This window comes from Streptomyces sp. CB02414 (assembly GCF_001905385.1).
Lineage (GTDB): Bacteria > Actinomycetota > Actinomycetes > Streptomycetales > Streptomycetaceae > Streptomyces.
Map to the genome: position 1 here is coordinate 115117 of NZ_LIPF01000011.1, position 114716 is coordinate 229832.

A 114716-nucleotide genomic window follows, 5' to 3' on the forward strand; every position below is an offset into this window, starting at 1 on the left:
ACCGGCCCGCGCCGGTCCGGGGGCACGTCGCCCATGTCGCCGACCAGTTCCACGACCTCGGCGGCGTCGCCGACGAGCACCGCGTCGCCGCGCAGCAGCTCGTGCACTCCCGCGGACAGCGCGCTGGTGGCCGGCCCGGGCACGCCCATCGTGTGCCGGCCCAGGCGCTGGGCGGCCCGTGCGGTGACCAGCGAGCCGCTGCGGTAGGCGGCCTCGACGACCACCGTGCCCCGGGTGAGCGCGGCGATCACGCGGTTGCGCAGGATGAATCTGCTCGGCGTCGGATGATCGCCCGGTGGCAGCTCCCCGACGACCAGGCCCTGCTCCGCGATCCTGGTGATCAGCCTCGCGTGTCCGGGCGGATAGGGGCGGTCGACGCCGCAGGCCAGCACGGCCGCCGTGGCTCCGCCCGCGCCGAGGGCGCCCCGGTGGGCGGCGCCGTCGATTCCGTAGGCACCCCCGGACACCACGACCCAGCCGCGTTCCGCCAGGCCGGCGGCGAGGGTGACCGCCATGTGTGCCCCGTACTCGGTGCAGGCGCGGGCGCCCACGACGGCCACCGACCTGAGCGCCCACATCCGCAGACTGGGCCTGCCACGCACCCACAGTCCGAGGGGCCGGGCGTCCCCCAGGTCGTCGAGCGGGCCCGGCCATTCGACGGTCCCGGGTGTCACGAACCGCACCCCCGCCGCCCGTGCGACGGCGAGGTCCCGACGGGGGTCGGCACGCACCGCCCGGGCGCAGAGGCCGGCCCACCGCTTCGGGCTCGCGCCCGGCAGGGGGCGCACGCCCTCGCGCAGCCGCCGCACCACGTCGGCGACACCGCGCTCACGCACCCACCGGCCACCGGTCTCGTCCCCGGGCTCGATGACCCTGGTGAGGAAGGCGCGTCCGAGCAGCTCGTCGTCGTCCGTCCAGGTGCCGCCCGCCCCACCGTCGCCCCCACGCGGCTCCTCACGTTCCTGCAGAGCCTCACGTCCGCGCCCGTCCTCGCGTGCCCCCGGTTCGTCCCCTCCCCGCAGGTCACCTCCCCGCGGGTCTTCCCGTCCGCCGGCTACCTCGCGACCAGGCAGGTCTTCACGTCCACGCGAGTCCTCAGGACCACGCGCCACCCCGCCCCCGTTCACGTCAGCGCCCCCAGGGTCATGGGCACGCCCTGCGGCACTCCGGTGCGCAGTTGCAGCGCCAGTGCGACGTCCCGTGCGTCGGGCCGGTCGTGGCCGACGAGGTCGGCGACGGTCCAGGCGACACGCAACACCCGGTCGAGGCCCCGGGCGGTGAGCGCGCCCCGCTCCAGGCTGCGCTCGGCCTCCTCCAGCGCACCCGGCGCGGCGTGCCAGCGGCTGCGCAGCTCTCGTCCGGGCACCTCGCTGTTGGACCGCCACGGAGTGCCGTCGAGGCGTACGGCCGCCCGTTCGCGAGCCGCCCGCACCCGGTCGGCGACCGTCGCGGTGGTGTCGCCCCGGAAGCCCTCCCCGGCCAGCTGGCCGCGCGTGAGGCGGTCCACCTCGACCCGGAGGTCGACGCGGTCCAGCAGTGGGCCGGACAGCCTGGCCTGGTAGCGGCGGATCGCCGAGGACGGGCACTCGCACAGTTCGTCGCTCTGCGAGAACCGCCCGCACGGGCAGGGATTGGCGGCGAGCACCATCAGGAACCGTGCCGGAAAACGCACCACGCCCGCGCTGCGCGCGATGACGACGTGCCCGGACTCCAGCGGCTGCCGCAGGGCGTCGAGGGCCTGGCTGCTGAATTCGGGTGTCTCATCCAGGAACAGGACGCCCCGGTGGGCCAGGGAGACGGCTCCCGGCCGTGCCATGCCGGGGCCGCCCCCGACCAGGGCCTGCATCGTGGCGGAGTGGTGCGGTGCGCAGTAGGGGGCCACGTCGATCAGGGGTTTGCCCGGCGGCAGCAGACCCGCGACCGAGTGCACGGCGGTGACCTCCAGCGACTCCGTCCGGTGGAGCCGGGGCAGGATGGCCGGCAGCCGCTCGGCGAGCATGGTCTTGCCGGCGCCGGGCGGGCCCTCCAGGAACAGGTTGTGTCCGCCGGCCGCGGCGACCTCCACCGCCGTGCGCGCCGACTCCTGGCCCACGACGTCGGCGAGGTCGCGACCGTTCTCGCACTGCGCCGCGCCCATGCTGTGCATCCCGGTGGCGGCGCCGGTGCCGGGCATGCGCAGGCCCGCCAGGAGCGGGTCGGGCCGGCCCTGGTGGTCCTGTGCCTCCTCCGGCACGGGCTCGTCGGCGAGGACGGCGATCAGCTGGCGCAGGCTGCGCACGCCGAGCACCGAGACGCCGGGCACCAGGGACGCCTCGGCGGCGGCGCACTCGGGGACGACGACCTGCTCGTAGCCGGCCTCCGCCGCGGCCAGGACCGCCGGGAGGATGCCGCGCACCGGCCGGACCCGTCCGTCCAGGCCCAGCTCGCCGATCATCACGATGTCGGCGAGCACGCGGGGGTCGATCCGCTCGGCGGCGCCGAGGACGGCCGCGGCGACCGCCATGTCGAAGCCGCTGCCGCTCTTCGGCACGGACGCCGGGCTGAGGCCCACCGTCAGCTTCTTCTGCGGCCACTCGGCGCCCGAGTTCACGACCGCGGCCCGCACCCGGTCCCGGCTCTCGGTCAGGCTCTTGTCCGGCAGCCCCACCAGCGTGAACGCCGCCACGCCCGGCTCCAGGTCGGCCTGAACCTCGACGACCACGCCCTCGACGCCGACGAGCGCCACGGAGCACGTACGCGCGAATCCCATCACGCCACCCCCCGGGCGTGCTCGACCACCGGGGCCCCGCGCTGCGGGAGAAGCACCCCGACCAGGTCGATGCGGACGCCGCCGGGCGGGGCCCCGCCGTGGGTCTGGATCCAGCGTTCGGCGAGCCGCCGCAGCCGGTCCGCCTTCTCGGGGGTCACCGCGGCCATCGGGTGCTCGAAGGAGCCGCCCCTGCGCGTCTTGACCTCGCAGACGACCAGGGCGTCCCCGTCCCGGGCGACGATGTCGATCTCGCCGGTCCGGCCACAGCGCCAGTTGCGCTCCAGGACCGTCATGCCGGCCCCGGTCAGCCGGCGGGCGGCGAGCGTCTCGCCGTACTTGCCCATCGCACCTCGTGCGTTCATGTCGGCACCACCTCCGGCGCCAACGATGAGGGCAGCTCAGCGAGCTATTGGATCTTGGTGGACGGTCGGACGACTGTGGACAACCTTGTCACCCACACGGGTGCGCAGCGCGGGTCATCAGCCGCTGGGAAGTTCGAGGTCGCTCTTGTTGAGCTCCTCGATGTTCACGTCCTTGAACGTCAGTACTCGCACCTGCTTCACGAACCGAGCCGGGCGGTACATGTCCCACACCCAGGCATCGGCCATGGAGACCTCGAAGAAAACCTCTCCCTGGACCGAGTGCACCTGCATCTCGTAGTCGTTGGTGAGGTAGAAACGCCGCTCGGTCTCGATCACGTATTTGAACAGACCGACGACATCGCGGTACTCCCGGTAGAGCTTGAGCTCCATCTCGGTCTCGTACTTCTCGAGGTCCTCGGCGCTCATGGCATGTTCCCCTTCAGCCGTGCGGTCCCCCCATTGTGCGCCAGTCCCGTGAGCCCCTAGACGATTTCGGTGTCCAGGGTCACCGGCCCGGCCGGGGGACCTTCGTCGAGCAGCTTGCGCAGCAGCTCGGCGAGTCTGGTCGGATACACCGTCTCATGTGCCCGGGTCAGTTCCCGACACGTCCACCAGCGCGCTCCGGCGACGCTGCGCCGCTCCAGTTCGGTCAGCCCGAGGGCCCGGGTCGCGGTCTGCTTCGTGCGGGCCAGGTAGTACCACTCGTCCTGGTCCCAGCGGCGGCCCGCGAAGGGGAAGGAGCATCTGCGCCGCCACAGCACCGGACCGAGCTCGACGTCGGTGATGCCGGTCTCCTCCGCGAGCTCCCGCCGTGCCGCCTCCTCGCGGGTCTCCTCGCCCTCCACACCGCCGCCCGGGGTGAACCACCAGTCGTCGGCCGGGTCGTCGGGTTCATGGCCGTGCAGGAGCAGGATGCGGTCCTCCGGGTCGAGCAGCACCACCCGGGCGACCCTGCGCAGCCCGCCCTCGTAGGTGTCCTGACCGGCCGGTGTCGTCTCAGCGGCCACCGGTGCCGCCCCTCCCCGTCCGGGCGCGGGCGGCCCGCTTGGCGAAGGGCCCGTACGCGGCACCGCCGAGGATCAGTACCGCGCCGGCGACGACCAGCCCGACCACGGTCCTGAGCGGACCGGGCGAGGAGAGGCCGCCCAGCGTCTCGAAGCCGGCCGGACGCTCCAGCATGCCGTTCATGGGCCAGACCACGGCGTCGACACGGGCGTCCACGGTGGCGCGCGACACGGTGCCGCCGGCGGCGTCGGTGAGGTGGGCGGTGGAGTCCACGGAGTTGTCCCGCTCGTCACCGAGCAGGAACAGGCGGCCTTCGGGAACGGTCACGGTGGGGAAGCCGCTGATCTCGGCCGGCGTACCGGCGGGCAGGTACGGCTCGTCGATCACCTTGCCGTTGACCTTGAGCTTGCCCTCCTGGCAGCAGGAGACGGTGTCCCCGCCGACGGCGACGACCCGCTTGATCATCGGTGCGTCGGCCCAGGTCGCGTCCTTGAAGACGACGACGTCACCGCGCCGTACGTCGGCGCCGTCGATGCGCTGCGCCAGCACTCGGTCACCGGCGTCGATGGTCGGCGTCATGGAGCCGGTCGGCACGGTGTAGGGACGGTAGACCACCGCTCCCCAGGCGAAGCCCCCGAGGAACAGCACCAGACCGAGCGCCACGGCGAGGCCGGACAGCCGCTGCCCGGTCCGGCTGCCCACCGGGCCCCTGCTCCCGCCGCCGCCTCGCGGGGCCGTACGTGTCGTGCTCTCGCCACCCATGAAGCCGCACCTTACCCGGCGGTACCGGAACGGGGCAGCCCCTCCCGGAGCCCGGGAGGGGCCGCTCTCGGCGGGGTGGCGGCCGTCGACGGCCGCGGTGACGGGCGCTGGGACCGAGGCGGCTCAGCGGGTCTCGGCGGCGGCGATGCGCCTGCGGCGCCACCAGACGACCGGAACGACCCCGGCGACCGCCAGGCCCTGAGGTGCGACCGACAGCGCGGCAGCGGCCGACGACCGGGGCTGCGGACCGTCGGCCTGCAGACCGACCTGGTCGAAGGTCTCCGGGACCGGCAGGGTGTCCCAGCGGTTCATCGGCCAGGCGATCACGATGGCACGGCCGACGACCTCCTTCACCGGGACCATGCCGCCGTGCTCGTCGGACTGGTTGTAGCGGGAGTCCCGGGAGTTCTGCCGGTGGTCGCCCATGACCCAGATGTGGCCCTCGGGGACCTTCACCTTGAACTGGCCGCCCTGGTCGTCGACGCTGCACGGCGTGTTGCCGGGGTAGACGTACGACTCCTCGTTCAGCGCCACGCCGTTGACCTTGACCGGGCCGGTGCCCTCGCACTCGACGGTGTCGCCGCCGACCCCGATGACGCGCTTGATCAGGTCCTTCTCGTCGGCGGACGGCATCAGGCCGATCCAGCTGAGGACCGTCTGCAGTGCGTTCGGGTCGGGCGTCGGCTCACCGGCCAGCCAGTCGTCCGGATCGTGGAAGACGACGATCTCGCCGCGCTCGGGTTCCGAGCCGAACCAGGGGGTGAGCTTGTCGACCAGGACACGGTCATTGATCGTGAGCGTGTTCTGCATCGAGGCGGACGGGATCGAGAACGCCTGCACCAGGAAGGTCTTGATCAGCAGCGCGAGCACCAGCGCGATGCCGATCAGGATCGGCAGTTCCTTCCAGAAGGAACGCTGCTTCTTGGCCGCCGTGGTCTTGGGGGGCGTCGTTCCGCCCACGCCCTCGTCGTCGGTCCCGTTCTGTTCGTCCGTCACCCTGCCGTCCTCGGTCCCGGAGTCGTGCCCGGAGGCCGGGGCGCCGTCCGGGGACGGGCCGGCCGCTTCCACGGGGTGTCCGCGGTTCTCCTCGCCGTCGTGTCCGGACCGTGCGCCAACCGCCACATCCCCCACGCCAACTCCTCACTCTCTGCCACCGCCTGCGCCGTACACGGTGCAGGCCCACCACTCCCATAACGAGCGGGAGTTCCGCAGGGGTCGGGAGTTGAATCATCGCGTTCGGATCGTAGGGGGCAACCCTATGCGACAGCCCGGTGGCGGTGGTCGAGGCGGCGGCCGAGTCGGACACGGAGGCATACGTTCTCGGTTCGTCCAGGGTCGTCCAGTGGCCGAACGGCCAGGCGATCACCATGGCCCGCCCCACCACCTCGTCCTCGGACACCGTGCCGAAGTCGGTGTCCTGGTGCGCGCGGGAGTCGGCGGAGTTGGACCGGTGGTCGCCCATCACCCACAGCCGGCCCTCGGGAACCGTGACGTCGAAGGGCGTCCTGGAGGGGACGTCGCCGGGGTACAGGTAGTCCTCGTTCAGGGGGACACCGTTGACGGTGACGCGTCCCTGGGTGTCACAGCACTTGACCCGGTCCCCGCCCACGCCGACGACCCGCTTGATGAGGTCCTTCTCGTCGTCCGAGGGCAGCAGGCCGATGAAGGCGAGGCCTTCCTTGACCTGCTTGATGACGACGGGGTCGTCCTTCTTGGCGGTCTGCTCGCCCTGGAGCCAGCCGCCCGGATCACGGAAGACCACGACGTCGCCGCGCTGCGGCTTCGAGCCGAACCAGGGAGTGAGTTTGTCCACCAGGACCCGGTCACCGATCCGGATCGTCTGCTCCATGGAGCCGGACGGGATCACGAACGCCTGGACGAGGAAGGTCTTCAGCACCAGCGCTATCAGGACGGCCACGCCGATGAGGAGGGGTATCTCCTTGACCGCGCCGCGCCTGCGGCGCCGCTTGACCTTGCGCTGCAGCTTGCGCCGCTCGGCGCGGGACCGGCCGCCCGACGGCGGGCCGGTGCGCCGTGAACCGGTGGGCAGCAGGTTCTCCGTGGGGCTGCTGGGCGCCCCGCGCGGTTTCCCCCGGCTACCCATCGGCGCCCTCGGACGGGCGCGCACCGCCGGACACTCCGCCGGAGGCGGCACCGGCCGTACCACCCAAGGTGCCACCCGCCGCTGCGCCCGCTTCGGCGTCCGGCACGCGCGCGTAGGCGTCGGGGCGGTCGAGGTGGGTGGCGTGTCCGAAGGGCCAGACGATCCAGTCGGCGCGGCCGATCACCTCGTCGACGGGGATCATGCCGCCGCCCGGCGAGCCCAGGTGGTCACGGGAGTCGCTGGAGGCGGAGCGGTGGTCGCCCAGGACGAACAGGGCTCCGTCGGGGACGACGACGTCGAAGGGCACCGTGGACGGACGGTCGCCGGGGTACAGGAACGCCGATTCGTCGACCGACTGGCCGTTCACCTGGACCCTCCCCTCCCTGTCGCAGCACACCACATGGTCCCCGCCCACACCGACGACGCGTTTGATGTAGTCGCCGGGCCCGAAGAGCCCGGTGCCGTCGAAGACGACGACATCGCCCCGCTGCGGCCCGTCACCGAAACGGTACGCCAACTTGTTTACGAGAACCCGGTCCCCGATCCTCAATCCGCGCTCCATGGATCCGCTGGGGATCTGGAAGGGCTGAAGCACGAAGGTGCTGAACAGCAGCAGGAACATCAGCAGTCCCAGCACGGCCACGGTGATCCGGCCGCCCGGCACCCACTGCGTGATCCACCCCGTCAACGCGGAACGCGACCGTTCCTCCGGGCCCTCCGGGTCCGAGGGCTGCTCGGAGTCGGCGGGGTGGGAGGAGCGGTCGCGCTCCGTGTGCTGTGCTTCGGTGTCCATCGGGGCCAGATGCTATCCGGCCCCGGTGCGGACCTCGGAGGGCGCTCAGCTCTCGCGCTTCTCCTTGATCTTCGCGGCCTTGCCGCGCAGCTCGCGCAGGTAGTACAGCTTGGCGCGGCGGACGTCACCCTTGGTGACGAGCTCGATCTTCTCCACGATCGGGGTGTGCACCGGGAAGGTGCGCTCGACGCCGACGGAGAAGGAGACCTTGCGGACCGTGAAGGTCTCGCGCACGCCGGCACCCTGGCGGCGGATGACAACGCCCTTGAACTGCTGCACACGGGAGCGGTTGCCCTCGATGACGCGCACGTGGACGTTGACGGTGTCGCCGGGGCGGAAGGCCGGGACGTCGCTGCGCAGCGACGCGGCGTCGACGGAGTCGAGCAGGTGAGACATTTCGTCTGCTTTCTTCGCTGATGCCACAGGTCATCAACGGAAACTAGGTGTTTCGGAATCAGGGTCGTGCGGGTCGGGACGGGCGTCGTCTCCCCCTGTGGCAGGGGCGCGCTCCGGACGGACGCACAACAGCCGCCTATTCTTCCATGCCCGGGGTCCTGCGCCAAAATCGACCGTACGGCTCCCCCTCCGGGTCGGGTTCCCAGCCCAGGATGGAGAGCATCTCGCGGTCCTTCTTGTCGAAGGCCTCGGGGTCGCACCGCTCGATCAGGTCGGGCCGGTTGGCCGTGGTGCGCCGCAGGGCCTCGTCCCGGCGCCAGCGGGCGATCTTCCCGTGGTGGCCGCTGAGCAGCACGTCCGGGATGCCGCGCCCGCGCCACTGCGGCGGCTTGGTGTGGACGGGGCCCTCCAGCAGGCTGGCCATGGCGCCGGGGGCGAAGGAGTCGTCCCGGTGGGACTCGGCGTTGCCCAGGACGCCGGGCAGCAGCCGCGCCACGGCCTCGGTGACGACCAGGACGGCCGCCTCGCCGCCGGCCAGGACGTAGTCGCCGATGGACACCTCGTGGACCGGCATCCGCGTCGCGTACTCGTCGATCACACGGCGGTCGATGCCCTCGTAGCGGGCCGGGGTGAAGATCAGCCAGGGCCGCTCGGAGAGGTGGACGGCGAGCTCCTGGGTGAAGGGCCGGCCGCTGGGCGTGGGCACGATGAGGGCGGGCTCGCCGGAACCAGCCTCGTAGCCGTCGGCCAGGACGGCGTCCAGCGCGTCGCCCCAGGGCTCGGTCTTCATCACCATGCCGGGCCCGCCGCCGTACGGGGTGTCGTCGACGGTGTTGTGCCGGTCGTACGTCCAGTCGCGGAGGTCGTGCACGTGGACGTTCAGCTGTCCGCGCGCGCGTGCCTTGCCGACCAGGGAGACGTTCAGCGGCTCCAGGTACTCGGGGAAGATCGTGACGACGTCGAGCCGCATTACGCGCCGTCCCCCTCTTCGGCGGCGTCGCGTGCGGACGCGATCTCCGCGCGGTCGTCGATCAGGCCGGGCGGCGGATCGATCACCGCGCGCTGCTCGTCCAGGTCGATCCCGGTGACGATCTCGGAGACGAACGGCACGTAGACCTCGCTGCCGTCGGGGCGCTCCACCACGAAGAGGTCCTGCGTGGGCAGGTGGGAGATCTCGGTGATCCGGCCGACCTCCTCGCCGTCCTCGGTCACCACGTCGAGGTCGATCAGCTGGTGGTCGTAGTACTCGTCCTCGTCCTCGGGACGCTCGTCCGGGTCGACGTCGGCGATCAGGAGGGTGTTGCGCAGCGCCTCGGCGCCGGTGCGGTCGTGGACACCGGCGAAGCGCAGCAGGAGGCGGCCGCTGTGGACCCGGCCGGTCTCGATGGTGAGCGGCCCGGCGGAGGCGGGGTCGGTGGCCAGGACGGCGCCGGGCCCGAGCCGCAGTTCCGGCTCGTCGGTGCGGACCTCGACGGTGACCTCACCCTTGATCCCGTGGGCGCGGCCGATGCGCGCGACTACCAGCTGCACTGTGCTTGATCTCCTGTCGGAACTGCGGCGAGCCGTACGGGGCTACCGCCGTACGGGGCTCACAACGACTGCGGGCCGGGGACGGCCCAGTGGCCCTCCCCGGCCCGAGCCGGTGCTGCGTTCGGCGTCAGCGGACGTGGTCCACGTCGACGAGGTCGACGCGGACGCCCCGGCCGCCGATGGCGCCCACGACGGTGCGCAGAGCGCGTGCGGTGCGGCCGTTGCGGCCGATCACCTTGCCGAGGTCGTCGGGGTGGACCCGGACCTCGAGCACCCGCCCGCGGCGCAGGTTGCGCGAGGCGACCTGCACATCGTCAGGGTTGTCGACGATGCCCTTCACGAGGTGCTCGAGAGCCTCCTCGAGCATGCTCAGGCCTCGGTCGACTCGGACTCGGCCGGAGCCTCGTCCTTCTTCTCGGCCTTCTTCTTCTGGGTGATCGCCTCACCCTTGCCCTCGTCGTCGCCACCGAGCGCCTCGAAGGACGGACGGGCCGACTTCTCGGCCGGCTGCAGCAGCGGCGCCGGGGCGGGCTCGCCCTTGAACTTCTGCCAGTCGCCGGTCTTCTTCAGGATGGCGAGCACGGGCTCGGTCGGCTGGGCGCCGACGGAGAGCCAGTACGCCACGCGCTCGGCGTCGACCTCCATCACCGACGGGTTGTACGTCGGGTGGTACTTGCCGATCTCCTCGATGGCCCGGCCGTCACGGCGGGTACGGGAGTCGGCGACGACGATGCGGTAGTGAGGCGAACGGATCTTGCCCAGACGCTTCAGCTTGATCTTGACTGCCACGGGAGTGGGTTCTCCTGGTTTTGACGTGGGTGGGCACGGCGAGAGAGCCGCGTGGGGTTGCGGTACCCGAGTGCCCGATGGACGCGTCAGCCGGAGGAGAGAGGGGTCCTGTGCGACTGTCGAGTACAGCTAGCCATTGTGCCACACGCGGGCGGACCCTTCGGACCGAGGGCGGACCGGGGCGGACGGGGGGCGGGCCGGGGGCGCCGCGCCCGGATCCGGCTGCCACGAGCAGCCGGATCCTCAGCCCGCCGCCGCGCCGACCACCTCCGGGATCCGGAACGGCTTGCCGCAGCCGCCGCACATGATCGGGGCCTGCGCCAGGACCGACGGGACGACCCGTACATTGCGTCCGCAGTCGCAGACCGCCTTCACGCGCACCCCTCCCCCGGAGGAGCCGTGGCGGGCGGCCGGGCCGCGGAAGCTGCGGGCCGAGTCGGTCGCGGTCGCGGCGGTGTGGGCCTTCAGGGCGCGCTGGAGGCGCTCGATCGTCGGACGGTAGCGGCGCTTCGCCTCGGGGGAGAGCGTGACCAGCGAGAAGCCGCTGCTGGGATGCGGCTCCTCGGGGTGGTCGAGGCCCAACTCCTCGGCGATCGCAAGGAATCGACGGTTGTGATAGCGCCCCGCGCGGGAGGTGTCGCGTACTCCGCGCGCGGCGGCGATGCCGTGGACTGCCTCATGGAGCAGTCGCTCGAAGGAGAGCTCGTGCCCGCAGGCGGACGACGACTCTCCGATCAGGGACTCGGGCGCGGCAAGATCCGGCAGCTCGGTGTGGTGCCGCTGAATGTCGGCCCACGCCTGCGCCAGCTCTGCGGCGAGAACAGGTGGTGTCGTGCTCACGTAATGACAACGAGCCGGGGTGCCGCTGTGTTCCTATTCCGGGGCATCCCAAATAATTTGCACGTACCCGTCAGTTGCCGCTGATGCGTCGCGACGAGGGCGGGTGCGCTGATCTGCGGAGAAGCCTCACAGCTCGTCACAAGCTGGTGCGTAGTCCGACGTACGCGCCGGCGCGTAGCCCCCGTCCACGCGCCGGGTTGCGTGGGGCTCGCGGATGCGCAAGAGGCGTTTTCGGCCGCGGTCGAACCGGAAGGACGCCACCCGATCGGGCGCATCGCGGGACGCGTCGACGGGAGCGAGGTTACCGGGTGTGCCACCGGCGTGCGGCACCACCCCGCCCCGGGCCGCTCCGTCTCCCGGCGGGGCGTTCGCGGGGCCCGCCGACCTTGGCCGGAACCGCCTCGTCGGCACGGTCGCCACCCGCTGTCATCACCGAGGGACGCGTTCCGGCCAACCGCCCGAGGCGTCGGACCGGGGCTACCCGGAGTACCGCACGGCCAGGCCCACGTTGCCGGGAAGTGAAATCTCGCCACTGCGGCGGGGATCGGGCAAACCGGCCGCCGCTACCACTGGACGCCACGGCGAGCCCGGAGTTTCCTGGCATACGGGGGGAGTGCGAGCGCACTGCACGGGGGCCAGGTAATCGGGCACGGCGGCAACACTCGGCGATTGGGGCGCTTTCCTATGACACCTACGCTCGTGCGGCAGCACTCATCTCACGCGGGGGCGACGCCCGGCGTGGACCTGCGTGCACGCGCGCGTGACTGGTCCGAGATACAGGAGCGGATGCTCGTACCGCTCTACGAGGCCGTCTACGAGCGACTGGACGTGGGCGGCGGCACACGCGTGCTGGGGCTGGGCTGCGGCTCCGGGCTGGCCCTGCTGATGGCCGCCTCGCGGGGCGCCGCGGTGACCGGGGTGGACTCCCGTTTCCCGGAGCGGCTGGACCTGGCACGGCGGCGACTGCTTCCCGAGGCGCCCGACGCGCCCGGTGCGCGGGACGTACGCGCGCGTACCCACTCGGTACGGGCGGACGAGGTGGGCACGGACACGGTACGGCTCGTCGAAGGGACCCCGCGGGACGCGGCGGACCCGTCACAGCCGGCGTTCGACCTGGTGACCGCCTTCGAGCCCATCGGGTGCCTCGCGGGCGACTCGGACGGGCTCGCCGGGCTGCTCGCCCGGGCGACGCCGCTCGCCGCGCGCGGGGCGGCCGTCGTGCTGGCCGGCTGGGGCCCGCCCGAGCGGTGCGCCACGACGTCGGTGCTGCGGGTGGCCACCAAGCTCGCGGACCCGTTGCGCAGCGCGGGCAGCTGGCGTCCCGCTCTCCGTGACGACCTGGAGGAGGTCGCCCAGCGGGCCGGGCTCAGGCCGGACGGCTCGGGACGGGTGGCGTGCCCCTTCGGCTACGCCGGCACCGGCAGCGCGGTGCGCGGTCTGCTGTCGACCGGTCTGTTCGACGCGGCGATCGCGGCGACCGACCAGGAACAGGTCGACAAGGAGCTGACCGAGGCCCTGCATCCGCACCAGCGGCCGGACGGGACCGTGTGGATGCCGAACGTGTTCCGGTACCTGATCGCCCGGACCCCCTGACGATCGGTTCCGACCGGGCGGGCACGGTATCTGAGCGGCTTCTTCTGGCGCAGGTGCGATGCAGGTGTGAATGGTGTGAAGATGCCGGTTCAGGCCCTCACTCCATCCTTCAGGCGGATCTTGGGCCTTTAGTCTGATCCACCGTTCGGGGGAAAGACACATCTGCATACAGGAGCCTGTAGTGCCGCACCACAAGACCGCGCTGCGCCTGGCCGCGCCCGTCGCCGTCCTCGCCCTGGCCCTCACCGCGTGCGGGGGCGGAGACGACACCGACGCCGACGCGAAGGGCAAGGGCAAGGGCTCGTCGAGCCCCGAGGCGTCCGCCTCTCCGTCCGAGGCGGCCTCGGGCGGCGACCTGGCGACCGGCGAGAGCGCGACGGGCAAGGTCGCGGAGGACCCGGGCGAGGTCACCTACGAGGTCGTGGCGCAGAAGGTGGACGTCGGCACCGAGGCGGAGGCCGCCAAGGCGGTGGCGGACGCCGCGGACGCCAAGGGCAAGGTGCTGGCCACCGCGCACGTCAAGTACACGCACAAGAGCGGCCCGGCCCTCACCGACGGCTCCAGCGTGCACGACGGCACCACGGTCTTCGCCGACGGGCAGCGCGGCGGCGTCCTCATCGGCGCCTCCGAGGACGCCCCGGGCTGCGAGGACCCGTACGACGTGGACAGCTGGAAGCAGGGCGAGAGCCACGTCTTCTGCGAGACCTACGTGATCCCCGCGGGTGCCACGAGCGTCGAGGTCCACTGGGAGGAAGAGGACGGCGAGCCCTACGTCTGGAAGTTCCCGCAGAAGTAGGTTCCCGCGCGGAGGCGCATCAGGAGGGCCGGACGGTGATCAGACCTCCGGCCCCTCCTTCGTCAGCCGGGTGATCCCGGCGATCCGGTAGGCGTCCGCCTCGTCCAGCGTCTCGGTCGCGAGCAGCGCCTCGGCGAGGGCGTCGAGCTGCCCACGGTGGTCGCGCAGCTTGTGCACGGCCTCCGCGTAGCACTCGTCGACGACCCGGCGCATCTCGCCGTCGATGGCGTCGAGCGTCGCCGGGGCGGCGGCGAGCCCGTAGGCCTGCTGGGCGTCGCCGGGGAGGGCGGAGAGCCGGCCGACCTGCCGGCTCATGCCCCAGCGGCCGACCATGCCGCGCGCGATCCGGGTGACCTGTTCGAGGTCGCTCTCCGAGCCGGTCGTGATCACGTCGTACACCACCTGCTCGGCCGCCATCCCGCCGAGCGCGCCGATGATCCGCCCGCGCAGGTACTCCTCGGTGTACGCGTACTTGTCCGCGTCCGGCGTCGACAGCGTCACGCCCAGCGCCCGGCCGCGCGGCACGATAGTGATCTTGCGGACGGGGTCGGCGCCCGGCTGCAGCATCCCCAGCAGGGCGTGCCCGCTCTCGTGGTAGGCGGTGCGCCGCCGCTCCTCCTCGGGCATCACCAGGGGACGTTCGGCGCCGAGCTGGACCTTCTCCAGGGCCTCGGAGAGGTTCGCCTGCGTCACCCGGTCCTGCTTCCGCTTGACGGCGATCAGCGCGGCCTCGTTGGCGAGGTTGGCCAGTTCGGCGCCCGTCATGCCCGGGGTCGTGCGGGCCACCTGGGCGAGATCGACGTCGGGGGCGAGCGGGATCTCGCGGGTGTGGATCTCCAGGATCGCCTTCCGGCCGCCGCGGTCCGGCGGCGAGACGCTGACCACCCGGTCGAAGCGGCCGGGGCGGGTCAGGGCGGCGTCGAGGATGTCGGCGCGGTTGGTGGCGGCGATGACGATCACGCCCTCGGCGCCGGAGAAGCCGTCCATCTCCGTGAGGATCTGGTTCAGGGTCTGCTCGCGCTCGTCGTGGCCGCCCATGCCTGAGCCGCCGCCCCGGGCCCGGCCGATGGTGTCGATCTCGTCGATGAAGATGATCGACGGCGCCACCTTGCGGGCCTCGGCGAACAGCTCCCGCACCCGGGACGCGCCCACGCCCACGATCATCTCGATGAACTCGGACGCGGACGCCGAGAAGAACGGCACCCCCGCCTCCCCGGCCACCGCGCGCGCGAGCAGCGTCTTCCCGGTGCCGGGCGGCCCGGACAGCAGCACGCCCCGGGGCATCTTGGCGCCCATCCGGCGGTAGGCACCGGGATTCTTCAGGAAGTCGACGACGTCGCTGAGCTCGCCCTCCACCTCGTCGATCCCGGCGACGTCCGCGAAGGTGGTGCGCTGCTTGCCGGGCTCCAGCTCGACCGGCTTGGGCGGCGCCTTGCGACCGAGCATGCCGCCCGCCCCGCCGCCGAGGGCACCCCGCATCCGCCGGGCGATGAAGATCCACAAGACCACCAGGAGCAGCATCGGCGCCAGCGCGATCAGCAGGTTGACCAGGAAACTGCGCTGCTGGACGACGGGTTCGGCCGTGACGGTGACGTTGTGCTCGGTCAGCTCCTCCCAGAGCCGGTCGTCGGCGAAGGTCGGCCGCTCCGTCGTGAACTTGGTGTACGTCCCGTCGCCCTCGGGATTGTCCCGGGCCTTCTTCAGCTGGCCCTGGATCGCGTCGCCCTTGGCGTAGATCTTGCTGACGTTGCCCGCGTCGACCTGCTTGCTGAACTCCGTGTAGGAGATCGTCGGCTCGTCCCCCTCGTTGAAGAAGGAGAGCACCAGGTTGGCGATGAGGTAGACGACCAGCGCGGCCAGGACCAGGTTCCACCAGCCGCCGCGCATCCTCCTGCCACCGGACGGCGGCTTCTCAGGCTCGTCGGGCGTGCCCTCGGTGCGCCAGGGCGGCTCGGGGGCCTTGCGCGGCGGGGACGGGTTGGTCATACCGGGACGTTACGACAGGAAAGCCGCGCGGGCATGTGGGTGTACGACGCCGGGGGCGCCCCCGATGGAAGGGGCGCCCCCGGCGACGTACGGGTGCGGGCGTCAGCCCATGAACTTCTTGAACTCGTCCGGGAGCTCGAAGTCCTTGCCGCCCTGCTGCGGCAGCCCGAGGGCGCCCCCGCCCTGCGCGGCGGCGGCGCGGCGGGCAGCCTCCTCCTGCTCCTGCTGCTTGCGCTTCATCGGGTTGCCGGAGCGCTGCTTGCCCTTGGCCTTCTTCTGCTGCTTCTTCTGCCGGCCGGGGCCGCCACCCATGCCGGGCATCCCCGGCATACCGGGCATGCCGCCGCCCTGGGCCATGCGGGACATCATCTTGCGGGCCTCGAAGAACCGCTCCACGAGCGACTTGACCGCGCTGACGTCGACGCCGGAGCCCTTGGCGATACGGGCGCGGCGCGAGCCGTTGATGATCGTGGGCTCCTGGCGCTCGGCCGGGGTCATCGACTTGATGATGGCGGCCGTGCGGTCGACGTCGCGCTCGTCGAGGTTGTTGATCTGGTCCTTCATCTGGCCCATGCCGGGCAGCATCCCCAGGAGCTTGGAGATGGAGCCCATTTTCCGGACCTGCTCCATCTGGGCCAGGAAGTCGTCCAGGGTGAAGTCCTGGCCCTTCTTGGACGCCAGCTTGGAGGCCATCTTCTCGGCCTCTTCCTGGCTGAACGTCTTCTCCGCCTGCTCGATCAGGGTGAGCAGGTCACCCATGTCGAGGATGCGGGAGGCCATCCGGTCAGGGTGGAAGGCGTCGAAGTCCGTGAGCTTCTCGCCGTTGGACGCGAACATGATCGGCTTGCCGGTCACCGAGGCGATCGACAGGGCCGCACCACCGCGGGCGTCACCGTCGAGCTTGGACAGCACCACGCCGTCGAAACCGACGCCGTCGCGGAAGGCCTCGGCGGTGTTGACCGCGTCCTGGCCGATCATCGCGTCGACGACGAAAAGGATCTCGTCGGGGTCGACCGCGTCGCGGATGTCCGCGGCCTGCTGCATCAGCTCCTGGTCGATGCCCAGGCGGCCGGCGGTGTCGACGATGACCAGGTCGTGGACCTTGGACTTGGCGAACTCGATGGAGTCCTTGGCGACCTTCACCGGGTCGCCCACGCCGTTGCCCGGCTCGGGGGCGTAGACCGCGACGCCGGCGCGCTCGGCGACGACGCTCAGCTGGTTGACGGCGTTGGGGCGCTGGAGGTCACAGGCGACCAGCAGCGGCGAGTGGCCCTGCTCCTTGAGCCAGTGGCCCAGCTTGCCCGCGAGGGTGGTCTTACCGGCACCCTGGAGACCGGCGAGCATGATCACGGTCGGCGGCTGCTTGGCGAAGCGGAGGCGGCGGGTCTCGCCGCCGAGGATACCCACCAACTCCTCGTTGACGATCTTGAGGACCTGCTGGGCGGGATTGAGCGCCTTGGAGACCTCGGCGCCCAGGGAGCGCTCCTTGACCTTCTTGATGAAGGCGCGGACGACGGGCAGGGCGACGTCGGCCTCGAGGAGCGCGATGCGAATCTCGCGGGCCGTGGCGTCGATGTCCGCCTCGGTCAGCCGTCCTTTGCCCCGGAGGGATTTGAAGGTGGCTGACAGGCGGTCGGAGAGAGTATCGAACACGGCGGCGTAGGTCCTCGCGTCGGCGTTGGTGTGGGTCGCCCTCCAGGGTATCCGGCCCGGCAAGCAAATCGTCCCTGCCCGCTGCAGAGAGCGGACAGGGGCCATGAGGTCACGCCCGCAGCAACTCCTCCAGCTCCCTGGCCACGGACACCGCCTCCTCCCCCACCAACGGCGCCCCCTCGCCCCCGGTCACGTAGAAGGCATCCACCGCGTTCGCCCCCAGCGTGCTGACGTGCGCGCTCCGCACTCGCACCCCCGCCCCCTCCAGCGCCCGCCCGAGCCGGAACAGCAGCCCCGGCGCGTCCTGCGCCCGGACCTCGATCACCGTGGCCAGCCGGGACGCGGCCGGGGCGACCGTCACCCGGGGCGGGGGCGGCGCCACGCCCCGGCGGCGCGGGTGGGCGGCGTCACGCTCGGCGAGCCGCGCGGCGACGTCCAGCGTGCCGTCCAGGGCCCGGACCAGGTCGGCACGGAGCCGCGTGGCCTGCGGCAGCGATCCGTACTCGGCGGCGACCCGCCAGTCCAGCAGCAGCACGGAGCCGTCCACGCCGTCCGGCAGAGGCAGTGACCGCAGCTCGGCGGTGCGCACGGTCAGCCGGTGCAGGGCCAGGACCCCGGCGACCGCGGGGAGCACACCCGGCTGGTCGGGTACGGCGATCAGCAGTTCCACACCGAGCGGCTCCGGATCGGCGCTCGGCGCCGGACCGGCCGGCGGCTCCGTCTGCGCCCGCAGCGCGAGCACCGGCCCGCCCGTGCGGAACGCCTCGACGGCGAGCCGTTCCTGCTCGGCGGTGGGCGCGGCCGCCTCGGGTTCCGCCGGCGGGTCCCCGGCCAGGACCGCCGAGACGCGCTTGACCAGGTCGGCGACGAGGGAGGCGCGCCAGGACGACCAGGCCGCGGGACCGGTGGCCAGCGCGTCCGCCTCGGTCAGGGCGTGCAGCAGCTCCAGGGTGCCCTCCGTGCCGACCGCCTCGGCGACCGTGCGGACGGTGACCGGGTCGTCGAGGTCGCGCCGGGTGGCCGTCTCGACGAGCAGCAGGTGGTGGCGTACGAGGGTGGCCAGGACGGCCGCGTCGGCGCGGTCGAAGCCGATGCGGGACGCCACGTCCCGGGCGATGGTCTCCCCGGCCACCGAGTGGTCCCCGGGCCAGCCCTTGCCGATGTCGTGCAGCAGCGCGGCGACCAGGAGCAGGTCGGGCCGGTGGACCCGGCGGGCGAAGCCGGAGGCGCGGACGGCGGTCTCGATGAGATGCCGGTCGACGGTCCACACGTGCACGGCGTTGCGCTGCGGGCGGCAGCGCACCCGCTCCCAGTCGGGCAGCAGCCGGGTGACCAGCCCTTCGGCCTCCAGCGCCTCCCAGACCTGCACCGTGGGCCCGCCCGAACCCAGCAGCGTCACCAGCTGCTCCCGCGCCTCGGCGGGCCAGGGCGTGGGCAGTGGGCCCGCGGTGGTCGCGAGGCGCCGTACGGCGTGCAACGAGAGCGGGAGCCCGGCCTGTGCGGCGGCGGCAGCGGCGCGCAGCGGGAGCACGGGGTCGCGTTCGGGGCGCGCGGTGCGGGCGAGCACGACCTCGCCGTCCTGCTCGACGACGCCCTCGGCGAGCGGGGAGCGCTCGGGGACGGGTTTGCCGCCGCCCAGCAGGGCGCGCAGCCTCGGCCGTACGGAGCGGGCCCGCAGTACGCGCCCCACCTCGCGCCAGGTGACGTCCCCGGCGTAGGAGATGACGCGCGCCGCCTCGTACACCTGCCGCAGCAGCGCGTCGGCGTCCAGCAGACCCAGCTCGGCGGCCACCTGGTCCTGCTCCTGCAGCGCCAGCCGGTCGGTGGCCCGGCCCGTCGCCAGGTGCAGCGCGTCCCGTACGTCGAGCAGGCGGCGCCGGGCATCGGCGAGGCCCTCGCGCGGTGCGTCGGCCAGCCAGGAGGCGGCGACGGCGCGCAGGGCGGTGGCGTCGCGCAGGCCGCCGCGCGCCTCCTTGAGGTCGGGTTCGAGCAGGAACCGCAGCTCGCCCTGGCGTTCGGCGCGCTCGGCGCACAGGTCGCGCAGTTCGGGGAGGCGTTTGGGCGCCTGGTTGCGCCAGTCGGCGAGGACGGTGGTGCGCAGTGCGGCGGTCAGCCCCAGGTCGCCGGCGAGGTGGCGGGCGTCCAGGAGGCCGAGGTGGACCTTGAGGTCCTCGCCCGCCGTCCTCCGGGCCTGCGCGGGGGTGCGTACGGAGTGGTCGAGGGCGAGGCCGAGGTCCCAGACGGGGTACCAGAGGCGGTCGGCGAGGGCGGCGACCGCCTTGTCGTCACCGCCGTCGTGCAGCAGGAGCAGGTCCAGGTCGCTGCGTGGGGACAGCTCGCCCCGCCCGTACCCGCCGACGGCGACGAGCGAGACGCCCTTCACTCCTCCGGCCCCCGCGGCGAAGAGGCCGGCCAGCCACTCGTCCGTCAGCTCGGCGAGGGCGGCACGGCGCGGCGGCCCGGACCGCGCCCCCTCGGTGAGGAGGCGCAGCCGGGCCGCCGCGTAGCCGCCGGGTCCGGAGTCCTCTGGTTCGTTCGTCAGGTCCGTACTCGTCACCCGGCGGCTCCTGTTCTGTTCGTCGCGCCTCAGAGGGCGTCCGGGCCGCGCTCGCCGGTCCGGACCCGTACGGCCGTGTCGACGGGGACCGACCAGACCTTTCCGTCACCGATCTTGCCGGTGCGGGCCGCCTTGACGACGACTTCGATGAGCTGTTCGGCGTCCTCGTCCTCGGCCAGCACCTCGATGCGGATCTTGGGCACCAGGTCGACGGTGTACTCGGCACCGCGGTAGACCTCGGTGTGGCCGCGCTGGCGGCCGTAGCCGCTGGCCTCCGTCACGGTCAGTCCGTGCACCCCGAAGGCCTGGAGGGCCTCCTTGATCTCGTCGAGCCGGTGCGGCTTGACCACGGCGGTGATGAGCTTCATGCGTCCACCTTCTTGCTCTCGGCCTGGGCGGCGGTCGTGGGGGCGGCCGGGGATGCGGCCGTCCGGGCGGCGCCGCCGCCGGCGCCGCTGAAGTCGTACGCGGTCTCGGCGTGCTCGGCCTGGTCGATGCCGGTCACCTCGTCGTCCTCCGGGACCCGCATGCCGATCGTCTTGTGCAGGATCAGGGCGAGGATCGCGGAGACGACCAGGGAGTAGGCGAGGACGCCGAAGACGCCGGCGCACTGCTTCCAGAACTGGTCCAGGCCGCCGCCGTAGAACAGGCCCTCGACGTCGGACTGACCCTTGCCGGTGGCGAAGAAGCCGACGAGGAGGGAGCCGAGGATGCCGCCGACGAGGTGGACGCCGACGACGTCGAGGGAGTCGTCGTAGCCGAACCGGTATTTCAGGCCGACGGCCATGGCGCAGAGCACGCCGGCGATGATGCCGATGGCGATGGCGCCGAGCGGGGAGACCGCGCCGCCCGCCGGGGTGATGGCGACCAGGCCGGAGACGGCGCCGGAGGCGGCGCCGAGCGTGGTGAAGGCGCCGTGCCGGATCTTCTCGTAGGCGAGCCAGCCGAGGACGGCCGCACCCGTGGCGACCTGGGTGTTGACGAACATCAGCGCGCCGACGCCGTCGTCGTTGCCGAGCCAGGAGCCGGCGTTGAAGCCGAACCAGCCGAACCACAGCAGGCCGGCGCCGAGCATGACCAGCGGCAGGCTGTGCGGGCGCATCGGGTCCTTCTTGAAGCCGACCCGCTTGCCGATGACGAGGATCACGCCGAGCGCGGCGGCACCGGCGTTGATGTGCACGGCCGTACCGCCGGCGAAGTCGATGACGCCCAGTTCGAAGGCCCAGCCGCCGGCGCCCCACACCCAGTGGGCGACCGGGAAGTAGACGATGGTGGCCCACAGGGTGATGAACAGCGCCCAGGCGGTGAACTTGACCCGGTCCGCGAGGGCGCCGCTGATCAGGGCGGGGGTGAGGACGGCGAACATCAGCTGGAAGACCAGGAAGACGAAGACGGGGATGGTGTAGCCGTCCCACAGCTCGGTCAGGCCGATGTCGCTCAGGCCCACCCAGTCGGAGTTCCAGCCGACGATGCTGCCGGTGTCGGTGCCGAACGCCATGGAGAAGCCGTACAGCACCCACAGGACGGTGACGATGCCGAGGCTGATGAAGCTCATCATCAGCATGTTCAGGGTGCTTTTGACGCGGACCATACCTCCGTAGAAGAAGGCCAGGGCCGGCGTCATGAGCATCACCAGGGCGGAGCAGATGAGCATGAAGCCCGTGTTGGCGGCAGAGAGCTCCGTCTCTGCGGCGAGCGTGATGGCTGGAGCCATCGGCGTCTCCTCGTCGTCGGTACGGCCCGGTGCGGGCGAAGCCTGGGCAGGCGGTGAGGGGTGGGCCGGTTATGCGCCAAGAGATTGGCGCAGCGCGGTTTCGGTGGACGCCCCTCGTTGTTTCGCCGGCGTGACGAAGGCGCTGTGGGTGTTACGCGTCGGTGAACTGCCCAGCCTCGGGCCGGGTCACGGATATCGTGACGCGACCTTCCCGACGACGGCCGCAACCATCAATTGAGCAACCCCCACGGCGAGCAACCACCTCCGCGAGAGCGGCGCCGGTTTAGGCGCAAAAAGGAGGCCGGCCGCGGCGGCCTCCGAATGACCTGGCATGGGGGAGCCGAGTCGGGCAGTTCGGGAGGGCCGGCCGCGGCCGGGGCTGGTGGGTTTCAGACCGCTTCGGCGGTCTCCGGCAACTCGACCGCGAGCCGTTCGGTCAGGTCGATGACCTCGCCGAGGTCGCCGAAATCGCGTACGGCCGTGTCGACGGTCTTGCGGATGCGGGTGTTGACGCGTTCGGAGCGGACCTTCTTGGCGATGCCCATGGCCTCGACGGCCAGTCCGGTGCTCTGCTCGGGCTCGCGGCGCAGCAGGTGCACGGTGGCCATGCCGATCAGGTTCAGCGCGTAGGAGCGCTGGTGTTCCTCGTCCTCGGCGAACAGCTCCACCGCGCGGCGCATCAGCGGCTCGGCCAGCGAGGCGTAGGTGGGGCTGCGGCCGGCGACGTAGGCGAGGTCGCGGAAGGAGTGGCTGTTCTCGCCGTAGAGCTCGGCCTCGGAGAAGAAGCGGATCCAGTCGGGATCCGGCTCGTCCCACTCGTCGGCCTCGGCGAAGGTGTCCTCCGCCATGCGCACCGCGCGCTTGCAGCGGCCGGGCTGGCCCATGTTGGCGTAGGCGCGGGCCTCCATCGCGTACAGCATCGACTGGGTGCGGGGGCTGGCGCAGTCCCGGCTGCCGTACTGCGCGAGGTGGATCAGCTCCAGAGCGTCGTCGGGCCGGCCGAGGTGGATCATCTGGCGGCTCATGCTGGAGAGGATGTAGGAGCCGAGCGGCCGGTCGCCGGCTTCCTTGGCGGCGTGCAGGGCGAGGACGAAGTACTTCTGCGCGGTGGGCTGGAGCCCCACGTCGTACGACATCCAGCCGGCCAGCTCGGCGAGTTCGGCGGCGACCTTGAACAGTTTGGCGCGGGTGGCCTCGCCCTGCGGTTCCTGGAGGAGGTCGGTCACCTCGTGCAGCTGTCCGACGACCGCCTTGCGGCGCAGGCCGCCGCCGCACTGGGCGTCCCAGCGGCGGAACATGACCGCGGTGGACTCCAGCAGGTCCAGCTCCGGCCTGGACAGGCGCCCGCGCGCGCGTGAGCCCGGTGCGGACTCGCGCCCGGCGCCGGGGGCCGGGGGCGAGGGGACGAGCCAGCGCTGCATGGGCTCGATGAGGGACGGGCCCGCGGAGAGGGCCAGCGAGCTCCCGAGGAAGCCGCGCCGCGCCAGCATCAGGTCGCTGCGCGAGAACTCGCTGAGCAGGGCCACGGTCTGCGGGCCCGTCCAGGGCAGGTCGACGCCGGTCGCCGAGGGAGCCGGGCGGGAGGTGCGCAGGCCCAGGTCCTCGACGGAGACGACGACACCGAAGCGTTCGGAGAACAGCTCGGAGAGGATGCGCGGGATCGGCTCGCGCGGGTTCTCACCGTCGAGCCAGCGGCGCACGCGTGAGGTGTCCGTGGAGATGTGGTTGGCGCCCAGCTGGCGGGCCCGGCGGTTGACCTGGCGGGCCAGCTCGCCCTTGGACCAGCCGCTGCGGGCGAACCAGGAGGTGAGCAGCTCGTTGGGGCGCTTGTCAGCGTGCGAGGCGCTTCCCGCGCTCGTACCGCTTCCGCCGTTGCCGCTCACTGGAACGCCCCCATCCCTGGAACCACCTGTCGCCGAGTGCGCCAAGCCCTATCAGAATGCCGGTGGTCGGGGCCCTCCGTCCGGCGGTTGCCACCCTTCGAACGGAAAGCCGAGTTGCCTCCGGCATACCCACAAGTGCATGTGCCCCACGGCTTCATGCACACAAAGTAATCCTACGATCACCCGTCCAGCCATGGCGATTGCGGAATCGCCACCATTCGCCACCCCTTCGAATGAACTCGCGGTGGCCTGCACGCGATTCACTTGACATAGGCCAACCGGGAGTCGGTGCAACGGGGCACACCGGGGCGTGCGCAGGTCCGCACGCGACCCGGAGTGCATCAGGACGCTGTCTGAACCGCGCCACACTGGGGAGTTGGAAGCAGAGAGTCACGTTTCGCGTCCGCTGCGTAACCGCGTCGGGTCGGACCCGTTGGAGGGGGCATGGGCTTCACGATCGGCATCGGCGGCACCCGGGGCATGCGCGACATCCGGTCCGGCACGCGCCGCCGCGGTCGCGCGACGGAGTGCACCGCGGTGGCCGAGTTCACCGGACTGTGGGGCTGGGACGTGGTGCCGGGGGCCCGGGCCGCCGCCGGCGCCTGCTCCTGCGGGCGACGCGACTGCCCGGCGCCGGGCGCGCACCCGCTGGACTTCGCGCCCCGGGTGCCCGCCGGGGCCACCCTGGACGAGGCGAGCGAGGCCTGGGCCCAGTTCCCGGGCGCCGCGTTGATGCTGCCGGTCGGGCGGCGTTTCGACGTGATCGAGGTGGCCGAGGCCGCCGGGGTGCGGGCGCTGGCGCGGCTGGAGCGCATGGGTCTGCCCCTCGGGCCGGTCACGGCGACCCCGCAGGGCCGCGCCCACTTCTTCGTCGCCCCGGGCGCCGCCGCCGAACTCCCCCGGCTGCTCTACCGCATGGGCTGGGACTACCCCTTGGCCCTGGACCTGCGCGGCCTCGGCCCCGGCGCGTACGTCACGGCCCCGCCCTCCGACCGCGGCGGCCTGGGCCCGGTGCGCTGGCTGCGCCCGCCGGCCCTCGACTCGGCGACGAAGCCACCGGCGGCCCGGCTGCTGCTGGGGACGCTGGCGTACGTCGCCCATCGGTCGCGGGTGTAGAGCCACTGCCGGCCCGCACCTGCCGAGGCCGGAAGCGTCCGCCAGGACACGGTGCGACCCGACCGTCCGCCATCCTCCGCGAAGGACGCCCCTTCCGCACACGGCGAAGCGCCCGTCCCCCGGCCGAAATCCGGGAGCGGGCGCTTCCGCTCGTGGTGCCGCGGCGGCGTCACTCGCCGATGAGGGCATCCACGAAGGCCGCCGGCTCGAACGGCGCCAGGTTGTCCGCGCCCTCACCGAGCCCGATCAGCTTGACCGGCACGCCCAGCTCGCGCTGCACCGCGACGACGATGCCGCCCTTGGCCGTGCCGTCCAGCTTGGTCAGCACGATGCCGGTGATGTCGACGACCTCGGCGAAGACGCGGGCCTGGATCAGGCCGTTCTGGCCGGTGGTGGCGTCGAGCACGAGCAGCACCTCGTCCAGCGGCGCGTGCTTCTCCACGACCCGCTTGACCTTGCCCAGCTCGTCCATGAGCCCGGTCTTGGTGTGCAGGCGGCCGGCGGTGTCGATGAGTACGACGTCCGAGCCGAGCTCCTTGCCCTCCTTGACCGCGTCGAAGGCGACGGAGGCCGGGTCGCCGCCCTCCGGGCCGCGCACGGTGTGGGCGCCGACCCGCTCGCCCCAGGTCTGGAGCTGGTCGGCGGCGGCGGCACGGAAGGTGTCGGCGGCGCCGAGGACGACGCTGCGGCCGTCGGCGACCAGGACGCGGGCGAGCTTGCCGGTGGTGGTGGTCTTGCCGGTGCCGTTCACCCCGACGACCATGACGATGCCGGGCTTGCTGTTCGGCGGCTCGGTCTTGACCTCACGGTCCATGTCGGGGCCGACCAGGTTGATCAGCTCTTCGCGCAGCAGGCCGCGCAGCTCCTCGGGAGTGCGGGTGCCGAGCACCTTCACCCGCTCGCGCAGCCGCTCGACCAGCTCCTGCGTGGGCTGCACACCGACGTCGGCGGTGAGCAGCGTGTCCTCGATCTCCTCCCAGGTGTCGTCGTCGAGGTGCTCCCGCGAGAGCAGGGTGAGCAGGCCCTTGCCGAGGGCGTTCTGCGAGCGGGAGAGGCGGGCACGGAGCCGGACCAGACGGCCGGCGGTGGGCTCGGGAACCTCGAGCTGAGGGACCTCGAGCTCTTCGACGACGGGCGGCTCCTCGACGGTGGCGGTGCCGCCGTCCGGGAGGTCGACCTCCTCTATCGTCCGGCGCGGTTCGTCGCGCGGCGTCTCGGCCTCTTCGCCGACGTGCGGCTCGGTCGGAGGGGCGGTGATGTCGGGCGCGGACGGGGGCGGCGGAGGCAGCTGCTTCTTGCGGCGGCTGCCCACGATCAGCCCGCCGAGCGCGCCGATCACGACCACGGCGATGACTACAGCAAGGATGACGATTTCCATAACCCGTCCAGTATCAGCCATGGACCCCGAGGACAGCCCGCTTGTGGCTTTCCACAAAGGACAAAGGGCACTGGAAGGAAGGAGTCGGATCAAAGTACGATGGTAGAGGCCACGTCAACGCGCGTAGAGTCCCGACCGACTCCTCTTCTCACACGATCGAGGCACGGACCCCCCACATGAGCAAGACCGCCGAGACCGAAGGCGCACTGGAAACCCGCGGCATCGAGCAGGTGCCCGACCACGAGCGCACCGCCCGCACCCGCGAGCTTTTCCCGACCTGGGTCGGCGCCAACATCAGCGTGCTGCTGCTCACGATGGGCGCGAGCCTCGTCGTGGCGTACCAGCTCAACTTCTGGCAGGCCCTGGTCGTCGCGGCCGCCGCGCCGGTCGTGTCGTACGGCCTGGTCGGGCTGATCGGCATCGCCGGCAAGCGCGGTGGCGCGCCCGGCATGGCGCTCTCCCGCGCGGTGTTCGGCCAGCGGGGCAACCTGCTGCCCGGTTCGCTGATCTGGATCGCCCGCTGGGGCTGGGAGACGATCAACGCGGTGACCGGCGCGTACGCCGTGCTCACCGTGCTGGACATCGTGTTCGGCATCAAGGCCAACAGCGTGCTGGACATGGTGACGCTGCTCGCCTTCGTGGTGGCGACGTTCGCGATCTCCGGGCTGGGCATCAACGCCGTGCAGAAGTGCAACAAGTACGCGACGTACCTCTTCGGCGCCTTCTCGGTGCTGGTGCTGGGCTACCTGGTCGTCGACACCGACTGGTCCGCGGTCTTCGACCGGTCCGCGGGGTCGGTGGCCGCGATGATCACGGGCGTCGGCCTGATCGCGGCCGGCGGCGTGAGCTGGATCCCGTCCGCCCCGGACTTCACCCGGTACCTGCCGCGCACGGCCTCCTCGAAGGGGATCGTGGGCGTCACGGTCGGCGGCGCGGGCATCGTCGTACTGCCCATGGTCCTGATGGGCATGATCATGGCCGTCTCCACGCCGGACCTGGCCTCGGCGGCCGACCCGGTGTCCTTCCTCGGTGAGATCCTGCCCACCTGGATCGCGGTGCCGTACCTGCTGATCGCCCTGATCGGCATGCTGCTGATCAACTCGATGTCCATGTATTCGGCCGGTTTCACCGCGCAGACCCTGGGCTTCAAGATCCCGCGCCACTGGGCGGTCTCGGTCAACGCGGTCATCTCGCTGATCTTCGGCGGCGTGCTGATGCTGGTGGCGACCAGCTTCATGGGCTCCTTCATCGCCTTCCTGTCGCTGCTCGCGGTCGCCTTCTCGGCGTGGGTCGGCGTCTTCGGCGCGGACATGCTGCGCGGGCGGGAGTACGACGGCGCGGCGATGGCGGACACGACGCGCACCAGCGCGTACTGGTACCGGGGCGGCTTCTCCCTCGCCGCCGTGGCCGCCTGGGCGGTGGGTCTGGTCGCGGGCCTGATGTTCACCACCTCCGACTGGTTCACCGGCCCGCTGGCCACGAACAACTTCGTCGGCGAGTACGGGTTGGGCTGGGTGGCCACGGTCGTGATCTCCGGTCTGCTGTACGCGGTGCTGCCGAAGCCGGCGCTGGTCGTCCCGGCGGCGTCCGCGGAGCAGTCCGAGCGGACGGCCGAGACCGTGACCGTCTGAGGAACGCCGGCGCACCTGCCGCCGCCCCCGCTCCCCGTCAAAGCCACGGGAGGCGGGGGCGTCGTCGTATGCGCACACGCACCGCGGCGAAAGGCCGTTGCCCGTTCGGGCCGCGCGGTGGTTGCCTGTACCCGTGGAGTCAACGACTCGGCCGGCTTCGAGTCGTGGCGGCAGAAGGTGTGGGGGTCTCAGGCGGTGCGCTCGCTGGGCGCCCGCTTCCTTCCGCTGCTCGACGGGGAGTGGATGGAGGTCGCGCCGGAGGACCTGCCGCTCCTGCTGGACGAGATCCTGTTGCTGCGTGCCACCTGGGGGTGATCAGCGCCGCGGTGGGAGTACGCCCGCGTGAGGTCGGCGACCGCCTGGACAACATCGAGGCGGCGACGCGGCGTGCCCGGCGTATCGGCGCCGGCGTCCTCATCCGGTGAACGGAGCCCGGCACACCGCCGCCCCCGTCCGGAGGTGACCGGACGGGGGCGGCGGACGGTACGGGGAGAGGGGCAGCGGGGATTGGACCCTTCTCCCCGAGTTCGGGGCGGGGCGGTCAGCCCATCTCCTCCAGGGCCTTGCCCTTCGTCTCCTTGACGAACTTCAGGACGAAGGGGATGGAGAGTGCGGCGAAGATCGTGTAGATCACGTACGTGCCGGAGAGGTTCCACTCGGCCAGCGACGGGAAGCTCGCGGTGATGGCCCAGTTGGCGATCCACTGCGCGGCGGCGGCCACGCCCAGCGCGGCGGCACGCAGCCTGTTCGGGAACATCTCGCCGAGGAAGACCCAGACGACCACGCCCCAGGACAGGGCGAAGAAGAGCACGAACACGTGGGCGGCGATCAGGGCGACCCAGCCCTGCGTGGCCGGGAGCTTGCCGTCGACCAGGTCGAAGGAGAAGGCCCAGGCCTCCAGCGCGAGGCCGATGACCATGCCGACCGAGCCGATGAGGGCGAGCGGCTTGCGACCGATGCGGTCCACGAAGATCATCGCGATCACGGTGCCGACGATGTTGATGATCGACGTCGTGAACGAGTAGAAGAAGGACTGCGTCGGGTCGACGCCGACCGACTGCCACAGCGTCGCGGAGTAGTAGAAGGCGACGTTGATGCCGACGAACTGCTGGAAGACCGACAGGCCGATGCCGATCCAGACGATCTTCTTGAAGAGGAAGCTGCCGCCGAGCAGGTCCTTGAAGGAGGACTTCTCCTCGCGGTGCATGGCGTGCTCGATCTCGGCGACGCGGGCGTCGAAGTCCACGTCCTTGCCCTCGACCTCTTCGAGGATCTTCTTGGCGCGCTCGTGCTTGCCGACGGAGATCAGGAAGCGCGGGGACTCCGGGATGGCGAAGGAGAGCAGACCGTAAAGGACCGCCGGGATCACCATGATGCCCAGCATGACCTGCCAGGCCTCCAGGCCCATCAGCTCACCGCGCTGGTCACCGCCGGCGGCGTTGAGGAGCCCCCAGTTGACGAGCTGCGAGACGGCGATGCCGATGACGATCGCGGCCTGCTGGAAGGAGCCGAGCCGGCCCCGGTAGGCGGGCGGGGAGACCTCGGCGATGTAGGCGGGGCCGATCACCGAGGCCATGCCGATGGCGAAGCCGCCGATGACGCGCCACATGGCGAGGTCCCACAGCGCGAAGGGCAGCGCGGAGCCGACGGCACTGACGGTGAAGAGGATCGCCGCGATCTGCATGCAGCGGATGCGGCCGATGCGGTCGGCGATGCGGCCCGCGGTCGCCGCGCCGATGGCACAGCCGATCAGGGCGATGGCGATGACCTGGGCCAGCACCGCGGAACCGACGTCGTAGCGGTCCCGGATGGCCTCGACCGCGCCGTTGATCACGGAGCTGTCGTAGCCGAAGAGGAAACCGCCCATCGCGGCCGCCGCGGCGATGAAGATGACGTGCCCGAGATGGTCGGGGTGAGCCGTCCTGGCTCCTGATGATGCCTGCGATGTGTCGGCCACGTGTACTCCTCGGGCTACCGGCAACGCTGCCGGGGTGGTTCGCCTTCGAGGTGCCGCCAGAAGGGAGCTGAAGGGACCTGAAGGTAAAAGCAACGTTGCAGAGACTATGCCTTCAAGTTTCGAAGTCAATAGGTCGAGAGGTGTGAGTTTGGAGATGCAGCGGAGGGTTACTCGTTCAAGAGTTGAAGCTATGTACCTGCTGTCAGGACCAGTGAACTAGCGCAGCCGCTGGCTGATGACCTTCGACACACCGTCGCCCTGCATGGACACGCCGTAGAGCGCGTCGGCGACCTCCATCGTGCGCTTCTGGTGGGTGATCACGATCAGCTGCGAGGCCTCCTGCAGCTCCTGCATGATCCGGATCAGCCGCTGGAGGTTGGTGTCGTCGAGCGCCGCCTCGACCTCGTCCATGACGTAGAACGGGCTGGGCCGCGCCTTGAAGATCGACACCAGCATCGCCACCGCGGTCAGCGACCGCTCCCCGCCCGACAGCAGCGACAGCCGCTTGACCTTCTTGCCCGGCGGCCGGGCCTCGACGTCCACGCCCGTGGTGAGCATGTTGTCGGGGTCGGTCAGGATCAGCCGCCCGTCACCGCCCGGGAACAGCCTGCTGAAGACGCCCTCGAACTCCCGGGCCGTGTCCCGGAAGGCCTCGGTGAAGACCTGCTCGACGCGCTCGTCGACCTCCTTGACGACCTGGAGCAGGTCTGCGCGGGTCTTCTTCAGGTCCTCCAGCTGCTCGCTGAGGAACTGGTGCCGTTCCTCCAGCGCCGCGAACTCCTCCAGCGCCAGCGGATTCACCTTGCCGAGCTGCTGGTAGGCGCGCTCGGCGGCCTTCAGACGCTTCTCCTGCTCGGCGCGGACGAAGGGCCGGGGGCGGTTGCGCGGATGCTCCGGGTCGGCGGGGAGCTCTTCGCCCTCGGCGGGGGGCGAGGGCGGCACCTCTTGATGGGGGCCGTACTCGGCCGCGAGCCCCTCCGGTTCCACACCGAGTTCCTCCAGCGCCTTGGTCTCCAGCTGCTCGATGCGCAGCCGCTTCTCGGCGCCGAGTACCTCGCCCCGGTGGACTGAATCCGTCAACTTGTCGAGCTCCGCCTTGAGGTCGCGCCCGGCGGTGCGCGCGGCGGTCAGCTCCTGTTCGCGCCGGGCCTTGGCGGCGTCGGCGGCGGTGCGCTCCTCGTCGGCGCGGGTCAGGGAGACCTCGACGTGCGCGAGCAGCTGCTGGGCGCCGGCGGCGACCGCCTCGGCGACGGCGGCCTCGTGGCGGAGCCTGGCCCGTCGCTGTTCGGCACGCGCGCGTGCCTCACGTTCGGCGCGGGCGGCCCGGTCCAGGGAGTCGGCGCGTCCGGCGAGGCCCTTGACCCGCTCCTCGTGCGTACGGGCCTGGAGCCTGGCCTCCATCTCCGTCTGACGGGCGTTGGCGCCGTCGGCGGCGAGCCGGTCGCGCACGGAGGTGTCCGGTTCCTCCTCGACCGGCATCTCCTCGGCGACGGCCAGCCGCTCGGCCAGTTCCTCGACCTCCATGAGCGCCTTGTCCAGCGCCTCCTGCGCCCGCGCGGCCGCGGCGGCGGACCGTTCCGCCTCACCGGCGGCGCCCCGCGCCTGGCCCGCGAGCCGCCCGAGCTGCTGGGCGACCGCCGACTTCTCCCGGTCGGCGGCCCGGCTCCGCTCCCCCAGCTCCTCGACGAGGGCGGCGCACTCCCGGCGCCGCTCGACGGCCGCTTCCTGCGCCCCGGCCAGCTCCTCGCACCGCACGCCCAGCTCGGCCAGTTCGGCCGCGGCCTGGTCCACGGAGGCCTGCACCTCCAGCAGGCTGGGCGCCCCGGCGGACCCGCCCTGCGCGAAGTGCGCGCCCAGCAGGTCGCCCTCGGCGGTGACGGCGGTCAGCTCCGGGTGGGCGTAGACGAGGTCCTCGGCGTCCTCCAGGGTGCCGACCACGACGATCCCGCGCAGCAGCCGCCGCACGGCGGGCATCAGGTCGTCGGGGCCCCGGACCAGGTCGGCGGCGTACGGCGGTCCGTCGCCCGGGCTCCGGCCGGGTACGTCGTCGGGGGCGCCGGCGAGCAGCAGGGCGGCCCGGCCGGCGTCCTGCTTGCGCAGCAGGCGGATGGCGTCGGCGGCGGCCGCCGGGGAGGTGACGGCGAGGGCGTCGGCGGCGGCGCCGAAGGCGGTGGCCAGGGCGGCCTCGTGACCGGGCGTCACGGTGAGGAGTCCGGCGGCCGGGCCGAGCAGTCCGGCGAGCCGGTCCTTCGCGGCGAGGACCGCGCCGGTGCCGTCCTTGCGGCGCAGCCCGAGGGCCAGGGCCTCGTGGCGGGCCTGCGTGGCCGCGCGTTCGCGCTCCGCCGCGGTGGCCGCCTCGCGGGCGGCACTGAGGGCGGCCTCCGCCTCGGTCAGCTGCCCCTTGGCGGTTTCGTGCCGCTCGGCGAGTTCCTGGTCGACGGCGTCGAGTCCGTCGACCTCCGCCTGGAGCGCCTCGTACTCCTCCTGTGCGGCGGCGGCCCGTTCCCGGGACTCGTCGCGGGCCTCGGCCAGCCGCTCGATCTCGGCCTGGGCGGAGGCGGCGCGGGAACGGGCGGCGCCGACCTGCCCGCTGAGCCGGGCCAGTCCCTCACGGCGGTCGGCGATGGCTCGGGCGGCGTCCTTGAGGCGGCGCTCCTCCAGGGCCAGTTCGCGTTCGAGGTCGGCGCGGTGGGCGACGGTGTCCTCCAGGGCGCGTTCGGCCGCCTCCAGGGTCGCTTCGAGTTCGGCCTCCTGCTCGCGGACGCGGGCGGCCTCGCGCTCCAGTTCCTCCGGGTCCCGGCCGCGGCGCTCCTCGGGGGGCGCGGACGTGGCGCTCTTGACGCGGGCGTCGGCGAGGGAGATCGTGCCGCGCACCCGTTCGGCGAGCTGGGACAGCTCGTACCAGGTCTGCTGGGCGCGCTGGAGGCGCGGGGTGAGCCGGCGGACCTCGTCCTCCAGGCCGGCCTCGCGGCGCAGTGCCCGGCTGAGCTCCCGCTCGGCGGTCTCCTTGCGTTCCTTGAGCGCGGCCTCGTCGGCGATCTCGGCGTCCAGTGCCTCGCGCAGCCGTACGAGGTCGTCGGCGAGGAGGCGGAGCCGCGCGTCCCGCAGGTCGGCCTGGATGACGGCGGCGCGGCGGGCGACGGCGGCCTGCCGGCCGAGCGGTTTGAGCTGGCGGCGCAGCTCGTCCGTCAGGTCCTGCACGCGGGCGAGGTTGGCCTGCATCGCGTCGAGCTTGCGGAGCGCCTTCTCCTTGCGCTTGCGGTGCTTGAGCACGCCCGCGGCCTCTTCGATGAAGGCGCGGCGGCCCATCGGGTCGGCGTGCAGGACGGAGTCGAGCTGGCCCTGGCCGACGATGACGTGCATCTCGCGGCCGATGCCGGAGTCGGAGAGCAGTTCCTGGATGTCGAGGAGGCGGCAGGTGTCACCGTTGATCTGGTATTCGCTGCCGCCGTTGCGGAACATGATCCGCGTGATGGTGACCTCGGCGTACTCGATGGGCAGGGCCCCGTCGGAGTTGTCGATGGTCAGCGACACCTCGGCCCGGCCGAGCGGCGGGCGGCCGGTGGTGCCGGCGAAGATGACGTCCTCCATCTTGCCGCCGCGCAGCGACTTGGCGCCCTGTTCGCCCATGACCCAGCTGAGCGCGTCCACGACGTTGGACTTGCCCGAACCGTTCGGGCCGACGACGCAGGTGATGCCGGGCTCGAACCGGAGCGTGGTCGCCGACGCGAACGACTTGAACCCGCGCAGGGTCAGGGCCTTCAAGTGCACGCCGTCGGACTCTACCTTTCGCGGGTGTCTCACTCCATGAACCGGTGAACCACCGCGGTTTCACGGGTGAACGTGCAGGGCACATCAGACGTTGAAGAGGGTGAAAGGATGCGCGGGGCAGGAACGGGCGGGGGCCGGACGGCACGGGCGCTGGGACGGGGGCAAGAAAGAAGGGACGCCGAAGCGTCCCTTGCAGACTCTGACACCTGCGGTGGTACGGGCGGGCCCGACCACTGCCGTGTCGTAGTGGAGCGATGCAGTGATCAGCAGTGATCAGGTGAGCGCAGGCTCCGCCTGGTGTGCGTCAACGCTCTCCATGCTCTCCATGATCCTGTCGTGAGAAGCGGCAGCCGCCAGCGCGTCGTTCTCCGCCTGGATCCGTCCGAGCTCGGATTCCAGGTCCTGGACGCGCTGCTGGAGCCGTCGCATCTCGGCGAGGAGTCGCGGGTCGGAGCCGCCGACGTAACCGAGAAGCGCCTTTGCCATGATGGATGGTCCTCCACAATGAGTGACCGACCGAAGCGGTGTGGGTCGTGTAGGGATCGCACCCGCGGTGCTTGGCACTTTGGAGTTTTTCTGCCGTTCAACCATGCCAAACAGCTAAGGTGCGCGGGGCTTTCAGCGTCTCACCAAAAAGTTTGACGGTCAACACGATCACGCCCCGTATCGGCGGGCGCCCGGGGGCACGCGGCCGGGAAGCGGCGGCGCGCTGACTCCTGCGGGCCCCTGGGGGCGTGGCGATCATCCTGCGTGGGGAGCCTGCCACGAGGACATCGTTCTTGGCAACCACCTGCCCGTTTCCCTCCCGGAACGCCCTTCCGGGAGGGCCTTGCCGGGCGCCGGAGACCCCTGGCGCGGCGCCGGGTCAGCGGATGGCGAAGCCCTCGTAACCACCTCGGGGTGTGTCCCAGATCTCGGTCACACCGTCCACGCGTCCGGGCGTGTCGTCACCGTGCAGCCATTCGAGCAGCCCCTCGCAGCGCTCGCGCGGGCCCTCCGCGACGACCTGGACCCGCCCGTCGGCCAGATTGAGAGCAAAACCACTCATCCCGCCGAGTTCCAGCGCCCTGGCCCGCGTGAACCAGCGGAAACCCACACCCTGAACCTGTCCGCGCACCCACGCGACCAGCCGTACATCCTCGCTCATGGGTGCAAGCTAACCAGTCAATGTCTCGCCGGACACTTCACCCCCTTGCGCCATGCGGTACCGTCCCCACCCAATGAATCTCACCTGAAACTCACTCGAACGTGTGAGTTCCGTGTTGATCGTGAGGAACGTCGACCGCGAGGACACGTCCCGCGTCAGGACCGCGAGGACGAGGAGGGCCAGAACATGGGACGCCACCGACGCTCCGCCGCCGGCCGCGCCGCCACGGGCCGCGCCGCGGGGAGCCGGCAGCCGGACGGTACGACGGGACGGACCGGGCAGCAGCCCGCACCGGGCGACCGCCCCACGATGGGGATCGCGCCCTACCTGAACCCCGAGGCGTACGCCGAGGCCCGCGCGAAGAGCGACGCCTACCTGTTCGCACCGGACGACGCCGACGGCGGCGAGGGCGGCGGCCAGCCGCAGGCCGGCCGCACGGTCCCCTTCCCGAGCGACGGGTTCAGCCCCGACGAGGGCAACCGGCACGCGGGAACGCGCCGCCGGCGCCGGAAGAAGGCCGTCACTCCTGTCCGTACCGGCCTCCTCGGCGTCTCCGCCGCGGTCGCCATCGGCACGGTCGCGGTGGCCACGGGCACGGTGCCCGGCCTCGACAACTACCGCTTCGACGGCGGCAGCGGCGGGGGCGACCGGGTGCAGGCCCAGGACGTGCCGACCAACACCCCGTCCGGACAGGGCGGCACCTCCGGCAGCGCCGAGGCGGGCCGGGGCGGCGACACCGCCACAAGCCGCGGCACCGACCGGTCCTCCGCACCGTCCTCGGACGGGTCCACCCCCTCGAAGGCCCCGTCCTCGAAGGCTCCGTCCTCCAAGTCGCCGTCCGAGAAGCCCTCCCCCTCGGCACCGGCGTCGAAGCCCGCCGCCCCCGCCGAGACCCCCTCGAAGTCCCGGAAGCCGGAGTCGACGACTCCCAGCGAGAAGCCGAAGCCCACGCCCTCCCGGCCGGCCACGAAGGAACCGGCGAAGCCCAGCGCGCCTGCGGCGTCCTCGGAGCAGGCCGTCGCCCAGGCCCAGGTGCTCAAGCTGGTCAACGACGAGCGGGCCAAGGTGGGCTGCCGCCCGCTGGCCGCGAACAGCGCCCTGACCGGACTCGCCGAGGACTTCAGCCGGTCCATGGCCGAGCAGGGCTTCTTCGACCACACCGACCCCGGCGGCGTGACCCCCTGGGACCGTGCCGAGGCGGCCGGCATAAGCACCCTCGGCGGCGAGAACATAGCCCGCGGCCAGGCCGACGCCCAGGCCGTGATGGACGCCTGGATGGACAGCCCCGGCCACCGCGCCAACATCCTGAACTGCGACTTCCAGACCCTGGGCGTCGGCGTCCACTTCGGCTCCGGCGGGCCGTGGTGGACGCAGAACTTCGGCTACTGACCCCGGCCCACGTACGCTGGCGGTATGTCGACCACGCAGGAGCGCACGGCGGAGCAGGAGCTGCCGTACGACGTGTTCTCCCGGGCCTGTCCCTCGCGCGGCACCCTGGAGCACGTCACGGGGCGCTGGGGCGCGCTGACGCTCGGGGCGTTGCACGAGGGGTCCTTCCGCTTCAACGAGCTGCGGCGCCGTGTCGACGGCGTCAGCGAGAAGATGCTGGCCCAGACGCTGCACGCGCTGGAGCGCGACGGTCTGGTGCACCGCGAGGCCCAGCCGACCAACCCGCCGCGCGTGGACTACGAGCTCACCCCGCTGGGGCGTGAGGTGGCCGGGCGGCTGATCGCGCTCATCCAGTGCCTGGAGGGGCGGATGGACGAGGTCCTGGCGTCGCGGGAGCGGTACGACGACGCGCGCCGGACGTCTGCGGGGTGATCGCCTACGGGGCGGTCCTCGGTGGGCGCTGGCACTTCGGGCAGAAGTAGCTGGAGCGGTTCATCCACGGCCGGCGGCGCATGGGTGTGGCGCAGCGGCGGCAGGGCAGGTCCTCGCGGCCGTATGCGTCGAGGGAGCGGTCGAAGTAGCCGGATTCGCCGTTGACGTTGACGTAAAGGCTGTCGAAGCTGGTGCCGCCGACGGCGAGGGCGGCGTTCATCACGTCCCGGACGTGGCCGAGGAGTTCGGCGGTGCGGGGGCGGGTGAGGGTCGCGGTGGGGCGTTCGTAGTGCAGGCGGGAGCGCCACAGGGCCTCGTCGGCGTAGATGTTGCCGACGCCGCTGATCAGGGACTGGTCGAGCAGGGCCCGTTTGACGGTGGTGCGCTTGCGGCGCAGGGCGAGGTGGAAGGCCTCGTCGTCGAAGAGCGGGTCGAGCGGGTCGCGGGCGATGTGCGCGATGACGTCGGGCAGGCCGTCGGGGCTGGTCTCGTGCAGGGAGAGGCCGCCGAAGGTGCGCTGGTCGACGAAGCGGAGTTCGGTGCCGAGGGCGTCGGTGAAGCGGACGCGGACGCGCAGGTGCTTCTCGGCGGGTGCCTCGTGGGGCTGGACGAGGAGCTGGCCGCTCATGCCGAGGTGGGCGAGGACCGCCTGGCCGGTGTCCTCCAGGGGCAGCCACAGGTACTTGCCTCGGCGGCTGGGCGTGCCGATGCGGTGGCCCTTCAGACGGTGGGCGAAGTCGTCGGGGCCGGCGATGTGCCGGCGTACCGCGCGCGGGTGGAGCACCTCGGCGTCGGCGACGGTGCGGTGGGCGACCCAGCGCTCCAGGCCGCGCCGGACGACTTCGACCTCGGGCAACTCGGGCATGGCATCCCCTGGAACGGTCCGATGGACGTATCGAACGCCCACCCCGGTGGCGGGGCGGGCGTTCGATACGTGTGGTGGTACGGGTGGGTCAGGCGGAGGCCGACGAGGCGTCGGCGGCCTCGGTGGCTTCGGCGGACGGCTGGTCGGCCGTCGCCTTGGCGCGCTCGTCCGCACCGGTCTTGATCGACCGCCACGCGGATTCCGCGGCCTGCTGCTCCGCCTCCTTCTTGCTGCGGCCGGTGCCGGTGCCGTACGAGACGCCTCCGACGCGGGCGGCAGCAGTGAAGGTCTTCTCGTGGTCGGGGCCGGTCTCCGTGACCAGGTACTCGGGGACGCCGAGCCCTTCGGTCGCGGTGAGTTCCTGGAGGCTGGTCTTCCAGTCCAGGCCGGCACCGAGGTTGGAGGACTTCTCGATCAGCGGGTCGAACAGGCGGTGCACCAGTTCGGAGGCCGCGTCGAGGCCCTGATCGAGATAGACCGCGCCGATCACCGCTTCGAGGGTGTCGGCGAGGATGGATGCCTTGTCCCGGCCGCCCGTGCCCTCTTCACCGCGGCCGAGCCGGATGAAGGAGCCGAGTTCGAGCCCGCGGCCCACCTCCGCCAGCGCACGCGAGTTGACCACCGCGGCCCGCAGCTTGGCCAGCTGGCCTTCGGGCAGGTCGGGGTGGGTGCGGTACAGCGTGTCCGTGACGACGAGGCCGAGGACGGAGTCACCGAGGAACTCCAGCCGCTCGTTCGTCGGCAGACCGCCGTTCTCGTACGCGTAGGAACGGTGGGTCAGTGCACGCACCAGAAGGGCGGACTCGAGCTGATAGCCGAGCCGCCCTTCCAGAAGCGTGTGGGACGAGGCCTGGTTGTTGTCCGCCTTCTTCTTGGCGGGTGGGTCCGCCTTGGCGTCATCCGCCTTCTTGGGGACTGACACAGTGCCTCTCACCAGCCGCTCAGACCTCGAGGACCTGGCGCTTGTTGTAGGTGCCGCAAGACGGGCACGCGATGTGCTGCTGCTTGGGCTCGTGGCAGCGCTCGCACGCAACCAGGGTGGGGACCGCAGCCTTCCACTGCGACCGGCGGTGGCGCGTGTTGCTGCGCGACATCTTCCGCTTCGGAACAGCCACGGCTACTTCTCCTGCTTCTCGTCGACGCCAGGTTCGGCGCCGCTCATCTCGTCCTTCTCGCCGTCTCCGAGTGAACCGGCGAGTCCCTGCAAAGCCGCCCAACGAATGTCGACGGCGTCGTGGTGGTGGTCCGGATCGTCCGCCAGGCGTGCTCCGCACTCGGAGCACAGACCCGGGCAGTCTTCCCGGCACACCGGCTGCATCGGCAGTGCGAGCACCACCGCGTCGCGCAGCACGGGTTCGAGGCCGATCAGTCCGTCCTCGACGAAGAACCTGTCCTCGTCGTCCTCGGCGTCGTCGCCCGGTTCCGCCACAGGGCGGCCCCGGTCGTCGGCGTCAGGGTACGAGAACAGTTCCTGGAAGTCCGCGTCGAGCTCCTGCTCGAGCGGCTCCAGACACCTTACGCACTCCCCCTTGGCCTTGGCACGGGCGGTGCCTGTGACGAGCACCCCTTCCATGACCGACTCGAGCCGGAGATCGAGTTCCACCGGGGCGCCTTCCGGCACTCCGATGACTCCCTGGACACCGAAGTCCTTGGGAGCGTCGACCGTGCGGGTCAGGCGCTGGAGCGCACCGGGCCGCCGTCCCAGCTCGTGTGTGTCGAACACGAGGGGGTCGCGGTGGTCGAGGCGCGCGTTCAGAACCATTCCTGCTTTCGGTCTTCGTGGCTGGGGTACAGCTGGGGGACGCCGCCCTTCGGTGTTCCCGGGCAGCGGCGATCGCGGACGTACGCGCGACCGAAGAGCCAGGATACTGGACCATTCGCTCACGGCCCAATCCGGGCCGGTCGGAGGTTCCGGTCCTAGAGACCGCGGCCTTGTTCGTAGGCCCTCAGCTGCTCGGCGCTGATCATGCTGGTGTCGAAGAGGCTGGTCTCGTCGAGGGTCTGCGGCTGGACCTGCGGGGGCTGCGCGGGCTGCTGGGGCTGTTGCGCCTGGGGGTAGGCCTGCTGTCCGTCGTACGTCTGCTGGGACGCGTCGTAGCCCTGGTACGCGTAGGGGTCGGCCGTTTGCTGCGGGTAGCCGTAGGGGTCCTGGCCGCCGTACTGCTGCTGGTAGGCCGCGTACGGGTCGGGCTGCTGCTGGGCGTAGCCGTACGCCGGCTGCTGCGACGGCATCTCCGGCACCGCCTGCGCCGGTACCTGGGCCGCCGCGGGCTGCTGCTGCTCGTCGTACTCCTGCCGGCGGGGCGGCTGGGCGGGGACGTCGGAGAGGGCGGCCAGGTCGGCGAGGTAGTCGGCGTCGCTGGAGTGCTGGACGGTGGTGGAGTCGTCGGCGAGGGCGCCGAGGTCGTCGGTGGCGATCCGGCCGTGCAGCTTCTGACGGCCCCGGCCGACCGCGTCCAGGGTCTTGGCCAGCACCGCCTCGAAGGCGCCGAGCTTGGTGTCGACGTAGGCGTCGGCGTCGCGGCGCAGGACCTCCGGGTCGTGGCTGCGCTCGGGGGCGTCCTCGTCCTCGTAGCCGTTCTCGTCGACGCCGGGGCCGGTGCCGAGGAGCTTCTCGCGGCCCCGGCCGACGGAGCCGAGGGTCTTGGTGAGGACGACCTCGAAGTTGGCGAGTTTGGAGTCGACGTAGTCGTCGGCCTCGGCACGGACCTCCTCGGCCTCCTGGCGGGCCTCGGCGAGGATGCGGTCGGCCTCGGCCTGGGAACGGCGGGCGACCTCGGTGTCGGAGATCAGCGAGCCGCGCTCGGCGTGTGCGCCCTCGATGATCCGGTCGGCCTCCTGGCGGGCCTGCGCGACCATCTGCTCCCGGTCGCCGATCAGCTCCTGGGCCTGGGCGAGGGAGCCGGGCAGCTCGGCGCGCAGCTCCTCCAGCAGCGAGAGCAGTTCGGCGCGGTTGACCACGCACGAGGCCGACATGGGCATGGCGCGGGCGCCGGAGACCATCGCGGTGATCTCGTCGAGCTTGTTCTGCACGTCCACCGTGTGCTCGCCACTCTCTACAGCTGTGTTGGAGACGGACGGGACGACTGTACGACCCTGGGGTGTCCGGGGGACACCGGGTGACGGTTTGTCAGTCTCCGGGGGCTGTGCGGCGCCGGTGTCAGTCCTTCTTCAGGCGTCCGGAGAGGGCTTCGAGGACCAGCGGCGGCACCAGGTGGGAGACGTCGCCGCCCCAGGTGGCGACCTCCTTGACCAGGGAGGACGACAGGAAGCTGTAGGTGGGGTTGGTGGGGATGAAGAGGGTCTCCACACCGGAGAGGCCGTTGTTCATCTGGGCCATCTGCAGCTCGTAGTCGAAGTCGCTGACCGCGCGCAGGCCCTTGACGATGGCCGGGATCTCGCGCTGCTTGCAGAAGTCGACGAGGAGGCCGTGGAAGGACTCCACGCGTACGTTCCCGTACTCGGCGGTGACCTGGCGGATGAGGTCGATCCGCTCCTCGATCTCGAACAGGCCCTTCTTGGCCTGGTTGATCATCACCGCGACGTAGACCTCGTCGTAGAGGCTGGAGGCACGGGCGATGATGTCGAGATGTCCGTTGGTGATCGGGTCGAACGACCCGGGACAGACGGCGCGGCGCACTTGAGTTCCCTCGCTCTCCGGTCCGGTCATCGTGCGTCTTCGCACGTAGCGGCGGCGCGACCGTACCAAAACGTTCCCTCGCCGTAGCGACGGGCCCGGATCGCTTCGAAGCCGTCCGGCCAGCCGAATTCGCCGCCCCTGGTGCTGCGCTCCACGGTGACGAGCGCTTCGGCGGCGAGCCACCCCTCCGAGCGGAGTGTGAGCAGGATCTCCCGAAGATCGTCGTCGGAGACGGCGTAGGGCGGGTCCAGGAAGACGATGTCGTACGGCTCGCCCGGGGCCGGGGTGCGGACGATCTGTTCCGCCTTGCCCGCCCGGACCTCGGCGCCGGGCAGGCCGAGGGCCTTGACGTTGTCCCGGACGGTGCGGGCGGCGCGGGCGTCTGCCTCGACGAGCAGGACGTGCCCGGCGCCCCGGGACAGCGCCTCCAGGCCGACGGCGCCGGAACCGGCGTACAGGTCGATGACCCGCTCGCCGTCCATGGGTCCGCCGAGCAGGGACTGCCAGGTGGAGAAGAGTCCCTCGCGGGCGCGGTCGGAGGTGGGGCGGGTGCCGGTTCCCTGCGGGACGGCGAGGCGGCGTCCGCCGGCTTTGCCGGCGATCACTCGGGTCATCTGGGGTCCTTGGTCGTGAGCGGCTCTACGTTCAGTGTGGCTGGTCGTGCCCGCACGGCGGAGCCGCACGTCGGCACAGCCCCGCGCCCCCGGGTGGGCGATGCTCAGCCCTTTTCCAGATACTGCTCCCTCTCCTCGTCCAGGAGGGCGTCCAGGGCCGTCCGCAGCTCGGGCAGGGCGGTCAGCTCCGGGTCGGCGGCCACCACCGCCGCCGCCTCCTGTCTCGCCTCGGCGATGATCTCCTCGTCCTCGATGACCGCGAGGACGCGCAGGGAGGTGCGGGCGCCGGACTGGGCCTGGCCGAGGACGTCGCCCTCGCGGCGCTGTTCGAGGTCGATGCGGGAGAGCTCGAAGCCGTCGAGGGTGCCGGCGACGGCGTTCAGCCGCTGGCGGGCCGCGCTCGCCTCGGGCATCTCGGTGACCAGCAGGCACAGGCCGGGGGCGGAGCCGCGGCCGACGCGGCCGCGCAGCTGGTGGAGCTGGGAGACGCCGAAGCGGTCGGCGTCCATGATCACCATCGCGGTGGCGTTGGGGACGTTGACACCGACCTCGATGACGGTCGTGGCGACCAGGACGTCGGTCTCGCCGGCCGCGAAGCGGCGCATGACGGCGTCCTTGTCGTCGGGCTGCATGCGGCCGTGCAGCACCTCGACCCGCAGGCCCTGGAGCGGGCCCTTGGCGAGCTGCTCGGCGACGTCGAGGACGGCGAGCGGGGGCCGCTTCTCCGCGTCCCCCTCAGGGGCCTTCTTGGCGGCCTTCTTCGGGTCCTCGTCCTCGTCGCCGATGCGCGGGCAGACGACGTACGCCTGGTGGCCGTTCGACACCTCCTCGCGGACCCGTTCCCAGGCCCGCGCCAGGAAGTGGGGTTTGTCGGCGGCCGGGACGACGTGGCTGGCGATCGGGGAGCGGCCGGCCGGGAGCTGGTCCAGGACGGATGTCTCCAGGTCGCCGAAGACGGTCATGGCGACGGTGCGCGGGATGGGCGTGGCGGTCATGACGAGCAGGTGCGGGGGCTGCTTGCCCTTGCCGCGCAGCGCGTCGCGCTGCTCGACGCCGAAGCGGTGCTGTTCGTCGACGACGACCAGTCCGAGGTCGTGGAACTGGACCTTGTCCTCGATCAGCGCGTGCGTGCCGATGACGATGCCCGCCTCGCCGGTGGCCAGGTCGAGCAGGGCGTGCCGGCGGGCGGCGGCGCCCATGGAACCGGTGAGCAGCACCACCTTGGTGGCGTGTTCGGCACCGCCGAGCATGCCTCCCTCGGCCAGCTCGCCCATCATCTCGACGACCGACCGGTGGTGCTGCTGGGCGAGCACTTCGGTGGGCGCCAGCATCACGGCCTGTCCGCCCGCGTCGACGACGGCGAGCATGGCGCGCAGGGCCACCATCGTCTTCCCCGATCCGACCTCTCCCTGGAGCAGCCGGTGCATCGGGTGGTCGGTGGCGAGGTCGTCGAAGATCTCGCGGGAGACCTTCTGCTGGCCGTCGGTGAGGGTGAAGGGGAGGCGGTCGTCGAAGGCCGTCAGCAGGCCGTCCGGGCTCGGTCGCCTCGGGACCGCGGGGAGCTGGGTCTCGGCGTGACGGCGCCGCGCGAGGGCGACCTGGAGGACGAAGGCCTCGTCCCACTTCAGGCGGGCGCGGGCGTCCTCGATGTCCGCCTTGGTGTGCGGGCGGTGGATCTTCAGCAGGGCCTCGGGGAGGGAGACCAGACCGCGGCCCTCGCGCAGGGTCTCCGGCAGGGGGTCGACGGCCTCCTGGGCGCTGGGCAGGACCGTCTGGATGGCCTTGGCGAGCTTCCAGGACTCCAGCTTGGCGGTGGCCGGGTAGAGGGGGATGAGGGCGCCCGCCCAGGACTCCACGGTCTCTGGGCCGTCGGGGTCGCCGCGCAGCAGCTCGTACGCCGGGTGGGCCAGTTGAAGCCGGCGGTTGAAGACGGAGACCTTGCCCGCGAACATCGCGCGGGTGCCCGGCAGGAGCTCCTTGTGGGGCTTGTGCACACCGGCGCCGAAGAAGACCAGCTGGAGGCGGCCGCTGCCGTCGGTGATGGTCACCTCCAGGCGCTGTCCCTTGCCGCGCGGCGCCTTCGACGAGGCGAAGGTGTGCAGGCGGGCGTCGGCGACCTGGGCGACCACCGTGACGTGCTCGTCCATGGGGAGGTCGGCCAGGTGCGTCAGCTGACCGCGCTCCTCGTATCTGCGGGGGTAGTGGTGGAGGAGGTCGCCGACGGTGTGCAGGCCGAGGTGCTCGGCCACCACCTTCGCGGTGGCGGGGCCGAGGACCTTCTTCAGGGGTTCTCGCAGTGCGGGCACGAGATCCATTGCACACCACGCCACTGACAATGGCCCCGCACCTCCCGGCGAAACGGCGGGGCCCGCCGTGCTACTCCACGCCGACCAGCAGCAGCGCGCCCTGCCGCCCGCCCCGGTAGACCACCGTGTCGACGGCCAGGTACGCCTGGCGGACCCGGGCCTGAAGACGGCCGGCGACGGACTCGGGGGCCTCTTCGCCGAGGACGAGGGTGACCAGCTCGCCGCCTGCCGCGAGCATCCTGTCCAGGACGGTCGCGGCGACCTCGGCGACATCCGCGCCGATCACGGCCACGTCGCCGTCGATGAGGCCGAGCACGTCACCGGCCTGGCAGATGCCGGCGGTGGTCCAGGCCTGGCGTTCGGCGACGGCGACCTCGGCGTACCGGGTGGCGCCGGCCGCCGAGGTCATCGCCACCACGTCCTCGTCGAAGCGCCGCCCGGATTCGTGCACCGCCAGCGCGGCGATGCCCTGGACCGCGGAGCGGGTCGGGATCAGGGCGACCCGGACGCCCTCGGTCCGGACCTGTTCGGCCGCCGCGGCGGCGGTGTGGCGCAGCTCGGCGTCGTTGGGCAGCAGCACGACCTCGCGCGCGTGCGCCCGGCGCACGGCCTGGACCAGCTCGCCGCTCGCGGGCGGCTCCCCGGGGCGGGCGAGCACGGTCGTCGCGCCGGCCTCGGTGTAGAGCCCGGCCAGCCCCTCCCCCGGGACGACGGCCACCACGGCGCGCTGGGTCCGCTCCCGGGCCGGGCGCTCGGAGTGGGTGGTGTGGGCGTCGCCGTGCCCGAAGTGGGTGATCCGGATCCGGTACGGCCGTCCGGCCTCCACGCCCGCCTCCACGGCGGCGCCCGCGTCGTCGACGTGCACGTGGACGTTCCACAGCCCGTCGCCGCCGACGACGACGAGCGAGTCCCCGAGGGCGTCGAGCCGCTGCCGCAGCCGCGCGACGGCCGCGTCCCCGGCCTCCAGGAGGTAGATCACCTCGAAGGCCGGGCCGCCGCTCCCGTCACCGTCGCCCCCGTCGTCCACGGAGGGGTCGTCCGGGAAGCCGCCGTCCACGGGGCACTCGCCCACGGGGTCCGCCGGGTCGTGCGCCACGCGTGCGTGCGGCACGGTGACCGGCTCCGGTGCCCGGCCCGTGAAGGTCTCCACGAGGGCCGCCAGGACGGTGACGAGGCCGTGTCCGCCGGCGTCGACGACTCCGGCACGCTCCAGGGCGGGCAGCTGGTCCGGGGTGGCGGCGAGCGCCGCGCGGGCGCCGTCGTACGCCGCGCGGGCCACGTCGGCGCAGTCGCCCTCCGCCCCGTCGGCCGCGTCGGCGGCGGCCGCGGCGACGGTCAGGACGGTGCCCTCGACGGGGTGGGCCACGGCCTGCCGGGCGGACTCGGCCGCGTGCCGCAGGGCCGCCCGCAGACCGGGGCCGTCGGTGTGGGCTCCCTCACCGTCCGAGTGGGCGTTCTCGGCGTCGGCGGCGAGCACCTGGGCCAGGCCGCGCAGCAGCTGCGCCAGGATCGTCCCGGAGTTGCCCCGGGCGCCGATCAGCGCGCCGTGCGCCATGGCGCCGACGGTCTCGGCCAGCGAGGGGCCCTCGCTGGAGCCCAGACCCGGACCCGGCTTCCCGGCGCCCACCGCGTGCGCCGCGAACACCGCCTCCACGGCGGCGACGGCCGACTCGACGGTCAGGTACAGGTTCGTACCGGTGTCCCCGTCGGCGACCGGATAGACGTTGATCGCGTCGATCTCCTCGCGCGCCCGCCCGAGCGCACTCAACGACAGACCGCACCAGGTACGCACCGCCAGAGCGTCGAAGAACCTCTGCGGCACCTGCGCCACCTGCGCCTCCCTGAGCTGCTGGACGTGGCTGGCAGCGTAGACCTCGCAAGGGTGCCCACCGGAAGAGGGCCGGGGGCGGGCCCCTGAGCTGCCGTGGTAGTTTCGTTGTACGGGAGCAGCCGTTGTATGCTGCTCCGGTTGCCCGATCCCGATCGGGCTCTCCCCCTGGCACCGCCACTCAGATCCCGGACGTTCGCGTCCGAGAGCTTGATCCCGGCATGCCGGGATCAACCGTAAGTGCATCTGAAGTCTTTGGAGTGACCCGTGGCTGCCAACTGCGACGTCTGCGGCAAGGGGCCGGGCTTCGGCAACAACATCTCGCACTCGCACCGCCGTACGTCCCGTCGCTGGAACCCGAACATCCAGCGCGTGCGTACCGTGGTCGGCGGGACGCCGAAGCGCGTGAACGCTTGCACCTCGTGCATCAAGGCCGGCAAGGTCTCGCGCTGACGCGTCAGCTGAGCGCGCGGCCACTGCCTGGTCCGCTGCACGAAGCCGGTCCACCTCGGGTGGGCCGGCTTTTCGCCTTTCCGTGAAGCTTTTCCGAACCTTTCCGGAGCCTTTCCGCCGGTCGGCCGCCCTCTGCCGAGAAGGCGGCCACCGGCATCCAGCTCAGGGAATGTCCCGCCCGAGCGCCCAGCCGTGGTCCACGGGCCCGATGCCGCCGCCGAGCGCGAACCCGGCCCCGATCGCCCCGGTCACGTACTCCTTGGCCGCCGCGACCGCCTCGGGCACCGACTGTCCCTTGGCGAGCCCGCAGGCGACGGCCGACGCGAGGGTGCAGCCGGTGCCGTGGGTGTGCCGGTTGTCGAGGCGCGGGGCGCGCAGCCAGTGCTCCTCGGAGCCGTCGGTGAGCAGGTCCACGGCGTCGCCCGCCAGGTGGCCGCCCTTGACCAGCACCCAGCGCGGCCCGTACTCCAGCACGGCCGCCGCGGCCCGGCACAGATCGGTGTCCGATTCGACGCGTACGCCGGTGAGTTGGGCGACCTCGTCGAGGTTGGGAGTGGCGACGGTGGCGGCCGGGAGCAGCTTGGTGCGGACCGAGTCCAGCGCCGAGGCGGCGAGCAGCGCGTCCCCGTGCTTGGAGACGCCGACCGGGTCGACGACGGCCGGGGCGTCGGTGCCCGCGATCAATTCGGCGACCGTCTCGACCAGTTCGGCGGAGGACAGCATCCCGGTCTTGACCGCCTGGACGCCGATGTCGTCCACGACGCTGCGGTACTGGGCCCGCACCGCCTCCACGGGCAGCTCCCAGGCGCCCTGGACGCCCAGCGAGTTCTGCGCGGTCACCGCGGTGAGCACGCTCATGCCGTGGGTGCCGAGGGCGAGCATCGTCTTCAGGTCGGCCTGGATGCCGGCGCCGCCGCCGGAGTCGGAGCCGGCCACCGTGAGGACGTTCGGCAGACTCATGCCTCGACCTCCCCGCCGAAGTGGTCCCAGCCGCCCTTGCTGGTCCAGGGCGCGCCGTCGACGGTCACCTGGGGCAGCGCGGAGGGGTTGAGCACCTCGCCGATGACCTTCCAGCGGGCGGGCAGCTTCACGTCCGGCGGGAAGGTCGCCACGATCGCGTGGTCCTCTCCCCCGGTGAGCACCCACTGCATCGGGTCGACGCCGACGGCCTGGCCGATGTCGTTCATCTGGGTCGGGATGTCGATCTGGCCGGAGCGGATGTCGATCCTGACCTTGCTGGCCTCCGCGATGTGGCCCAGGTCGGCGATGAGTCCGTCGCTCACGTCGCACATGGCGGTGGCGCCGAGCCCGGCGGCGGCCGGTCCCGCGTGGTAGGGCGGCTCGGGGCGCCGGTGGGCCTCGACGAAGGCGCGCGGCGAGCGGAAGCCGCGGGAGAGCACGGCGAACCCGGCCGCGGACCAGCCGAGCCAGCCGGTCACCGCGACGAGGTCGCCGGGCTGGGCGCCGCCCCGGGTGACGGGCTCCTGGTTGCGCAGGTCGCCCAGGGCGGTGATGGAGACGGTGATCGTGTCGCCGCGCACCACGTCGCCGCCGACCACGGAGGCGCCCGCGACCTGGCACTCGTCGCGCAGCCCGTCCATCAGCTCGGTCGGCCAGGTCACCGGCAGTTCGGCGGGGACCACCAGGCCGAGCAGCAGCGCGGTCGGCACCGCGCCCATGGCGGCGATGTCGGCCAGGTTCTGCGCCGCCGCCTTGCGGCCCACGTCGTACGCGGTGGACCAGTCCCGGCGGAAGTGCCGCCCCTCGACGAGGATGTCGGTGCTGGCCACGACCCTGCGGTCGGGCGCGGCCACCACCGCGGCGTCGTCGCCGGGGCCGACCCGGACCGCCGGCGTGGTGGTGAGACGGGAGGTGAGCTCCCTGATGAGCCCGAACTCCCCGAGCTCACCAACAGTGCCCTTCATTGCCTTGACTCCCCTTCTGTCCCTGTCCGTGCCCGGTCGCGCGTCATCTCTGTCCTCGTTACGGTCGGAATGACCGTCGCCACTCGGCGGCGCGCTCGTCAACTCGTGTCATCGCGGCACCACGGCGCGGACGGCCCGTGCCCCGCGGGTCTCCCCGCGAAGAGCGCCGACGCGATACCGTGGCGTTCCTTTTCCCCACATGATCCTCGTGGCCGCTCTGGAGGTTTCGTGGTACAGGCGTACATCCTGATCCAGACGGAGGTCGGCAAGGCGTCGACCGTCGCCGAGACGATCAGCAAGATCCCCGGAGTGATCCAGGCCGAGGACGTGACAGGACCCTACGACGTCATCGTCCGCGCCCAGTCCGACACCGTCGACGAGCTGGGCCGCATGGTGGTGGCCAAGGTCCAGCAGGTGGACGGCATCACTCGTACTCTGACCTGTCCGGTCGTTCACCTCTAGCCCCCTTCCGCCCGCTCGCTCTCCCACTGTTGATCGCCGCCGCGGGCTGTTCCTCAGCAGACGACAGCGAGTCGGCGGCGGTTCCCCCCGGCCGCCGGCCCGGGCGCGTTGGTCACCGAGCTGTGGCACAACGCGGACAACGCACTGCCGCCCGCGGGCGAGCGGGCTGGGAAACCCGCTGATCATACTGCGAGAAGGCGACCCCCGAGGGGGCCGCCTTCTCGTCCGTGCGCGGGAGACGTCAGCGCAGTCCCGTGGAGCGCCGCAGCGCCGCCTGGACCAGCCGGTCCACCAGCTCCGGGTAGCTCACTCCGGTCGCCTGCCACATCTGCGGGTACATGGAGATCGGCGTGAAGCCCGGCATGGTGTTGATCTCGTTGATCACGAACTCGTCGTCCTCGGTGAGGAAGAAGTCCGCGCGGACCAGCCCTTCGCAGGAGGCCGCGTCGAACGCCGCGACCGCGAGCCGCCGGACCTCGGCGGTCTCCTCGTCGGTGAGCGGGGCGGGGACGACGCCGGGCGTGGAGTCGATGTACTTGGCCTCGAAGTCGTAGTACGCGTGCTCCGAGGGCGGCGGGATCTCGGCGGGGACGGAGGCCCGGGGCCCGTCCTCGAACTCCAGCACCCCGCACTCGATCTCCCGGCCGCGCAGCGCCGCCTCGACGAGGATCTTCGGGTCGTGGCGCCGGGCCTCCTCGATCGCCTCGTCGAGGCCGGAGAGGTCGTCGACCTTGGTGATGCCGATCGAGGAGCCCGCCCGCGCGGGCTTCACGAACAGCGGCCAGCCGTGCTCGCCGGCGAAGTCGACGACCTTCTTGCGGGCGGCGGAACGGTCCTGCTCCCACTCGCGGGGGCGGATCACCGCGTACGGGCCGACCTTCAGCCCGTAGGAGGTGAACACCGCCTTCATGTACTCCTTGTCCTGGCCGACGGCCGAGGCGAGCACGCCCGAGCCGACGTAGGGCACGCCGGACAGCTCCAGCAGGCCCTGGAGGGTGCCGTCCTCGCCGTAGGGGCCGTGCAGCACGGGGAAGACGACGTCGACCTCGCCGAGGGCCTTGGGCACCGAGCCGGGTTCGCTGTAGACGACCTCGCGGCTGGCGGGGTCGACGGGGAGCACCACGGCGCCCTCGGTCGACTCGGCCAGTTCCTCGACGTCGGGCGTACGGCGGGCGGTGATCGCCATGCGTTCCGGTTCGTCGGCGGTCAGGGCCCACCGGCCGTCCCGGGTGATGCCGATCGGCAGGACGTCGTACTTCGTCCGGTCGATGGCCGCGAGGACGGCGCCGGCGGTGACCACGGAGATCCCGTGTTCGGAGCTGCGTCCGCCGAACACGACGGCCACACGCGGCTTGCGAGCGGGCTGCTCCGGACTCTGCTCGGGGCTCTGGGGGAGGTTCTCGGTGCTCATATCGCGTTGAGAGTACCCGCCCGAGGTGCCCCGAGACAGCGTCGGCGGGGCCGCGTGGCGCGAGCGGGGCGCGGGTGCCGGGCGGGTTCCGGTCGAGTGTCGCTCAGCGTCGTTCGGGCTTCGCGCTGCGCGACATCAGCTCCTTGACCGCCACCATCGGGGCCTTGCCCTCGTGGACGATCGCGACGACCGTCTCGGTGATCGGCATGTCGACGCCGTGCCTGCGGGCCAGATCCAGCACGGACTCGCAGGACTTGACGCCCTCGGCGGTCTGCCTGGTGACCGCGATGGTCTCCTGGAGGGTCATGCCCTTGCCGAGGTTGGTGCCGAAGGTGTGGTTGCGGGACAGCGGAGAGGAGCAGGTCGCCACCAGGTCGCCGAGCCCGGCGAGGCCGGAGAAGGTCAGCGGGTCGGCGCCGAGGGCGACCCCGAGGCGGGTGGTCTCGGCGAGGCCTCGGGTGATGAGGGAGCCCTTGGCGTTGTCGCCCAGGCCCATGCCGTCCGCGATGCCGACGGCCAGCCCGATCACGTTCTTCACCGCGCCGCCCAGCTCGCAGCCGACGACGTCGGTGTTGGTGTACGGGCGGAAGTACGGCGTGTGGCAGGCGGCCTGGAGGCGCTGGGCGACCGACTCGTCGGGGCAGGCGACGACGGCGGCGGCGGGCATGCGGGCGGCGATCTCCCGGGCCAGGTTGGGGCCGGTGACCACGGCGACGCGCTCGGGGCCGACCTTGGCGACGTCCTCGATGACCTCGCTCATCCGCATCGCGGAGCCGAGTTCGACGCCCTTCATCAGCGACACCAGTACCGTGCCGGGCGCCAGCAGCGGCGTCCAGTCGGCGAGGCCCGCGCGCAGGGTCTGGGAAGGGATCGCGAGGACGGTGAAGTCGGCGCCCCGCGCGGCCTCGGCGGCGTCGGTGGTGGCGCGCAGGTTCGCGGGGAGTTCCACGCCGGGCAGGTAGTCGGGGTTGGTCCGGTCCGAGTTGACGGCGTCGGCGAGTTCGGCGCGGCGCCCCCACAGGGTGACGTCGCAGCCGGCGTCGGCGAGGACCATGCCGAAGGCGGTGCCCCACGACCCGGTGCCGAAGACGGCCGCCTTGACGGGCTCGCTCACGTGCTCTGCCCTTCCGCCTGCTGCGGCTGCTCGTTGTGCGTGTGCTCGTTGTGCTGGTTCTGGGCCTGCGTGCGACGCCGCTGCTCGATCCGCTCGCGGCGCGGGTCGTAGGGCGTCTCGGGCGCCTTCTCGCCGCGGATCTCCTCCAGCTGGCGGGTGACGGCGGCCATGATGACCTCGGTGGCCTCCTTCAGCAGCTCCGCGGTCATCTCCCTGTCGTAGAACCTCGACAGGTCGACCGGCGGGCCCGCCAGGACCTGGTGGGTCTTGCGCGGCAGGAGGTGGGGCTTCTTGGCGTAGGGCGGCAGCAGTTCGTTGCAGCCCCACTGGGCGACCGGGATCACCGGGCACTTGGTCTGCAGGGCGACGCGCGCGGCACCGGTCTTGGCGGTCATCGGCCAGCCGTCCGGGTCGCGGGTGAGGGTGCCCTCGGGGTAGAAGGCGACGCACTCGCCGCGTTCCACGGCGTCGATCGCGGCCCGGAAGGCGCTGAGCGCGTCCGCGCTCTCGCGGTAGACGGGGATCTGTCCGGTGCCCCGCATCGCGGCGCCGACGAATCCTTTCTTGAAAAGGCCGCTCTTCGCCAGGAATCGCGGGACGCGCCCGGTGTTGTACTGGTAGTGCGCGTACGCGAAGGGGTCGACGTGCGAATTGTGGTTCACAGCGGTGATAAATCCACCGTCGGCCGGAATGTTCTCCATTCCCCGCCAGTCCCGCTTGATCAGAACCACGAGCGGCGGTTTGCAGATCACCGCGGCCAGGCGGTACCAGAAGCCGATTCTGCGGCGGGGCACGCTGACACCTTTCCTCCAGGGCCTGGGGCCGGACAAGTGTCGCCCCGGGCCGCCCGTCTGTCGAGAACACCGTACGCCCCGGAGAGTGAACCGGCGGATCTCCCAGGTGACAATGGCGGCGACGAGAGAAGGACGGAACGCTCGTGCAGTGGACCTTGGTCGTACCCGTAAAGCCCCTCACCCGGGCCAAGAGCAGGCTGGCGGACACCGCGCACGACGGGGTGCGGCCGGGCCTCGCGCTGGCGTTCGCACAAGACACCGTGACAGCCGCCCTGGCCTGCCCGCAGGTGGCGGATGTGGCAGTTGTCACGGACGACGCCCGGGCGGGGCGGGAGCTGGCGAAACTGGGCGCCGGGGTCGTTCCGGACGAGCCGGGCGGCGGTCTGAACGCCGCCCTGGCGCACGGGGCGGCCGTGGTGCGGGCGAGGCGTCCCGCACGTCCGGTGGCCGCGCTCAACGCCGATCTCCCCGCACTGCGGCCGGCCGAATTGGCGCGAGTCCTGGCGGCGGCTTCCGAATTCCCGCGTGCATTCCTCGCCGACGCGGCCGGAATCGGCACGACCCTGCTGGCCGCGGCGCCGGGCCGTGAATTGACTCCGCATTTCGGGGCGGACTCCAGGTCCCGGCACCGCGCGTCCGGCGCGGTGGAACTACGGCTCGGCGAGGTGGATTCCGTACGGCAGGACGTCGACACCGGCGGTGATCTGCGCGCCGCGCTCGCGCTGGGAGTGGGACCCCGTACGGCCGCGGTGGCCGCGCGGCTGCTGATCGCCGGGCAGTAGGCTGCCGGCATGCAGGCGACCGCTTACACGTACGACCCGGAAGAGCGCAGCGGGCAGGTGCTGCTCGACGACGGCACACCGGTGCCCTTCGACGCGGCGGCGTTCGACGCGGGGGGCCTGCGGCTGCTGCGGCCCGGGCAGCGGGTACGGATCGAGACCGAGGGCTCGGGCGCGGAGCGCAGGGTCACGCTGGTGACGTTGCAGACGTTCTGACCGGACGCGCGGGAGCTCTGACGGCCGGGCGCGGCAGATGTGACGACGGCCGGAGGGCCGGATGCGCTGACGGCCGGGCTCCGCAGGCCATTCCGACCGACCAGGCACCGCAGGCCACTCCGACCCGCCAGGCACCACAGGCCGTTCTGACCGGCCCCGCGGCGTCGCGGGCTCCCTTCTCCCGGCCGGGCACCGCGCCCGTCGCGCACACGCCGCGGGCCGGACTCCGAGAGGGAGTCCGGCCCGGCGCGTGAGTGCCCGTGCGGCCTGCCGCGTGCCGCGTGCCGCTGCTACTTCTTGCGGGCGGTGGCCTTCTTGGCGGTGGTCTTGCGGGCGGTCGACTTCTTGGCCGGAGCCTTCTTCGCCGTCGCCTTCTTGGTGGCGGGGGCCTTCTTGGCCGTGGTCTTCTTCGCCGCCGCGGTGGTCTTGGCGGTGGACTTCTTGGCGGGAGCCTTCTTCGCCGTCGCCGTCTTCGCCGCCCCGGTGGTCTTCTTCGCGGTGGTCTTCTTCGCCGCCGCGGTCGTCTTCTTGGCCGCGCCCGTGGTCTTCTTCGCGGCGCCCGTGGCCTTCTTGGCGGCGGCCTTCTTGCCCGCGGCCTTGGAGATGGTGGGCGGCGGACCGGACAGGCTGCCCTTGGGGGCCTTCTTGACCGCGATGTCGTTCTTCGGAAGCTTCTTCGAGCCGCTCACCAGGTCCTTGAAGCCCTGACCCGCGCGGAAGCGCGGCACGGACGTCTTCTTGACCCGTACCCGCTCACCCGTCTGCGGGTTGCGGGCGTAACGGGCCGGGCGGTCGACCTTCTCGAAGGAACCGAAGCCGGTGACCGAGACCCGGTCGCCCGCGACCACTGCGCGGACGAGTGCGTCCAGGACCGCGTCGACAGCGTCGGCGGCCTGCTGGCGACCGCCCAGCTTGTCGGCAATCGCTTCTACGAGCTGCGCCTTGTTCACGTCTTCCCCTTCGGAGACATCGCCAGAACGAATCTGTTCAAGCTTTTTCGCACGTTAGGCAGATATATACCGCAAATCAAACACGAAACGGGCTAATCACCCTTGTGCCGCAACGGACTCGGGCAGCCCCGGCCTGTTCAGCCGTCCTCTTCGGGGAAGCGACCCTCGTCGAGGTCCGCGATGAACCGCTCCAGACGCCGTTCCGCACCGGCGAGATCGTGTTTGGCCGCGGCCGTAATGACCAGCAGCTTCCGGGTCAGCGCCATCCGTACGCCCTCCGGGACTTGCAGTGCGCGCACTGTTGTGTGCGCTTCCTTGAGCCGGGACGCGACCGCCGCATAGAGCTGGAGTTGGCCGTCGTGTTCCATGCACAGATTGTGCCATCTGGGGCGAGTTGTCGCCTGCGCAGGGGGCAACTGCCGCCTCGGACGGCCATCCGGCCACACCCGGAAACCGCGCCTCCAGAACCCGCGTACCCCGGCAACCACGCCTCCAACCAGGCAAGTTGACAGCCACAGCCGTGACACGCACACGCGCGCGAACGCAGAAAAGGCTGTACCCCCGATCGGGCCGATCGGGGGTACAGCCGGGGTGTTGGATGGCCGAAACTCGACCTTGCCGGGGCCCTTGAGGAGGCCCTGCCGTCAGGCCTGGAGCGTCTGCGGCTTGAACGACGGGCGCTTCGCCTCGTACGCGGCGATGTCCGCCTCGTTCTGGAGGGTGATCGAGATGTCGTCCAGCCCGTTCAGCAGCCGCCAGCGGGAGTTCTCGTCCAGCTCGAAGGAGGCGGTGACGCCCTCCGCGCGGACCTCACGGGCCTGGAGGTCGACCGTGACCTCGGCCTGCGGGTCGTTCTCCGTCAGCTCCCACAGCGCGTCCACGACCTTCTGGTCGAGAACCACGGTGAGCAGCCCGTTCTTCAGCGAGTTGCCGCGGAAGATGTCGGCGAAGCGGGAGGAGATCACGGCCTTGAAGCCGTAGTTCTGCAGCGCCCAGACGGCGTGCTCACGGGAGGAGCCGGTGCCGAAGTCGGGGCCGGCGACCAGGACCGTGGCGCCCGCGCGCTCGGGCCGGTTGAGCACGAACTCCGGGTCCTTGCGCCAGGCCTCGAACAGCCCGTCCTCGAACCCGTCCCGCGTCACCTTCTTGAGCCAGTGGGCGGGGATGATCTGGTCGGTGTCGACGTTGGAGCGGCGCAGCGGGACGGCCCGGCCGGTGTGGGTGGTGAATGCTTCCATGGCTCTCAGACTCCAGCGGGCGTGGGGACGTCGGCGGCGAGGTCGGCCGGGGAGGCCAGGTGGCCCAGGACCGCCGTCGCGGCGGCGACCTGCGGCGACACCAGGTGGGTGCGGCCGCCCTTGCCCTGCCGCCCCTCGAAGTTGCGGTTGGAGGTGGACGCGGAGCGCTCACCGGGGGCGAGCTGGTCCGGGTTCATGCCCAGGCACATCGAGCAGCCCGCGTGCCGCCATTCGGCGCCGGCCTCCTTGAAGACCACGTCCAGGCCCTCGGAGACGGCCTGCAGACCCACCCGCGCGGACCCGGGGACGACCAGCATGCGTACGCCGTCGGCGACTTTGCGGCTGCGGACGATCTCGGCGGCGGCGCGCAGGTCCTCGATGCGGCCGTTGGTGCACGAACCTACGAAGACGGTGTCCACCTTGATGGAGCGCAGCGGCTGTCCGGCCTCCAATCCCATGTACTCCAGGGCCTTTTCGGCGGCGAAGCGCTCCGAGGCGTCTTCGTACGAAGCCGGGTCGGGGACGGCGGCGGACAGCGGCGCGCCCTGGCCCGGGTTGGTGCCCCAGGTGACGAACGGCGACAGCTCGGCGGCCTCGATGACCACCTCCGCGTCGAACTCGGCGTCGTCGTCGGTGCGCAGCGTGCTCCAGTACTCGACGGCCGCATCCCAGTCGGCGCCCTCGGGGGCGTGCGGGCGGCCCTGGAGGTAGGCGAAGGTGGTCTCGTCGGGGGCGATCATGCCCGCGCGGGCACCGGCCTCGATGGACATGTTGCAGATGGTCATGCGGGCCTCCATCGAGAGCTTCTCGATGGCCTCGCCCCGGTACTCCAGGACGTAGCCCTGGCCGCCGCCGGTACCGATCTTCGCGATGATCGCGAGGATCAGGTCCTTGGCCGTGACACCCTCGGGCAGTTCCCCGTTGACGGTGATCGCCATGGTCTTCGGGCGGGCCATGGGCAGCGTCTGGGTGGCCAGCACGTGCTCGACCTGGGAGGTGCCGATACCGAACGCCAGCGCGCCGAACGCGCCGTGCGTGGAGGTGTGCGAGTCGCCGCAGACCACGGTGGTGCCGGGCTGGGTCAGGCCCAGCTGCGGGCCGACGACGTGCACGACGCCCTGCTCGACGTCGCCCAGCGGGTGCAGCCGGACGCCGAAGTCCGCGCAGTTCTTGCGCAGCGTCTCCAGCTGGGCCCGGGAGACCGGGTCCGCGATGGGCTTGTCGATGTCGAGGGTCGGGGTGTTGTGGTCCTCGGTGGCGATGGTCAGGTCGAGCCGGCGCACGGGGCGGCCGCTCTTGCGGAGGCCGTCGAAGGCCTGCGGGCTGGTCACCTCGTGCAGCAGGTGCAGATCGATGAAGAGGAGGTCGGGCTCGCCCTCGGCGCGCCGGACGACGTGGTCGTCCCAGACCTTCTCCGCGAGTGTCCTACCCATCGCTTTCCCTTCGGCCGGCGACAACGCGACGGCCCAACTAGAGATCTTGGGGAAGCGGCGCCCGCACCCCTGTGTTTCCGGGCAACCGCCACCAGGCCCTTTCGTCACGGGCCGCTGTGACTTCCTGCCATCAAGAGTGGCGGGTTCCACGGAAAATTGAACTTGCGTTTCACAGAGTGAGACGGGAGTATCGTTTCATGGACAACAGTAGCGGCGTCGGCGTTCTGGACAAGGCGGCCCTCGTCCTGAGCGCTCTGGAGTCCGGCCCGGCCACCCTCGCGGGACTGGTCGCGGCGACCGGACTGGCACGACCCACGGCCCACCGCCTGGCCGTGGCACTGGAACACCACCGCATGGTGGCGCGCGACATGCAGGGCCGTTTCATTCTCGGCCCGCGCCTGGCCGAACTGGCCGCGGCGGCCGGTGAGGACCGCCTGCTCGCCACGGCGGGCCCGGTGCTCACCCACCTCCGTGACGTGACGGGCGAGAGCGCCCAGCTCTACCGCCGCCAGGGCGACATGCGCATCTGCGTCGCGGCGGCCGAGCGTCTGTCCGGTCTCAGGGACACGGTCCCGGTCGGCTCCACGCTCACGATGAAGGCCGGTTCCTCGGCGCAGATCCTCATGGCCTGGGAGGAGCCCGAGCGCCTCCACCGGGGTCTGCAGGGCGCCCGCTTCACGGCGACGGCGCTGTCCGGCGTGCGGCGCCGGGGCTGGGCCCAGTCGATCGGCGAGCGCGAGCCGGGCGTCGCGTCCGTCTCCGCGCCCGTGCGCGGCCCCTCGAACCGCGTGGTGGCCGCCGTCTCCGTCTCCGGCCCCATCGAGCGCCTCACCCGCCACCCGGGCCGCATGCACGCCCAGGCGATCATCGACGCCGCCGGCCGCCTCTCCGAGGCCCTGCGCCGCTCGGGCTGACCCTGCCCGGGTACGCGACCGGGAACGGGCCCGCCTCAACGCCGCGGCGGGCCCTCCCCTGACGCACGGCCGCGGTCAGGCCGTACTCACCGCGTGTTCACGCCCTTTCGGCCCCGCCCGCTTCCCCGACCGGTGCGCGAACCGGTCCTCGGCCCGTCTGCCCCGCCGCTCCAGCGGTACCCGGCCGTGTGCCGCGGCGAGCTCGAAGGGCGGCATGTCCGCGTAGACCGACTCGCAGGCCCCTCCGGCACGACGTACGCCTCGTGCCACAGCCCCACGTGCCCGCGCACCTTCCGCGCCCGCTCCTTGCGGCTGACGAACGCCCACGCCCGGTGGTGGAACATGTCGGGCGAGTGGGCGTACCGGTAGAGCTTCTCCCAGGACCGGCAGCCAGTGGTGCACCGCCCAGAAGCGGTTGATCCGCATGCCGATGAGCAGGACGACCACGTCGCCCTCGGCGGGCCGGACCATCTGGCTCGGCGCGGCGCTGCGGGCGCTGCCGCGGGCGGAGGTGGACCGGCTGGACTACCCGTGGGACGCGGAACCGATGGCACCGTACGGGCAGTTGATGCACGAGGTGGCCCGCAGGGATCTGGACTTCATGGAGAGCCACGGCTCGGAGGCGGAGAAGGCGGGCGCTGCACCGGCTGGCGCAGGAGGAGTCGGCACGGCGGTAAGGCGTCGAGTGAACGCCGAAGGGGCTCCCGCCTGAGCGGGAGCCCCTTCGGACTCGTGTACCCCCGACCGGATTCGAACCGGCGCTACCGCCTTGAGAGGGCGGCGTGCTAGGCCGCTACACAACGGGGGCGTGGATCTCGCAAGCGTTTCATGCTGAACCGCCGCTGATCCGAGCTGGTCTACCAGGACTCGAACCTAGACTAACTGAACCAGAATCAGTCGTGCTGCCAATTACACCATAGACCAATGTGGTTTAGACCAGTTTGTACCCCCGACCGGATTCGAACCGGCGCTACCGCCTTGAGAGGGCGGCGTGCTAGGCCGCTACACAACGGGGGCCCTAGCGATCATCTCGTGAGAGATCACCGTACCCCCGACCGGATTCGAACCGGCGCTACCGCCTTGAGAGGGCGGCGTGCTAGGCCGCTACACAACGGGGGCCTTGCGGATGTTCTCCGCGGCGCAGATAAGCTCTGCGAGCTGGCCTACCTGGACTCGAACCAAGACTAACTGAACCAGAATCAGTCGTGCTGCCAATTACACCATAGGCCACTGGAACGCAAGCCCCTGAGGGGATCTTGTTCTAGCTTTGCGCTTCCGGTTCCCGGCCTTTCGGCCCGCTCCCCGGCGGCGCAGGAAGAACATTACCCGAAGGTGGACGGGGCTCCAAAACGAGTATCGGCACCGAGGAGCGCCGGGAGTTCGGACAGGGACGCGATACGGCGTGGTCCGGCGGGCGGGTCGAGGGTCGCGTACGCGCCGCCGCGGTCGATCCACACCGACAGCAGCCCGGCTTCGGCGGCGCCGCGGCCGTCGATCTCCGGGTGGTCGCCGACGTACGCGACCTCCTGCGGGGCGAGGGAGAGGGCGTCGCAGGCTGCGAGGAAGGCGTCGGGCTCGGGCTTGGAGACGCCCAGCTCGGCGGCGCACAGGATGGCCTCGAAGCGGTCGTGCACGCCGAGGACGCGCAGCTTGCGGTCCTGGACGGTGAGGCTGGAGTTGGAGAGCACCGCGTGCCGGTGGCTGTCGGCGAGAGCGTCCAGGACGGGCATCACGTCCGGGAAGAGGGACCAGGCGGCCTCGTAGTGCGTGACGTAGCGCTGGAACCAGCCGTCGGCCTCGGTGTCGGTCAGCTCCGGCCAGCCCAGGAAGACCCGGGTACGGTCGCGGCGCTGTGTGACGAAGTCGACTTCACCGGCCGCGAATCTCGCCCACTGCCGGTCGGTGATCTCCCGCCAGCGCACGAGGGCCTCCTCGGCCGTCCCGTACCCGGCGAGCAGCCCCTCGGCGACCAGGTGGGCGCGCATGCCCTCGCGGTCGGCGGTGGTGTAGTCGAAGAGGGTGTCGTCGACGTCCCAGACCACGGCTTTGATCGGCATGGGGCCAGCCTAGGGCGTACGGACGGTGGGCGCCCTGGAGTCGGCGCACACGGCCCCTACTGGGCGGCGAGGCCCTCGATCTCGACGAGCATCCGCGGGTCGGACAGCGCCCGGACCTCGGCCAGCAGGCTGGCGGGGCGGCAGTCCGCGGCGGCCAGCTCGTCCAGTACGGCGTCGTAGTGGGCCGTGACCGCCTCGATGTCGACGGTGAGGATCCTGACCTGCACGAGGTCGCTCAGGGTGAACCCGGCCTTGTCCAGCGTCTCGGCCAGGCGCCGGAAGGTCAGCCGGAGCTGGCCGCGGACGTCGCCCACGGCGGCGATGCCGCCCTCGTCGTCCCGGGCCTCGTGACCGGCGACCACGAGCCAGCGCCGGGGCTGTTCGACGAGTACGGCCCGGCTGTAGGCCAGGCGGTCCCCGATGAAGCGTGGGTCGATGTCCTCGCGGTGCATGCCGTCAGTTTGCGAGGGCTTCGCTGACTGCGCCGGTCGGAGGGACCCGGGCGGGGTACGGGAAGGGCGGCGCCCGTATGGACGCCGCCCTTCATACGTGCTGCGGTTATGCCGCGAGGCGTGCCAGCGCCGCGTCGATGCGGGTCAGCGCCTTCTCCTTGCCCAGGACCTCCAGGGACTCGAAGAGGGGCAGGCCGACCGTGCGGCCGGTGACGGCGACGCGGACGGGGGCCTGGGCCTTGCCGAGCTTGAGGCCATGGGCCTCCCCGGCGGCCAGGACGGCCTCCTTGAGGGACTCCGGGGACGTCCAGTCGGCGGCGTCCAGCTTCTCCCGGGCCGTGCGCAGGAGCGCGTCCGAGCCCTCCTTCATCGCCTTCGTCCAGCTCGCCTCGTCGAAGACCGGCTCCGGCAGGAACAGGAAGTCGACGTTGTCGGTGATCTCGGAGAGGACCTTGAGGCGGGTCTGCGCGTGCGGCGCGATCGCCTGCCACTTGGTCTCGTCGAAGTCCTCGGGCGCCCAGGGGGCGACGGGGGCCTTCAGCCAGGGGCGGCAGCGCTCGGTGAAGTCCTTGACCTCCAGCAGGCGGATGTGGTCGCCGTTGATCGCCTCGCACTTCTTGAGGTCGAAGCGGGCCGGGTTGGGCTGGACGTCGGAGACGTCGAAGGCCGCGACCATCTCCTCGATCGTGAAGATGTCCTGGTCGGCCGAGAGCGACCAGCCGAGGAGGGAGAGGTAGTTGAGCAGGCCCTCGGGGAGGAAGCCGCGCTCGCGGTACAGGTTGAGGCTCGACTGCGGGTCGCGCTTGGAGAGCTTCTTGTTGCCCTCGCCCATGACGTACGGCAGGTGGCCGAAGGCGGGGGTCTCCTTGGCGATGCCCAGCTCGGTCAGCGCCTTGTACAGGGCGATCTGGCGGGGAGTGGAGGAGAGCAGGTCCTCGCCGCGCAGGACGTGGGTGATCTCCATCAGGGCGTCGTCGACCGGGTTGACGAGCGTGTAGAGGGGGGCGCCGTTGGCGCGGACGATGCCGTAGTCCGGGACGTTCTCGGGGAGGTAGGTGATCTCGCCGCGGACCAGGTCCGTGAAGGTGATCGGCTCGTCGGGCATCCGGAAGCGGACGATGGGCTCGCGGCCCTGCGCCTTGTACTCCTCGGCCTGGGCGTCGCTCAGGTCGCGGCAGTGGCCGTCGTAGCCGGAGGGCTTGCCGGCGGCGCGGGCAGCCTCGCGGCGGGTGTCCAGCTCCTCCTGGGAGCAGTAGCAGCGGTAGGCGTGGCCGGCGTTCAGGAGCTTCTGGGCGACGTCCTGGTAGATGTCCATGCGCTGCGACTGGCGGTACGGCGCGTGGGGGCCGCCGATCTCGGGGCCCTCGTCCCAGTCGAAGCCCAGCCAGCGCATCGAGTCCAGGAGCTGCTCGTACGACTCCTCGGAGTCGCGGGCCGCGTCGGTGTCCTCGATGCGGAAGACCAGCGTGCCCTGGTGGTGCCGGGCGAACGCCCAGTTGAACAGGGCCGTGCGGACCAGGCCCACGTGGGGGTTGCCGGTCGGCGAGGGGCAGAAACGGACACGGACTGCTGGGGCGGATGCGCTAGCCACGCTTGACAACCTTGTTGGTGAGAGTGCCGATGCCTTCGATGGTGACGGCGACCTCGTCGCCGACGTTGAGGGGGCCGACCCCAGCCGGGGTGCCCGTGAGGATCACGTCGCCGGGGAGCAGCGTCATGGCCTCGGAGATGTTGACGACCAGGTCCTCGATGGAGTGGATCATCTCGCTGGTGCGGCCGAGCTGGCGCTGCCCGCCGTTGACCGTCAGCTGGATGGTCAGGTCGGCCGGGTCCAGGTCGGTCTCGACCCAGGGGCCCAGCGGGCAGGCGGAGTCGAAGCCCTTGGCCCGGGCCCACTGCTTCTCGCGGCGCTGCACGTCGCGGGCGGTGACGTCGTTGGCGCAGGTGTAGCCGAAGATCACGTCCTTGACGCGCTCGCGCGGCACCTCGCGGCACATGCGGCCGATGACGACGGCGAGCTCGGCCTCGTGGTGCAGTTCCTCGGAGAAGGAGGGGTACTGGATGGCGTCGCCGGGGCCGATGACCGAGGTGGACGGCTTGAAGAAGGCGAACGGGGCGTCGGGCACCTCGTTGCCGAGTTCGCGGGCGTGTTCGGCGTAGTTGCGGCCGAAGGCGACGACCTTGTTGGGCAGGACGGGCGGCAGCAGCCGCACCTTGCTCAGGGGCACCTTGGTGCCGGAGAGCTCGAAGTCCGCGAACGGGATGCCCTTGATGATGTCGAGGACGAGCTGGTCCGGCTGGTCGCCCTCGACCGCGCCGAAGGCGACGTTCCCGTCGATGGAGAACCTGGCGATGCGCACGGGTTGCTTGGCCCCTTGCTGAGCTGGCTGGAGTCTGACGCTCCAGGCTAACGCGGCGGGCCTGCCCGGCGGATCAGGCCGGAGGAAAGCGACGGCACCTCACCAGTACAGGCGAGCGGGGTGTGGTGCGTGCAGCCGCAAGGCGGAGGAGGGCGCCAGGGCGGAGCCCTGGTAACCGACGACAACGCGGCAGATGTGCGTGCCGCACCCCGCGTCTCCGGCATGATCCGCCGGGCAGGCCCTCAAGGGCGGGCGCCTCGCGCATTACCGACATGCCCCGGGTGGAGGGGTGGTAGTGGCGCGGGCGCCCTGGTGCTCCCTGCGGCCGGCTGAACGTGCGGGGGCCGGCCGGCGTACTACTGTGCGGCGGTGGCCGCGACCGGGACCTCCATGAGGACCGTGCGGCGGGGGTTGGCGGTCTGGGCGGGGAGCTCGACGGCGTGCTCCGGCTGCTCCGGCGTCTGCAGTTCGCCGGCGCCGTCGAGGTGCGCCAGCGTCGTGCGTCGCGGGTTGGCGATCTTGTGGAACATCATCGTCGTCTTCACGGTTGTACGGAACCCTGTCGTGTCCGGGCGCCGGAGGGGCTGCAAGAAGCCCTGCGAGGGCGCGGGTTGTCGGTTTTGCCTTCTCTGTAAAGCGTCAGGCTAAACATGCGATTCCCCGCGACTCCGGCCGGGGCCCAGGATGAGCATGTGAGTTTGCTCACTTATCAAGGGTCAAACCGGTCAATTCCGACCGCCACATCACTCCGACGAAACCGACATTGCCCACCTGAAGCCCTCATTCCGCTGCTGATCATGTCGACTGGGACACCTGCTCGCCGTCGGCGACTCGCGGGCATACGTCCGGTTTCGGGTTGATCATTTTCTACATCCGGTGACTCGCCCCTCACGTGCTGTCACCTATGTCACGGCCTGGCCCACGGGCCTTGTTGGAGATCCGGCACTGTGCTGGAATTCCACGGACCGCTGCGGGATCGAGCCGGCGCACAGGGGGCGCACACCAGCGCCGAGCGGCGGCGAGAAGGGGGAACCAGCGCCGGTCACTCACGACCACCACGGGGGCGTATTCAGGGCGCCCCTATGACGCCGACACCGTGCCCAGCCGTTCACGCGGCCGGGTGCCTGGTCCAGAGGTTGCGACGCTAGTGCAGGGACGTTTCAAGAGGGATGGCAGCGCTTCGGCGGAGCCGGAGCCGCAGCACGGCGGGACTGGCCCCAAGGCCGTCAGCTCCTCGCCCCAGCACGCCCAGAACCCGGGCCAGGACCGGCCGAGCGACAGCGGGGACGGCGCCGGGCGCCCGGGGCAGGGCACGGCAGCCTCCGCTTCCGGCCAGCAGCCGCCCGCGAAGCCGGCCAAGGGCTCGACCGGCCCCGGCCCGCGAATAGCCCTGCGCAACTGGCGGATCTCCACCCGCCTGGTGTCGCTGCTCGCGCTCCCGGTGGTCGCGGCCACCTCGCTGGGCGCGATGCGCATCAGCCAGTCGGTCGACGACATCCAGCAGCTCGACAACATGAAGCTGCTGACCGAGATGACCAAGCAGGCCACCGAACTGGCCCACGCCCTGCAGGAGGAGCGCGACCAGTCCGCCGGTCCGCTGGCGCACGGCTCGTCCTCCGGTGCGATCGCCGTCAAGGGCGACCGGGAGAAGACCGACCGGGCCCGGAAGAACTTCCTCGACAGCTCCGAGGCGATCGACGCCGCCAGCAAGGACGGCAACCTCGTCGGCGTCCGCGACAGCCTCGTCGGTCTCGCCGGAGACCTGAACGACCTGGAGCGCATCCGCAGCACCGCCTACCAGGCCGAGGACAACTCGACGCAGACCGTCGAGGCGTACCACCGCCTGATCACCCACCTGCTCGACCTCTCGCAGGACATGGCGGAAGCCACCAGCAACCCCGAGATGATCCAGCGCACGCGAACCCTGGCGGCCTTCTCCTCCGCCAAGGAGTACGCGTCCATCCAGCGCGCGGTCCTCGCGGCGGCGCTCCCGGCGAGCAACACCGGCAAGCCCGACCTCGCGGAGAACGACCGGCTGTACGCCGAGTCCGCGCTGCAGAGCCAGAAGTCCGAGATCCGCAGCTTCACCAGCATCTACGGCGACGGCGCCGAGGAACTCCTCAAGCCGATCTCCGAGGGCAACCCGGTCATCGAGTCCTCCGACGCGTACGCGGGCCGCGCGCTCGCCAAGCAGGGCGCCCTCGGCGGACTGGACAAGCGGTCCTACCAGGACTGGCTGGACGACTCCTCCACCAAGATCCAGCAGATGAAGAACATCGAGCTGAAGCTGCTGGAGGACATGGAGCAGCAGGCCCGTGAGCTGCGCAGCGAGTCCGAGCGCGAGGCGATCATCTCGGGTGTCGTGATCCTGCTGGTGCTCGGTGTCTCCCTGGTCGGCGCCTTCGTCGTGGCCCGCTCCATGATCCGCTCGCTGCGCCGCCTGGAGGACACCGCGACCAAGGTCGCCCAGGACCGTCTGCCCGAGCTGGTCAAGCAGCTCTCGGAGACCGACCCGCAGGACGTCGACACCTCGGTGGAGTCGGTCGGCGTGCACTCCCGGGACGAGATCGGCCGCGTGGCCGCGGCCTTCGACGACGTGCACCGCGAGGCGGTCCGCCTCGCTGCCGAGCAGGCCCTGCTGCGGGGCAACGTCAACGCGATGTTCACCAACCTCTCGCGCCGTTCCCAGGGCCTCATCCAGCGTCAGCTCTCGCTCATCTCCGAGCTGGAGTCCCGCGAGGCCGACCCGGACCAGCTGTCCTCGCTCTTCAAGCTCGACCACCTCGCGACGCGCATGCGCCGTAACGGTGAGAACCTCCTCGTCCTCGCCGGTGAGGAGCCGGGCCGGCGCTGGACCCGCCCGGTCCCGCTGGTCGACGTGCTCCGTGCCGCCGCCTCCGAGGTGGAGCAGTACGAGCGCATCGAGCTGGCCTCCGTGCCGACCACCGAGGTCGCCGGCCGCGTGGTCAACGACCTCGTGCACCTGCTCGCCGAGCTGCTGGAGAACGCGACCTCGTTCTCCTCCCCGCAGACCAAGGTCAAGGTCACCGGTCACGCGCTGCCGGACGGCCGCGTGCTGATCGAGATCCACGACACCGGCATCGGCCTCTCCCCCGAGGACCTCGCCGCGATCAACGAGCGGCTCGCCTCGCCGCCCACCGTGGACGTCTCCGTCTCCCGCCGCATGGGCCTGTTCGTGGTCGGCCGCCTCTCGCAGCGCCACGGCATCCGCATCCAGCTGCGGCCGTCGGACTCCGGTGGTACGACCGCGCTGGTCATGCTGCCCGTCGACGTCGCCCAGGGCGGCCGCAAGCCGCAGCCCAAGCCCGGTCAGGGCGCCGGCAACGGCGGTCCGGCCGCGGCCCAGGCGGCCGCGGGTGTCGCGGCGGCCCGGCGCGGTGGCGGCCAGGGCGGCGGTGCGCTCGGCGGTGGTGGCGGTGCCTTCGGTGGTGGCGGTGGGGCCCTCGGCGCCGGTGCGCCGGGCGGTGGCCGGCTCGCCGCCGGTCAGGGGCCGCGGGCCGCTCTGCCCGGGCGTGACGCGGGCGGGCGCCCGGGTGCGCCGGGCGGCGCGCGCGGACCCCAGTCCCCCGCGGGCCCGGGTCAGCAGAACCGGCCGGCCCCGGCCGGCGCGGGCGCGGGTGCCGGACAGGCCCCCGGTGCTCCGCAGGGCCTGCAGGCCGCGGGCATGAGCGCGCCGCAGGGCAACGCGCCCCAGGGCAACGCTCCGCAGGGCCAGGACATGTTCGGTGGCGGACGCGGTCCCTCCGCGCCCTCGCAGCGCGGGAAGCGCCGGGGAGGCGGTGGCGGCGACGCCGAGCAGGGCCGTCGGCCGCAGCTGCCGCCGCGCGGCGGACCGCGGGCCGAGCTGCCCGGCGGCAACCCGCAGCCCCGCACGCCCAGCTGGAGCGACGAGAACGCGCAGCCGTCCGTGCCGCGCGCCTCGCTGGACGTCCCGCGCGGCCACGAGGAGCCGGACAGCTCCCGTACGAACCGCACCGCGCGCCACGACGACCGGCAGGGTCCGGGCTCGACCGCGGAGATGCCGGCGGTCCCCAGCCTCGGTGAGCCCCAGGGCCCCGGTGCCACGGCCGAGTTCGCCCGTCCCGACTTCGACGCCCCGGCACCGCGCCAGGAGGACCCGCAGAGCACCGGGCAGTTCGCCCAGCCGGGCCAGGACCCGTTCGGTCAGGACCGGCAGAACGCGTTCGGTCAGGACCAGTACGGCGCGAACGCGCAGCCGGGCGACCGGTTCGCGCGGCCCGAGCCGGCCGCCCCGCAGCAGAACGGCGCCTTCGTCCGCTCGGACGTCTTCGGCAGACAGCCCGGCCAGGGGCACGACAACGGCTCGACCGGCCAGCACCGCCTGCCGGGGCACGAGAACCCGGCCGTCACCGGCCAGTTCGAGCGCCCGCAGGGGACCGGCACGCACGGCGGCAACGACTTCGCCGCTCCGCGGCCGCCCGTCCCGCAGCAGCGTCCCACCGCCCAGGAGCCCCAGATCGGGACCGCCGCGCAGCGGCCGGAAGACGCCTGGGCGCTGCCCCCGGCCTCCGGCCCGGGTGACGGACGTACGCCGCTGTTCGACACGCTGGAGACCAACTGGTTCCACGGCGACCGTGAGGGGCGGGCTCAGCAGAGCGCGCCGGCCGCGTCGCCGGAGCCGCAGGCGGCCCAGCCCCAGACCCCGGCGGCCCCTCAGCGGCCCGCCGCCTCCGCCTGGCGGAGCTCGCCGAACGACGACCTCGTCCGGCAGGCCGAGCGTGTCCGGCAGCCGGCCGCGGGCGGGATCACCACCTCCGGCCTGCCGCGCCGGGTGCCCCGGGCCAACCTCGTCCCGGGCACGGCTCAGCAGCAGTCGAACCAGAACGGTCCGGCGGTCTCGCGTGCGCCCGACGACGTGCGCGGCCGGCTGACCAATCTCCGTCGGGGAATCGCACAGGGCCGTCAGGCCGGTACCAACCAGACCGGCAGCTACCCGCGGCCCACTCACCAGCAGGAGCGTTAGTTGAGCCCGATGAGCCAGGCGGCACAGAACCTCAACTGGTTGATCACGAATTTCGTGGACAACACCCCGGGGGTGTCCCACACCGTCGTCGTGTCCGCCGACGGACTCCTCCTGGCGATGTCGGAGGGCTTCCCGCGCGACCGCGCGGACCAGCTCGCGGCCGTCGCCTCGGGGCTCACCTCGCTGACCGCGGGGGCGTCCCGGATCTTCGAGGGCGGCAACGTGGCACAGACGGTCGTGGAGATGGAACGCGGGTTCCTCTTCCTCATGTCCGTCTCGGACGGCTCTTCCCTGGCCGTCCTCGCCCACCCGGAGTGCGACATCGGCCTCGTCGGCTACGAGATGGCGCTCCTGGTCGACCGCGCGGGCGCGGTGCTCACGCCCGACCTGCGCGCCGAGCTACAAGGAAGTCTGCTCCACTGATCGGCCCCGGCACCACCCGTGTTACCAAATCACCGTCCGGCCGCCACAATCCCCCCACCGGCCTCGTCAGACGGCACGACTGACCAACCTGCTGTCCCGCCCGGAGGATTCATGACCCCGCCCACCGCCTCTCATGATCCGTACGCGGAGCCGTACGAGGACGAGGGCGACCAGCCGCTGGTACGTCCGTACGCGATGACCGGTGGCCGGACCAGGCCGCGCTATCAGCTCGCCATCGAGGCGCTGATCAGCACGACGGCCGACCCGGCAGCGCTCATGGGGCTCCTGCCCGAGCACCAGCGCATCTGCCACCTGTGCCGCGAGGTGAAGTCGGTGGCCGAGGTGTCGGCCCTGCTGGCCATGCCGCTGGGTGTGGCCAGGATCCTGGTCGCGGACCTCGCGGAGGCCGGGATGGTCGCGGTTCACCAGCCGGGCGGCGACGAGAACAACGGCGGTGCGCCGGACGTGACACTGCTCGAAAGGGTGCTCAGTGGACTTCGAAAGCTCTGACGGAGGGCGGGCGACCACCTCCGCGAAGATCGTGGTGGCCGGCGGCTTCGGCGTCGGCAAGACCACGTTCGTGGGCGCCGTCTCCGAGATCAACCCCCTGCGCACGGAGGCCGTGATGACCTCCGCCAGCGCCGGGATCGACGACCTCACGCACGCCGGGGACAAGACGACCACCACGGTCGCCATGGACTTCGGCCGCATCACGCTCGACCAGGACCTGATCCTCTACCTGTTCGGCACGCCCGGCCAGGACCGCTTCTGGTTCATGTGGGACGACCTGGTGCGCGGCGCGATCGGCGCGGTCGTGCTCTGCGACACCCGCCGGCTGGCCGACTGCTTCCCGGCGGTGGACTACTTCGAGAACAGCGGCCTGCCCTTCGTCGTCGCCCTGAACGGCTTCGACGGACAGCAGCCGTACTCGCCGGACGAGGTCCGGGAGGCGCTGCAGATCGGCCCGGACACCCCGATCATCACGACCGACGCCCGGCACCGCGCCGACGCGAAGAGCGCGCTGATCACGCTGGTGGAACACGCGCTGATGGCGCGCCTGCGGTAGTACGCGGGCCGTAGCAGCCAAGTCGGAAGTGATCTACGGCAGTTGCCGTAGGCGACCCGGAGCCGACTGTGTCCTTTGACACGGTCGGCCCGGCCGTTCATAACGTTTCGGCAGAGGAATCGGGTGGTATCAACACGCGTCGCGGTCAACTGGTCTCGCTGCGCGCATGAACGCACCGTCTTTTGACGGGCCTCGCTCTTTATGACCGTTTTATCTGGGGCTTACATCACGTGTAACCCCGGCGTTCCACTGTTTGGAAGAGCGCAGGTCGCCGTGCTGGAATGCCAGAACTGCCCAATGGTCAATCACGCACGAGACGTACTCAGCGGTAGCACGTACTCGTCGACGGACTGGGCTCTGAGACACAGCGGCACGACGTAGGTGCCGACCGCCGAGAGGTTGTTGGTCGAGTGAGGCGAAGCAAGAACAGTCCCGAGCCATCGGCCCGGGGCAACTTCACCCCGCCGCCGCGTACAGCGGCGCCCGCCCCCGTGCCCGCTGCGGAACCCAAGGAGGAACCCGCTCCGAGCGGCGGCCGTTTCTCCCCGCGCAACTGGCGGGTGACCACCCGGCTGAACGCGATCCTGCTCATTCCCGTGCTGGTCGGCCTGGTCATGGGCGGCTTCCAGGTGAAGAGCTCGATCGACACCTGGTCGGACGCCGAGGACGCCGAGAGCACCGCGCGCCTGGTGCAGGCCTCGCTGGACTACGCGAACGCCCTCTACAACGAGCGCGACACCACCGCCGCGCCGCTCCTGCAGGGCAAGGGCCAGAAGGACGACGCCGTCGTCAAGGCCCGCCAGGCCACCGACGAGGCGGCCGACGTCTTCGACGAGGCGGCGCAGGGCATGCCGTCCAAGCCAGGCCTGGAGCGCCGGCTGAAGGTGTTCCGCGAGCAGGAGCCCAAGCTCCAGTCGCTGCGTGTGGCCGCCTACACCTCCAAGCTCAAGGGCGTGGAGACCGAGGAGGGCTACACCGGCGTCGCCCACCCCTTGATGGAGTTCGCCAACGAGCTCGGTCTGGGCACCGGCAACATCACCTCCTACGGCCGTACCGTCTACGCGATCTCCCTGACCAAGGCGGCGCTCTCCCTGGAGCGTTCCATCGGCATGCACATGCTGGTCAAGCCGGGTCCGGAGCCGAGCCACCTCGCCAGCCAGCGCGTCGCCCTCTCCTCGTACGCCTACCTCGAGCGCATCGCGATCGAGGAGTACATCGGCGGCGGCACCGAGGCGGACGCGCAGAAGCTCGAGGACGCCGAGGCGCAGCTCAAGGAGGACGGCGCGGCCATGGCCAAGGAGGCCAAGGCCAAGGACCCGGACTACGTCCCGCCGCCCACCAACCCGACCACGATGGTCTCGGAGCTGGCCCAGCTGGAGTCCACGGACCCCAGCGCCCGGGCCGACCTGGCCGAGCAGGGCATCACGCCGGAAAACTGGTGGGCGGTCAACACCCTCAAGTTCGACGCGTACCAGAAGATCGAGTCGGACCTGGCCGACAAGGCGGTGACCGAGGCGTCCACGATCGCGGACGACGCCGAGCGGGACGCCTACATCACGGGTGCCGCGGTCGTGATCGCGCTGCTCGCCGCGTTCATCCTGGCCGGCATGGTGGCCCGCCAGATGAGCCGCTCCATGCGCCAGCTGCGCACCGCCGCCTTCGGTATCGCCGAGCAGCGCCTGCCGATGCTGGTCGACCAGCTCTCCCGCACCGACCCCGGCCGGGTCGACACCCGTGTCGCGCCGATCCCGATCACCTCGACCGACGAGATCGGCGAAGTCGCCCGCGCCTTCGACCAGGTGCACCGCGAGGCGGTCCGGCTCGCCTCCGAGCAGGCCCTGCTGCGGGGCAACATCAACGCGATCTTCACCAACCTGTCGCGCCGCAACCAGTCGCTGATCGAGGGCCAGCTGACCCTGATCACCGACCTGGAGAACAACGAGGCCGACCCCGACCAGCTGGAGAACCTCTTCCGGCTGGACCACCTGGCCACCCGCATGCGCCGCAACGGCGAGAACCTCCTGGTCCTCGCCGGCGAGGAGCCCGGCCGCCGCTGGGACCAGCCGGTCCCGCTGGTCGACGTGCTGCGCGCCGCCTCCTCCGAGGTGGAGCAGTACGAGCGCATCGAGCTGTCCGGCGTGCCCGAGGCCGAGATCCACGGCCGTGCCGTGACCGACCTCGTGCACCTGCTCGCCGAGCTGCTGGAGAACGCCACCACGTTCTCCTCCCCGCAGACCAAGGTCCGCGTCACCGCGACCCGGCTGCCCGACGGCCGCGTGATGGTCGAGATCCACGACAAGGGCATCGGCCTGACCGCCGAGGACTTCGCGGACATCAACCACAAGCTGGCCAACCCGCCGACCGTGGACGCCGCGATCTCGCAGCGCATGGGCCTGTTCGTGGTCGGCCGGCTGTCCGACCGGCACGGCATCCGCGTCCAGCTGCGCCCCTCCGGCGAGCAGGCGGGCACCACCTCGCTGGTCATGCTCCCGGACGCCATCACCCACGGTGGCGGCGGCGAGCACCAGCAGCGCGACGAGTTCACCGTCTCGCAGATCATCCCGGAGCAGAACTTCCAGGGTGAGAACTTCGCGCAGGTCGGTCAGCCCATGCGGACCGCCGCCGAACTCGGCTTCGACGACAGCCGGTACTCCGAGGTCCCCGACGACATACGCGAGCTCGATCCGGTCGGCCGCTCGCTGATGCGCGAGGAGCGGCGCGCGGCCCTGGAGGCCCAGTCGCACCCCGAGCTCACCGGTCCGGAGGAGCACGGCGGCCGCGAGGACACCGAGGCTCCCGGTTTCCAGGACCAGTTCACCGGCCAGCAGCCGGTCTACGACCAGGGCCGGGGCGGCTACCAGGACCAGCAGACCGGCGGGTACGACCAGCAGGCGTACGCCGACCAGCAGCAGACGGCGTACCAGGACCAGCAGCAGGCGTACGACGAGCAGTACTTCGCACCGAACGGCGGCCTGCCGCAGGGCGAGGGCTACCCGGCGGGCGGCTACCCGGACCCCTCGTACGGGGAACCGGCCGGGAACGGGCACCAGTCGGGCAGCGTCGGTGCGCAGGAGGGCTACTCAGCCTTCGAACAGCGGCGCCACCAGGACGACTGGCCGCAGCAGGACGGGTATCAGAACGGCTATCCGGACCAGTACCCCTCGGGGGCACCGGAGACGGAATCCGCGCAGGCCGCTGACGTGAACGAGGCGGACCGCGTAGGCTTCGACCGTCCGGGTCCGGCCGCCTCCGCCACCCACGAGATGACCGACGCCGGTCTCCCCCGCCGCGGATCCACCGCGGGCGGCGCGGGCAACGCCGGGCACGTGGGCCAGGAGACGCCGGCCGACACGGCCGGTGCGAACGGCACGGACAACTGGCGGTCGGCGAACGACGACCGCTGGCAGCAGGCGTCACAGCTGCGCAGGCCCAAGGCGGGCGGGGTGACCTCCTCGGGGCTGCCGCGCCGGGTACCCAAGGCCAACCTGGTCGAGGGCACCGCCGAATCCACTCCCCAGGGAGGCCCACAGGTCTCCCGCGCTCCGGAGGATGTCCGGGGCAGGCTGAGCAACCTGCGGCGCGGCGTCGAACGGGGCCGCAACGCAGGCAGTGAAACGAACGGCCAGGACACAAGGAATGAACACCGTGGTCCTGACAGCACCTACAACCAGGAGCGTTAGTGTGAGCCCGATGAGCCAGGCGGCACAGAACCTGAACTGGTTGATCACCAACTTCGTGGACAACACCCCGGGGGTGTCCCACACGGTGGTGGTCTCCGCCGACGGACTCCTTCTCGCGATGTCCGAAGGGTTTCCGCGCGACCGCGCCGACCAGCTCGCCGCCGTCGCGTCCGGCCTGACCTCGCTGACCGCCGGTGCCTCGCGCATCTTCGAGGGCGGCAGCGTGAACCAGACGGTTGTGGAGATGGAGCGGGGATTCCTCTTCATCATGTCCATCTCCGACGGTTCCTCCCTCGCGGTTCTTGCACACCCGGAGGCGGACATCGGTCTCATTGGGTACGAGATGGCACTTCTGGTGGACCGTGCCGGCACGGTCCTGACGCCCGACCTGCGGGCTGAGCTCCAGGGCAGCCTTCTCAACTAAAGGACAGACGGTGCGTTTTGGCGTCCCGTGGCCGTAAAGTTTCGGGACGCGGCTCCACAGTGATGGATGCCCGGCACAGTCGGAGGAGGAAAAAGTGGCAACACCCCCAGGCGGTCCGTCTTCGGGCAACTGGTCGTACGGCCCTGGCCAGGGCCGGAACGACGGCTCGGCGAACGGGTACGGCTACCCCTCCGTCCCGGACCACCGGCAGCCGTACGCACCGCAGGGCCCCGGCCCTTCGCCGTACGACCAGCCGCAGGCTCCGCGCATCCAGCCCGTGCAGCCGCAGCGCCGCACCCCTGAGCCGGCGCCCGCCGGGGCGTCGAACAACCCCCTGGTGCGCCCGTACGCCATGACGGGCGGCCGCACCAGGCCGCGGTACCAGCTCGCCATCGAGGCGCTGGTGCACACCACCGCGCAGCCGCACCAGATGCAGGGCCAGCTGCCCGAGCATCAGCGGATCTGCAACCTCTGCCGGGAGATCAAGTCGGTGGCCGAGGTCTCGGCCCTCCTGACGATCCCTCTCGGCGTGGCCAGGATCCTCGTCGCCGACTTGGCGGAGGCGGGACTGGTCGCCATCCATCAGCCCGGCGGCGACGAGAACGCCGGCGGCCAGCCAGACGTGACACTGCTCGAAAGGGTGCTCAGTGGACTTCGCAAGCTCTAGCGGCGGTCCTTCCCGCTCCACCACTTCCGCGAAGATCGTGGTGGCGGGCGGCTTCGGCGTGGGCAAGACCACGTTCGTCGGCGCTGTCTCGGAGATCAATCCGCTGCGCACCGAGGCCGTGATGACATCCGCGTCCGCGGGCATCGACGACCTCACCCACACGGGGGACAAGACGACCACGACGGTCGCCATGGACTTCGGCCGCATCACGCTCGACCAGGACCTGATCCTGTACCTGTTCGGCACGCCCGGCCAGGACCGCTTCTGGTTCATGTGGGACGACCTGGTGCGCGGCGCCATCGGCGCGATCGTGCTGGTCGACACGAGGCGGCTCGCCGACTGCTTCCCCGCCGTCGACTACTTCGAGAACAGCGGGCTGCCGTTCGTGATCGCGCTGAACGGCTTCGACGGGCAGCAGCCTTACAACCCGGACGAGGTCCGGGAGGCTCTGCAGATCGGGCCGGACACGCCGATCATCACGACGGACGCGCGGCATCGGGCCGACGCGAAGTCGGCGCTGATCACTCTCGTGGAGCACGCGCTGATGGCTCGCCTGCGCTGACGCTGCGCGCAGCCTGCCCGTTACGCCGGGCTGCGACACGCCCCCTGCGGCCACTGGGCTGCCGGGGGCGGTTTCGTTGCCGGGTGCGGGTAGTCCGTGGCTGGTCGCGCAGTTCCCCTCGCCCCGGGTGTGTTGCCCGACCCCATGTCCTACGCAGAAGGCCCCTCTCCTGGGCGGAGAGGGGCCTTCTGCGCGTCTCAGGTCAGCGCCAGCTGTGCGGGGCGCGGAAGCCCGGTTCGCGTTCCAGGCGGCGCCAGCCCGCGCGGACGCGGCCGCCGCCGTGGGTCGGGGCGATCTCGGCGGGGCGGGCGGCGGCGCGGGCGAGGAGGAGAGCCGTGATGGCGGCGACCTCCTCGGGCTCGGCGTGGCCCTTCTCGACGCGGATGTCGGCAGGGGACATGGTCGTGGCTCCTCGGGTCACTGCGGCGGGTTGCCGTGCTTGCGGGAGGGCAGGTCGGCGTGCTTGGTCTGGAGCATCGCCAGGGACTTGATCAGCACCTCGCGGGTCTCGGCGGGGTCGATCACGTCGTCGACCAGGCCGCGCTCGGCCGCGTAGTACGGGTGCATGAGCTCGGTCTTGTACTCCTTGACCATGCGGGCGCGCATGGCCTCGGGGTCCTCGGCCTCGGCGATCTGACGGCGGAAGATGACGTTGGCCGCGCCCTCGGCGCCCATCACGGCGATCTCGTTGGTCGGCCAGGCGTAGGTGAGGTCCGCGCCGATCGACTGGGAGTCCATGACGATGTAGGCGCCGCCGTAGGCCTTGCGGAGGATGAGGGAGATGCGGGGCACGGTGGCGTTGCAGTAGGCGTACAGCAGCTTCGCGCCGTGGCGGATGATGCCGCCGTGCTCCTGGTCGACGCCCGGGAGGAAGCCGGGGACGTCCAGGAGGGTCAGGATCGGGATGTTGAAGGCGTCGCACATCTGGACGAAGCGGGCGGCCTTCTCGGAGGCCTCGATGTCCAGGACGCCGGCCAGGGCCTGCGGCTGGTTGGCGACGATGCCGACGACCTGGCCGTCCAGGCGGGCCAGGGCGCAGATGATGTTGCGGGCCCAGCGCTCGTGGATCTCCAGGTACTCGCCGTCGTCGACGATCTCCTCGATGACCTTGGCCATGTCGTACGGCCGGTTGCCGTCGGCCGGGACCAGGTCGAGGAGGGTGTCGCCGCGGCGGTCCGCGGGATCGGCGCACTCGTGGCGGGGCGGGTTCTCCCGGTTGTTCTGCGGGAGGAGGGAGAGGAGGTAGCGGACCTCGGCGAGGCAGGTCTCCTCGTCGTCGTAGGCGAAGTGGCACACGCCGGAGGTCTCGGCGTGCACGTCCGCGCCGCCCAGGCCGTTCTGCGTGATCTCCTCGCCGGTGACCGCCTTGACCACGTCGGGGCCGGTGATGAACATCTGCGAGGTGTCGCGGACCATGAACACGAAGTCCGTCAGGGCGGGGCTGTAGGCCGCGCCGCCCGCGCACGGGCCGAGCATCACGCTGATCTGCGGGATGACACCGGACGCCTTCGTGTTGCGCTGGAAGATGCCGCCGTACCCGGCGAGGGCGGAGACGCCCTCCTGGATACGGGCGCCGGCGCCGTCGTTCAACGACACCAGCGGGGCACCGGCCGCGATGGCCATGTCCATGATCTTGTGGATCTTCGTCGCGTGGGCCTCGCCCAGCGCACCGCCGAAGATCCGGAAGTCGTGCGCGTAGACGAAGACCGTGCGGCCCTCGACCGTGCCCCAGCCGGTGATGACGCCGTCGGTGTACGGCTTCTTGGCCTCCAGGCCGAAACCGGTCGCCCGGTGCCGGCGCAGCTGCTCGACCTCCCGGAACGACCCGGAGTCCAGGAGCAGTTCGATACGCTCCCGCGCGGTCAGCTTGCCCTTGGCGTGCTGCGCCGCCGTCGCCTTCTCGCTCGGTCCGGCCAGTGCCTGCGCACGGATCTCGTGCAGCTCGGCCACCCGTCCGCGCGCGTCCGTCGGCTCTTCCGGCGCCTCATCCAAAACGGTCATGTAGCGACTCTACGAACCCGACCAAGGATTGCGAGCCGTCGACTCCGTACAGTCTCCGGCGCGTTTTCCTGGTAGCACTGAACAGAACCCCCATGGCATGCAGCCGTTTCGACTGCTCAAGAGGCCTGATGCTTGTAGGGGTCGCACAAAGCCGTCAGCTGAGAGTCACCTCACATTCATGGGTGGTACATACCACCCCCGGAGTGACGCGGAGGTGCAGTCGGCGGCCCGTGGCGAGGATCTCGACCGTCTCGTCGGTCCGCATGACCCCGCGCACCGGGCGGTCCCAGACGATCTCCAGGGGCTCTCCGGTGCGCGGCGGTTCGCTCACGCAGAGGGTAGCGGTGCGGCCCCGGCGCCGGACCAGCACACTCGCCCCCGCGGTGGCGGTGAGCGGCCCCGCCGTGCCGGCCTGCCAGAAGTTGGCCGCCGTGAGGCCGAGCGGGTGAACGGTGACGGCCTGGCGTCGGGCGTCGTTGGCGAGGACCGTCAGCCGGCGGCGGTCGGCGGCGCGGCGGGCGACGGCCCCCCGGGAGGCACCCGGCATGAGGACGTAGTGGTACCCGGCGCCGGCCGGGTCGGTGCCGTGGTCGAGCCACAGGGTCTGCCAGCGCCGGGTGCGGCGCTCGGTGGTGCTGGTGGTGTTGATGTCGGACCAGGCGCCGGTGCGGTCCTCGCGCAGGGTGCGCAGGCCGCCGTCGGGCACGATCCAGCCGCCGTGGCCCTCCAGGTGGGCCCAGTGCCGCCCGCGGACCAGGGCCTGCGTGCCGCCCTCGCCCAGGTTGCGGTTGTCGACGACCGTCTCGACCGGGACCCCGTCCGCGCAGGTGATGCCTGCGCCGAGGCAGACCACCTCGTCGTCGAGGAAGAACCAGGACTTGCGGGCCTCCAGGGTGGAGCCGAGGCCCTTGAGGTGCTGGCCGACGGCCGCGTACTCACCGTCGGTGGTGCCGCCGACCCAGCGCACGCCGGGCTTGGGCGCGCCCCACTCGCCGCCCGCCCGGTCGGGGAGGCGTTTGGTGGAGACGGTGGTGCCGGGCAGCCGGTACCAGTCGACGGTGGGCCAGAACCAGTCCGTGTACTGATCCGAAGCGGTCCCGTTCGCCCACCAGGTGAGCAGGCCCGCGCCGGTGTGCCAGCCGCGCGGGTTCTCGCCGTTGCCGCACTCGTAGTGCGCGATGCGGTCGCTGGCCATGGCGAGGCCCGCGGTGAAGGCGGGGCGCCGGTGGACCGCGCGGTCCATGGCGGCGAAGAGGCGGTGCTCCGTGGGCTCGGGCGCGGCCTGGACGGGCGTGTCGGCGATCGCGTGCAGCCGGGCCAGGTCGGCGACCGGGAACTGCGGGGCCGTGAGGACCGGGGTGACGGTGTCGCGCTCGATCCAGCCCTTGATCCGCGCGTGCCAGCGCTCGCGCTCGGCGTCGCTCGCGCCGCCCGCGAGGACCGCCATGGCGGCGATGAGCTGCTGTCCGTGGAAGTGGTCGCTGCGCATGACGTGCAGATCGTCGCTCTTGAGGTAGCCCCGGCTGATGGCGCGCCCGTTCACGGTGTCCATGACGAGTCCGTCGTGGACGAGGGGCGCGTAGGCGTGCTCGACGCTGTCCAGGATGATCTGCCTGCCCGGGTCCGTCACCGCCCACTCCGACCCGGCGAGCAGGGTGAAGAGGCGGCCGAGGCCGTCCAGCATGACCTGGCCGTACGTTCCCGAGTAGGCGACCCAGGTGTGCTGCACGAAGGAGCCGTCGGCGTAGAGGCCGTCGCCCTTCGTGACGTACGGGAAGACCGGGGAGAGGGCGTCGCGGGCCAGAGCGATCTTGTCGGGGGCCCGGCCCAGGATGCCGCGCAGGGCGACGGAGCGGCACAGGTCGACGCGGTTGGCGCCGGTGGAGGTGCCGGAGTAGTCGCGGAGCATGGCGTCGGGGATGAAGTGGTCGACGGCGGCGCAGGCGGCGGCGGTGCGGTCGGGGCCGAGGTGGTCGTACAGGGCGGCCGTGATGTCCATCAGGAGGCGGGGGCTGCCGATCTGCCATTCCCACCAGTTGCCGTAGCGGGTGGTGGAGGGGTTGTAGACGGTGGCGGCGAGGTGGTCGAGCCCTCGGAGGATGCCGGCGAGGAGGGCCTGGTCGCCGGTGGAGCCGGTGCCCTGCTGGACGTAGGCCTGGGTCATGGTCCACAGGCGGCCGTAGGCGAAGGTGATGCCGGCGGGCGGGTCGAAGGGGTGGCCGGGCCACAGGGAGGTGGGGGTGGGGGTCATGGTGGCGCTGTGCTCGCGGGCGCGGGTGCCGGTCTCGGCGAGGCGGGAGGCGTACGGTTCGGCGGCCGGGTCGTAGTCGGTGCCGAGGGCGATGTCGAGCCAGCGGCGGCGGAGGGTGTCGTAGGGGTCGGCGCGGGCCGCGGCGGGCGCGGGGGCGCCGAGGGCCGGGGTGAGCGTGGCGGCCAGGGCGGTGGCGAGGAGGAAGGTGCGGCGGTCGGGTCCGGCGGCGGTCCGGCGGTCGTGCGGCCACTTGGAGGTCATGCCCATGACCCTTCCCCGTTCCGGGGTCCGCCAGGCGGCGGTACGGGGGCTGCGGCGGCGGCCGGGCCGGGTTACGAAAGGGAGGCCTGTCCGTGCCCCACCGAGCCCTACCGCCGTTCCGGTTCGCCTCCCGTTCCGGTGCGTTCCGACCCGCGACGAGGTGACCATGCGTCTGCTGCTCGTGCATCCCAGCGCCCTGATGTACTCCGAGATCTTCCTGCGCCTGGAACCGCTGGGCCTCGAACGGGTGGCGGGCGCGGCCCGCGAGGCCGGGCACGAGGTGCGGGTCGTGGACCGCCAGGTGCTCAGCGAGCGGGTGCTGCGCGACGAGGTGCGGGCGTTCCGGCCCGAGGCCCTCGGGTTCTCGCTGAACTACCTGGCGAACATCCCGGAGGCGATCGAGCTGGCGGTGAAGGTGAAGCGGGAGGTGCCGGGCTGCTTCGTCTTCTTCGGCGGGCACAGTGTCTCGTTCGTCGCCGAGGACGTGCTGGAGCAGGCGGCCGGGGCGGTGGACGCGGTGGTCCGGGGCGAGGGCGAACCCGCGATCGCGCCGCTGCTGGAGGCGGTGCGCGACGGCGGGGTGGACGGTGTCCCCGGCATCATCACCGCCGCCGGACGCGGGCCCGCGCCGCTGATGATGCACGGCATCGACTCCCCGCTCCCGGCCCGCGACCTGATGCGCAACCGGCGCCGCTACTTCATCGGCGAGCTGGACCCGTGCGCTTCCATCGAGTTCACGCGCGGCTGCCCCTGGGACTGCTCGTTCTGCTCGGCCTGGACCTTCTACGGCCGCAGCTACCGCAAGGCCTCCCCCGAGGCGGCGGCCGAGGACCTGGCGCGGGTCCGCGAGCCCAACGTGTTCATCGTGGACGACGTGGCCTTCATCCGGCCCGAGCACGGCAACGCCATCGCCGACGAGATCGAGCGGCGCGGCATCCGCAAGCAGTACTACCTGGAGACGCGCAGCGACGTGCTGCTGCGCCACCCCGAGGTCTTCGAGCGGTGGGCGCGGCTCGGCCTGCGGTACATGTTCCTGGGGATGGAGGCCATCGACGCCGAGGGCCTGGACCTGTTCCGCAAGCGGATCAGCCCGGACGACAACTTCCGGGCGCTGGAGGCGGCCCGCCGCATGGGCATCCAGGTCGCCATCAACTTGATCGTGGACCCGGCCTGGGACGAGGAGCGTTTCCGGGTCGTGCGGGAGTTCGCGCTGTCGGTGCCGGAGATCGTGCACTTCACGGTGATGACGCCGTACCCGGGCACGGAGATCTGGCACACGGAGTCCCGCCGCCTGACCACCCGGGACTACCGCCTCTTCGACATCCAGCACGCGGTGGTGCCGACGACGCTGCCGCTGGAGCGGTTCTACGAGGAGCTGGTGCGCACCCAGGCGGTGATCAACCGCAAGCACCTGGGCCTGCGGACGGCGTTCGGCGCGGCCCGCATCCTCGGCCGGAACCTGCTGCACGGGCAGACGAACTTCGCGCGGATGCTGTGGAAGTTCAACCAGGTCTACAACCCGCGCCGGCAGTTCGCGGACCACGGCATGCCGGTCCGGTACGAACTGCCGCTGCCGCGGCCCGTGGACGTCGGCGACCGCCGGCAGCTGTACGTGCACACCCGGCCGGCTCCGCAGGCTTCGCCGCCACGCCGGTCGTAACCGTTGAAGCGTGTACGGAATAGGTCTAGAGTCGTGACCGTTGGACTGGTTGAACATTCAACATCACGGCTCGACCTTTCTGGAGGACGCCATGACCAGCACCCCCGACCTCGCGACCCTGACCGGCGAGTACACGATCGACCCGTCCCACACGACGATCGGCTTCACGGCGCGCCACGCCATGGTCACCAACGTCAAGGGCAAGTTCCTCGACTTCGGCGGCACGCTGCACCTGGACGGCACCGACCCCGCGAAGTCCACCGCGACCCTCGACGTCACGATGGACAGCATCGACACGGGCTCCCCCGACCGCGACGGTCACCTCAAGAGCTCGGACTTCTTCAAGACGGACGAGTTCCCGAAGATGACCTTCCGTTCGACCGGGGCGGAGTCCCTGGGCGGCGACGACTACCGCATCACCGGCGACCTCACGATCCTCGGCACCACGCGGCCGATCAGCATCGACCTGGAGTTCAACGGCGCCGCCAAGGACCCGTTCGGCAACGAGCGCGTCGGCTTCGAGGGCAAGGCGGAGATCAAGCGCTCGGAGTGGGGCCTGACCTGGAACGCGGCCCTGGAGACGGGCGGCGTGCTGGTCTCCGACAAGATCAAGCTGAACTTCGACATCTCGGCGATCAAGCAGGCATGAGTTCCACGTCGGCGGCGGCCCGGACCCGGATGCTCCGGCCGGGCCAGCCGATCGTCCGGTAGATCGTGTTGTACTGCGCGATCGAGGCGTCCGCCGGGACCAGCCGGCCCTCGTCCTCGGCCGTCCGGCGCGACGTGGTGTGCCCGTCGGCCACGACGACCAGGTCGTAGCCCCGGCTCAGCGCCTGTCGTGCCGTGGTGTCCACGCAGACCTCCGTGGCGAACCCGGTGACGATCACCTCGGTGACGCCGAGCGCCTTGAGGACCGCGTCGAGACCGGTGCCGAGGAAGCTGTCCGGGGTCGTCTTGTCGACGACCGGCTCGCCCTCCCGCGGCGCCAACTCCGGAACGACCCGCCAGCCGTCGGTGCCGGGCTCCATGCCCTCGCCGCGCTGCCGGACGGTCACGACCGGTACACCGGCCGCCCTCGCCCGCTCGCTCAGCGCGGCGATCGCGGCCACCGTCTCGGCGGCCCGGTGCGCCATGGCGACGGTGGCGTGCTGCATGTCGATGACGAGGAGCGCTGCGGTGGACGGCATGGGGTCACCGTAGCGGCGCGTCCGGTCCCGGCGCCGCTCCTTTCCCCAGCGTCTCCCGGACGTGGTCGAGCGCCACGGCGAAGGGGTCGGGCAGCACACCCGTGCCGTACGCGACCAGTGCCCCTTCGTGAAGGAGCATCAGGGTGCGCGCGAGACGGTCCCCGCCGGCCGTCCCGGTCTCCCGGGCGAGGCCGGTGAACAGGTCGAGCATCCAGCGCTTCTGCCCCGTGATGACGGAGTAAGCCGGATGCGCCGGGTCATTGATCTCCGCCCGCGCGTTGATCATGCTGCACCCCTTCGACCCGTACTCCGCGGCCCACGCCCGCGAGGCCTCGAAGACGGCCGCGATCCTGGCCGCCGCACCCTCCCCCGCCGCGTCCAGCCGCCCGGCGAGCAGTTCCCGCCAGCGCTCGTCGCGTCCCGCCAGGTACTCCACGACGATCTGCTCCTTGGAGCCGAACCGGTCGTACAGCGTCTTCTTGGTCACCCCGGCCTCGGCGGCGATGAGGTCCACGCCCACGGCGTGGATGCCGCGCTCGTAGAACAGCCGCTCGGCGGCTTCCAGCACGCGTCGCGCACCCGGCGTCATCCGGACCCGGTGCGGCTTCCCCACCTCACCCAACTCTTCACCCATGACCCCGAGTATACCGATCTGTATAGTGGGCACCCGAGACTAGTAAACCGATCTGTCTACTCTGGATGTGGTCGACGTGAACGCCCTGCTCTCGGTCGCCTTCGTACTGTGCTGGAGCTCCGGTTTCATCGGCGCCAAGCTCGGCGCGGGGACCGCGGACGCGAGCACGCTCCTCATGTGGCGCTTCCTGCCGCTCGCCGTGGTCCTCGTCGCCGCCGCGGCCGTCTCCCGGTCGGCGTGGCGGGGGCTGACGCTCCGGGACACCGGCCGGCAGGCCGCCATCGGCGCGCTCTCCCAGAGCGGCTACCTGCTCAGCGTCTACTACGCCATCCAGCTCGGCGTCTCCAGCGGCACCACCGCCCTGATCGACGGCGTCCAGCCGCTGGTCGCCGGTGCGCTCGCCGGGCCCGTGCTGCGGCAGTACGTGACGCGCCGGCAGTGGCTGGGACTGTGGCTGGGCCTGGCCGGTGTCGCCACGGTGACCGTGGCCGACGCCGGGGCGGCGGGCGCGGACGTGGCCTGGTGGGCGTACTTCATACCCTTCCTCGGCATGCTCTCCCTGGTGGCGGCCACCTTCCTGGAGGGCCGCTCCCGCGCGCCGGTCGCTCCCCGGGCGGCGCTCACGATCCACTGCCTGACCAGTGCCGTCCTCTTCTCGGCGCTGGCGGTGGGCGGCGGAGCGGCGGCCCCGCCCGCCGACTCCTCGTTCTGGGTGGCGACCGCCTGGCTGGTGGTGCTGCCCACGTTCGGCGGGTACGGGCTGTACTGGCTGATCATGCGCCGGTCGGGCATCACCGAGGTCAACACGCTCATGTTCCTGATGGCTCCGGTCACGGCCGTGTGGGGCGCCCTGATGTTCGGCGAGCACTTCGGCCCGCAGACCGCGCTCGGCCTGGCCGTGGGCCTCGCGGCCGTCGTGGTCGTACGGCGCGGGCGGAAGACCGCCCCGTCCCTGACCCCGAGCCGCTGACGTGCCCTTCCCCCGGTCAGAAGCCTCCGCCGAAGTCCCCGCCGCCCCCGAAGCCGCCGCCACCGCCGAAGTCTCCGCCGCCGAATCCGCCGCCGAAGTCGCCGGGGTCGAAGTCGGCGCCGGAGACGTCGCCGCCCTCGTGACCGAAGTCGCCGTACCCGGCGCCGTACCCCGCCCCGTAGGCCGGGCCGGCCATCATGCTGCCCAGCATCGTGCCGACCAGCAGGCCGGGCAGGATGCCGCCGCCGAAGTAGCCGCCCGCCCAGGGGCCGTAGGCCGGGCCCGCGTCCCAGTAGGGGCGGCGGCCGTACTCGGTGTCCACCTCGCGGATCGCCGGGTCGCGCCCCTCGGACAGCCGGGTCCGGTCGGCCGCGCAGACCGGGACCTGGCGGGTGGTGCCGCCGGGCGGCGTCCAGGTGACGTCGGCGACCGAGGGACCGTGACGCGGGTCGAAGAAGCAGGGCGGGCGGCGTTCGGGCAGCTGCCTGCCCTCACGGCGGGCGGCGAGTTGAGCCAGCGAGAAGCGGCCGTCCTCCAGGGCCTGCGTGACGCCGCGGACGTCCTCCGGTTTGCGGGCGTCCGCCATGTACGTCTTGGCCTGCTCGTAGGCGTCGAGGGCGCGTTCGTAGTCGGTGCGCATCGCGTCGTCGGCGCCCGGCTCGCCGGGGTGGAAGTCCAGCCGGTCCAGTTCCTCGCCGAACGCGGTGATGTCCTCGTCGACCACGACCCGAAGCCGCTCCAGCGACTCCCGCTGCTCCTCCTCGCGACGGCGCCGGTTGCGCCGCGAGACCGCGTAGAGGCCCGCACCGCCGGCCACCACGACCGCGCCCGCGGCGATCAGGGCGCCCGTCGAGACGTAACCGCCGCCGCCGGAGTCCCAGGACGCCGGGGCGGAGCCGCGGACGCTGCGCAGCGCGTCGTCGACGAAGTCGTTGAGCTGGGCCTTGGCATCGCCCGCGCCCTGCGCGGCCGTGACGAGGTTGTCCACGCCCTGGCGGCTCAGCACGCTGCTGTCCGCGCGCGCGTCGAACCGGTCGCCGAGCCGGACGCCGTACAGGCCGGTGATGCCGGTCTCGGTGCGCAGGTTCTGGAAGAGGTTCTCGGTCGGGTAGCCGGCCGGGAGGACCGCGACGAAGACGGGTTCGTCCGCGTCCTCGATCTTGTCGGCGAGCGCCTCGGCGTCCGACTGCGACAGCAGGTCGGTGGCGGCCGGGTCGACGTACACGGGACTCTCGCGCAGGGCCGCGCCGATCTCCGAGACGTCGGTGGCCGCCTGTGCGCCGGGCGCACCGGCCATCAGCACCGCCAGGGCGGCGACGACCGGCGCGACCAGGAGGCGTATGAGGACTCGAACGCGTGCGTCCTTCATACGTTCGAAAGTACCCGAATCGACGTCAATAAGACATCAGCGCGGAAGGGGAAACCGCCCGCGAAACCGACCCGGTATCCGGTTCACTCCGCCGGCTCGACCCCCGCCCGCAGCAGCCCGTACGTGTACGCGTCCTCCAGGGCCTGCCAGGAGGCGGCGATGACGTTCTCCGCGACGCCGACCGTGGACCACTCCCCCGTCCCGTCGGTCGTGGAGATCAGGACCCTGGTGGTGGACTGGGTGCCGTGCACGCCCTCCAGGATGCGGACCTTGTAGTCGACCAGGTCGAGCTTGGCCAGCTCCGGGTAGATCTTCTCCAGGGCGACGCGCAGGGACCGGTCCAGGGCGTTGACCGGGCCGTTGCCCTCGGCGGTGGCGACGATGCGCTCGCCCTTGGCCCACAGCTTGACCGTGGCCTCGTTGGCGTGGGAGCCGTCGGGGCGGTCCTCGGTGATCGCGCGCCAGGACTCGACGCCGAAGTACTTCAGCGGCCTGCCCTCGGCCTCCGCGCGCAGCAGCAGCTCGAAGCTGGCGTCGGCGGCCTCGTAGGTGTAGCCCGCCAGCTCCCGCTCCTTGACCCGCTCGACGACCCGGCCGACCAGCTCGCGGTCGCCGCCGAGGTCGATGCCGAGCTCCTTGCCCTTGAGCTCGATGGAGGCGCGGCCGGCCATGTCGGAGACCAGCATCCGCATGGTGTTGCCGACCAGCTCCGGGTCGATGTGCTGGTACAGGTCCGGGTCGACCTTGATGGCGGAGGCGTGCAGCCCGGCCTTGTGCGCGAAGGCGGAGACGCCCACGTAGGGCTGGTGGGTGGAGGGCGTGAGGTTGACGACCTCGGCGATGGCATGGGAGATACGGGTCATCTCGCGCAGCCGGCCCTCCGGCAGCACCCGCTTGCCGTACTTCAGCTCCAGCGCGGCCACGACCGGGAACAGGTTGGCGTTGCCGACGCGCTCGCCGTAGCCGTTGGCCGTGCACTGCACGTGGGTCGCGCCCGCGTCGACCGCGGCGAGGGTGTTGGCGACGGCGCAGCCGGTGTCGTCCTGGGCGTGGATGCCGAGCCGGGCGCCGGTGTCGGCGAGCACCGTGGCGACCACGGCCTGGATCTGCGCCGGCAGCATGCCGCCGTTGGTGTCGCACAGGATGACGACGTCGGCACCGGCTTCCGAGGCGGCGCGTACGACCGCCTTGGCGTACTCGGGGTTGGCGCGGTAGCCGTCGAAGAAGTGCTCGCAGTCGACGAAGACCCGGCGGCCCTGGGCCTTGAGGTGGGAGACCGTGTCGGCGACCATGGCGAGGTTCTCGTCGAGCGTGGTGCGCAACGCCAGCTCGACGTGCCGGTCGTGGGACTTGGCGACCAGCGTGATCACCTCGGCGCCGGACTCCAGCAGCGCCCTGACCTGGTGGTCCTCGGCGGCGGTGGCGCCCGCGCGGCGCGTGGAGCCGAAGGCGACCAGCTGGGCGTGCTGGAAGTCGATCTCCTGGCGGGCGCGGGAGAAGAACTCGGTGTCCCGCGGGTTCGCGCCGGGCCAGCCCCCCTCGATGAAGCCCACGCCGAAGTCGTCCAGGTGCCGTGCGATGGCCAGCTTGTCCGCGACCGTGAGGTTGATGCCCTCGCGCTGCGCGCCGTCGCGCAGGGTGGTGTCGAAGACGTGGAACGAATCGTCGAGTTCGCTGGTTGCGGTCATGATCTGAAGGCTCCTGTATGGGATCTCGGTCTACCGGAATGACCGGTTCCACCGTCCGTCTATGATCCCTCGCGCTCTCTTCCCGGCTGGGGGTGGGCCAGGAAAACGAAAAACCTCTCGCGGGTGCGAGAGGTCTGCGCGCGGGTCGAGGACGACGGTGTCCACCCGTACCTGGTCGTACGTGGTGGTCACTGCGGACCGGCGCGCCTGCTGCCAATAATCATGGCGAACGAGAGCACGGTGGCAGTCTGGCACAGTCCGTCCCCCTGCTCACCGTCCGTCTCAGGATGCGAGCAACGTCCGTCCGGAACCGAAGGCTCAGGCTTCGGCGTAGAGCCCGTCGGCCAGGAACTCCCGCACGTGGCCGAGCACCTGCGTCCGGTCCGTGCCGCGCAGCCCGATCGCCACGTGGATGGCGAAGCCGTCGAGGAGGGCGCGCAGCCGGGAGGCGAAGCGGTCGGGGTCGACGGGCCGGAACTCGCCGCGCGAGACGCCCTCGGCGAGCAGCGCGACCAGGTCGCGGTGCCAGGCGCCCTCGATGGCGGCCTGCCGGTCGCGGGCGTCGGATTCGACGGCGGCGCTCTGCGAGCGGTTCCAGACCTCCAGCCACAGCGTCCAGTGCGGGTCGCGGTGGCCCTCGGGGACGTACAGGTCGACGTAGGCGTCGAGGCGTTCGCGGGCGGTGCCGGCGCGGGTGAGCAGGCGCCCGCGTTCCGCGCCGAGGCGGCCCTCGCTCCACTCCAGGGTGCGCAGCAGCAGTTCGTCCTTGGAGTGGAAGTAGTAGAGGAGGTGGCCGCTGCTCATGCCGACGTCGCGGCCGAGCGCCGCCATGGTCAGCTTCTCCAGGCCGCGCTCGGCGATCATCTCCATGGCGGCGGCGAGCACGTCCTCGCGCGGCGGGGCCGGTCTGCGCCCACCACCGGCCATGTCCGCGCTCCTAGATCCTCGGCTGCTGCTGTGTGATGCAGTGGATGCCTCCACCGCCCGCGAAGATCGTACGCGCGTCCACGAGCGTCACCGTGCGCTCGGGGAACAGGCGGCGGAAGATGCCCGCCGCGAGTTCGTCGTTCGGGTCGTCGAAGGCGCACAGGACGACGCCCCCGTTGCACAGGTAGTGGTTGATGTACGAGTAGTCGACCCAGTCGCCCTCCTCGTCCTTCAGGACGGTCGGGGCGGGAACCTCGACGACCTCCAGGCGGCGGCCCCTGGCGTCGGTCTGGCCGCGGAGGATCTCCAGGTACATCTGTGAACGGGCGTGGTCGGGGTGGCCGGGGTCGCGCTGGCTGTGCACGACGACGGTGCCCGGCCGGGCGAAGGCCGCGACGATGTCGACGTGGCCCTGCGTGCCGTACATGCCGTAGTCGCCGGTCAGGCCGTGCGGGAGCCAGATCGCCTTGGTGGTGCCGAGCTTGGCGTGGATCTCCGTCTCGACCTCCTCGCGGCTCCAGCCGGGGTTGCGGCCGGAGCCGAGCTGGACGGTGTCGGTCAGCAGGACCGTGCCCTCGCCGTCGACGTGGATCGCGCCGCCCTCGTTGACGAGCGTGCTGCCCAGCACGGGGGCACCGGTGAGGTCGGCGACATGGCGGGCGATCTTGGAGTCGTGCTCCCAGCGGGCCCAGTCCTGGGCGCCCCAGCCGTTGAACACCCAGTCCACGGCGGCCAGCCCGCCCTGCCCGTCCGTCACGAAGGTCGGGCCGATGTCCCGCATCCAGGCGTCGTCCAGCTCGCGCTCCACCAGGTCGACCTCCGGACCGAGAAGTTCGCGCGCCCCGTCGCCCTGGCCGGGCCCGTGCACCACCGTCACCGGCTCGAAACGGCGCACCGCGCGGGCGACGGCGGCCCAGGCCGCACGGGCCTCGGCCAGCTCCTCGTCGTTCGTGAACGTCGGGTTGGGGCCGGGCCAGGCCATCCAGGTGCGTTCGTGCGGGGCCCACTCGGGGGGCATACGGAAGGTCATGGAGTTGTCCCAGGAGGTCGGAGGAACGTACGTCAGAGGAAGTAGAGGCGGTTGAGCGAGACGGAATCGGCCGGGTCGGAGCGCAGCGGGTCCCCGTCGAGGGTGACGAGTCCGGTGCGCTGGTCGACGTCGACCGCGCCGGTACGGGAGTTCAGGCGCAGGTCGGCCGGGCCGATGCCGCGCGTGCCGCGCACCGCGACCCGGCGCCGTCGGGTCGGCATGGTGTCGTTGCCCTGGTCGAGGGCAGCCTGCGCGACGAAGGCCACCGATATCTCGGCCGGGGTGGCGCCGTGCGCGCCGAACTGCGGGCCCAGGACGAGCGGTTCGCAGGTGTCGGTGGCCGCGTTCGGGTCGCCGACCACGCCGTACGCCGGGAAGCCCGACTTGAGGACGAGCTGCGGCTTGGCACCGAAGTGGTCCGGGCGCCAGAGCACGATGTCGGCCAGCTTGCCCACCTCGATCGAGCCGACCTCGTGGGACAGGCCGTGGGCGATGGCGGGGTTGACGGTCAGCTTGGCCATGTACCGCAGGACGCGCTCGTTGTCGTCGTCCCCGTCGGCGCCGAACTGGGCCTTCATCTTGCCGGCCATGGCGAAGGTGCGGCGGACGGTCTCGCCGGCGCGCCCCATGCCCTGCGCGTCCGACGACGTGATGCCGATGGCGCCCAGGTCGTGCAGCACGTCCTCGGCGCCCATGGTCCCGGCGCGGATGCGGTCGCGGGCCATGGCGGCGTCGCCGGGCAGGTCGGTCTTGAGGTCGTGGACGGAGACGATCATGCCGTAGTGCTCGGCGACCGCGTCCCGGCCGAAGGGCAGGGTGGGGTTGGTGGAGGAGCCGATGACGTTGGGCACGCCGGCCATCTTCAGCACGTTCGGGACGTGTCCGCCGCCGCAGCCCTCGATGTGGAAGGCGTGGATGGTGCGGCCCTCCAGGACGCGGAGGGTGTCCTCGACGGAGAGGCATTCGTTCAGTCCGTCGCTGTGCAGGGCGACCTGGACGTCGTGCTCCTCGGCGACGCGCAGGGCGGTGTCGAGGGCGCGGGTGTGGGCGCCCATGTCCTCGTGCACCTTGAAGCCGCTCGCGCCGCCCTCGGCCAGCGCCTCGATCAGCGGCGCGTCGTGCGAGGCGGAACCCCGGCCGAGGAAACCGATGTTGACCGGCCAGGCGTCGAAGGCGCCGAACGCGTGCTTCAGCGCCCAGGGCGAGTTGACGCCGACGCCCCACACCGGGCCGAACTCCTGCCCGATGATCGTCGTCACGCCGGACGCGAGCGAGGCCTCCATGATGCGCGGGGAGAGCAGGTGGACGTGGGTGTCGACGGCTCCGGCGGTGGCGATGAGCCCTTCGCCGGACACGATGGTGGTGCCGGTGCCGACCACGACGTCGACCCCGTCGAGGGTGTCGGGGTTGCCGGCCCGCCCGATGCCGCTGATCCGCCCCTCGCGGATGCCGATCGACACCTTCCGGATGCCCTGGACGGCGTCGATCACGACGACGTTGCTGATCACGACGTCGCAGGTCTCGCGGACGGCGGCGGCCTTGAGGTGCAGTCCGTCGCGGGCGGTCTTGCCGAAGCCGGCGAGGAACTCGTCGCCGGGCAGCTGGCTGTCGGACTCGACGCGGATCACCAGCCCCGAGTCGCCGAGCCGGACGCGGTCGCCGGCGCGGGGGCCGTGGGTGGCGGCGTAGGCGTGGGGGTCGACGTGGATCGACTCGCTGACCTCGCGTCCCTTCGAGCGGCTCATCGCCCGCCTCCTTCCGGTGTGGTGATCCCCAGGTATCCGCAGGCCGCGGCCCGCCGCAGCGCCTCCTCCTTCGCGCCCGGCGCGTCCAGCGGCCCGTCCACCAGGCCGGCGAAGCCGACGGCGATCCGCCGCCCGCCGATGGGCACGAGCCCGACCTCGGCGCTCTGACCGGGCCCGAAGCGGACCGAGGACCCGGCGGGGACGGCGAGGCGCATGCCGTAGGCCCGTTCGCGGTCGAAGTCGAGACGCGGGTTGGCCTCGAAGAAGTGGAAGTGGGAGGTCACGGAGACGGGCACGGTCGCCGTGTTGGTGACCGGCAGGCGCACCGCCGCCTCGGGCTCGGCGTGGTCGGGCCCGGGCAGCAGGGCGCCCGGCGCCTCCTGACCCAGCCCGCCCCCGACGGGGTCGGAGACGACGGCGAGCCGGGACCCGTCGTCGAAGACGGCCTCCACGTGCACCTCGGTGACCACGTCGGCGACGCCGGGCAGCACGTCGTCCGGGCCGAGCACGGAGCGGGCGCGCTCGATCGCCTCGGCGAGCCGGGCGCCGTCCCGGGCGGCCTCGCACACGGTGTCCGCTATCAGCGCGGTCGCCTCCGGCACGTTGAGCCGGAGCCCGCGGGCGCGGCGGGCCCGGGCCAGCTCGGCCGCCCCGAAGAGCAGCAGCCGGTCACGTTCCGTGGGAGTGAGTCTCACGACGTGGCACCTCCTTGCCGTCCACACATTAGAGCATCACTCTAAACATCGATTCCCGCCGACGAAACCATTGACGGACGGCCGGGGCGGACGTCACATTGAGCGTCGCTCTAAACCGTGGACGGCCGTCGAAGGAGACCAGCCATGCCGATAGAACAGCGCGGAGTCGACACCATCCCCGAGGAGGAACGCACCAGCGGGCCGCGGGACCTCGTCTCGATCCTGCTGGGCTCCAACCTCTGTCTCGGCGTGATCGTCTTCGGCTGGCTGCCGCCGTCCTTCGGCCTGGGCTGGTGGGCGTCGGTCAGCTCGGTGGTGGCGGGCACGGTCGTCGGCACCCTGTTCACCGCGCCGCTGGCCCTGGTCTCCCTGCGCACCGGCACCAACCTGTCCACGTCGTCCGGCGCCCAGTTCGGCGTGCGCGGACGGCTGGTCGGCTCGGTGGTCGGGCTGCTCCTGGCCCTCGGCTACACCGCGCTGACCGTGTGGATCGGCGGCGACGTGATGATGGGCGTGCTCGGCCGGCTCTTCGGCCTGCCGCAGGGCGGTGGCGCGTACGCCGTCGTCTACGGGCTGCTCGCCGCGGCGACCGTCGCCGGCGCGGTCTACGGCTACCGGGTGCTGCTCGCCATGTCCAAAGTGCTGGCTTACGGCATGACCGCCCTGCTGGTCCTCGGCGTGATCGCCTACGCCCCCGACTTCACCACCGCCGCGCTGCCGGAGGCGGGCGGGTACCTGCTGGGCGGGTTCTGGCCGACGTGGCTGCTGGCCGCCGTGGCCGCGGGACTGTCCGGGCCGATCGCCTTCATCACGCTGCTCGGCGACTACACCCGCTACATCTCCCCGGCCCGCTTCTCCTCCCGCCGGGTGCTGCACGCCACCTGGCTCGGACTGATGCTGGGCCTGCTGGTGCCGCAGCTCTTCGGCACCTTCACCTCGTACGCCGCCCGTGCCGCCCTGGACTACGCGGGCCCGCTGGTCGACGCGGCCCCCACCTGGTACCTGGTGCCGCTGCTGCTCGCCGCCTCCGCCGGCTCGGTCGGCAACGCGGGGCTGATGCTGTACTCCATGGGCCTGGACCTGGACGCCATCCTGCCGCGCGCCTCCCGGGCCCGGGCCACCTGCGCCGTCGCGGTCGTCGCCACGGCCTGCGTCTTCGTCGGCCACTACGCCTGGGACGCGCAGTCGGCGATGACGTCCTTCGTGCTGCTGCTGACGGCGATCGGCACCCCGTGGGCGGTCATCACCATGATCGGCTTCATACGCTGCGGCGGGGAGTACGACGCCGACGCGCTCCAGGTCTTCAACCGCCGGGCGCGAGGCGGGGCCTACTGGTACCGCGCCGGCTGGAACGTCCCGGCCACGGCGGCCTGGGCGGCGGGCGCGGTGGTCGGCGTGCTGGCGGTGTCCCTGCCGTCGTACGAGGGTCCGCTGCTGGCGTTCACCGGCGGGGTGGACTGCAGCTTCCTGCTGTCGGGGCTGGTGGGCGGGGTGGTGTACGTGCTCCTGCCGCAGCCCCGGGCTCGCACTCGGCAGAGCCCGGGGGTGGCCGACTCAGCCCGTCCGGCGTTCGAGGACGAGGCCGTTTAGGCCGAAGCGGGGGTCTGGGGGCGGCAGCCCCCAGCGAGGCCCGCCCCTACGGCGGGGCCTCAGACCAGCCGGTGCATCCACCCGTGCTGGTCCTCGGCGGTACCCCGCTGGATGTCCAGCAGCGCGTCACGCAGCCGCTGCGTCACCGCACCGGTCTCGCCCCCGCTCTGCTGCCACTGCGCGCCGGCGCGCTTCACCGTGCCGACCGGCGTGATCACGGCCGCCGTACCGCAGGCGAAGACCTCGGTGAGGGTGCCGTTCTCCGAGTCGCGCTGCCACTGGTCGACGGAGACGCGGCCCTCCTCGGCCTCGTACCCGAGGTCGCGGGCGACGGTGAGGAGGGAGTCGCGGGTGACGCCCTCCAGGATGGAGCCGGTGAGCGTGGGCGTGACGATCTTGTCGCCGTACACGAAGTACAGGTTCATGCCGCCGAGTTCCTCGACCCACTTGTGCTCGACCGCGTCGAGGTAGCAGACCTGGTCGCAGCCCTTGGTGGCGGCCTCGGCCTGCGCGAGCAGCGACGCGGCGTAGTTGCCGCCGGTCTTGGCGTCGCCCATGCCGCCGGGGACGGCGCGGACGCGGTCCTCGGAGACCCAGATGGAGACCGGCTTGACGCCGCCCGGGAAGTAGGCGCCCGCCGGGGAGGCGATGACGAGGAAGAGGTACTCGTTGGCCGGCTTCACGCCCAGGCCGACCTCGGTCGCGATCATGAAGGGACGCAGGTAGAGGGACTCCTCGCCGCCGTGCGCGGGGACCCACTTCTCGTCCTGCCGCACCAGCGCGTCACAGGCCTCGATGAAGGTGTCGACCGGAAGCTCGGGCATGCCCAGGCGGCGCGACGAGGCCTGGAAGCGGGCGCCGTTCTTCTCCGGGCGGAAGGTGGCGACGGAGCCGTCGGGCCGGCGGTAGGCCTTCAGTCCCTCGAAGATCTCCTGCGCGTAGTGCAGGACCATGGTGGCCGGGTCGAGGGAGAGCGGGGCGTACGGCACGAGCTGACCGTCGTGCCAGCCTCGGCCCTCGGTCCACTTGATCGTCACCATGTGATCGGTGAAGTGGCGGCCGAACCCGGGGTTGGCCAGGATCGCCTGGCGCTCTGCGTCGGAGAGCGGGTTGGCGGAGGGCTTGAGCTCGATCGTGGGCGTCGTCATGGGTTGATGTCCTTCACCGGTTTGATTGTGACGGGCCGCTGTCACGCCCGTACGGCCGGTGGCCGGTGCTAGGACGTCCGAGCATTCCCTCATGTCGCGGCTTCGCGTTCGATTATCGCGCGCGGCCCACGGCGCATGAAACGGGGTGAATGCGGCCCAGGGTTCGATGGTCGCACCTGGCGGACGCAGGAGAAAGCCGCCGGGTGCCTTGTTTTACGGACCCGGCGGCTTCCAGAGGTTGGATTTCGAGCGCGCCGAGTCAGCCGGCTACTCGTACGGCGAGCGCGTCGCCGATCTCGGAGGTGGAGCGGGCGGGCTTGCCGACGCGCTCGCCGAGGTCGGCGGAGACCGCGTCCTCGATGCGGGCGGCCTCGGTCTCGTGGCCGAGGTGGCGCAGCAGCAGGGCGACGGAGAGGACCGTCGCGGTGGGGTCGGCCTTGCCCTGGCCGGCGATGTCGGGCGCGGAACCGTGGACCGGCTCGAACATCGACGGGAAGTCGCCGGACGGGTTGATGTTCCCGCTCGCGGCGACGCCGATGCCGCCGGAGACGGCCGCGGCGAGGTCGGTGATGATGTCGCCGAAGAGGTTGTCGGTGACGATGACGTCGAAGCGCTCGGGCTGGGTGACCAGGTAGATGGTCGCCGCGTCGACGTGCATGTACTCGGTGGTGACCTCGGGATACTCGGCGGCCACCTTGTTGAAGACGTTCGTCCACAGGTGACCGGCGAAGGTCAGCACGTTGTTCTTGTGGATCAGCGCCAGCTTCTTGCGCGAACGGGCCTGCGCGCGGGCGAAGGCGTCGCGCACGACGCGCTCGACACCGTAGGCCGTGTTGACGGAGACCTCGGTGGCGACCTCGTGCTCGGTGCCCTTGCGGATGGTGCCGCCGTTGCCGGTGTACGGGCCCTCGGTGCCCTCGCGGACCACGACGAAGTCGATCTCCGGCTGCCCGGCGAGCGGGGTGGCGACGCCGGGCAGGAGCTTGCTCGGCCGCAGGTTGACGTGGTGGTCGAAGGCGAAGCGGAGCTTGAGCAGGAAGCCGCGCTCCAGGACGCCGGACGGCACCGACGGGTCGCCGATCGCGCCGAGCAGGATGGCGTCGTGGGCCTTGAGGGCGTCGAGGTCGGCGTCGGTGAGGGTCTCACCGGTGGCGTGGTAGCGCCGGGCGCCGAAGTCGAACTCCTTGGTCTCCAGCTTCACATCCTGGGGAAGGACGGCGGAGAGGACCTTCAGACCTTCGGCCACGACCTCCTGGCCGATGCCGTCACCGGGAATCACTGCGAGTTTGATGCTGGGAGACATGACGGCACCCTACTCCTCGTCCCACGGGATGACATGAGGCGTCCGGCATGCGGACGCCACTTTCGTCCCGTACGACTCAGTGGCCGGTGGCGCCGCCGTTGTCACGGCGGTCGAGGGCGCGCTGGAGGGCGGCGGCGGCGTTCTTGCGGTCGGAGTCGCTGGTACGGGAGAGGTGGCGGACTCGGCGGCGGAGGGTGGTCTCGGCCATGGGAATCGACTCCTTCGGCACAGCACACGAGGGTGCGGAGAAAGGGGATTGCGAGAGGCCGGAAGGGGCGGGGAGCGCGGCGCCGCAGGGGTTGCCTGCACGGGGCCCGGCTCACGACCGCCCTTCGCTCGATCGAGCGGGACGTTCGGCTCCTACAAAGCTAAGGGAGCGCGGAGCGTCTGTCTCCACAATTACTCGGACTTCCTACTATCTGAGACAGCGGCCTCGACCACACCGCACTGACCTGTGCAAACGCCGACGGGCCAGGTCGGGTGACCTGGCCCGTCGGCGGGCATACCGAGGAGGCGTCAGCCCATGTGCGGGTACGCGTAGTCGGTCGGCGCGACCAGCGTCTCCTTGATGGCGCGGGTCAGGGTCCAGCGCATCAGGTTCTGCGGGGCACCGGCCTTGTCGTTGGTGCCGGAGGCACGGCCGCCGCCGAAGGGCTGCTGGCCGACGACGGCGCCGGTCGACTTGTCGTTGATGTAGAAGTTGCCGGCCGCGTAGCGCAGCTTCTCCATCGTGTACGCCGCCGCGGCGCGGTCGTTGGAGATGACCGACCCGGTGAGGGCGTAGTCGGACACCGACTCCATCTGGGTCAGCATCTCGTCGTACGCGTCGGCCTTGCTGTCGTCGTAGACGTGCACCGCGAGGAACGGGCCGAAGTACTCGGTGCGGAACACCTCGTTCTCCGGGTCGGTGCACTCGACGACCGTCGGGCGGACGAAGTAGCCGACCGAGTCGTCGTAGGAGCCGCCCGCGACGATGGTGCAGGTCTCGTCCTCCTTGGCCCGGTCGATGGCGGCCTTGTTCTTGGCGAAGGACCGCTCGTCGATGACGGCGCCGATGAAGTTCGACAGGTCGGTGACGTCACCCATGGTGAGGTAGTCGACCTCGGCGGCGAACTCCTCCTTGAAGCCGTCGTTCCAGATGGACGCCGGGATGTACGCGCGGGAGGTGGCGCTGCACTTCTGGCCCTGGTACTCGAAGGCACCGCGGGTCAGCGCGGTCTTCAGCACGGCGCGGTCGGCGCTCGGGTGGGCGACCAGGAAGTCCTTGCCACCGGTCTCGCCGACCAGGCGCGGGTAGGTGCGGTACTTCTCGATGTTGTTGCCGACCGTCTTCCACAGGTGCTGGAAGGTCTTGGTCGAGCCGGTGAAGTGGATGCCCGCGAGGTCCCGGTGCTCCAGGGCGACCTCGGAGACCGCGATGCCGTCGCCGGTGACCAGGTTGATGACGCCCTTGGGCAGCCCGGCCTCCTCCAGGAGCTGCATCAGCAGCACGGCGGCGTGGGTCTGCGTCGGGGACGGCTTCCAGACCACCACGTTGCCCATGAGGGCAGGGGCGGTGGGCAGGTTGGCGGCGATCGCGCTGAAGTTGAACGGCGTGATCGCGTAGACGAAGCCCTCCAGCGGGCGGTGGTCCATACGGTTCCACACGCCCTGGGAGTTGGCCGGGGGCTGCTCGGCCAGGATGTTGCGGGCGTAGTGGACGTTGAAGCGCCAGAAGTCGATCAGCTCGCAGGGGCTGTCGATCTCGGCCTGCTGGGCCGTCTTGGACTGGCCGAGCATCGTGGAGGCGGCGATGGTCTCGCGCCACGGGCCGGACAGCAGCTCGGCGGCGCGCAGGATGATCGCCGCGCGGTCGTCGAAGGACATCGCGCGCCAGGCCGGGGCGGCGGCCAGGGCGGCGTCGATCGCGTCCTGGGCGTCCTGCTGGGTGGCGTTCGCGTACGTGCCCAGGCGGGACTTGTGGTTGTGCGGCTGCACGACGTCGAAGCGCTCGCCGCCGCCCATCCGCTTCTCGCCGCCGATGGTGCACGGAAGGTCGACCGGGTTGTCGGCCAGCTCCTTGAGCTTGGCCTCCAGACGGGCGCGCTCGGGCGAACCGGGGGCGTAGCCGTGCACCGGCTCGTTGACGGGGGTGGGGACCTGGGTCACAGCGTCCATGGTTGCCGTTACTCCTTACTGAGCGGGTGTTGCGAGCGGTGTGGGCTCAGCCCTTGCTGACCATCGAGCGGGCGAAGAACCGGAGGTTGGCCGGCTTCTCCGCCAGACGGCGCATGAAGTAGCCGTACCAGTCGGTGCCGTAGGCGGTGTACACGCGCATGCGGTGGCCCTCGGCGGCGAGCCGCAGGTGCTCGTCGCCGCGGATGCCGTACAGCATCTGGAACTCGTACTCGTCGAGCTTGCGCCCGGCGGTCCGGGCCAGCTCCTGCGCGATGGAGATCAGACGCGGGTCGTGCGACCCGATCATCGGGTAGCCCTCGCCCTCCATCAGGGTCCGCAGGATGCGCACGTACGCCTTGTCGATCTCGTGCTTCTGCTGGTAGGCGACCTCGGCGGGCTCCTTGTAGGCGCCCTTCACCAACCGTACGCGAGAGCCAGCCGCGGCGAGGCGGCGCGCGTCCTCCTCTGTGCGGAAGAGGTAGGACTGGATGACGCAGCCGGTCTGCGGGAAGTCCTTCCGCAGCTCCTCGTGGATGGCGAACATCGAGTCGAGGGTGGTGTGGTCCTCGGCGTCGAGGGTGACCGTGGTGCCGATCTCGGCGGCGGCCTCGACGACCGGGCGGACGTTGGCGAGGGCCAGCTCGTGGCCGCCGTCCAGCGCCTGACCGAACATCGACAGCTTCACGGACATCTCGGCGCGGGTGCCGAGGTCCAGCGGCTTGAGCCGGTCGACCAGCTCCAGGTAGGCGTCGCGGGCGGCCTCGGCCTGCGCGGGGGTGGTGATGTCCTCGCCGACGACGTCCATCGTCAGCTCCAGGCCCCGATCGGTCAGCTCCTGGACGATCGGAACGATCTGATCGACCGTCTCGCCGGGGATGAACCGGTCGACGACCGGCTTGGTCACGGGCGCGGCGGAAACCAGCCGACGCATCCGGTCGCTGCGCGACGCGGCGAGAATCACGGGACCCAGCACGGGGCACCTCCACTTACCAACCAACACAGGGCCGTCCACCCGACGTTTCGGGAACGGCACGGAGAACCACCGTGAAATCTAAGGATGACGCCGATCGTGGGCCATCGACAGCTGTCACGCATCCGTGCGGCGGATCTCAGACAGATGTATGAAGGCAGCGCACAAATGCGGCAGAATGCCCGGGTGACGTCGGATTCCAGAGGTTCCGCAGGCTCCGGTGGTCCCAGTGGCGACTACCAGGAGCTGATCGACGAGATCTCCGAGCTGCTGGGCGCCCCCGCGACCCTGGAGAACCGCGACTTCGAGCTGATCGCCTTCGGCGCCTACGACAGCGAGGGCGACCTCGATCCGTCCGTCCTGGACCCGGTGCGCACCCGCTCGATCCTGACCCGGCGCTCCACCGCGGCCGTCCGGGCCTGGTTCGAGGGCTTCGGCATCACCCGCGCCAAGGGCCCGGTCCGCATCCCGCCGACCCCTGAGGCGGGGGTCTACCGGGGACGCACCTGCCTGCCGGTACGCCATCGGGGTGTCGTCCTCGGCTACGTGTGGCTGCTGGACACCGACCCCGTCCCGACCGATCGGCAGCTAACGGCCGCCATGGAGGTCACCGGCCGGATCGGCGCGCTGCTCGCGGACGAGGCGCAGCACGGCGCCGACCTGAGCCGGGAGCTGCGGGCGGTGCTGACCGCCGAGCGCGACTGGCAGCGGGACATGGCGGTGGCCGAGCTGCGCACCGCGCTCGGCGCCCGCGCGGACACCCCGCACGCGGTGGTGTGCGTGGCGCCCTGGCCGTCGGCCGACCCCGACGACGCCCCGTCGGTCCGTACGGTGCCGGGGGCGACGGCGCTGTGCACCGTGCCGTGGGGCGCCTCGGCCCAGTCGCTGGCGCTGCTGGTGCGGCTGCGGTCGGCGGAGGTGCTGACCCCCGCGACGTCGGCCGCGGGGCGGCTGCTGGAGCGGGCGCGGGGCGCGGCGGCGGGGACCGGCGGGTCGGCGGCCGGGGCGGTGGCGGCGGCCCGGGCGGGCGCGGGTACGGCGGCCGGGGTGTCCGCCCCGCGCACCGGCCTCGCGGAACTGGGGGCCGCCTGGCAGGAGGCGTCGGCGTCGGCCCGGGCGGCGCGCGCCGAGAGCCGGTTCGGACCGGTCGCCGAGTGGACGTCCATCGGGGCGTTCCGGCTGCTGACCGCACTGCCGTCGCGGTCGGCCCACGATCCGGCCGTACGGGTGCTGCTCGTCTCCACGCACCGCGAACTGGCCCGCACCGCCGAGGTCTACCTGGACTGCGCGGGCCAGGCCGGCCGCACCGCCGCCGAGCTGGGCATCCACCGCCAGACCCTGTACTACCGCCTGTCCCGCGTCGAGCAGCTGACGGGACTGGACCTCGACGACGGGGAGGACCGGCTGCTGCTGCACATGGCGCTGAAGCGCGCCCGGCTGTGAGCCGGGTCAGCTCTTGCCGAAGCCCTCGACCGCCTGACGCAGCCCCTCGGTGAGCCGGTCGGCGTCGGGGGCGTCCTGCGGGCTGAACGACCACTGGACCATGAGGCCCATCAGCAGGCTGACGTAGAAGCCGCCGAGGGTGTCGACGGTCTCCTCCGTGACGTCCTCCTCACGGCCGCCCATGAAGAGCGTGACGAGACCGCGCGCGCCCGCCCGCTGGGCCCGGGCCAGGTGCTCCCTGACCTGGGGCAGCTCGTCACCCATGGCGACGATCTCCATGCTGAGCCGCCACAGCGAGCCCGGCTCGCGCATGGTCCCGATGATGTTCGACCACACGGCCGTGAACCGCTCCGGGGAGCCCGGCTCGCCCGGCAGGTCGCCGTCCGGGTCCCCCTCGAACGCCTCGGACATCGCCTCCACCAGCTCGATGTACGCCTGGACGAGCAGGGCGTCCTTGGAGCCGTAGTGGTAGCCGATCGACGCGAGGTTGGTCCCCGACTCCTTGACGATGTCCCGCGCGGTGGTGCGCGTGAACCCCTTCTCCAGCAGGCAGCGCTTGGCGCCGGCGAGCAGATCCTCACGGTGTCCCATGCGGCCACCTTATCCCCGGTCCATACACGCGTCCTATACATACGTCATAGACAGCCGTATAAGACGCTCGTATAGTCGCTCGCATGACACCCAACCCGCCCCGTGCCGGCCGTCGAGAGTGGACGGCGCTCTGCGTTCTCATGCTTCCGCTGCTGCTGGTCTCCATGGACGTGTCGGTCCTGTACTTCGCGATCCCGGCGATCAACGCCGACCTGGCTCCGAGCGGCACCCAGCAGCTGTGGATCTTCGACGTCTACGCCTTCGCCGTGGCCGGCCTGCTCATCACCATGGGCTCGCTCGGCGACCGCGTCGGCCGCCGCAGGCTGCTGCTGATCGGTGCCGTCGCCTTCGGTGCCGCCTCGCTGGCGGCGGCGTACGCGAACAGCGCCGAGATGCTCATCGCGGCCCGCGCGCTGCTCGGCATCGGCGGCGCCACGCTGATGCCGTCGACGCTGGCCCTGGTCCGCTCGCTCTTCACCGACCCCGGACAGCGGGCGCAGGCCATCGCGATCTGGTCCGGCGTGATGACGGCCGGCGTGGCCCTCGGCTCGGTGCTGAGCGGGGTGCTGGTGGAGTTCTTCTGGTGGGGGTCGGTCTTCCTGGTGAACCTGCCGGCGATGGCCCTGCTCCTGATCCTGGGACCGCTCCTGCTGCCGGAGTCGAAGGACCCGGCGCCGGGCCGCTTCGACTGGGTGAGCATTCCGCTGTCGATGGCCGCGGTGCTCCCGGTCGTCTACGGCCTCAAGGAGATCCCGTCCGAGGGCTGGCACGTCCGCTACGTCATGGCGGTCACCGTCGGCCTGCTCTTCGCGGCCCTGTTCGTGCACCGGCAGCGGACCACCGCCTCGCCGATGGTCTCCCCCGCCCTCTTCCGCGGGCGCGGCTTCGCCCCCGCCGTCGTCCTCAATCTCGTCACGATGTTCGCGATGATGGGCTCGGCGTTCTTCACCACCCAGTACATCCAGTCGGTCCTGGGCAAGAGCGCGCTGGAGGCCGCCCTGTGGGCGCTGCTGCCCTCGGTGCCGATCGGCTTCGCGGCCCCGCTCGCCACCCGTCTGGTGCAGGGCGGCGTCAACCGCGCCCACGTGGTGTCCGCGGGCTTCGGCCTGGCCGCGTGCGGCTACGCGCTGCTGATGCTGGTGGACACGGACGCGCTGGCGCTGGGGCTGGTGGCCTGCGGTGTCCTCGCCTCCGGCGTCACCATGGTGATGTCCCAGATCATGGACCTCGCGCTGAGTGCCGCCCCGGTGGAGCGGGCGGGCTCCGCGTCCTCGCTGATGGAGACGGGCGCGGAGTTCGGCGGGGCGCTGGGGATGGCGGTGCTCGGTTCCATCGGCACGGCGGTCTACCGGCAGGAGATGCCGGACTCGGCGCCGGCGGTGGCGCACGAGACGCTGGGCGGCGCGCTCGCCGTCGCCGGGCAGTTGCCGGGGCGCGCGGGGGACGCCCTGGCGACGGCGGCCCGGGAGGCGTTCACCAGCGGGATGCACGCGGCGGCCATCGCGGGCGCGGTGGTGCTGGCCGGGGCGGCGGTCCTGGCGTCGGTGACGCTGCGGAGGGTGCGGGTACGCGAGGACGCCTGCACGGAAAACGCCGGACAGGCTGGACATCCCAGCCCGTCCGGCGTTTGAGGACGAGCCCGTTCAGGGCGAACGGGGGTCTGGGGGCGGCAGCCCCCAGGTCACGTCGGATCAGACGAGGTTCACCGACCGGGCCGACGTCGCCCCGATCTCCGCCGAAACCTCCGCCAGCACCCCGGAGGGCACCGTGTCGTCGACGGTCAGCACGGCCAGCGCCTCGCCGCCGACCGTCGCGCGGGCGACCTGCATGCCGGCGATGTTGATGCCGGCCTCGCCGATGACGCGGCCGACGGTGCCGACGACGCCGGGACGGTCCTCGTAGCGCAGGACGAGCATGTGGTCGGCGAGGGCCAGGTCCACGTCGTACTCGCCGACGGCGACGATCTTCTGGAGGTGCTTCGGGCCGGCCAGCGTGCCGGAGACCGACACCTCCTCGCCGTCCTGGAGGGTGCCGCGCACGGTGACCACGTTGCGGTGCTCGGGGGACTCCGAGCTGGTGGTCAGGCGGACCTCGACGCCGCGCTCCTGGGCGAACAGCGGGGCGTTGACGTACGACACGGTCTCGTCGACGACGTCCTCGAAGACGCCCTTGAGGGCGGACAGCTCCAGCACCTTCACGTCGTGCTGGGTGATCTCGCCGTAGACCTCGACGTCGAGGCGGACGGCGACCTCACCGGCGAGCGCGGTGAAGATGCGGCCGAGGCGCTCGGCGAGCGGCAGGCCCGGCTTGACGTCCTCGGCGATGACGCCGCCCTGGACGTTGACCGCGTCGGGGACCAGCTCACCGGCGAGGGCGAGGCGCACCGACTTGGCGACGGCGATACCGGCCTTCTCCTGGGCCTCGTCGGTGGAGGCGCCGAGGTGCGGGGTGCAGACGACCTGGTCGAACTCGAACAGCGGCGAGTCGGTGCAGGGCTCCTTGGCGTACACGTCGAGGCCGGCGCCGGCGACGCGGCCCTCCTTGAGCGCCGAGTACAGCGCCTCCTCGTCGACGATGCCGCCGCGCGCGGCGTTGACGATGCGCACGCTCGGCTTGACCTTGCGCAGCGCCTCGTCGCCGATCAGGCCCAGGGTCTCGGGGGTCTTCGGCAGGTGGACGGTGATGAAGTCGGAGACCTCCAGCAGCTCGTCCAGCGACAGCACCTTGACGCCCATCTGCGCGGCCCGCGCGGGCTGCACGTAGGGGTCGTAGGCGACGACCTTCATGCCGAAGGCCGACATGCGCTGGGCGACCAGGGCGCCGATGCGGCCGAGGCCGACGACGCCGAGGGTCTTCTCGGCCAACTCGACGCCGGTGTACTTGCTGCGCTTCCACTCGCCGTTCTTCAGCGCGGCGTTGGCCTGCGGGATGTTGCGGGCGGTGGCGACGATCAGGCCGCAGGCCAGCTCGGCGGCGGTCACGATGTTGGAGGTCGGGGCGTTGACCACCATGACGCCGGCCTTGGTGGCGGCGGAGACGTCCACGTTGTCGAGGCCGACACCGGCGCGGGCGACGACCTTGAGCTTCTTGGCGGCGGCGATGGCCTCGGCGTCGACCTTGGTGGCGGAGCGGACCAGGATCGCGTCCACGTCGGCGATGGCGGGGAGCAGTTCGGCCCGGTCCGCGCCGTTGCACTGGCGGATCTCGAAGTCGGGGCCGAGCGCGTCCACGGTCGCGGGCGACAGCTCTTCGGCGATGAGTACGACGGGTTTCGAGCTCACGTGAGTCCTCACAAGTCCAATGCGGACGGCCGTCCCGACGGCCGCATTCGGTGTCGCTGAGCCGCGTGGAAGACGCACGACGCTGTGGGCCTGACGCGTATGTTGTGCAGCAGTCTAGTGGCGTGACGCGGGTCGTCCTGCGCCTCTGCGGAAGGATCACCCGTCCGTGGCTGGACGGGTTGGACAACGCCGTGCCTCCGACGTTACCCCGGGTTCACCGAAGGGGCCGGAGCGGCGTCGCCCCGGCCCCCGGCAGTGAGGCTTACGCCTCCTCGTCGACCCAGCTCATGAGCTTGCGCAGCTCCTTGCCGGTGGTCTCCAGCAGGTGCTCGGAGTCCTGCTGCTTGTACTCGTTGTACTTCTTCAGGCCGCCGTGGTACTCGTCCATCCAGTTCTTGGCGAAGGTGCCGTCCTGGATCTCGGCGAGGACCTTCTTCATCTCGGCCTTGGTGGCGTCGGTGATGATCCGCGGGCCGGTGACGTAGTCGCCCCACTCGGCGGTCTCGGAGATCGACCAGCGCATCTTCTCCAGGCCGCCCTCGTACATGAGGTCCACGATCAGCTTCAGCTCGTGCAGGCACTCGAAGTAGGCGATCTCCGGCTGGTAACCGGCCTCGGTCAGGGTCTCGAAGCCCGCCTTGACCAGCGCGGCCGTGCCACCGCACAGGACGGCCTGCTCGCCGAAGAGGTCGGTCTCGGTCTCCTCGGTGAAGGTCGTCTTGATGACGCCGGCACGGGTGCCGCCGATGCCCTTCGCGTACGACAGGGCCAGCGCGAAGCCGTTGCCCGTGGCGTCCTGCTCGACGGCGGCGATGCAGGGAACGCCGCGGCCCTCCTCGTACTGACGGCGCACCAGGTGGCCCGGGCCCTTGGGGGCGACCATGCAGACGTCCACGCCGGCCGGGGGCTTGATGAAGCCGTAGCGGATGTTCAGGCCGTGACCGAAGAACAGGGCGTCGCCGTCCTTCAGGTTGTCCTTGATGTGCTTCTCGTAGACCTCGGCCTGGATCGGGTCCGGGACCAGGATCATGATGACGTCGGCCTCGGCGGCGGCCTCGGACGGGCTCACCACGCGCAGGCCCTGTTCCTCGGCCTTGGCCTTGGACTTGGAGCCCTCGTGCAGACCGACGCGCACGTCGACACCCGAGTCGCGGAGCGACAGCGCGTGGGCGTGGCCCTGGCTGCCGTACCCGATGACCGCGACCTTGCGGCCCTGGATGATGGACAGGTCGGCGTCGGCGTCGTAGAACAGCTCGGCCACTGGGTTCTCTCCTTGAGTGCAGGTGTTGCGTCCCACCGTATGCCGGTGAGGGGAAGGGAAGTCTCGGGGTCTCGGAATGCGGGCGGCCGGTGGTGTCCGCGGCCGCCCGTTTCCGTCGTTGTGCGGACGGGTTCCGTTGTTATGCGGACCGGTCGAGTGCGCGCAGCGAGCGGTCCGTGATCGAACGGGCGCCGCGGCCGATGGCGATCGTGCCGGACTGGACGAGTTCCTTGATGCCGTACGGTTCCAGCATCCGGAGCATGGCGGACAGCTTGTCGCTGCTGCCGGTGGCCTCGATGGTGACGGCCTCCGGGGAGACGTCGACGGTCTTGGCGCGGAAGAGCTGGACGATCTCGACGATCTGAGAGCGCGTCTCGTTGTCGGAGCGCACCTTCACCAGAACGAGTTCGCGCTGGACGGCCTGGGTCGGCTCCAGCTCGACGATCTTGAGCACGTTCACCAGCTTGTTGAGCTGCTTGGTGACCTGCTCCAGCGGGAAGTCCTCGACGCTCACCACGATGGTGATGCGGGAGATGTCGGGGTGCTCGGTGACGCCGACGGCGAGGGAGTCGATGTTGAAGCCGCGGCGGGAGAAGAGGGCGGTGATCCGCGCCAGGACGCCGGGGGTGTTCTCCACCAGGACGGAGAGCGTGTGCTTGGACATGGTCTCTTCGGTCTCTCTCGCTCAGTCGTCTTCGTTGTCGCCGAAGTCGGGGCGGACGTCCCGGGCGGCCATGATCTCGTCGTTGGAGGTGCCGGCGGCGACCATCGGCCAGACCATCGCGTCCTCGTGGACGATGAAGTCCACGACGACCGGGCGGTCGTTGATGGAGTTGGCCTCCTCGATGACCTTGTCGAGGTCGGCCGGGTCCTCGCAGCGGATGGCGTAGCAGCCCATGGCCTCCGACAGCTTCACGAAGTCGGGGACGCGGGTGCCGCGGGCGTCCGGGTTGACGTCGTCCGGGCCGGAGTGCAGCACGGTGTTGGAGTACCGCTGGTTGTAGAACAGGGTCTGCCACTGGCGGACCATCCCGAGGGCGCCGTTGTTGATGACGGCGACCTTGATCGGGATGTTGTTCAGGGCGCAGGTGGTCAGTTCCTGGTTGGTCATCTGGAAGCAGCCGTCGCCGTCGATCGCCCAGACGGTGCGGTCGGGGACGCCGGCCTTGGCGCCCATGGCGGCGGGGACGGCGTAGCCCATGGTTCCGGCGCCGCCGGAGTTCAGCCAGGTGGCGGGCTGCTCGTACTGCACGAAGTGCGCGGCCCACATCTGGTGCTGGCCGACGCCGGCCGCGAAGACCGTGCCCTCGGGCGCGAGCCGCCCGATGCGCTCGATGACCTGCTGCGGGGAGAGCGAACCGTCCTCGGGCTGGTCGTAGCCCAGGGGGTAGGTGTCGCGCCAGCGGCTGAGGTCCTTCCACCAGGCGCTGTAGTCGCCGGTGTTGCCCTCGCTGTGCTCCTTCTGGACGGCCTGCACGAGGTCGGCGATGACCTCGCGGGCGTCACCGACGATCGGCACGTCGGCGGCGCGGTTCTTGCCGATCTCGGCCGGGTCGATGTCGGCGTGGACGATCTTGGCGTACGGGGCGAAGCTGTCCAGCTTGCCGGTGACGCGGTCGTCGAAGCGGGCGCCGAGGGCGACGATCAGGTCGGCCTTCTGCAGCGCGGTGACGGCGGTGACCGCACCGTGCATGCCCGGCATTCCCACGTGCAGCGGGTGGCTGTCGGGGAACGCGCCGAGCGCCATCAGGGTGGTGGTGACGGGCGCTCCGGTGAGTTCGGCGAGGACCTTCAGCTCGGCGGTGGCCTGCGCCTTGAGCACGCCGCCGCCGACGTAGAGCACGGGGCGCTTGGCGGCGGTGATGAGCTTGGCGGCCTCGCGGATCTGCTTGGCGTGCGGCTTGGTGACCGGGCGGTAGCCGGGCAGGTCCATGACCGGTGGCCAGGTGAAGGTGGTCTTCTTCTGGAGGATGTCCTTGGGGATGTCGACCAGGACCGGGCCGGGGCGGCCGGTGGAGGCGATGTGGAACGCCTGCTCGATCACCCGGGGGATGTCCTCGGCCTTGGTGACCAGGAAGCTGTGCTTGGTGACCGGCATGGTGATGCCGACGATGTCCGCCTCCTGGAAGGCGTCCGTGCCGATCGAGGACGACACCACCTGGCCGGTGATCGCGACCAGCGGCACGGAGTCCATGTGCGCGTCGGCGATCGGGGTGACCAGGTTGGTGGCGCCGGGTCCCGAGGTCGCCATGCAGACGCCCACCTTGCCGGTGGCCTGCGCGTAGCCGGTGGCCGCGTGGCCGGCGCCCTGCTCGTGGCGGACCAGGACGTGGCGCACCTTGGTGGAGTCCATCAGCGGGTCGTACGCCGGGAGGATCGTGCCGCCGGGAATGCCGAATACCGTGTCGACTCCGACCTCCTCGAGGGAGCGGATGAGGGACTGCGCACCCGTGACGTGCTCGGGGGCGGACTGTCCTCCGGATCGGGGCCGGGGCTGCGGGTGATGGGCCCCGGTGGCCTGCTCGGTCATCGGCATTCTCTTCTCGATGCTGAGGGTTGACGCTGAGGGTTTTGCGAGGTTCGGGCGGTGTGTGGCTGTTGTCCAGGGGTGCTGGTGCAACAAAAAACCCCTCGTGCCAAAAGGCAAGCGAGGGGAGCGCGCCGGGTGTGGGTCGCGGGGAGTCCGGAACGGTCCGGACGTCACCTGCTCAGCCGACGCGCTTTCCAAGTACGAGAATTCGGGTGCGCATGGCACTGACCCTCCACCCGGCACACACCCACTGTCAAGTGGGTGGGACGGGCGTCTCATTATGTGAGCGGAGGGCCGTGCCACCACGCAGGACGGCGGGCAGGCCGGCCGTGACACCGCCCGCGAAGGCGGGTTCGGCCGGGCCGTGCGGCACCGGGTAGTGGCCGGTTCCGAGCGCTCTGCGCAGCCGGTACTCGTCGAGCGGACCGGAGAACGCCATGCCCTGTCCGTGCGTGCAGCCCATCGCGCGCAGGGCGACGATCTGCTCGGGCAGGTCGACCCCGTCCGCCACGGACTTCAGCCCGAGGTCGGTGGCGATGCGCAGCAGGCCGCTGGTGATCTTGTGCAGCCGCGCCGACTCCACGACGCCCTCGACCAGCCCGCGTTCGAGCTTGAGGACGTCCACGGGCAGGCGCCGCAGTGCGGTGATCGTCGAGTAGCCGCTGCCGAAGCCGTCGAGGGCGATGCGGACGCCGACCCTGCGCAGGGCGTTCAGCCGGCGGTCCAGTTCGTCCAGGCCGACCCGTGGGTCGATGTCCGACAGCTCGATCACAAGGGCGCCGGGGGGCAGCCCGTGCCGGGTCAGCAGGGCCTCCACGGTCCCTAGCGGCATGGAGCGGTCCAGCAGCCTACGGGCACCGATGCGTATGGCCACGGCCGCCGAGAGCCCGGCCGCCGCACGTTCCGCGGCCTGTTCCACGGCCTCTTGGAGCACCCAGCGGTCCAGCTCGGCGGTCCGGTCGCCGTCCTCGCTCACGCGCAGGAACTCCGCTGGGGTGAACAGCACGCCCTGGGAGGAGCGCCAGCGCGGCTGGGCGCAGACCGACGCGATCCGGCCGTCGGTGAGGGAGACCACCGGCTGGTGCAGCAGCGCGAACTCCCCGTCCTGGAGAGCGGCCCGCAGCCGCGTGGCCAGCTCGGCCTTGCGTACGACGTCCTGCTGCATCTGCGGTCTGTACAGCTCGACGCGGCCCTTGCCGCCCGCCTTGGCGCGGTACATCGCGAGGTCGGCGTTGCGCAGCAACTCGCCCGCGCCGAGGCCGGCTTCGGCGAAGGCGACTCCGATGGAGGCGTTGACGCGGACGTCGTTCCCGTCGATGAGGTAGGGCTGCGAGAGGGTCATCCTGAGACGGTCGGCGAGTTCCAGGATCTGCCGCTCGCGGGCCGCCCGCTCCCGGGTGGCGCCATCCCCGACGATGAGGGCCGCGAACTCGTCGCCGCCCAGCCGGGAGGCGGTGTCGCCCTTGCGGACGGCCTCCTGGAGTCTGCGGGCGGCCTGGACGAGCAGCTCGTCGCCGGCCTGGTGCCCGATGGTGTCGTTGACGCCCTTGAAACCGTCGAGGTCGATGAAGAGCACCGCCGTGCCGCGCAGAGCGGCGCCCCGGTCGGAGGCGCGACGGCCGGACAGGGCCTGCTGGACGCGCCGGGTGAACAGGGCCCGGTTGGGCAGGTCGGTGAGCGGGTCGTGTTCGGCGTTGTGCTGGAGCTGCGCCTGCAGGCGCACCCTCTCGGTGACGTCCCGGCTGTTGAAGATCAGGCCGCCGTGGTGGCGGTTGACGGTGGACTCCACGTTGAGCCAGCCTCTCCCACCCCCTGAGCGGAACCGGCACTCGATGCGCGTGGTGGGCTCCTCCACCGGGCTGGCGGCGAGGAACCGGCGCACCTCGTGCACCACGCAGCCGAGGTCCTCCGGGTGGATGAGACCGGCCAGTTCGCTGCCGACCAGTTCCTCGGCCGGGCGTCCGTAGACTCCGGCGGCGGCCGGGGAGACGTAGCGGAGGATGCCGTTGGGTGCGGCGATCATGATGACGTCGCTGGAGCCCTGGACCAGGGAGCGGAAGTGGTTCTCCTTCTGGGCCAGTTCCTGGGTGAGGGTGATGTTGTCGAGCAGCATGATGCCCTGGCGCACGACGAGGGCGAGCACCACGGTGCCGCCGGTCAGCAGCACCACGCGGTCGACGCTGCGGCCGTTGAGGACGTTGTAGAGGATGCCCAGGGTGCAGACGGCGGCGGCGAGGTAGGGCGTGAGCGCCGCCAGGGAACCGGCGATGGGCCGGGCGCCCGGATAGCGCCCGCGCTCGCCCCCCGGGCCGGGTCCGGTCACGTCCGCGGACGCGTTCGCGGCCGCGGACGCCGCATGGTGGCCGGTGGTGCCGCGCTGGCCGGGCACGTGCTCACGCACCACGCGTGTGTGCCCGCCGGTCCGCTCCTCGTCCGCCGGCCCGCCCCGCCGGGACGCGGCCCAGGGGGCGTACGCGAGCAGCAGCGAACCGGCGAACCAGCCGGCGTCGAGCAGTTGCCCGGAGCGGTAGCTGTTGTGCAGCAGCGGCGAGGTGAACAGGGCGTCGCACATCACCGTCAGGGCGAGTGCGCCGATGGCGGTGTTGACCGCGGAACGGCAGACGGGCGACCGCCTGAAGTGCAGCGCGAGCACCATGCTGACCAGGGCGATGTCGAGCAGCGGGTACGCCACCGACAGCGCGCCGTGCGCCACGCTGGAACCGCTCCCGGCCTTCGCCGCCTGGGCCAGCGCGAGGCTCCACGCCAGGGTCAGCAGCGAACCGCCGATCAGCCAGGCGTCCAGGCCGAGGCAGATCCAGCCCGCCTTCGTCACGGGCCGCTTGGCCAGCACCAGCAGACCCACGATGGCGGGCGGCGCGAAGCACAGGAAAAACAGGTCCGCGTAGCTGGGGCTGGGCACGGGCTGGCGCAGGACGACCTCGTACCACCCCCAGACGGCGTTGCCCAGGGACGCCATCGCCGAGGAGAGGGCGAACAGCAGCCAGGCGGGTCGGAAACGGACCCGGCGTCCACGGGCGTAGACGAAGCAGGAGACCGCGGCGGCGGCCGCGGCGGCGCTCAGCCCGAAGTCACCCATGATCTTGGCGAGGTGGTTCGAACCCCAGCCGAACGCGGAACCGACGGCGTATCCCGCGCAGACCAGGGCCAGGACGAGCTGGCGGACGAGGGGCGGTCGGCCGGCGGCGGCCGACGGCCGGGACGGCAGCGGTCCGGGCGACGGCTGCGCCCGCAGCGCGCCGTCCAGCGTGGGTACGGGGGTCGGCGGACTCACCGGGGCCTCCCGGTCCGCGCCGGTCCCGCGGCCCGCGCGCCCCGCGGGAGGGGCGGTTTCTGCTTCCTGCGGGTGCCGTGCCGGCGCTGGTGGGGGCAGGACTGACCGTCGCGGCCGGACCGGCCTCGCCCGCGCGCGGTCGCGGTCGTGCGCCAGGGTCGCCGGCGGCGGCTCCGCCGCGTCGGGTCGTTCGTCCATAGGCCGTGCATCGCCCGTCGCCCCCCTCACAGTCTGAGATCCATCCCCGGCGCCGACCGGTGCGCGGCGCGTCCCCTGTCGGACGATACACCAGGATCGTCACTCAGGGACATAGGTTCTCTACGCTCTGTGACGACCAGCGGATATGCGCGTACCCACCGCGTCCGGGGGGTTGCGGAGGGTACCCGAAACGGATTACGCGCCCGTCGTCAGGATCACGTTGCGCAGCGGCTCCCGGTTCACGAAACGGCTCAACTGGTCCACCAGCAGCCGCTTGGCGCGCGGCAGGAAGGCGGAGGTCGGGCCCCCGGCGTGCGGGCTGACGAGTATGCCGGGAGCATGCCACAGCGGGTGACCGGGCGGCAGCGGTTCGGGGTCGGTCACGTCGAGGGCGGCGGTGATGCGTCCGCTCTCCAGTTCGGTGAGCAACGCCTTCGTGTCGACGACGGGGCCGCGGGCGACGTTGACGAGCAGGGCCCCGTCCTTCATGCGGGCCAGGAACTCCGCGTCGGCCAGCCCGCGGGTCTCCTCGGTGAGCGGTGTGGACAGGACGACGACGTCCGCCTCCGGAAGCAGGGAGGGCAGTGCGGTGAGCGGGTGCACCGGGCCGCGCGCCGTGGTGCGGGCGGAGCGCGCGACGCGCACGACCGGCGCGACCTCGAACGGCACGAGCCGGTCCTCGATCGCGGCGCCGATCGATCCGTACCCGACGATGAGCACCGTGCGGTCGGCGAGCGCGGGCCGGAAGCCGCCCAGCCACGCGCCGCGGTCCTGCGCCCGGACGAAGTCGGGGACGCCGCGCAGGGAGGCGAGGATCAGGGTCAGGGTGAGTTCCGCGGTGCTGGCCTCGTGCACGCCGCGCGCGTTGCACAGCCGGACGCCCGCGGGCAGGTGCCGCAGGCCGGGCTCCACGTGGTCGATGCCGGCGGAGAGGGTCTGGACGACCTGGACGGAGCGCATCTCGGGCAGGGGGCGGGTGCCGATGCCGCTGGGCTTCATGTAGGGGACGACGTAGTACGCGCAGTCGGCCGGGTCGGCGGGGAAGGACTCCTCGCCGTTCCAGTAGCGGTAGGCGGGGCCCTTGGGAAGGCCCTCGATCTCGTCCGGCGGGATGGGCAGCCACACGTCAGCAGTCATGGTCAGGAGGCTATGTCAGGGGCGCGGAAGGGCAGAGGTTAGGTTGGGTGGCCTGACGAGGGAGGGTCACGACCGGTGGAGCGCAGGACGATCGGCGCGACGGCACTCGCGGTGGGGGCCGTCGGACTCGGGTGCATGCCGATGAACTGGGCGTACAGCGCGTCGCGGCAGCGGGGCGAGGAGTCGGTCAGGGCGGTGCACCGGGCCCTCGACCTGGGTGTCTCGCTGCTGGACACGGCGGACATGTACGGCCCGTTCACCAACGAGCTGCTGCTGGGACGGGTGTTGAAGGAGCGGCGGCCGGACGCCTTCGTGTCGACCAAGGTCGGTCTGCTGGTGGGCGACCAGCACATCGTGGCCAACGGCCGCCCCGGCTATGTGAAACGTGCCTGTGACGCGTCCCTGCGCCGGCTCCAGACGGACGTCATCGATCTCTACCAGCTGCACCGTGCCGACCCCGAGGTGCCCGTCGAGGAGACCTGGGGCGCGATGGCGGAGCTGGTGCGGGCCGGGAAGGTGCGGGCGCTCGGGCTCTGCGCGGTCGGCGCGCGGTCGGCCCGGCGGCCGGGGGCGCGGCTGCACGACGCCACGGTCCGGCAGCTGGAGCGGGTGCAGCAGGTGTTCCCGGTGAGCGCGGTCGAGGCCGAGCTGTCGGTGTGGTCGCCGGAGGCGCTGCGGACGCTGCTGCCCTGGTGCGTCTCGCGCGGCGTCGGCTTCCTCGCCGCGATGCCGCTCGGCAACGGCTTCCTGACCGGCACACTGACACCCGGTCAGGGCTTCGAACCGGAGGACCTGCGCGCCCGGCACCCTCGCTTCACCGCCGAGATGATGGCCGCCAACCAGCCGATCGTGGCGGGCCTGCGCCGGATCGCCGCCCGGCACGGCGACTCGGTCACGCCCGCGCAGGTGGCGCTGGCCTGGGTGCTGGCGCAGGGGCCGCACGTGGTGCCGGTGCCGGGTACCAAGCGGGAACGCTGGGTGGGCGAGAACGCGGGGGCGGCCGGCCTGCGGCTGACCGAGGAGGACCTGGCGGAGGTGCGCCGGCTGCCGGCGGCCCAGGGCTCGTGGGAGTGACGCGCGCGATTGCCGGGTTCGGGATCGGGCGATCGGGAACTTGGAGGGCGCGTGCGGTGTATGACAAGGAGAACCCGCCGCGTCGAAGGGATCTGTCGACCATGATCGTGCAACGTCGAGCCGTGTCGGCCGTGTTGGCCGCCGCCGCCCTGCTGCTGACGGCCGGCTGCTCCTCCGACGCCGGGGAGCCGTCGGGCGCGGACGGCTCCACCTCCGCGAGCAGTACGGCGGCCCAGTCGCCGCCCCCGGGGTCGGCCGCCGAACGGACGCCGCCCGCGAAGGGCTCCGTGGAGGTGGTCCGTACGGTCGCCACCGGCCTGAACAGTCCCTGGGGCCTGGCGCCGCTGCCCGGCGGTGGCCTGCTGGTCTCCTCCCGCGACGAGGCCACGATCACGCGGGTCGACGAGAAGACCGGCGAGAAGACGGAGCTGGGCGAGGTGCCCGGGGTGGCCGCGGCCGGCGAGGGCGGTCTGCTCGGCATCGCGCTCTCCCCCGACTACGCCTCGGACCACATGGTCTACGCGTACTTCACCTCGGCCTCGGACAACCGGATCGTGCGCATGCGGTACGACGAGAAGAAGCCGTCCGGTGAGCAGCTGGGGGAGCCGGACACGGTCTTCCGGGGCATCCCCAAGGGAGTGATCCACAACGGCGGGCGGATCGCCTTCGGCCCCGACAGGATGCTCTACGCGGGCACCGGCGAGAGCGGTGAGGAGGGCCTGTCCCAGGACAAGGAGTCCCTCGGTGGCAAGATCCTGCGGATGACGCCGGACGGCGAGCCGGGCCCCGGCAACCCGTTCCCCGACTCGGTCGTGTACTCGTACGGCCACCGGAACGTGCAGGGGCTGGCCTGGGACGACGAGCAGCGGCTGTTCGCCGCGGAGTTCGGGCAGGACACCTGGGACGAGCTGAACGCGATCAAGCCGGGCGACAACTACGGCTGGCCCGAGGCCGAGGGCAGGGGCGGCGGCTCCGGCTTCCACGATCCGCTCGCCCAGTGGAGCACCGACGAGGCCTCCCCCAGCGGTATCGCCTTCGCCGAGGGCTCGGTGTGGATGGCGGGCCTGCGCGGTGAGCGGCTGTGGCGGGTGCCGCTGAAGGGGACGGAGGCGGCGGCCGAACCGCAGGCCTTCCTGGAGGGCGAGTACGGGCGGCTGCGTACGGTCGTCGCGGCGGGCGGCGACCGGCTGTGGCTGGTGACCAGCAACACGGACGGCCGGGGCGACCCGAAGGAGGACGACGACCGGATCCTGGAGCTGCGGGTCAGCTAGGGCCGCTCGGGTGCCGTCGGTCGTCGGCCGCCTCGGCGGGGCGGGGGACGTGGACGACGACCTTGCCCGACGAGAGGTCTATCGGGCCGTGGCCGGGGTCGCCGTCGCCGACGTCCTCGCGGGTCAGTTCCAGTCGGTTCTGCTCGTCGCGGGTGTGCTTGCGGCCGGGGGAGAACAGCTCCTCGAATGCGTTGAACACAAAGCCTCCGTCCGTCGGCGTCCTTTACAGCGTAAGCCTCACTCGGCCGAACCGGACATGAGCGGGTCGGCCGGGAAGAGCGCCAGCCGGTGGGCCACCGCCGCCGCCTCGCCGCGGCCGGACACGCCGAGCTTGGCCAGGATGTTGGAGACGTGGACGCTCGCCGTCTTCGGGGAGATGAAGAGTTCCTCCGCTATCTGGCGGTTGGTGCGGCCGTCGGAGACCAGGCGCAGCACGTCGCGTTCCCGGCTGGTGAGGCCCAGGGCCTCGGCCGGGTCGGCGGGGACGCGCTCGGGTCCGGCGGCGCGGCCCAGGGTGAGGCGGGCGCGCCGGCCGAGCAGGCCGACCGCGTCGGCCAGCGGACGGGCGCCGAGGTGCCGGGCGACGGCGCCGGCCAGGCGGAGCAGCTCCGTGGCGCGGGCGCGGTCGTCCTCGCCGCCGGTGTCCAGGAGGGCGGCGGCGAGCCGGTGCCGGACCCGGGCGAGGTCGTAGGGCCGCTCCAGGCACTCGAAGGCGGTGACCGCCTCCGTCCAGAGCGCCGGGGTGTCCCGGCCCTCGGCCCGGTGGAGTTCGGCGCGGACCCACTTCTCGTGGGCGAGCCAGACCGGTGCGCCGGTGGTGAGCGACTTGGCGGTCCCGGCGAGCCGTTCCAGGGCCTCGGCCCGTCCCTCCTCGGCGGCCGGCAGGTCGCGGGCGTCGGCCTCCGCCTGGGCGGCGAACAGCAGCATCGGCCAGGCGTAGCGCTGGGTGCCGGGCGGCAGGCCCGCGTCCAGGGCCCGGCCGAGTTCGGCGCGGACGTCGGGGAGGCGGCCCTCGGCGGCGGCGATGCCGAGGGCGAGGGCGGCCAGCGGGAGACGGTGCTGCGGCATGGGGTCGTGCGTG

At 71.6% G+C, this 114716-nt stretch carries 102 protein-coding genes, 5 tRNA genes and 2 pseudogenes (2 of these 109 only partly in view); 29 read left to right on the forward strand and 80 right to left on the reverse strand.

The features are described 5' to 3' along the window. The 15 genes and pseudogenes from dprA to AMK11_RS31780 form a co-directional block, all read right to left on the reverse strand. Positions 1–968, reverse strand: the 5' portion of a protein-coding gene (dprA, locus tag AMK11_RS31710) for a DNA-processing protein DprA (RefSeq protein WP_073731692.1). It extends 232 nt beyond the left edge of the window; the window shows 968 of its 1200 coding nt (coding positions 1–968); it begins with the start codon at positions 966–968; its stop codon lies off the left edge, out of view. Between the two features lie 155 nt (positions 969–1123). After that, a complete protein-coding gene (locus AMK11_RS31715) occupies positions 1124–2749 on the reverse strand; it encodes a YifB family Mg chelatase-like AAA ATPase (RefSeq protein WP_073731574.1) in 1626 nt (541 codons plus the stop codon). After that, positions 2749–3111, reverse strand: a complete 363-nt coding sequence (locus tag AMK11_RS31720) for a YraN family protein (RefSeq protein WP_073731575.1) — start codon at positions 3109–3111, stop codon at positions 2749–2751. Before AMK11_RS31720 ends, AMK11_RS31715 begins: the two co-directional genes overlap by 1 nt. A gap of 117 nt (positions 3112–3228) precedes the next feature. Continuing rightward, a complete protein-coding gene (locus AMK11_RS31725) occupies positions 3229–3537 on the reverse strand; it encodes a DUF2469 domain-containing protein (RefSeq protein ID WP_003993268.1) in 309 nt (102 codons plus the stop codon). A 56-nt stretch (positions 3538–3593) separates the two neighbouring features. Next, the gene (locus AMK11_RS31730; protein ID WP_073731576.1) at positions 3594–4118 is read right to left on the reverse strand and encodes an NUDIX hydrolase; all 525 of its coding nucleotides are present in this window, start codon (positions 4116–4118) and stop codon (positions 3594–3596) included. Next, on the reverse strand, positions 4108–4878 hold the full coding sequence (gene lepB / locus AMK11_RS31735) for a signal peptidase I (protein ID WP_073731577.1): 771 nt from the start codon (positions 4876–4878) through the stop codon (positions 4108–4110). The genes AMK11_RS31730 and lepB (AMK11_RS31735) overlap by 11 nt, the downstream gene beginning before the upstream one ends. 123 nt (positions 4879–5001) lie before the next feature. Further along, positions 5002–6009, reverse strand: coding sequence for a signal peptidase I (lepB, locus tag AMK11_RS31740; protein WP_241847119.1), 1008 nt, complete (start codon positions 6007–6009; stop codon positions 5002–5004). Next, positions 5903–6982 (reverse strand): annotated as a pseudogene (gene lepB, locus AMK11_RS31745) (signal peptidase I); the annotation flags it as partial. The gene lepB (AMK11_RS31740) and the pseudogene lepB (AMK11_RS31745), both read right to left, overlap by 107 nt. Then, positions 6975–7775: a signal peptidase I gene (lepB, locus tag AMK11_RS31750; protein WP_073731579.1), complete on the reverse strand. Its 801-nt coding sequence runs from the start codon at positions 7773–7775 to the stop codon at positions 6975–6977. The pseudogene lepB (AMK11_RS31745) and the gene lepB (AMK11_RS31750), both read right to left, overlap by 8 nt. A 45-nt stretch (positions 7776–7820) precedes the next feature. Continuing rightward, positions 7821–8171, reverse strand: coding sequence for a 50S ribosomal protein L19 (gene rplS / locus AMK11_RS31755; RefSeq protein ID WP_007444857.1), 351 nt, complete (start codon positions 8169–8171; stop codon positions 7821–7823). A 136-nt stretch (positions 8172–8307) separates the two neighbouring features. Continuing rightward, the gene (gene trmD / locus AMK11_RS31760; protein ID WP_073731580.1) at positions 8308–9141 is read right to left on the reverse strand and encodes a tRNA (guanosine(37)-N1)-methyltransferase TrmD; all 834 of its coding nucleotides are present in this window, start codon (positions 9139–9141) and stop codon (positions 8308–8310) included. Further along, positions 9141–9701, reverse strand: a complete 561-nt coding sequence (rimM, locus tag AMK11_RS31765) for a ribosome maturation factor RimM (protein WP_073731581.1) — start codon at positions 9699–9701, stop codon at positions 9141–9143. Before rimM ends, trmD begins: the two co-directional genes overlap by 1 nt. A gap of 127 nt (positions 9702–9828) precedes the next feature. After that, positions 9829–10068, reverse strand: coding sequence for an RNA-binding protein (locus AMK11_RS31770; RefSeq protein ID WP_003973401.1), 240 nt, complete (start codon positions 10066–10068; stop codon positions 9829–9831). A 2-nt stretch (positions 10069–10070) separates the two neighbouring features. After that, positions 10071–10490 carry a 30S ribosomal protein S16 gene (gene rpsP, locus AMK11_RS31775; RefSeq protein WP_073731582.1) on the reverse strand — a complete coding sequence of 140 codons (420 nt, stop codon included), beginning with the start codon at positions 10488–10490 and terminating at the stop codon, positions 10071–10073. A 243-nt stretch (positions 10491–10733) separates the two neighbouring features. After that, on the reverse strand, positions 10734–11330 hold the full coding sequence (locus tag AMK11_RS31780) for a hypothetical protein (protein WP_043379434.1): 597 nt from the start codon (positions 11328–11330) through the stop codon (positions 10734–10736). A 684-nt stretch (positions 11331–12014) separates the two neighbouring features. Here AMK11_RS31780 and AMK11_RS31785 point away from each other — a divergent pair. After that, positions 12015–12923, forward strand: coding sequence for an SAM-dependent methyltransferase (locus AMK11_RS31785; protein ID WP_073731583.1), 909 nt, complete (start codon positions 12015–12017; stop codon positions 12921–12923). Between the two features lie 181 nt (positions 12924–13104). Beyond that, positions 13105–13719 (forward strand): hypothetical protein, encoded by a 615-nt coding sequence (locus AMK11_RS31790; RefSeq protein ID WP_073731584.1) that lies wholly within the window; start codon positions 13105–13107, stop codon positions 13717–13719. Positions 13720–13758: 39 nt separating this feature from the next. Here AMK11_RS31790 and ftsH read toward each other — a convergent pair whose 3' ends face one another. The 6 genes from ftsH to nsdA all read right to left on the reverse strand — a co-directional run bounded on the left by ftsH (position 13759) and on the right by nsdA (position 23512). Beyond that, the gene (gene ftsH / locus AMK11_RS31795) at positions 13759–15705 is read right to left on the reverse strand and encodes an ATP-dependent zinc metalloprotease FtsH (protein ID WP_073731585.1); all 1947 of its coding nucleotides are present in this window, start codon (positions 15703–15705) and stop codon (positions 13759–13761) included. A 102-nt stretch (positions 15706–15807) separates the two neighbouring features. Further along, positions 15808–17358 carry a signal recognition particle protein gene (gene ffh / locus AMK11_RS31800; RefSeq protein WP_073731694.1) on the reverse strand — a complete coding sequence of 517 codons (1551 nt, stop codon included), beginning with the start codon at positions 17356–17358 and terminating at the stop codon, positions 15808–15810. A 109-nt stretch (positions 17359–17467) separates the two neighbouring features. Further along, a complete protein-coding gene (locus tag AMK11_RS31805; protein ID WP_073731586.1) occupies positions 17468–19915 on the reverse strand; it encodes a [protein-PII] uridylyltransferase in 2448 nt (815 codons plus the stop codon). A gap of 29 nt (positions 19916–19944) precedes the next feature. Continuing rightward, positions 19945–20283, reverse strand: a complete 339-nt coding sequence (locus AMK11_RS31810; RefSeq protein WP_073731587.1) for a P-II family nitrogen regulator — start codon at positions 20281–20283, stop codon at positions 19945–19947. Then, positions 20280–21629 carry an ammonium transporter gene (locus tag AMK11_RS31815; RefSeq protein ID WP_073731588.1) on the reverse strand — a complete coding sequence of 450 codons (1350 nt, stop codon included), beginning with the start codon at positions 21627–21629 and terminating at the stop codon, positions 20280–20282. Before AMK11_RS31815 ends, AMK11_RS31810 begins: the two co-directional genes overlap by 4 nt. Before the next feature lie 389 nt (positions 21630–22018). Continuing rightward, entirely contained in the window at positions 22019–23512 is a 1494-nt protein-coding gene (nsdA, locus tag AMK11_RS31820) for a transcriptional repressor NsdA (protein WP_073731589.1), read from the reverse strand. Positions 23513–23956: 444 nt separating this feature from the next. On the opposite strand from nsdA, the gene AMK11_RS31825 reads away from it, so the two are divergent. Then, positions 23957–24628, forward strand: coding sequence for a bifunctional DNA primase/polymerase (locus AMK11_RS31825; protein WP_073731590.1), 672 nt, complete (start codon positions 23957–23959; stop codon positions 24626–24628). A gap of 169 nt (positions 24629–24797) precedes the next feature. Here the strand turns inward: AMK11_RS31825 and ftsY are convergent, their stop codons facing one another. Continuing rightward, positions 24798–26006 carry a signal recognition particle-docking protein FtsY gene (ftsY, locus tag AMK11_RS31830; protein WP_073731591.1) on the reverse strand — a complete coding sequence of 403 codons (1209 nt, stop codon included), beginning with the start codon at positions 26004–26006 and terminating at the stop codon, positions 24798–24800. Positions 26007–26182: 176 nt separating this feature from the next. Between ftsY and AMK11_RS31835 the strand changes: the two genes are divergently transcribed. After that, positions 26183–27637, forward strand: a complete 1455-nt coding sequence (locus AMK11_RS31835) for a cytosine permease (protein ID WP_073731592.1) — start codon at positions 26183–26185, stop codon at positions 27635–27637. Positions 27638–27754: 117 nt separating this feature from the next. Next, the gene (locus AMK11_RS38255; RefSeq protein WP_198941507.1) at positions 27755–27952 is read left to right on the forward strand and encodes a hypothetical protein; all 198 of its coding nucleotides are present in this window, start codon (positions 27755–27757) and stop codon (positions 27950–27952) included. Positions 27953–28178: 226 nt separating this feature from the next. Here AMK11_RS38255 and AMK11_RS31840 read toward each other — a convergent pair whose 3' ends face one another. The 4 genes from AMK11_RS31840 to AMK11_RS31860 all read right to left on the reverse strand — a co-directional run bounded on the left by AMK11_RS31840 (position 28179) and on the right by AMK11_RS31860 (position 34512). Further along, positions 28179–29594 (reverse strand): sugar porter family MFS transporter, encoded by a 1416-nt coding sequence (locus tag AMK11_RS31840; RefSeq protein ID WP_073731593.1) that lies wholly within the window; start codon positions 29592–29594, stop codon positions 28179–28181. A 216-nt stretch (positions 29595–29810) separates the two neighbouring features. Then, positions 29811–33365 carry a chromosome segregation protein SMC gene (gene smc, locus AMK11_RS31845; protein WP_073731594.1) on the reverse strand — a complete coding sequence of 1185 codons (3555 nt, stop codon included), beginning with the start codon at positions 33363–33365 and terminating at the stop codon, positions 29811–29813. Between the two features lie 273 nt (positions 33366–33638). Then, entirely contained in the window at positions 33639–33851 is a 213-nt protein-coding gene (locus AMK11_RS31850) for a hypothetical protein (protein WP_003973418.1), read from the reverse strand. 379 nt (positions 33852–34230) lie between these two features. Beyond that, on the reverse strand, positions 34231–34512 hold the full coding sequence (locus tag AMK11_RS31860) for an acylphosphatase (protein WP_073731596.1): 282 nt from the start codon (positions 34510–34512) through the stop codon (positions 34231–34233). Between the two features lie 186 nt (positions 34513–34698). Here AMK11_RS31860 and AMK11_RS31865 point away from each other — a divergent pair, with 186 nt between their 5' ends. After that, positions 34699–35901: a CAP domain-containing protein gene (locus AMK11_RS31865; protein ID WP_073731597.1), complete on the forward strand. Its 1203-nt coding sequence runs from the start codon at positions 34699–34701 to the stop codon at positions 35899–35901. 24 nt (positions 35902–35925) lie between these two features. Then, a complete protein-coding gene (locus tag AMK11_RS31870) occupies positions 35926–36333 on the forward strand; it encodes a winged helix-turn-helix transcriptional regulator (protein WP_073731598.1) in 408 nt (135 codons plus the stop codon). A 4-nt stretch (positions 36334–36337) separates the two neighbouring features. On the opposite strand, the gene mutM is transcribed toward AMK11_RS31870, so the two are convergent. The 9 genes from mutM to AMK11_RS31915 form a co-directional block, all read right to left on the reverse strand. Beyond that, on the reverse strand, positions 36338–37198 hold the full coding sequence (mutM, locus tag AMK11_RS31875) for a bifunctional DNA-formamidopyrimidine glycosylase/DNA-(apurinic or apyrimidinic site) lyase (protein WP_073731599.1): 861 nt from the start codon (positions 37196–37198) through the stop codon (positions 36338–36340). 88 nt (positions 37199–37286) lie between these two features. Next, positions 37287–38132: a ribonuclease III gene (gene rnc, locus AMK11_RS31880; protein ID WP_198941508.1), complete on the reverse strand. Its 846-nt coding sequence runs from the start codon at positions 38130–38132 to the stop codon at positions 37287–37289. Between the two features lie 7 nt (positions 38133–38139). Continuing rightward, positions 38140–38313: a 50S ribosomal protein L32 gene (gene rpmF, locus AMK11_RS31885; protein ID WP_003951102.1), complete on the reverse strand. Its 174-nt coding sequence runs from the start codon at positions 38311–38313 to the stop codon at positions 38140–38142. A gap of 2 nt (positions 38314–38315) precedes the next feature. Next, the gene (locus AMK11_RS31890) at positions 38316–38960 is read right to left on the reverse strand and encodes a YceD family protein (RefSeq protein WP_073731601.1); all 645 of its coding nucleotides are present in this window, start codon (positions 38958–38960) and stop codon (positions 38316–38318) included. 155 nt (positions 38961–39115) lie between these two features. Beyond that, on the reverse strand, positions 39116–40237 hold the full coding sequence (locus AMK11_RS31895; RefSeq protein WP_073731602.1) for a cell division initiation protein: 1122 nt from the start codon (positions 40235–40237) through the stop codon (positions 39116–39118). 121 nt (positions 40238–40358) lie between these two features. Further along, positions 40359–40838 carry a pantetheine-phosphate adenylyltransferase gene (gene coaD / locus AMK11_RS31900; RefSeq protein ID WP_079187821.1) on the reverse strand — a complete coding sequence of 160 codons (480 nt, stop codon included), beginning with the start codon at positions 40836–40838 and terminating at the stop codon, positions 40359–40361. A gap of 26 nt (positions 40839–40864) precedes the next feature. Next, the gene (gene rsmD, locus AMK11_RS31905) at positions 40865–41452 is read right to left on the reverse strand and encodes a 16S rRNA (guanine(966)-N(2))-methyltransferase RsmD (RefSeq protein WP_073731604.1); all 588 of its coding nucleotides are present in this window, start codon (positions 41450–41452) and stop codon (positions 40865–40867) included. 104 nt (positions 41453–41556) lie between these two features. After that, on the reverse strand, positions 41557–43767 hold the full coding sequence (recG, locus tag AMK11_RS31910) for an ATP-dependent DNA helicase RecG (protein WP_073731605.1): 2211 nt from the start codon (positions 43765–43767) through the stop codon (positions 41557–41559). Between the two features lie 61 nt (positions 43768–43828). Continuing rightward, positions 43829–45589, reverse strand: coding sequence for a DAK2 domain-containing protein (locus AMK11_RS31915; RefSeq protein ID WP_073731606.1), 1761 nt, complete (start codon positions 45587–45589; stop codon positions 43829–43831). Positions 45590–45853: 264 nt separating this feature from the next. Between AMK11_RS31915 and rpmB the strand changes: the two genes are divergently transcribed. Further along, positions 45854–46039, forward strand: coding sequence for a 50S ribosomal protein L28 (gene rpmB / locus AMK11_RS31920; protein WP_003993230.1), 186 nt, complete (start codon positions 45854–45856; stop codon positions 46037–46039). A 162-nt stretch (positions 46040–46201) separates the two neighbouring features. Here the strand turns inward: rpmB and thiD are convergent, their stop codons facing one another. Continuing rightward, the gene (thiD, locus tag AMK11_RS31925; protein ID WP_073731607.1) at positions 46202–46999 is read right to left on the reverse strand and encodes a bifunctional hydroxymethylpyrimidine kinase/phosphomethylpyrimidine kinase; all 798 of its coding nucleotides are present in this window, start codon (positions 46997–46999) and stop codon (positions 46202–46204) included. Continuing rightward, positions 46996–47964, reverse strand: coding sequence for a thiamine-phosphate kinase (locus AMK11_RS31930; RefSeq protein ID WP_019328746.1), 969 nt, complete (start codon positions 47962–47964; stop codon positions 46996–46998). The genes thiD and AMK11_RS31930 overlap by 4 nt, the downstream gene beginning before the upstream one ends. Positions 47965–48192: 228 nt before the next feature. Between AMK11_RS31930 and AMK11_RS31935 the strand changes: the two genes are divergently transcribed. Next, positions 48193–48426 (forward strand): Lrp/AsnC family transcriptional regulator, encoded by a 234-nt coding sequence (locus AMK11_RS31935; RefSeq protein ID WP_019328745.1) that lies wholly within the window; start codon positions 48193–48195, stop codon positions 48424–48426. 241 nt (positions 48427–48667) lie between these two features. On the opposite strand, the gene AMK11_RS31940 is transcribed toward AMK11_RS31935, so the two are convergent. The 3 genes from AMK11_RS31940 to AMK11_RS31950 form a co-directional block, all read right to left on the reverse strand. Then, positions 48668–49837, reverse strand: a complete 1170-nt coding sequence (locus tag AMK11_RS31940) for a D-alanine--D-alanine ligase family protein (protein ID WP_073731608.1) — start codon at positions 49835–49837, stop codon at positions 48668–48670. Between the two features lie 103 nt (positions 49838–49940). Further along, complete coding sequence (locus tag AMK11_RS31945) at positions 49941–50951, reverse strand: NAD(P)H-dependent glycerol-3-phosphate dehydrogenase (protein WP_073731609.1); 1011 nt, start codon at positions 50949–50951, stop codon at positions 49941–49943. Further along, on the reverse strand, positions 50948–51745 hold the full coding sequence (locus tag AMK11_RS31950) for a lysophospholipid acyltransferase family protein (RefSeq protein ID WP_073731610.1): 798 nt from the start codon (positions 51743–51745) through the stop codon (positions 50948–50950). The genes AMK11_RS31945 and AMK11_RS31950 overlap by 4 nt, the downstream gene beginning before the upstream one ends. A 143-nt stretch (positions 51746–51888) precedes the next feature. On the opposite strand from AMK11_RS31950, the gene cofC reads away from it, so the two are divergent. After that, positions 51889–52527 carry a 2-phospho-L-lactate guanylyltransferase gene (cofC, locus tag AMK11_RS31955; protein WP_073731611.1) on the forward strand — a complete coding sequence of 213 codons (639 nt, stop codon included), beginning with the start codon at positions 51889–51891 and terminating at the stop codon, positions 52525–52527. Between the two features lie 9 nt (positions 52528–52536). Next, positions 52537–52740: a hypothetical protein gene (locus tag AMK11_RS31960; protein WP_073731612.1), complete on the forward strand. Its 204-nt coding sequence runs from the start codon at positions 52537–52539 to the stop codon at positions 52738–52740. A gap of 290 nt (positions 52741–53030) precedes the next feature. Here the strand turns inward: AMK11_RS31960 and AMK11_RS31965 are convergent, their stop codons facing one another. From AMK11_RS31965 to leuC, 4 genes are all read right to left on the reverse strand, one after another. Further along, the gene (locus tag AMK11_RS31965) at positions 53031–53690 is read right to left on the reverse strand and encodes an HU family DNA-binding protein (protein WP_073731613.1); all 660 of its coding nucleotides are present in this window, start codon (positions 53688–53690) and stop codon (positions 53031–53033) included. A 137-nt stretch (positions 53691–53827) separates the two neighbouring features. Beyond that, complete coding sequence (locus AMK11_RS31970) at positions 53828–54058, reverse strand: hypothetical protein (RefSeq protein ID WP_073731614.1); 231 nt, start codon at positions 54056–54058, stop codon at positions 53828–53830. A gap of 276 nt (positions 54059–54334) precedes the next feature. Further along, the gene (gene leuD, locus AMK11_RS31975; protein ID WP_073731615.1) at positions 54335–54928 is read right to left on the reverse strand and encodes a 3-isopropylmalate dehydratase small subunit; all 594 of its coding nucleotides are present in this window, start codon (positions 54926–54928) and stop codon (positions 54335–54337) included. 5 nt (positions 54929–54933) lie between these two features. Next, positions 54934–56361: a 3-isopropylmalate dehydratase large subunit gene (leuC, locus tag AMK11_RS31980; protein WP_073731616.1), complete on the reverse strand. Its 1428-nt coding sequence runs from the start codon at positions 56359–56361 to the stop codon at positions 54934–54936. Positions 56362–56558: 197 nt separating this feature from the next. Here leuC and ndgR point away from each other — a divergent pair, with 197 nt between their 5' ends. Continuing rightward, complete coding sequence (gene ndgR, locus AMK11_RS31985) at positions 56559–57275, forward strand: IclR family transcriptional regulator NdgR (protein ID WP_073731617.1); 717 nt, start codon at positions 56559–56561, stop codon at positions 57273–57275. A gap of 75 nt (positions 57276–57350) precedes the next feature. On the opposite strand, the pseudogene AMK11_RS31990 reads toward ndgR, so the two are convergent. Further along, a pseudogene (locus AMK11_RS31990) lies at positions 57351–57746 on the reverse strand (monooxygenase family protein). Here AMK11_RS31990 and AMK11_RS37130 point away from each other — a divergent pair. Next, entirely contained in the window at positions 57706–57987 is a 282-nt protein-coding gene (locus AMK11_RS37130; RefSeq protein ID WP_073731618.1) for a hypothetical protein, read from the forward strand. The pseudogene AMK11_RS31990 and the gene AMK11_RS37130 sit on opposite strands and share 41 nt — an antisense overlap. A gap of 23 nt (positions 57988–58010) precedes the next feature. On the opposite strand, the gene AMK11_RS32000 is transcribed toward AMK11_RS37130, so the two are convergent. The 10 genes from AMK11_RS32000 to AMK11_RS37135 all read right to left on the reverse strand — a co-directional run bounded on the left by AMK11_RS32000 (position 58011) and on the right by AMK11_RS37135 (position 62689). Beyond that, positions 58011–58083 (reverse strand) — tRNA-Glu (locus AMK11_RS32000). A gap of 44 nt (positions 58084–58127) precedes the next feature. Beyond that, positions 58128–58199 (reverse strand) — tRNA-Gln (locus tag AMK11_RS32005). 20 nt (positions 58200–58219) lie between these two features. Further along, positions 58220–58292: transfer RNA gene (locus tag AMK11_RS32010), tRNA-Glu, on the reverse strand. 29 nt (positions 58293–58321) lie between these two features. Continuing rightward, positions 58322–58394 (reverse strand) — tRNA-Glu (locus AMK11_RS32015). Positions 58395–58433: 39 nt separating this feature from the next. After that, positions 58434–58505: transfer RNA gene (locus AMK11_RS32020), tRNA-Gln, on the reverse strand. A gap of 92 nt (positions 58506–58597) precedes the next feature. Next, a complete protein-coding gene (locus AMK11_RS32025) occupies positions 58598–59332 on the reverse strand; it encodes an HAD family hydrolase (RefSeq protein WP_073731619.1) in 735 nt (244 codons plus the stop codon). A gap of 56 nt (positions 59333–59388) precedes the next feature. Continuing rightward, positions 59389–59784, reverse strand: coding sequence for a RidA family protein (locus tag AMK11_RS32030; protein WP_073731620.1), 396 nt, complete (start codon positions 59782–59784; stop codon positions 59389–59391). Positions 59785–59890: 106 nt separating this feature from the next. Beyond that, the gene (gene gltX, locus AMK11_RS32035) at positions 59891–61375 is read right to left on the reverse strand and encodes a glutamate--tRNA ligase (RefSeq protein WP_073731621.1); all 1485 of its coding nucleotides are present in this window, start codon (positions 61373–61375) and stop codon (positions 59891–59893) included. Then, positions 61368–62144 (reverse strand): fumarylacetoacetate hydrolase family protein, encoded by a 777-nt coding sequence (locus AMK11_RS32040; protein WP_073731622.1) that lies wholly within the window; start codon positions 62142–62144, stop codon positions 61368–61370. Before AMK11_RS32040 ends, gltX begins: the two co-directional genes overlap by 8 nt. Positions 62145–62500: 356 nt before the next feature. Then, positions 62501–62689: a hypothetical protein gene (locus AMK11_RS37135; protein WP_198941511.1), complete on the reverse strand. Its 189-nt coding sequence runs from the start codon at positions 62687–62689 to the stop codon at positions 62501–62503. A 602-nt stretch (positions 62690–63291) separates the two neighbouring features. Between AMK11_RS37135 and AMK11_RS32050 the strand changes: the two genes are divergently transcribed. The 8 genes from AMK11_RS32050 (at position 63292) to AMK11_RS32085 (ending at position 73971) form a co-directional block, all read left to right on the forward strand. After that, complete coding sequence (locus tag AMK11_RS32050) at positions 63292–67149, forward strand: sensor histidine kinase (protein WP_073731624.1); 3858 nt, start codon at positions 63292–63294, stop codon at positions 67147–67149. 9 nt (positions 67150–67158) lie between these two features. Beyond that, positions 67159–67572 carry a roadblock/LC7 domain-containing protein gene (locus tag AMK11_RS32055; RefSeq protein WP_003973453.1) on the forward strand — a complete coding sequence of 138 codons (414 nt, stop codon included), beginning with the start codon at positions 67159–67161 and terminating at the stop codon, positions 67570–67572. A gap of 111 nt (positions 67573–67683) precedes the next feature. Then, positions 67684–68082 carry a DUF742 domain-containing protein gene (locus AMK11_RS32060; RefSeq protein ID WP_007387727.1) on the forward strand — a complete coding sequence of 133 codons (399 nt, stop codon included), beginning with the start codon at positions 67684–67686 and terminating at the stop codon, positions 68080–68082. Continuing rightward, positions 68063–68638: a GTP-binding protein gene (locus AMK11_RS32065; RefSeq protein ID WP_003973455.1), complete on the forward strand. Its 576-nt coding sequence runs from the start codon at positions 68063–68065 to the stop codon at positions 68636–68638. The genes AMK11_RS32060 and AMK11_RS32065 overlap by 20 nt, the downstream gene beginning before the upstream one ends. Before the next feature lie 410 nt (positions 68639–69048). After that, positions 69049–72318, forward strand: a complete 3270-nt coding sequence (locus AMK11_RS32070) for a sensor histidine kinase (RefSeq protein ID WP_073731625.1) — start codon at positions 69049–69051, stop codon at positions 72316–72318. Between the two features lie 10 nt (positions 72319–72328). Beyond that, entirely contained in the window at positions 72329–72742 is a 414-nt protein-coding gene (locus AMK11_RS32075; RefSeq protein WP_004983065.1) for a roadblock/LC7 domain-containing protein, read from the forward strand. 94 nt (positions 72743–72836) lie between these two features. Further along, positions 72837–73409, forward strand: a complete 573-nt coding sequence (locus AMK11_RS32080) for a DUF742 domain-containing protein (protein ID WP_073731626.1) — start codon at positions 72837–72839, stop codon at positions 73407–73409. Then, complete coding sequence (locus AMK11_RS32085) at positions 73390–73971, forward strand: GTP-binding protein (protein ID WP_009314218.1); 582 nt, start codon at positions 73390–73392, stop codon at positions 73969–73971. The genes AMK11_RS32080 and AMK11_RS32085 overlap by 20 nt, the downstream gene beginning before the upstream one ends. A gap of 202 nt (positions 73972–74173) precedes the next feature. On the opposite strand, the gene AMK11_RS32090 is transcribed toward AMK11_RS32085, so the two are convergent. The 3 genes from AMK11_RS32090 to AMK11_RS32100 all read right to left on the reverse strand — a co-directional run bounded on the left by AMK11_RS32090 (position 74174) and on the right by AMK11_RS32100 (position 78484). Continuing rightward, positions 74174–74371, reverse strand: coding sequence for an acyl-CoA carboxylase epsilon subunit (locus AMK11_RS32090; protein WP_019328726.1), 198 nt, complete (start codon positions 74369–74371; stop codon positions 74174–74176). Between the two features lie 17 nt (positions 74372–74388). After that, positions 74389–75972, reverse strand: a complete 1584-nt coding sequence (locus AMK11_RS32095) for an acyl-CoA carboxylase subunit beta (RefSeq protein WP_073731627.1) — start codon at positions 75970–75972, stop codon at positions 74389–74391. Positions 75973–76126: 154 nt separating this feature from the next. Beyond that, positions 76127–78484 (reverse strand): polysaccharide lyase 8 family protein, encoded by a 2358-nt coding sequence (locus AMK11_RS32100; protein ID WP_073731695.1) that lies wholly within the window; start codon positions 78482–78484, stop codon positions 76127–76129. Between the two features lie 166 nt (positions 78485–78650). On the opposite strand from AMK11_RS32100, the gene hpnR reads away from it, so the two are divergent. After that, positions 78651–80144, forward strand: coding sequence for a hopanoid C-3 methylase HpnR (gene hpnR / locus AMK11_RS32105; protein ID WP_073731628.1), 1494 nt, complete (start codon positions 78651–78653; stop codon positions 80142–80144). Between the two features lie 91 nt (positions 80145–80235). Beyond that, positions 80236–80793: a YceI family protein gene (locus AMK11_RS32110; RefSeq protein ID WP_073731629.1), complete on the forward strand. Its 558-nt coding sequence runs from the start codon at positions 80236–80238 to the stop codon at positions 80791–80793. Here AMK11_RS32110 and AMK11_RS32115 read toward each other — a convergent pair. Both AMK11_RS32115 and AMK11_RS32120 read right to left on the reverse strand, forming a co-directional pair. Then, positions 80780–81331 carry an isochorismatase family protein gene (locus tag AMK11_RS32115; RefSeq protein ID WP_073731630.1) on the reverse strand — a complete coding sequence of 184 codons (552 nt, stop codon included), beginning with the start codon at positions 81329–81331 and terminating at the stop codon, positions 80780–80782. The two genes, AMK11_RS32110 and AMK11_RS32115, sit on opposite strands and share 14 nt — an antisense overlap. A 4-nt stretch (positions 81332–81335) precedes the next feature. Then, a complete protein-coding gene (locus AMK11_RS32120; RefSeq protein ID WP_073731631.1) occupies positions 81336–81965 on the reverse strand; it encodes a TetR/AcrR family transcriptional regulator in 630 nt (209 codons plus the stop codon). A gap of 76 nt (positions 81966–82041) precedes the next feature. On the opposite strand from AMK11_RS32120, the gene AMK11_RS32125 reads away from it, so the two are divergent. Further along, positions 82042–82935, forward strand: a complete 894-nt coding sequence (locus tag AMK11_RS32125; protein ID WP_073731696.1) for a DMT family transporter — start codon at positions 82042–82044, stop codon at positions 82933–82935. A gap of 16 nt (positions 82936–82951) precedes the next feature. Here AMK11_RS32125 and AMK11_RS32130 read toward each other — a convergent pair whose 3' ends face one another. The 6 genes from AMK11_RS32130 to ureA all read right to left on the reverse strand — a co-directional run bounded on the left by AMK11_RS32130 (position 82952) and on the right by ureA (position 90389). After that, complete coding sequence (locus tag AMK11_RS32130) at positions 82952–84304, reverse strand: hypothetical protein (RefSeq protein ID WP_073731632.1); 1353 nt, start codon at positions 84302–84304, stop codon at positions 82952–82954. An 83-nt stretch (positions 84305–84387) separates the two neighbouring features. Next, positions 84388–85992 carry a citramalate synthase gene (gene cimA, locus AMK11_RS32135; protein ID WP_073731633.1) on the reverse strand — a complete coding sequence of 535 codons (1605 nt, stop codon included), beginning with the start codon at positions 85990–85992 and terminating at the stop codon, positions 84388–84390. 318 nt (positions 85993–86310) lie between these two features. After that, on the reverse strand, positions 86311–86919 hold the full coding sequence (locus AMK11_RS32140; protein ID WP_073731634.1) for a TetR/AcrR family transcriptional regulator: 609 nt from the start codon (positions 86917–86919) through the stop codon (positions 86311–86313). A 10-nt stretch (positions 86920–86929) separates the two neighbouring features. Next, the gene (locus AMK11_RS32145; RefSeq protein ID WP_073731635.1) at positions 86930–87949 is read right to left on the reverse strand and encodes an agmatine deiminase family protein; all 1020 of its coding nucleotides are present in this window, start codon (positions 87947–87949) and stop codon (positions 86930–86932) included. Positions 87950–87981: 32 nt separating this feature from the next. Next, on the reverse strand, positions 87982–89694 hold the full coding sequence (locus AMK11_RS32150; protein ID WP_073731636.1) for an urease subunit alpha: 1713 nt from the start codon (positions 89692–89694) through the stop codon (positions 87982–87984). Beyond that, a complete protein-coding gene (gene ureA / locus AMK11_RS32155) occupies positions 89691–90389 on the reverse strand; it encodes an urease subunit gamma (RefSeq protein WP_073731637.1) in 699 nt (232 codons plus the stop codon). The genes AMK11_RS32150 and ureA overlap by 4 nt, the downstream gene beginning before the upstream one ends. A gap of 144 nt (positions 90390–90533) precedes the next feature. Between ureA and AMK11_RS32160 the strand changes: the two genes are divergently transcribed. Next, positions 90534–91979 (forward strand): cytosine permease, encoded by a 1446-nt coding sequence (locus tag AMK11_RS32160; RefSeq protein WP_107429765.1) that lies wholly within the window; start codon positions 90534–90536, stop codon positions 91977–91979. Between the two features lie 59 nt (positions 91980–92038). On the opposite strand, the gene AMK11_RS32165 is transcribed toward AMK11_RS32160, so the two are convergent. From AMK11_RS32165 to AMK11_RS32180, 5 genes are all read right to left on the reverse strand, one after another. Then, entirely contained in the window at positions 92039–93127 is a 1089-nt protein-coding gene (locus AMK11_RS32165) for a branched-chain amino acid aminotransferase (RefSeq protein ID WP_073731638.1), read from the reverse strand. Between the two features lie 259 nt (positions 93128–93386). After that, positions 93387–94430: a 3-isopropylmalate dehydrogenase gene (locus AMK11_RS32170; protein WP_073731639.1), complete on the reverse strand. Its 1044-nt coding sequence runs from the start codon at positions 94428–94430 to the stop codon at positions 93387–93389. 76 nt (positions 94431–94506) lie between these two features. Continuing rightward, positions 94507–94638, reverse strand: a complete 132-nt coding sequence (locus AMK11_RS39035) for a hypothetical protein (protein ID WP_079187824.1) — start codon at positions 94636–94638, stop codon at positions 94507–94509. Between the two features lie 308 nt (positions 94639–94946). Then, positions 94947–96587, reverse strand: coding sequence for an L-glutamate gamma-semialdehyde dehydrogenase (gene pruA / locus AMK11_RS32175; protein WP_073731640.1), 1641 nt, complete (start codon positions 96585–96587; stop codon positions 94947–94949). A gap of 46 nt (positions 96588–96633) precedes the next feature. Continuing rightward, entirely contained in the window at positions 96634–97560 is a 927-nt protein-coding gene (locus AMK11_RS32180; protein ID WP_073731641.1) for a proline dehydrogenase family protein, read from the reverse strand. Between the two features lie 165 nt (positions 97561–97725). On the opposite strand from AMK11_RS32180, the gene AMK11_RS32185 reads away from it, so the two are divergent. Further along, positions 97726–99000, forward strand: coding sequence for a PucR family transcriptional regulator (locus AMK11_RS32185; protein ID WP_073731642.1), 1275 nt, complete (start codon positions 97726–97728; stop codon positions 98998–99000). 6 nt (positions 99001–99006) lie between these two features. Here AMK11_RS32185 and AMK11_RS32190 read toward each other — a convergent pair whose 3' ends face one another. After that, positions 99007–99591 carry a TetR/AcrR family transcriptional regulator gene (locus AMK11_RS32190; protein ID WP_073731643.1) on the reverse strand — a complete coding sequence of 195 codons (585 nt, stop codon included), beginning with the start codon at positions 99589–99591 and terminating at the stop codon, positions 99007–99009. A gap of 83 nt (positions 99592–99674) precedes the next feature. Between AMK11_RS32190 and AMK11_RS32195 the strand changes: the two genes are divergently transcribed. Next, positions 99675–101222: an MFS transporter gene (locus AMK11_RS32195; protein WP_073731644.1), complete on the forward strand. Its 1548-nt coding sequence runs from the start codon at positions 99675–99677 to the stop codon at positions 101220–101222. A gap of 60 nt (positions 101223–101282) precedes the next feature. Here AMK11_RS32195 and serA read toward each other — a convergent pair whose 3' ends face one another. From serA to AMK11_RS32235, 6 genes are all read right to left on the reverse strand, one after another. Then, a complete protein-coding gene (gene serA, locus AMK11_RS32200; RefSeq protein WP_073731645.1) occupies positions 101283–102872 on the reverse strand; it encodes a phosphoglycerate dehydrogenase in 1590 nt (529 codons plus the stop codon). 262 nt (positions 102873–103134) lie between these two features. Then, positions 103135–104133 carry a ketol-acid reductoisomerase gene (gene ilvC / locus AMK11_RS32205; RefSeq protein WP_073731646.1) on the reverse strand — a complete coding sequence of 333 codons (999 nt, stop codon included), beginning with the start codon at positions 104131–104133 and terminating at the stop codon, positions 103135–103137. A gap of 139 nt (positions 104134–104272) precedes the next feature. After that, positions 104273–104797, reverse strand: coding sequence for an acetolactate synthase small subunit (ilvN, locus tag AMK11_RS32210; RefSeq protein WP_019329768.1), 525 nt, complete (start codon positions 104795–104797; stop codon positions 104273–104275). A gap of 21 nt (positions 104798–104818) precedes the next feature. After that, entirely contained in the window at positions 104819–106663 is a 1845-nt protein-coding gene (locus tag AMK11_RS32215; RefSeq protein ID WP_198941509.1) for an acetolactate synthase large subunit, read from the reverse strand. Between the two features lie 253 nt (positions 106664–106916). After that, on the reverse strand, positions 106917–109955 hold the full coding sequence (locus tag AMK11_RS32225; protein WP_073731648.1) for a putative bifunctional diguanylate cyclase/phosphodiesterase: 3039 nt from the start codon (positions 109953–109955) through the stop codon (positions 106917–106919). A gap of 393 nt (positions 109956–110348) precedes the next feature. Then, a complete protein-coding gene (locus AMK11_RS32235) occupies positions 110349–111290 on the reverse strand; it encodes a 2-hydroxyacid dehydrogenase (protein ID WP_073731649.1) in 942 nt (313 codons plus the stop codon). A gap of 75 nt (positions 111291–111365) precedes the next feature. Here AMK11_RS32235 and AMK11_RS32240 point away from each other — a divergent pair, with 75 nt between their 5' ends. Both AMK11_RS32240 and AMK11_RS32245 read left to right on the forward strand, forming a co-directional pair. Continuing rightward, on the forward strand, positions 111366–112364 hold the full coding sequence (locus tag AMK11_RS32240; RefSeq protein WP_073731650.1) for an aldo/keto reductase: 999 nt from the start codon (positions 111366–111368) through the stop codon (positions 112362–112364). 101 nt (positions 112365–112465) lie between these two features. Further along, a complete protein-coding gene (locus AMK11_RS32245; RefSeq protein ID WP_079187826.1) occupies positions 112466–113635 on the forward strand; it encodes a PQQ-dependent sugar dehydrogenase in 1170 nt (389 codons plus the stop codon). Here the strand turns inward: AMK11_RS32245 and AMK11_RS32250 are convergent. Together AMK11_RS32250 and AMK11_RS32255 are read right to left on the reverse strand one after the other, a co-directional pair. Then, positions 113628–113834 (reverse strand): DUF6191 domain-containing protein, encoded by a 207-nt coding sequence (locus tag AMK11_RS32250; protein WP_073731651.1) that lies wholly within the window; start codon positions 113832–113834, stop codon positions 113628–113630. The two genes, AMK11_RS32245 and AMK11_RS32250, sit on opposite strands and share 8 nt — an antisense overlap. Positions 113835–113872: 38 nt before the next feature. Then, positions 113873–114716, reverse strand: partial view of a helix-turn-helix transcriptional regulator gene (locus AMK11_RS32255; RefSeq protein ID WP_073731652.1) — the end only. The gene runs 2246 nt beyond the window's last position; the window shows 844 of its 3090 coding nt (coding positions 2247–3090); its start codon lies beyond the right edge, outside the window; the stop codon is at positions 113873–113875.

Excerpts from the sequence above, each read along its gene's own strand:
- AMK11_RS31715 (WP_073731574.1), bottom strand. The coding sequence starts at position 2,749 with ATGGGATTCGCGCGTACGTGCTCCGTGGCGCTCGTCGGCGTCGAGGGC.
- AMK11_RS31720 (WP_073731575.1), bottom strand. The coding sequence starts at position 3,111 with ATGAACGCACGAGGTGCGATGGGCAAGTACGGCGAGACGCTCGCCGCC.
- AMK11_RS31725 (WP_003993268.1), bottom strand. The coding sequence starts at position 3,537 with ATGAGCGCCGAGGACCTCGAGAAGTACGAGACCGAGATGGAGCTCAAG.
- lepB (WP_073731577.1), bottom strand. The coding sequence starts at position 4,878 with ATGGGTGGCGAGAGCACGACACGTACGGCCCCGCGAGGCGGCGGCGGG.
- lepB (WP_073731579.1), bottom strand. The coding sequence starts at position 7,775 with ATGGACACCGAAGCACAGCACACGGAGCGCGACCGCTCCTCCCACCCC.
- rplS (WP_007444857.1), bottom strand. The coding sequence starts at position 8,171 with ATGTCTCACCTGCTCGACTCCGTCGACGCCGCGTCGCTGCGCAGCGAC.
- trmD (WP_073731580.1), bottom strand. The coding sequence starts at position 9,141 with ATGCGGCTCGACGTCGTCACGATCTTCCCCGAGTACCTGGAGCCGCTG.
- AMK11_RS31770 (WP_003973401.1), bottom strand. The coding sequence starts at position 10,068 with ATGCTCGAGGAGGCTCTCGAGCACCTCGTGAAGGGCATCGTCGACAAC.
- AMK11_RS31785 (WP_073731583.1), top strand. The coding sequence starts at position 12,015 with ATGACACCTACGCTCGTGCGGCAGCACTCATCTCACGCGGGGGCGACG.
- ftsH (WP_073731585.1), bottom strand. The coding sequence starts at position 15,705 with ATGACCAACCCGTCCCCGCCGCGCAAGGCCCCCGAGCCGCCCTGGCGC.
- AMK11_RS31810 (WP_073731587.1), bottom strand. The coding sequence starts at position 20,283 with ATGAAGCTCATCACCGCCGTGGTCAAGCCGCACCGGCTCGACGAGATC.
- AMK11_RS31815 (WP_073731588.1), bottom strand. The coding sequence starts at position 21,629 with ATGGCTCCAGCCATCACGCTCGCCGCAGAGACGGAGCTCTCTGCCGCC.
- AMK11_RS31825 (WP_073731590.1), top strand. The coding sequence starts at position 23,957 with ATGGGCTTCACGATCGGCATCGGCGGCACCCGGGGCATGCGCGACATC.
- ftsY (WP_073731591.1), bottom strand. The coding sequence starts at position 26,006 with ATGGAAATCGTCATCCTTGCTGTAGTCATCGCCGTGGTCGTGATCGGC.
- AMK11_RS31835 (WP_073731592.1), top strand. The coding sequence starts at position 26,183 with ATGAGCAAGACCGCCGAGACCGAAGGCGCACTGGAAACCCGCGGCATC.
- AMK11_RS31850 (WP_003973418.1), bottom strand. The coding sequence starts at position 33,851 with ATGGCAAAGGCGCTTCTCGGTTACGTCGGCGGCTCCGACCCGCGACTC.
- AMK11_RS31860 (WP_073731596.1), bottom strand. The coding sequence starts at position 34,512 with ATGAGCGAGGATGTACGGCTGGTCGCGTGGGTGCGCGGACAGGTTCAG.
- AMK11_RS31865 (WP_073731597.1), top strand. The coding sequence starts at position 34,699 with ATGGGACGCCACCGACGCTCCGCCGCCGGCCGCGCCGCCACGGGCCGC.
- AMK11_RS31870 (WP_073731598.1), top strand. The coding sequence starts at position 35,926 with ATGTCGACCACGCAGGAGCGCACGGCGGAGCAGGAGCTGCCGTACGAC.
- mutM (WP_073731599.1), bottom strand. The coding sequence starts at position 37,198 with ATGCCCGAGTTGCCCGAGGTCGAAGTCGTCCGGCGCGGCCTGGAGCGC.
- AMK11_RS31890 (WP_073731601.1), bottom strand. The coding sequence starts at position 38,960 with ATGGTTCTGAACGCGCGCCTCGACCACCGCGACCCCCTCGTGTTCGAC.
- rsmD (WP_073731604.1), bottom strand. The coding sequence starts at position 41,452 with ATGACCCGAGTGATCGCCGGCAAAGCCGGCGGACGCCGCCTCGCCGTC.
- recG (WP_073731605.1), bottom strand. The coding sequence starts at position 43,767 with ATGGATCTCGTGCCCGCACTGCGAGAACCCCTGAAGAAGGTCCTCGGC.
- thiD (WP_073731607.1), bottom strand. The coding sequence starts at position 46,999 with ATGAGTCTGCCGAACGTCCTCACGGTGGCCGGCTCCGACTCCGGCGGC.
- AMK11_RS31930 (WP_019328746.1), bottom strand. The coding sequence starts at position 47,964 with ATGAAGGGCACTGTTGGTGAGCTCGGGGAGTTCGGGCTCATCAGGGAG.
- AMK11_RS31940 (WP_073731608.1), bottom strand. The coding sequence starts at position 49,837 with ATGAGCACCGAGAACCTCCCCCAGAGCCCCGAGCAGAGTCCGGAGCAG.
- AMK11_RS31960 (WP_073731612.1), top strand. The coding sequence starts at position 52,537 with ATGCAGGCGACCGCTTACACGTACGACCCGGAAGAGCGCAGCGGGCAG.
- AMK11_RS31970 (WP_073731614.1), bottom strand. The coding sequence starts at position 54,058 with ATGGAACACGACGGCCAACTCCAGCTCTATGCGGCGGTCGCGTCCCGG.
- leuD (WP_073731615.1), bottom strand. The coding sequence starts at position 54,928 with ATGGAAGCATTCACCACCCACACCGGCCGGGCCGTCCCGCTGCGCCGC.
- leuC (WP_073731616.1), bottom strand. The coding sequence starts at position 56,361 with ATGGGTAGGACACTCGCGGAGAAGGTCTGGGACGACCACGTCGTCCGG.
- ndgR (WP_073731617.1), top strand. The coding sequence starts at position 56,559 with ATGGACAACAGTAGCGGCGTCGGCGTTCTGGACAAGGCGGCCCTCGTC.
- AMK11_RS37130 (WP_073731618.1), top strand. The coding sequence starts at position 57,706 with ATGAGCAGGACGACCACGTCGCCCTCGGCGGGCCGGACCATCTGGCTC.
- AMK11_RS32025 (WP_073731619.1), bottom strand. The coding sequence starts at position 59,332 with ATGCCGATCAAAGCCGTGGTCTGGGACGTCGACGACACCCTCTTCGAC.
- AMK11_RS32030 (WP_073731620.1), bottom strand. The coding sequence starts at position 59,784 with ATGCACCGCGAGGACATCGACCCACGCTTCATCGGGGACCGCCTGGCC.
- AMK11_RS32055 (WP_003973453.1), top strand. The coding sequence starts at position 67,159 with ATGAGCCAGGCGGCACAGAACCTCAACTGGTTGATCACGAATTTCGTG.
- AMK11_RS32060 (WP_007387727.1), top strand. The coding sequence starts at position 67,684 with ATGACCCCGCCCACCGCCTCTCATGATCCGTACGCGGAGCCGTACGAG.
- AMK11_RS32075 (WP_004983065.1), top strand. The coding sequence starts at position 72,329 with ATGAGCCAGGCGGCACAGAACCTGAACTGGTTGATCACCAACTTCGTG.
- AMK11_RS32090 (WP_019328726.1), bottom strand. The coding sequence starts at position 74,371 with ATGTCCCCTGCCGACATCCGCGTCGAGAAGGGCCACGCCGAGCCCGAG.
- AMK11_RS32095 (WP_073731627.1), bottom strand. The coding sequence starts at position 75,972 with ATGACCGTTTTGGATGAGGCGCCGGAAGAGCCGACGGACGCGCGCGGA.
- AMK11_RS32100 (WP_073731695.1), bottom strand. The coding sequence starts at position 78,484 with ATGACCTCCAAGTGGCCGCACGACCGCCGGACCGCCGCCGGACCCGAC.
- hpnR (WP_073731628.1), top strand. The coding sequence starts at position 78,651 with ATGCGTCTGCTGCTCGTGCATCCCAGCGCCCTGATGTACTCCGAGATC.
- AMK11_RS32110 (WP_073731629.1), top strand. The coding sequence starts at position 80,236 with ATGACCAGCACCCCCGACCTCGCGACCCTGACCGGCGAGTACACGATC.
- AMK11_RS32115 (WP_073731630.1), bottom strand. The coding sequence starts at position 81,331 with ATGCCGTCCACCGCAGCGCTCCTCGTCATCGACATGCAGCACGCCACC.
- AMK11_RS32120 (WP_073731631.1), bottom strand. The coding sequence starts at position 81,965 with ATGGGTGAAGAGTTGGGTGAGGTGGGGAAGCCGCACCGGGTCCGGATG.
- AMK11_RS32130 (WP_073731632.1), bottom strand. The coding sequence starts at position 84,304 with ATGAAGGACGCACGCGTTCGAGTCCTCATACGCCTCCTGGTCGCGCCG.
- cimA (WP_073731633.1), bottom strand. The coding sequence starts at position 85,992 with ATGACCGCAACCAGCGAACTCGACGATTCGTTCCACGTCTTCGACACC.
- AMK11_RS32140 (WP_073731634.1), bottom strand. The coding sequence starts at position 86,919 with ATGGCCGGTGGTGGGCGCAGACCGGCCCCGCCGCGCGAGGACGTGCTC.
- AMK11_RS32145 (WP_073731635.1), bottom strand. The coding sequence starts at position 87,949 with ATGACCTTCCGTATGCCCCCCGAGTGGGCCCCGCACGAACGCACCTGG.
- AMK11_RS32150 (WP_073731636.1), bottom strand. The coding sequence starts at position 89,694 with ATGAGCCGCTCGAAGGGACGCGAGGTCAGCGAGTCGATCCACGTCGAC.
- AMK11_RS32160 (WP_107429765.1), top strand. The coding sequence starts at position 90,534 with ATGCCGATAGAACAGCGCGGAGTCGACACCATCCCCGAGGAGGAACGC.
- AMK11_RS32165 (WP_073731638.1), bottom strand. The coding sequence starts at position 93,127 with ATGACGACGCCCACGATCGAGCTCAAGCCCTCCGCCAACCCGCTCTCC.
- AMK11_RS32170 (WP_073731639.1), bottom strand. The coding sequence starts at position 94,430 with ATGTCTCCCAGCATCAAACTCGCAGTGATTCCCGGTGACGGCATCGGC.
- AMK11_RS39035 (WP_079187824.1), bottom strand. The coding sequence starts at position 94,638 with ATGGCCGAGACCACCCTCCGCCGCCGAGTCCGCCACCTCTCCCGTACC.
- pruA (WP_073731640.1), bottom strand. The coding sequence starts at position 96,587 with ATGGACGCTGTGACCCAGGTCCCCACCCCCGTCAACGAGCCGGTGCAC.
- AMK11_RS32185 (WP_073731642.1), top strand. The coding sequence starts at position 97,726 with ATGCGGCAGAATGCCCGGGTGACGTCGGATTCCAGAGGTTCCGCAGGC.
- AMK11_RS32190 (WP_073731643.1), bottom strand. The coding sequence starts at position 99,591 with ATGGGACACCGTGAGGATCTGCTCGCCGGCGCCAAGCGCTGCCTGCTG.
- AMK11_RS32195 (WP_073731644.1), top strand. The coding sequence starts at position 99,675 with ATGACACCCAACCCGCCCCGTGCCGGCCGTCGAGAGTGGACGGCGCTC.
- ilvN (WP_019329768.1), bottom strand. The coding sequence starts at position 104,797 with ATGTCCAAGCACACGCTCTCCGTCCTGGTGGAGAACACCCCCGGCGTC.
- AMK11_RS32215 (WP_198941509.1), bottom strand. The coding sequence starts at position 106,663 with ATGACCGAGCAGGCCACCGGGGCCCATCACCCGCAGCCCCGGCCCCGA.
- AMK11_RS32235 (WP_073731649.1), bottom strand. The coding sequence starts at position 111,290 with ATGACTGCTGACGTGTGGCTGCCCATCCCGCCGGACGAGATCGAGGGC.
- AMK11_RS32245 (WP_079187826.1), top strand. The coding sequence starts at position 112,466 with ATGATCGTGCAACGTCGAGCCGTGTCGGCCGTGTTGGCCGCCGCCGCC.